This is a genomic window from Streptomyces sp. NPDC015346 (assembly GCF_043078785.1).
Lineage (GTDB): Bacteria > Actinomycetota > Actinomycetes > Streptomycetales > Streptomycetaceae > Streptomyces.
On the sequence record NZ_JBIBTW010000010.1, the window covers coordinates 110,220 to 223,039 of the forward strand.

Sequence of the window (112,820 nt, forward strand, 5' to 3'; positions counted from 1 at the left end):
CACCTGGTTGTCGACATGGAGGGCGTGGACTTCCTCGACTCGACCGGCCTCGGTGTGCTGGTGGGCGGCCTGAAGCGCGTGCGCGCGCACGAGGGCTCGTTGCGCCTGGTCTGCAACCAGGAGCGCATTCTCAAGATTTTCCGGATCACCGGTCTGACCAAGGTGTTCCCCATCCACACCTCGGTCGAAGAGGCCGTCAACGCCACCGACTGAAGTCGGCCGCGCGGGTAGCCGCCGACGTCGGAAGAAGGGCCAGGAGGGCCGGGCGTGACGCCCGGTTCTCCGAGCTGCCCACCCATACGATCCAAGGGGGACCGCATGGCCACCGTTGAACTCCGCTTCAGCGCCCAGCCCGAGCACGTCCGCACGGCCCGCCTGGTGGCGGCCGCGGTGGCGCGCAGGGCCGGGGTCGACGAGGCGGTCCTCGACGAGGTCAGACTCGCCGTCGGCGAGGCGTGTTCCCGCGCGGTCGGTCTGCACCGCAGCAACGGGGTCACCACCCCCGTCCGGGTCGTGCTGACGGAGGAGGAGAAGTCCTTCTCCATCGAGGTCGGCGACGAGGTGCCGGGCGCGGGGGTGGCGGCGGCCGATGCCGTCGGTGTTCCCGGGGCGCGCGGCGAGGCGCCGGCCGAGGAGTTCGACGACGCCGACGGCGAGGACGAGATGGGTCTCGCGGTGATCCGCGGACTCGTCGACGACGTCGAGGTGAGAGCGGGCGAGGAGGGCGGAGTGATCCGGATGACCTGGCCGACGACGCCGGCCGTCGCACTCCCCTGACCCACACGCCCCCGACACATCGCACACGCACACATCGCATCACCGATGCATCGCCACCCGATGCGCCACGACGCCCACGCGCCGGCGATCGGATCATGGAAGAGGCCCTGCCGAGCAGGGCCTCTTTTCATTTCTTCGGATCATGCCATTCGTCCGGCAATGCTTTTGCCTCATTACTGCTTTCGGCGGTACATGTGAGGTATTAGAGAATTCCGATGGCGGCGCCCTGTTTTGATCAGGATCCGCTCCTTACAATCCGTCCACATCTTGACCTCGCAACGTCAAGGAGGACGAATGGCGGGTCTTGCAGCCGCGGTGCTCACTGAAGAGAACCGCGTGATCGTGATCGTCGTCGCAGCCATCGCGCTCGCGGCACTGGTCGTCGCCCAGCTCCTGGTACGCCAGGTGCTGGCCGCCGGTCAGGGCACGGAATCCATGAGGAAGATCGCCGCCGCCGTGCAGGAAGGCGCGAACGCCTACCTGGCACGTCAGTTGCGGACTCTCGGAATCTTCGCCGTCGTCGTGTTCGTCCTGTTGATGTTGTTGCCGGCCGACAACTGGTCGCAGCGCGCGGGACGTTCTCTCTTCTTCCTGGTGGGCGCGCTTTTCTCGGCGGCCACCGGATACATCGGCATGCGGCTCGCCGTCCGGGCGAATGTGCGGGTGGCCGCCGCGGCCCGGGAGGCCACACCGGCGCCCGGCGAACCGGAGAAAGACCTGACGGCCGTCTCGCACAAGGCCATGAAGATCGCTTTCCGTACCGGTGGAGTGGTCGGCATGTTCACCGTGGGCCTCGGCCTGCTCGGTGCCTCGTGCGTCGTCCTCGTCTACGCCGCCGACGCGCCCAAGGTTCTCGAGGGCTTCGGCCTCGGCGCCGCGCTCATCGCCATGTTCATGCGAGTCGGCGGCGGCATCTTCACCAAGGCCGCCGACGTCGGCGCCGACCTGGTCGGCAAGGTCGAGCAGGGCATCCCCGAGGACGACCCCCGCAACGCCGCCACCATCGCCGACAACGTGGGCGACAACGTCGGCGACTGCGCGGGCATGGCCGCCGACCTCTTCGAGTCGTACGCCGTCACGCTCGTCGCCGCGCTCATCCTGGGCAAGGCGGCCTTCGGCGACCTCGGCCTCGCCTTTCCCCTGATCGTGCCGGCGATCGGCGTGGTCACCGCGATGATCGGTATCTTCGCGGTCGCCCCGCGGCGCGCCGACCGCAGCGGAATGACCGCCATCAACCGAGGCTTCTTCATCTCCGCGGTGATCTCGCTCGCCCTGGTCGCCGTCGCCGTCTACACCTACCTGCCGTCCTCCTACGCCGACCTCAAGGGCGTCACCGAGCCCGGCATCCAGGCCCACGGCGGCGACCCGCGCGTCCTCGCCCTGGTGGCCGTGGCCATCGGCATCGTCCTGGCCGCGCTGATCCAGCAGCTCACCGGCTACTTCACCGAGACCAGCAGGCGCCCGGTCAGGGACATCGGGAAGTCCTCCCTCACCGGTCCCGCCACCGTCGTCCTCGCGGGCATCTCCGTCGGCCTGGAGTCCGCCGTCTACACCGCCCTGCTGATCGGCCTCGGCGTCTACGGGGCGTTCCTGCTCGGCGGCACCTCCATCATGCTGGCGCTCTTCGCGGTCGCCCTGGCCGGCACGGGCCTGCTCACCACCGTCGGCGTGATCGTCGCCATGGACACCTTCGGACCGGTCTCCGACAACGCCCAGGGCATCGCCGAGATGTCCGGCGACGTCCAGGGCGCGGGCGCCCAGGTCCTCACCGACCTCGACGCCGTCGGCAACACCACCAAGGCCATCACCAAGGGCATCGCCATCGCCACCGCCGTCCTGGCGGCGGCGGCGCTCTTCGGCTCGTACCGAGACGCCATCGCCACGGCGGTCGCCGACGTGGGGGCCAGGGCCGGCGAGGCGAACCTCTCGATGGACATCTCCCAGCCCAACAACCTCTTCGGGCTGATCCTGGGCGCCGCGGTCGTCTTCCTCTTCTCGGGCCTCGCGATCAACGCGGTGTCGCGCTCGGCGGGCGCGGTGGTCTACGAGGTGCGGCGGCAGTTCCGCGAGCACCCCGGGATCATGGACTACACCGAGAAACCCGAGTACGGGCGCGTCGTCGACATCTGCACCAAGGACGCGCTGCGCGAACTCGCCACGCCCGGCCTGCTCGCCGTCATGGCACCGATCGCGGTCGGCTTCTCGCTCGGCGTCGGGGCACTCGGCGCGTACCTTGCCGGAGCCATCGGCACGGGCGCGTTGATGGCGGTCTTCCTCGCCAACTCCGGCGGGGCGTGGGACAACGCCAAGAAACTCGTCGAGGACGGCCACCACGGCGGCAAGGGCAGCGACGCCCATGCCGCGACCGTCATCGGCGACACCGTCGGCGACCCGTTCAAGGACACCGCGGGACCGGCCATCAACCCGCTGCTGAAGGTGATGAACCTGGTCGCCCTGCTGATCGCGCCCGCCGTGGTGCAGTTCAGTTTCGGCGACGACACCAGCCCCGGGCTGCGGGCGGCGATCGCGGCCTTCGCGATCGTGGTCGTCGTCGGCGCGGTCTACGTCTCCAAGCGGCGTTCGGTGGCCGTGGGCGACGAAGACGACTCCAACGAACGGTCCGGCACCTCGTCGGGCGCGCCGGTGGCTTCGTAACACCCGCTCAGGGTGCGGGCGGGCGGCACGTGTTGACGTGCCGTCCGCCCGTCGGGCGCGCCCGTTCGCGGGGAGCGTGAGGTGTCTCTCCCTGGTGCGAATGGCTGCAATAAGGGATGAACCGGTCGCACGAAAGGTGGATGTCGCCCGCTCGGCGTGTATGTTCCGGGGCCGAGAGCCTTGGAAGGGACCGATCCGGTGAACAAGAAGCTTGCGGCCGCACTGTCCGGCGGCGCGGTACTCGTGCTCGCGCTGTCCGGGTGCGGCGACGACGGCGACAAGGTAAACGACTGGGCCAAGACGGTCTGCGACCAGGCGAAGCCACAGATCCAGAAGCGGGCCAACGCCCAACAGCTCATCATCTCGACGGCCGCTGACGGGAAGCCGGCCGACATCCAGGCCGCCGACTCGAAGGCCTTCCAGGACATCGCCGACGCGGACCGGGCGCTGGCCAAGGCCATCCAGGGAGCCGGAGCGCCGCCCGTCGACAACGGCGAGAAGATCCAGCAGGACGCGGTCAGGGAGCTCAACTCCACGGCCGTGGCGTACGAGGGGCTGAAGAAGCAGGTCGACGCGCTCGACCCGGGCAACCAGCAGAAATTCGCGGACGGTCTGCAGGGCGTCGCCGACGGCCTGAAGAAGATCGAGAAGATGGACCAGGACGCGCTGGCCAAGCTGCAGTCCGGTGAACTGGGCCGGGCGATGGCGAAGCAGCCGGGGTGCCAGAAGGCGACGCCTTCGGTCGCGCCGAGCCCGGCCTCGCCGAGGGGCGGCTCGACGCCGTCGTCCAAGCCCTCGGAGAAGCAGCCCGCGGACAGCAAGCCCTCGGCCTCCGCGAGCCCGAGCAAGAAGAAGGCCGAATAGCGCCGAATGGCGCCGGGTAGCGCGCCGTAGCGCCCGTCGGCGCCCGGTGGACGCGCGGACGCGTCCGGGCGGGGCGCCCGGGGCGATGTCGGTGGCGGCGGTCACAATGGAGTGGTGAGTACGACCAGCCTGACCGCCGCCCTTCCGGCGCCCGCGCACGCCGCCCGCCTCCGCGAAGCCCTGCTCGCCGCCGACTTCACCGCCGACGGCCTGCTCGAGCTCCTCGGCGCCCCCGCCTACGCGGCCCTCGCCCGCAGCGAGACCGTGCCCGCCCTGCGGGCCACCCGCGGCGACTCCCCGCTGGAGACGCTCGTACGGCTCTTCCTCCTCCAAGGGGCCGTCCCCGCCGAGCGCGCCGCCGCGGCGCTGCCGCTCGAGGAGGCCCTGGCCGACGGCTGGATCGAGGAGTCGGAGGAGTCGGAGCAGTCGGACCGCGAGATCCGGGCGACCGTCGACGTACGGCCGTACGGCGGACCCGAGGGCCAGGACTGGTTCATCGTCTCCGACCTCGGCTGCGCCGTCGGCGGAGCCGGCGGCATCGGCAAGAAGGACGAAGGCGTCGTCCTCGGCGTCGGCGGGGCGTCCACCACGCTCGCCGGCATCACCGTCCGTACGCCCGTGGCCTCCGCGCTCGACCTCGGCACCGGCTCCGGCATCCAGGCCCTGCACGCCGCCCAGCACGCCACCCTGGTGACCGCGACGGACCTGAACCCCCGCGCGCTCGGCTTCACCCGACTCACGCTCGCCCTCTCCGGGGCCCGCGAGGCCGAGCTGCTCCAGGGCTCCCTCTTCGAGCCGGTCGACGGCGACACGTACGACCTGATCGTCTCCAACCCGCCGTTCGTCATCTCCCCCGGCGCCCGGCTCACCTACCGCGACGGCGGGATGGGCGGCGACGACCTCTGCCGCACGCTCGTGCAGGAGGCCGGGGAGCGGCTCAACGACGGCGGGTACGCCCAGTTCCTCGCCAACTGGCAGCACGTCGAGGGCGAGGAGTGGCAGGACCGGCTCCGCTCCTGGGTGCCGCGCGGCTGCGACGCCTGGATCGTGCAGCGCGAGGTCCAGGACATCACCCAGTACGCCGAGTTGTGGCTCCGGGACAGCGGCGACCACCGCGAGGACCCGCGGCGGTACGCCGAGCGGTACGAGGCGTGGCTCGACGAGTTCGAGGCGCGCGGCACCAAGGCCGTCGGCTTCGGCTGGATCACCCTGCGCAGGAACCCGGCCGTCGTCTCCGGCGCGTTCGAGCCGTCGATCCTGATCGAGGAGTGGCCCCACCCGGTCGAGCACCCGCTGGGCGACACCGTACGGGCCCACTTCGAGCGCCAGGACTATCTGCGGGCGCACGACGACGCGGCCCTGCTCGCCGAGCACTTCGTCCTCGCCCCCGAGGTGATGCAGGAGCAGGTCGGCCTGCCCGGCGCCGAGGACCCCGAGCATGTGGTGCTGCGGCAGAACCGTGGCATGCGGCGCGCCACCAAGGTGGACCACGTCGGGGCCGGGTTCGCGGGCGTGTGCGACGGGTCGCTCAGCGCGGGGCGCATTCTCGACGCGATCGGCCAGTTGACGGGCGAGGACCCGGTGCTGCTGCGGGACCGCACCCCGCAGGCGATCCGGCTCCTCGTCGAGGAGGGCTTCCTGCTCCCGGCCGGAGAGATCCTGGAGGGCTGATCCGAGCTCGGTCCGCTGCCCGGCGCCGTTGCGCCGGGCGGCCGGTACGCGCCCGGCGGCGGGTACGCGTCGGATGGCGGGTACGCGTCGGGCGCCGTACTCGGCCTCGTCCGAGAGGCCACCGGCGATGTTCCGTTTCTCTGCCTCCGACTGGCTCGTCGCGGCCGGCGGAGTTCTCTCCCCGCGGGTCCTGTCCGACCGGAAGACCCCACCCCCGTTCATCGGAACACCGCTGGTCGGGCCGTCGCCGCAGGTCTTCTCCTTCGTCTTTCTCCGTCTGCCTCGGGCGGGAACCCGGCGCCGCCGACGACCGCTCCCACCTCGTCGGCAACGCCGTGCCCGCGGCTTCCGCCTCCTGCGGGGCGCTAACCGGCGCCGGGACTCCCTCGGCGTGATGTGACGCAAACGACGAGGGGGGCGGTGGCGGGTGAGTACCGGCCATCTTCGTGAACCCGTGCGGGAGTCTCCGCGCCGTTCACCCGGAATTCGCGTCCATGACGCCGGGAGGTGCCAGCCTCTGCGGCAGGGACGACCGGTGCACGACGGACGAACGGGGTACGGACATGGAGAGCGGGCCCGCGATCTTCGCCGGGACGGCGTTCGCGCTGTTCGGGGCCGCGCTGCTGCTGTGGACCGGGGTGCGGGCGGCCCACCGCCGACCGATCGCGTACGGAGTCGCCCCGGGAGCCGCGATCGCCCTGTCGACGATCTTCGGCGCCGTCTTCCTCCTTCTCGGCGTCTGGTGCTTCGGACGGCTCTGACGAGTGCGCCGCGCACCCCCTCGCCCCGCCCGAGGGGAGGTCCGGGCGGCAGGAATGCCAGGACTCGGGTTACCGTTCGAGTGGCCGTTGCGGGCTTTTGCCGTTTGACACGGGGGCGGGTTGTACCGTCACACTCCGCAGCGACGGCAGCGTCACCGCACGTGCCGCTGCCGCACGTGCCAGCGCCGTACGTGCCACCGAGCGTCGACCGGAGAGAAGAGCGAAGTTGTCCCCGACCAGCGAGACCGCACAGGGCGGCCGCCGACTCGTCATCGTCGAGTCGCCTGCCAAGGCGAAGACGATCAAGGGCTACCTCGGCCCCGGCTATGTCGTCGAGGCGAGCGTCGGGCACATCCGCGACCTCCCCAGCGGCGCCGCCGAGGTGCCCGAGAAGTACACCGGCGAGGTGCGCCGTCTCGGTGTCGACGTCGAGCACGACTTCCAGCCCATCTATGTCGTCAACGCCGACAAGAAGGCGCAGGTCAGGAAGCTCAAGGAGCAGCTGGCCGGAGTCGACGAGCTCTTCCTCGCCACCGATGAGGACCGCGAGGGCGAGGCCATCGCGTGGCACCTCCTCGAAGTCCTGAAGCCCAAGGTCCCCGTCCACCGGATGGTCTTCCACGAGATCACCAAGGACGCGATCCAGGCCGCCGTCGCCAACCCGCGCGAGCTGAACCAGCGCATGGTCGACGCACAGGAGACCCGCCGCATCCTCGACCGGCTCTACGGATACGAGGTCTCGCCGGTCCTGTGGAAGAAGGTCATGCGCGGCCTCTCCGCCGGCCGCGTCCAGTCCGTCGCCACCCGGCTCGTCGTCGAGCGTGAGCGCGAGCGCATCGCCTTCCGCTCCGCCGAGTACTGGGACCTGACCGGCACCTTCTCCACCGGCCGCGCCGGTGACCCCTCCGACCCGTCCTCGCTGGTCGCGCGCCTCGCGGCCGTCGACGGCAGCCGGGTCGCCCAGGGCCGGGACTTCGGATCCGACGGACAGCTGAAGACGCAGAACGTGCTCCACCTCGACGAGGAGAAGGCGCGGGCGCTCGCCGCCTCGCTCGCCGATACCTCGTTCGCCGTCCGCTCGGTCGAGTCCAAGCCTTACCGCCGCTCGCCGTACGCCCCGTTCCGGACCACGACCCTCCAGCAGGAGGCGAGCCGGAAGCTGGGCTTCGGCGCGAAGGCGACCATGCAGGTCGCCCAGAAGCTGTACGAGAACGGCTTCATCACGTACATGCGTACGGACTCGACGATCCTGTCCGACACCGCCGTCGCGGCGGCCCGGGCGCAGGTCACGCAGCTGTACGGCGCCGACTACCTGCCGGAGAAGCCGCGGGTCTACGCCGGCAAGGTCAAGAACGCGCAGGAGGCGCACGAGGCGATTCGCCCTTCGGGTGATCGTTTCCGCACCCCGGCCGAGACCGGCCTCACCGGCGACCAGTTCCGGCTCTACGAGCTGATCTGGAAGCGGACCGTCGCCTCCCAGATGAAGGACGCGACCGGTAACTCGGTCACCGTGAAGATCGCCGGCACGGCGGCGGACGGCCGGGACGTGGAGTTCAGCGCCTCCGGCAAGACGATCACCTTCCACGGCTTCATGAAGGCGTACGTGGAGGGGGCCGACGACCCCAACGCCGAGCTCGACGACCGTGAGCGCCGGCTGCCGCAGGTCGCCGAGGGCGACGCGCTCTCCGCCGAGGAGATCAGCGTCGATGGCCACGCGACCAAGCCGCCGGCCCGCTACACCGAGGCCTCGCTGGTCAAGGAGCTGGAAGAGCGCGAGATCGGCCGCCCGTCGACGTACGCGTCGATCATCGGCACGATCCTGGACCGCGGCTACGTCTTCAAGAAGGGGACGGCGCTCGTGCCGTCGTTCCTCTCCTTCGCCGTCGTCAACCTGCTGGAGAAGCACTTCGGCAGGCTCGTCGACTACGACTTCACCGCCAGGATGGAGGACGACCTCGACCGCATCGCGCGCGGCGAGGCGCAGGCCGTGCCGTGGCTGAAGCGCTTCTACTTCGGTGAGCGCGGCGCGGAGGGCGCGTCCGGCGGCGCCGCCGACGCCGGGAACGGCGACGGCGACCACCTCGGCGGGCTCAAGGAGCTGGTGACCGACCTGGGCGCGATCGACGCCCGGGAGATCTCCTCCTTCCCGGTCGGCGACGGCATCATGCTGCGCGTCGGCCGCTACGGCCCGTACGTCGAGCGTGGTGAGAAGGACGCCGAGGGCCATCAGCGCGCCGACGTCCCCGAGGACCTCGCCCCCGACGAGCTGACCGTCGAGTACGCCGAGGAGCTGCTGGCCAAGCCGAGCGGCGACTTCGAGCTGGGTGTCGACCCGGTCACCGGCCACCAGATCGTGGCCAAGGACGGCCGGTACGGCCCGTACGTCACCGAGATCCTGCCCGAGGACACCCCGAAGACCGGCAAGAACGCGGTGAAGCCGCGGACGGCCTCGCTCTTCAAGTCGATGTCGCTCGACACGGTGACCCTGGACGACGCGCTCAAGCTGATGTCCCTGCCGCGCGTGGTGGGCACCGACGCGGAGGGCGTCGAGATCACCGCGCAGAACGGCCGCTACGGCCCGTACCTGAAGAAGGGCACGGACTCGCGGTCTTTGACGGACGAGGAGCAGCTCTTCACGATCACGCTGGAGGAGGCGCTCGCGATCTACGCGCAGCCCAAGCAGCGTGGGCGGGCGGCGGCCAAGCCGCCGCTGAAGGAGCTGGGCGTCGACCCGGTCAGCGAGAAGCCGGTGGTCGTGAAGGACGGTCGCTTCGGCCCGTACGTGACCGACGGCGAGACGAACGCGACCCTGCGGACCGGGGACAGCGTGGAGACGATCACGCCGGAACGCGGGTTCGAGCTGCTGGCCGAGAAGCGGGCGAAGACGCCGGCGAAGAAGACGGCCAAGAAGGCGCCTGCGAAGAAGACCACGGCGAAGAAGACCGCCGCGAAGAAGACGACCGCGACCAAGACGACCGCCGCCAAGAAGACGGCGGCCAAGTCGACCGCCGCGAAGTCGACCGCCGCGAAGAAGACGACGACGGCGAAGAAGACGGCCGCCAAGAAGACGGCGGCGGCCAAGCCGGAGTAGCGGGGGCGGTCCTGCGGCGGCGGCCGAGCCGCAGTGGCCGGAGTAGTCCCGGGAAGCCAGGGCAGACGGGGCGGAGGCGATTGCCTCCGCCCCCGACGTTTGTTCGGGTGGAGGCCACGGTGAGTGAAGGGGTCCGGATAGGGTGGACGGATGACGCGAGCAGAGCAGCCAGAGTCCGATGCCGCCCTTGTCGCCGACTCCCGCGAGCGCGCCGTCCGCGCGCTCCTGCGCCATCAGCCCCTTCGACGGTTGTGGAGCGCGCAGTTCGTCGGCGGGACGGGGGACGCGCTCGCCCTCCTCGTCCTGGTGTTGCTGGGGTACCAGACCGCCGTGTCCGAGGGAGCCCTCGGGGGCGGTTACCGGGGCGCGGCGTTCGCCGTCGCCGCCGTGATCGGCGCACGACTCCTGGCCTCCCTGCTCTTCGGCGCCGTCCTCCTCGGTCCGCTCACCGTGCTGACCGGGCCCGGCGGCCCGCTCGACCGGCGCTGGACCATGATCGGATCGGACGGGCTGCGGCTCGCGCTCCTCGTGGTCGCGCCGCTGTGGATCGACTGGACCCCGGACAACGCCCTGTGGTTCCTGCTCGGCACCGTCTTCGTCACGGGCGCGGCCGAGCGCCTGTGGACCGTCGCACGGGAGGGCGCCGCCCCCGCGCTGCTGCCCGCCCCGCCGCTGGAGGGCGCCAGCGTGCGTCCCCTGCCCGACCACCTGGACGCCCTGCGCCGGCTCTCCCTGCGCACGGGATTCCTCGCGGTCCCGGCAGCAGCCGCCGTGCTGCTCGTCGCCACGCTGGTCGGCAACCTCCTCGGCACCGGCATCGACTGGTTCTCGCTGCACCAGGCCGCCCTCGGCGCGTACGTCGCCGCCGGTCTGTTCGCCGCGTCCCTCGCAGTCCTGTACGCCGTCGAGCTGCCCGGCGGGCAGACGCCGAGGCCGCGCTCGCCCCTGGAGGGCCTGCGCCGTCCCTCGGCGGAGAAGGGCCGTACGGGAGTCCTCCCGCTGCTCGTCCTCGCCTGCGCAACCGTCGCCGCGGCCGTCACCGCCGCCGCGGCGGTCGCCGTGTTGCACGCCCACGACCTCGGCGGCGGGCCCGTCACCTTCGCGCTGCTGATCCTCGCGCTCAGCGGCGCCACCGGCGTCGGCATCCGCACGGCCGGATCCGTGCTGACCGCGCTCTCCCGCCGCCGGCTCCTCGCCCTCGCGATCACCCTCACCGGCATCGCGCTGCTCGCGATGGGTCTGGTGCCCGACACGGCGACGGTCCTCTTCCTCGCCGTCCTCGCCGGATACGCGGGCGGTGTCGCCGCCAACACCGGCCACACCCTCATCGACCAGGAGACCGAGGAGGCCCGCCGTCACCGGGTCACCGAGCACCTGCAGGCCGTCGCCCGGGTCGCCATGGCGCTCGGCGCGCTGGGCGCCCCGCTGCTCGCCGCAGCCATAGGGCCGCACCGCCTCGCCTCCGGCAGCTTCGTCTTCGCCCACGGCGGCGCCGCCTTCACGCTGATGCTCGTCGGCGCGCTGCTGCTGCCGGTCGCCGCCCTCGTCCTCGCCAAGACCGACGACCGGGCGGGCGTACCGCTGCGCCGCGACCTGCGCGACGCGCTGCGCGGCGCCGACCCCGTCCAGGCGCCCGCCGCGACCGGCTTCTTCATCGCCCTGGAGGGCGGCGACGGCGCCGGCAAGTCCACGCAGGCGGAGGCGCTCGCGGAGTGGATCCGCGCCAAGGGCCACGAGGTCGTCGTCACCCGCGAGCCCGGTGCGACCCCGATCGGCAAGCGGCTGCGCTCGATCCTGCTGGACGTCTCCTCGGCCGGACTCTCGAACCGCGCCGAGGCGCTGCTGTACGCCGCCGACCGCGCCGAGCACGTCGACTCCCTGGTCAAGCCCGCCCTGGAGCGCGGCGCGGTGGTCATCTCGGACCGGTACATCGACTCGTCCGTGGCCTACCAGGGCGCCGGACGCGACCTCTCCCCGACCGAGATCGCCCGGATCAACCGCTGGGCCACGGGTGGTCTCGTCCCGCACCTGACCGTGCTGCTCGACGTCGCGCCGGAGACCGCGCGGGAACGGTTCACCGAGGCCCCGGACCGGCTGGAGTCGGAGCCGCCGGAGTTCCACGCGCGCGTGCGGGCCGGTTTCCTCGCGCTCGCCGCCGGCGACCCGGGCCGCTACCTGGTCGTCGACGCCGGTCAGGACCCGGAGGCCGTGACCACCGTCGTACGCCACCGGCTCGACCGGATGCTTCCGCTGTCCGAGGCCGAGGTGAAGGCCCAGGAGGAGGCGCGCCGGAAGGCTGAGGAAGAGGCGCGGCGACGGGCCGAGGAGGAGGCCGCGCGCAAGGCGGAGGAGGAGCGCCTGGAGCGTGAGCGCCAGGCGCAGCTCGCCAGGCTCCGTGCCGAGGAGGAGGAGCGCAGGCGCCGCGAGGAGGAGGAAGCGCGGCAGCGCGAGGCCGAACGGCAGGCGGCGGAGGCGCGTCGCCGGGCCGAGGAGGCCCGGCTGGCGGCCGAGGAGGAGCGCAAGCGGCGCGAGGCCGAGGAGAAGGCCCGTCGCGAGGAGCAGGAACGGCTCCGCAGGCAGGCCGAGGAAGAGGCCCGGCTGCGGGCGGAGGCGGAGGAGCGCCGCCGCGAGAAGCAGCGCAAGGCCGAGGAGGCGCTGCTGCGGGCCGAGGAGGCGCGCCGGCTGGCCGAGGCCGCGGCGGCGAAGTCCGCTGAGGAGGCGGCACGGAAGGCCGAGGAGGAGTCGCGTCGGCGGGCCGAGGAGCAGGCCGCTCGGGAGACCGCCGCCGCGAAGGCCGCCGCCGAGGCGCGTGCCGCGGAGGCCGAGCGGGCCGCCGAGGCGGCCAGGGCCGCGGAGGCCGTACGGGCGGCGGAAGCCGAGCGGGCCGCGGAGGCGTCCCGGGCAGCGGGGGCGGCGGGGGTCTCGGCGAACGAGATCACCGTTCCGACGCCGATCGTGAAGCCGGAGGACATCCGGCCCGGGACGGGGAAGGGCGGCACGGACGCTTCGGGTACGAGCGGTACGAGCGGTACGAGCGGTACGAGCGGTTCGAGCGCGGCAGACGCGGAGAACGCGGAGCGGGTGGTCCGGCCGAACGACGTGACGCAGACCGTACCGAGGTTCTCGCCGAACGAGATCACCGTCTCCACGCCGGTCGTCTCCCCGGATGATGTCCGCCCCGAGGAGGAGACGACGGTTCTGCGGCCGGTGCGCGACGCGGACGAGACCGCCGTGCTGCCGCCGGTGCGGGACGCCGACGAGACCGCCGTGCTGCCGCCCGTACGGAACACCGATCCGGTCGACCGGGTGCCGCCGGGCTTCTTCCGCGACGAGCAGTCCGACGGGTCCGCCGACCGGACGCGGGAGCTGCCCCAGCTCGACGAGCAGGGCCGCCCGCGGCGCCGGTCCGACTGGGCGGAGGAGACCCCGCTCGACGACCTCCCGAGCCTGGCGGACGAACTGCTCGGCCCGCACGACGACGAGGACGGCCGGCGCCGCCGCCGTTAGGCCGGGCCCGCCAGCCGGCCCGGCTGGCGGGCCCGGCCGGCGGTCCGGACGGCGGCCCAGTCGGGGGTGTCAGTCAGGTGCTCCACAATGGAGGGCGTACCTGAGGAGGGCACATGGCCGTATGGGACGACCTGGTCGGACAGGAGCGGGTCGCGGAGCAGCTCGCCGCCGCCGCGCGGGACGCCGACGCGCTCGTGACCACCCACGCGGCCGGCGGCCCCGATCCCGACGCGTCCAGCATGACCCACGCCTGGCTCTTCACCGGCCCGCCCGGCTCCGGCCGGGCGACCGCCGCGCGGGCTTTCGCCGCCGCGCTGCAGTGCGTGAGCCCGGACCGGGCGCTGGGCGGAGTGCCGGGCTGCGGGTTCTGCGACGGCTGCCACACCTCCCTCGTCGGGACGCACGCCGATGTCGAGATCATCCGCACGGATCTGCTCTCCATCGGTGTGAAGGAGACCCGCGAGCTCGTCCGGCGCGCCCAGCTCTCGCCCGCCGGCGGCCGCTGGCAGGTGATCGTCATGGAGGACGCCGACCGGCTCACCGAGGGCGCGGGGAACGTCCTGCTGAAGGCGGTCGAAGAACCCGCCCCTCGCACGGTCTGGCTGCTCTGCGCGCCCTCCCTGGAGGACGTCCTGCCGACCATCCGCTCCCGATGCCGCCACCTGACACTGCGGACGCCCCCGGTGGAGGCGGTCGCCGACGTGCTCGTACGGCGGGACGGCATCGATCCCCAGATCGCCGCGGCGGCCGCCCGCGCCACCCAGGGCCACATCGACCGCGCCCGGCGGCTGGCCACGGACGAGGGGGCCCGCGCCCGCCGGGCGGTCGTGCTGAAGCTGCCGCTGCGGGTCGACGACGTCGGCGGCTGCCTCAGGGCGGCGCAGGAGCTGATCGACGCCGCGGGTGAGGACGCCAAGCAGGTCGCCGAGGAGGTCGACGTCAAGGAGACCGAGGAGATGAAGGCGGCCCTCGGCGGGGGTCAGGGCGGGCGGATGCCGCGCGGCACGGCGGGAGTGATGAAGGACCTGGAGGAGCGGCAGAAGCGGCGCAAGACGCGTACGCAGCGCGACAGCCTGGACCTCGCCCTCACCGACCTGACCGCCTTCTACCGCGATGTGCTGACCCTCCAGCTGCGCGCGCGGACGGCGCTCGCCAACGAGGACGTACGGGACTCGGTGGAGCGGATCGCCCGGGACACCACCCCGGAGCGGACCCTGCGCCGGATCGAGGCGGTGCTCGCCTGCCGCGAGGCCCTAGACCGCAATGTCGCCCCGCTGCTGGCGGTGGAGGCGATGACCATGGCCCTGCGTGACTAGGGCTGTCCGATGAGCCTTGGCCGAGGAGGCGCGGACGGCGGTTGTCCACAGGCGCGGGTACCGATTGGACACCGTACGTACTGGTACGGATACGCTCCGGGAATGGACTCCAGGCGCTTGCTCCGTATGTCTGCCACGGCCCTCGCGGCCGCCGGGCTGATCCTCTCCGGCTGCACGGGCGGGAGTGGCGCCGCGGGGCCGTCCGCTGCGAGGACGACGACGGCGGCCGTCGCGACGGCCGCGACGCCCGATCCCGCCCTGCGCGACTTCTACGGGCAGAAGCTCGCCTGGCGCGACTGCGGTGTCCCGAAGTTCGAATGCGCCACGCTGCGCGCGCCGCTCGACTACGCGAAGCCGGACGCCGAGGAGATCCGGCTGGCCGTCTCCCGGATCAAGGCCACAGGCCCGGGCAAGCGCGTCGGCTCGCTCCTGGTCAACCCGGGCGGCCCCGGCGGCTCCGCCGTCGGTTATCTCCAGGGGTACGCGGGCATCGGCTACCCCGCCCCGGTCCGGGCCCGCTACGACATGGTGGCCGTCGACCCCCGCGGAGTGGCCCGCAGCGAGCCCGTCGAGTGTCTGACCGGCCCGCAGATGGACGCGTACACCCAGGTCGACCAGACGCCGGACGACGCGCGCGAGAAGGAGCTGCTCAGCACCTCCTTCAAGGAGTTCGCGGAGGGCTGCGAGAAGCGCTCCGCGAAGATCCTGCCGCACGTCTCCACCGTGGAGACCGCCCGGGACATGGACATCCTGCGGGCGGTGCTCGGCGACGAGAAGCTGAACTACGTGGGGGCGTCGTACGGCACCTTCCTCGGCGCGACCTACGCCGAGCTGTTCCCCGGCCGGGTCGGACGGCTCGTCCTCGACGGGGCGATGGACCCGTCCCTGAAGGCGGCCGACCTCAACCGCGACCAGACGGCCGGCTTCGAGACCGCTTTCCGGGCCTTCGCGGCGGACTGCGTGAAGAAGACCGACTGCCCGCTCGGCACGGAATCGGTCGCCGCGGCCACCGAGAAGATGAAGACCTTCTTCCGTGACGTCGACGCCAGGCCGGTGCCGACCGGCGACAGCCGCGAGCTGGGGGAGTCCCTGGCCACGACCGGCGTGATCGCCGCGATGTACGACGAGGGCGCCTGGCCGCAGCTGCGCGAGGCGCTGACGCGGGCGATGGGCGGCGAGGGCTCGGGCCTGCTCGCCCTGGCCGACAGCTACTACGAGCGCGAGCCGGACGGCACGTACGCGAACCTGATGTTCGCCAACGCGGCCGTGAACTGCCTGGACTCCCCACCCGCCTTCGCCGGCCCCGCCGACGCCGAGAGGGCGGTGTCCTCCTTCGAGAAGGCGTCCCCGGTCTTCGGTGAGGGCCTGGCCTGGGCCGCCCTGAACTGCGCCTACTGGCCGACCCCCGCGACCGGCCGCCCCCACCGCATCACCGCCGAGGGCGCCGCCCCGATCGTCGTCGTCGGCACCACCCGCGACCCGGCCACCCCCTACAAGTGGGCCCGGTCCCTGGCCGAGCAGCTGGCCTCCGGAAGCCTGCTGACCTACGAGGGCGACGGACACACGGCGTACGGCCGCGGCAGCGACTGCGTCGACACCGCGATCAACACCTACCTCCTCGAGGGCACCGTCCCCCGGGACGGCAAGCGCTGCACGTGAGGGGTGGCGCGGCCACCCCGAGGGTGGTCAGGAGCACCCCAGGAAACTGTGTAGACTTGGCGTCGCTGCTGCACCCACCATGGGACCGCACGGCATGCCGCCTTAGCTCAGTTGGCCAGAGCAACGCACTCGTAATGCGTAGGTCTCGGGTTCGAATCCCGAAGGCGGCTCTGTAGAAGCCTCAGGACTCACTCGCCGTGACCTGGGGCTTTTGCTTTTTTCGGGATCTTTCGGGCGACCCACGTCGGCGACCGCGCACTCTGGACACGGACGCTCGCGGCGGACGGAAACGGTCGCGAGACCGACACCCTTATGAGGGCGCGTACTTGCCGCCATCATGGCTTGCTCACGAATCGCGCACAACTGGGCCGCAGGGGCCGTTTCGGCGCCCGGAACGACCCCTTTCCTTCCCTCCCCAAATGGGCCCTCGTGCGCGAACATCTGCGGAAGTGCCTGCGTAAGTACGTGAATAGGCAGCCATGCGCGTCATCGCGGGCGGCGGTGTAACAGGCAGCGCGTGCGGAACGCAGAAACAGGAAGAAGCGGGGCGACGACCCGGGCCGAATTCCGACACCCGGAGTGAGCGCGCCGACATGGCACTACGTCGATCGGATTTCCTGTGAGCAACATCGACCCGGTTCCCGGATACCAGGCGCAGCATCAGCCCTCACGGCCGGACCGCTCCGTGCGCCACGGGACCGCCACGCGGCGCACCGCCCTCGCCGTCTGCACGATCGCCGACATCGCGGCGGGTCTGCTGGGCCTGTGGATCCTGTTGTTCCTGCTCGACGCGAACCAGGGGAATGTGTTCGTCGAGTTCGTACGGGAAACGGCGGACTGGCTGGCCTGGTGGGCGCAGGACATTTTCACGATGGACACAGAGGGTCTACGCGTCGCCCTTAATTATGGCCTTCCGGCTGCCCTGTATTTGCTGATCGGCCATGGAATCGCCGCCCGGCTCAACCGAGCCTGAGCAGTAGGCCAGGCAGTAGGCCAGAACCCACGCAGGAGCATCACACAGGCTGCACACAGCCTTTCGAAAGCCTCGTTAGCGTGACTGGCCGCTCGATCCTCCATGCGAAACACGACCAGGCCGTGGCCCAGGCGGGCCGACGGCGCAGTCAGCCCAGGAAGACCGGTAGACCGCAGATGGATTACTGCTCCTCGTGCCGTCGGCATCTCAACGGCGCCCTGGTGTGCCCGGGGTGTGGCGCCTACGCCCCGGACATCGCCCCGCCCGCTTCGTCCGCCTCGTCTGCCCCGCCGGTCAAGGACGGCCGCACCGGTTCCACCCTGGCGGTGCCGAGCGCCCCACCGGCCCCGGACGCCCTCGCCGCCGATGTCGAGGCGCCGCCGGCGCGGCCGGGTCGGGCGGCACGCCGTCGCCAGCTGGCCCGCTGGAAGAAGAACAAGCGCCGGGCGGTGGTCGCGAGCGCCTTCGCACTCGTCGGCGGCGGCCTGACCGTCGCTGCGATGGACCGGCACGTCACAGATCAGGCACAGGCAGCCACGGTGCCGGACCAGCGGAGTATGGGCGCAGTGGAGGAGCGGACGCCTGCGCAGGACCCTCCCGCGTCCGCACCGGTCACCAGTCAGCGCACGCCCCGGCCGTCCCACGCCCCTTCCCAGCCGCAGGCGCAGCCGAAGCCGCCGGCGGCCGACGCGTCCCGACAGCAGTCCGCCGTGGCCCCGCCCCGCACCCCGCCGCCGGTCGTCCTGCCGGATGCCGCCGCGCCTCCCCGCCCGGCTACGCCGTCTCCCTCGCAGCCGCAGAGCACCGCCCCGTCCGCCGGGGAGACGGCCCCCGAGCCGTCCGATACGACGACGGAGCGAACGTCGCCCCCTCCGACCGCCGACAGCACGCAGTCGGGTGCGACCCAGACCGGTCCCGCGCTGATATCGACGTCACCGACGGAGGTGTGCGTGCTCGTGGTGTGCCTCGGCTGACCATGGCCGGCCGATGGAAGGGAGAGGAGGCAGAGCCCGTGAGTCCCCGTTACGAAGTCCAGGTCCTGCTGCGCCGCATCGGCCGGTGGTGGGCCGTCGACGTCCCCAGCCTCGACCTGCATGCCCAGTGCCGCACCCTGGAGCATGCCGAGGACCTGGCCCGCGGCCTCGTCGCCGAAACGGTCGGTGCCCCTCCCGACGCGATCGTCCTGGACATGGTGGTGCCCGAACTCGCGCCCCTCCTCGGCCCCGTGGTGGAAGCGCGGCGCCGCCGGGCGGCCGCGGTCGCCGCCGAGGATCAGGCGATCGCCTCAGCCGTACAGGAGCTCGTGGACACCCTGCACGTGAGCCAGGGCGACGCCGGGCGTCTGCTCGGCATGTCCGCGAGCGAGGTGGCCCGCTTCACGCCGCCACGCGGTTCGACGACCGCCGGCCCAGGCCGGGGGCAGCTCGCCCCGGTGCCCGCGACGGTTCCGGCGCGACCGAGCGCCGCCCCTGCTCCCCGCCCGCGTCCCGCCCCCGCCCCCGCCGGGCGGCCGCGGCCGGCGGTCTCCCCGGCCCGGCCCTCCTGGGCGATCCCGGAGGAGGGCGTCGGCGGGTAAAGGGTGGGTGGTTCGGCGGGGCGGACGCCTGGGCGGACGGGCGCAGTTGGCGGTGCGCGGCTGGAGGCCGTAGAACACGACAGCATCGAACAGCGCATCGGACGAGAGGCAACCATGAGCACCACCGCCGAGCAGGCGACCGCAGCGGGCGAGGGCGCAGCCCCTCGGGCAGCCGCGCCGGACCACGAACTGGCCGTCACCGAGCGGACCCGGCTGCGCCGGATGCGGCACAAGGGCAGCCACCGGCGAGCCGACCTGGAGGCGGTGCTGGCCGCCGGCTTCCTCTGCCACCTCGGTGTGACCGTCGACGGCACGCCCATGGTCGTGCCCACCGCGTACGGAACGGACGGCGACCGGATCTATCTGCACGGCTCGGTGGCCAGCCGCAGCCTGGTCCAGGCTCCTGACGCCACCGTCTGCGTCACGGTGACGCACGTCGACGGCCTCGTCCTCGCCCGTTCCGTCTTCGAGCACGGCGTCAACTACCGCTGCGCGATGATCTACGGCGTTCCACGGCTGGTCACCGACCCGGAGGAGAAGCTGCGGGGGCTGCGGGCGCTCACCGAGCAGTGCACGCCGGGCCAGTGGGAGTACGCCCGGCAGCCCAGCCGAAAGGAGCTCGCCGCGACCGCCCTGATCGTGCTCGACCTCACCGAGGCGTCAGTGAAGATCGCCAGTGGCCCGCCGGACGACGGCGACAGCCCGGACGCGGAACTGGGCCTGTGGGCCGGTGTCCTGCCGGTGGTCACCACCTTCGGGACGCCCGTCGCCGATCCGGTGCTGCCGCCGGGCATCGAGCCGCCGGCCCATGTGCGGGACCGGGCGGGACGGATCATCGGCGAGGAGACCCGGCTTCCGGCCGCCGACGCCGCGTCTCTGGTCGCCGACGCCGCGTCCCCGGCCGCCCACGCCGCGTCCCCGGTCGCCCACGCCCCGTCGTCCGTCGGCGATGACCCGTCCCTGTAGCGCTGCTAAACCGTCCTTGTAGTTCTATTCGCTTGTGCTGACGCGTCGGGGTGCGGCAGGTTCGCCGCTATGCGACCCGAATCACCCTGGCGCGTTGCCGACTTCCGTACGCTGTTCTCCGCCGCCGTACTCAGCCAACTCGGAACCAACGTCGGTTACGTCGCCGTCCCGCTGATCGCGGTCGAGGCACTGGACGCGAGCCCCGGCGAGGTCGGGGCGCTCGCCACCCTCTCCACCCTCGCCTTCCTGCTCATCGGGCTTCCCGCCGGAGCGTGGGTCGACCGGATGCGCCAGCGCCGGGTCCTGATCGTGGCGGACGCGGCGCGCGGACTCCTCTTCGCCTCCGTGCCCGTCGCCTGGTGGTGCGACGCCCTCACCCTCGGCCACCTCTACGCGGTCGTGCTCCTCAGCGGCTGCGCCACCGTCTTCTACGACGTCACGGGTCAGAGCATCCTGCCGCGCTTCGTCGGCCGGGACGGACTCGTCCAGGCCAACGCGGCCATGGTCAGCCTGATGGCCGTCACCAACGTCGCCGGGCGCGGCGCGGGCGGCGGCCTGGTCCAGCTGCTCACGGCCCCGTTGGCGGTGGCGGGGACGGCGGTGAGCCACCTCGCCTCCGCCGTACGGCTCCTGCGGCTGAAGGAGCCCGCCGCCGCTCCTGCCACAGCCCTGGACCCTGCGGCCGCGCGGGCGCACCGCGAGCCGCTGCGTGCGCAGATCGCCGCCGGTGTACGGCACGTCTTCGGGAACAGGGAGCTGCGGGCGCTCGCGCTCACCGCCTCGCTCAACAACCTCGGGTCGCAGATCCTCAACACGATGATGCCGGTGCTCTTCGTCCGCGAACTGGGGCTCTCGGCGGGCGTCCTCGGCATCTACTGGGCGGCCGGCGGCGTCGGCCTGCTCCTGGGCTCCCGGTGCGCCCGCGGGGTCGCCGCCCGCCTCGGCTACGGCCGCACCCTCGGCCTCGCCGGTCTCCTGCTCGCCCCGGCCGGACTGCTCGTCCCGCTCGTGGGAAACGGCGCCTGGCTGTGGATCGCGGGCGCCGGATGGCTGCTCGCCATGTTCAAGACCGGGATGGACAACGTCCTCGGCGTGAGCCTGCGCCAACGGATGACCCCGGACGCGCTGCTCGGCCGCATGAACGCCACCTTCCGGTTCCTGCTCACCGGGGCCCTCGCGATCGGCGCCGCGATCGCGGGCCTCCTCGGCGAGCTCGCCGGCATCCGTCCCACCCTGTGGGTGGGCGGCGCCCTCCTCGCCACCGCCTTCCTGCCGGTGTTCCTCTCCCCGGTCCGTACGCGCCGCGACCTGCCGGCGGAGGCGGCGCGGGGTCCCCAAGGCCCGGGAGCGGGCGGCGTGGCCCATACGGAGTCGGCGGCCGCCCCCGTACGGGAGGCCTGACCGACGAGGCGTGCCGGAGACCGGCCCTCGCGGGGAGGGCCGGTGCCGGTCGACGCCGGTACGGGGGCGAGGGGCCGGTCGGGGGCGGTCCCGGGGGCGAGGGGCCGGTCGAGGCCGGTTCGCGGTCGGGGGGCCGGTCCCGGGGGGCGAGGGGCCGGGTCAGTCGCCGTGGCCCGGGCCGCCGCTGCCGAAGCCGCCGCTGGAGATGCCGCCCCACTTGCGCTTCTCCTCGCTCGGCGGCTCGGGCGAGGTCTCGGTGCCCGACGTCCCCGAATCCTTGAGCTGGTACGGCATGAGCCGGTGCTCGCCGTCGGTCTGTGGCATCTCGGCGGGCCTACGGTACTCGGAGGCCTCGCCGGGAGGACGGTCCGTCTCCGGCCGGTGCGGCTGCTCCTCGGGCTTGGGCGGCGGACTCTCCTTGTCCCTGATCCTCATCCCGAGCACGAACGCGCCGATCAGCACGGCGACGACGACCAGACCACCGAGGACCTGGGCCAGCCCGGACTGCCAGACCTTGGCCGCCGTGACGACCTCTACGGAACTCATCACAAATGCGTTCATATCTCAGCAATACCCCGTCTCGCCGAGGAGAGGCATTTCGGGAGGGCCGAACTCGTGCCCAACCTCGTATGAAACATTTCCCCGGGCCCGTCGCGTCATGGGGGTGTAAGGCCACACACCACGTGACACCACGTGACCGCGACGGAGGGAGGGGCATGAGAAAGTCCCGCGCGGACGAGTTCCTGGAGTTCGCCTCCGCAAGAACGGGGCACCTGTTCCGTTCGGCCTGCCTGCTGACCAGCGGCGACACACACCTCGCCGAGGACCTGACACAGGAGACGCTGGGCCGGATGTACGCGCTGTGGGGGCGGATGTCGCGCGTCGAGAACCCGGCCGGCTACGCGCAGACCGTGCTGGTCCGCACGTTCCTCAGCCACAAGCGGCGCCGCTCCGCGACGGAGCGCCCGCTCGGTGAGCTGCCCGACCGGGCCCCCGAGAGGGGGGACGACCCGGCGCTCCGGATCGCGCTGCTCGACGCGTTGGCCGCGCTGGCGCCCAAGGACCGGGCGGTCGTGGTGCTGCGGTACTGGGAGGACCGCAGCGTCGAGGAGACCGCCGACGCGCTGCAGGTGAGCTCCGCGGCGGTACGCACCCGCTCCACGCGCGCGCTGGGCAAGCTCCGGGAGCGGCTCGGCGGCAGCATCGTCGAGTTCGCCGCCCGCTGACCTCGGCATTTCTGAACCTCTGCAGCCCCTGCAGCCCTTCTATCTCTTCAATCTCTGCAATCTCTGCAACTTTTCGACCCATGGACCCGGAGACGGTGATTCGGCATGCCTCTGAACGAGGGACACGAAGGATTCGAAGGAGAGCTCGGTGAGGCCCTGCGCCGCACCGGCGAGGGCTTCGCCGCGGACGACCGCCGCGAGCTGGTGGCCGGCGGAATGAGCCGGGGCCGACGCCGCCTGGTGCGCCGCCGCGCGGCCGCCGTGACCGGCAGCGTGCTGGCCTTCGCGGTGATCGGCGTCGGCGGCGTGTACGGCGGCGACCTGCTGAGCTCGGGCTCGGGCGGCGAGACGAAGGGCTCCTCGGTGGCGGGTCCGGCACCGACCAAGGGCCCGGGGGAGTCCGCCAGGGACAAGGCGACGCCGGGCGACAAGGGGCCGATGGAGGCGCAGATCCAGGTCAAGGAACTGGCGGCCGTCCTCAAGGCGAACACCCCGGCCGGCGACTGGACGATCGACGACGAGAACGGCACAGGGCAGCAAGTCTCGGGCATCTACGACGACGGCAAGGGCCCGGCGGCCGTGTCCGTCGGCCTCTCCCGGGCCGGGGAGGGCAGCGAGGCCGGCGAGGGCCAGGTGACCTGCCCGGACGAGACCTTCACCCCCCACGACGACTGCACCAGCGAGAAGCTGCCCAACGGCGACCGGCTGATGGTTTTCCAGGGGTACGAGTACCCGGACCGGCGCGTGGACACCAAGAACTGGCGGGCGGTCCTGCTCACCAAGGACGGGTTCCTGGTCGATGCGAGCGAGTACAACGCGGCCGCTCAGAAGGGCTCCCCGGTCAGCCGCACCAACCCGCCCTTCTCGCCCGCCCAGTTGAAGACGCTGGTCACGGCCGAGGGCTGGCGCCCGCTGTTCAAGCAGCTGCCGGTGCACAAGGCCGTGGACGCCAAGCCGGGCAGTGACACGGCGCCGCCGCCGGCCGAGCCGGACGGCGCCGCCGTCCAGGCGACGCTGCGCTCGCTGCTCCCCAAGGGCCTGACGGTGGTCTCCAAGGGCGGTGAAGGCGAGTTCGCCTACGTGGTCGTCGACGACGGCAAGGGTAAGAGCCTCGTCCAGATCAACGTGCAGAACAACATGGGCGATGTGGCCGGGGACCTCTTCGGCACCGGTGCCACCACGCTGCCCGACGGACGGCTCGTGAAGGTGAGGCAGCAGGCCGGCGAGAAGGGCGGCGCGGGCGTCGTCTGGTGGACGGCCGACACCCTCACCAAGGACGGCTTCCGGGTCGTGGTCTCCGCGTTCAACACGGGCGCGCAGCACGAGGACGCGAGCCGCGCCGAGCCCGCGCTGACGACGGAGCAGTTGAAGGAGATCGCCCTCAGCGACAAGTGGAAGAAGTTCGGGGCGAAGTAGCGGCGTCGCCGCGCACGGCAGGACAGAGGCGGCGGTGGGCCCCGGCGGGGGAGGGGCCCACCGCCGCGCCCGTACGCGCTACTTCGCGTCCGAGTACCGCTCCACCGTCGCCGTCGTGAACGGGAAACGCACCGGCGTCCGCCCGAACGCGATCCGCCCCGCCTCGTCCCCGGCCGCCCGGATCGCCTCCGTGACCGCCTCCGCCTCCTCGGCCGGGCAGTGCACGATCACCTCGTCGTGCTGGAAGAAGACCAGCTCGGCCCGCAGCCCCGCCGTCGCGCGCCGCAGCGCGGCGAGCATCAGCAGCGCCCAGTCGGCGGCGCTGCCCTGGACGACGAAGTTACGGGTGAACCGTCCGCGCGCCCGGGCGTTGCTGGAGGCGTAGCCCGGCGTGAACTCGCCGTCCAGGGACGGTATCTCCGCCGCCTCCTGGGGGATCCCGGCCTCCTCGTCGTCGCCGGCCCCGGCCGCGCGCGGGCTGGTGCGCCCGAGCCAGGTCCGTACGAGCCGGCCCTCCTCGCCGGCCTTCGCCGCGTCGTCGACGTAGGCCACGGCCAGGGGGAAGCGGCGGCGCAGCGCGGCGAGGTTCTTCAGGCCGTCTCCGCTGGTCTGGCCGTAGATCGCGCCGAGCAGGGCGAGCTTGGCGTGGTCGCGGTCGCCGGAGAACGCGCGGTCCGACAGCCGGGTGTAGAGGTCGTCGGGGTGTCCGGCGACCTCCATCAGGCCGGGGTCGCGGGAGATCGCGGCCAGCACCCGGGGCTCCATCTGGTCGGCGTCGGCGACGACGAGCCGCCAGCCCTCGTCGGCGACGACCGCCTGCCGGATGATCTTGGGGATCTGCAGCGCTCCGCCGCCGTTGGTCGTCCAGCGGCCGCTGACGGTGCCTCCGGGGAGGTACTCGGGGCGGAACCGTCCGTCCCGCACCCAGTCCTGGAGCCAGGACCAGCCGTGGGCGGTCCAGATGCGGTACAGCTTCTTGTACGCGATCAGGGGCTCGACGGCGGGGTGGTCGAGCTCCGCGAGCTCCCAGCGGCGGGTGGACCTCACCCGGATCCCGGCCTGGGCGAAGGCCTTGACGACGTCGGCGGGCAGGTCGGGGCGGACGCGGCGACCGAAGGCGTCGGAGACCTGGTCGGCGAGCTCGGCGAGGCGGCGGGGCTCGCCACCGCCGGCGTACCGCTCGCCGAGCAGTTCCTGCAGCACCGAGCGGTGCACGTCGGCGCGCCAGGGGAGCCCGGCCCGGTGCATCTCGGCGGCGACGAGCATGCCCGCGGACTCGGCGGCGGTGAGCAGCCGCATCCTGCCGGGATGCTCGGCCCGGTCGTGGCGGCGCTGCTGCTCGGCGTACACCTCCAGGAGCCCCTCGAAGGGGATGCCGGCGACGGGGGCGGGCTCGAAGAGCGAGTCCTGGGAGCCGGGGGCGGCGGCGCGCTGTGGGGGGTCGGGGGGTACGGGGGCGTTCCGCAGCCGGGCGAGGGCGGCGGCGGCCGACCGGGGCTCACCGAGCCGTCCCTCGTGGCCGAGGAGGAGCTGTTCGGCGTCCTCGATGTCGTAACACCGCTCGACGCGCACGCCGGCGGCGAGCAGGCGGGGGTAGACCTCCGCCGTCGACCGCCACACCCAGCGGGCGACGCCGGGCCGGGACCGTACGGCCTCGACGAGATCGGGCTCGCGCACGACGGGACCGGCGGGCAGCCCGTCCCGGCCGAGCGGGACGAGCAGCGCTCCGTCCCCCTCCGCCTCCCCGGCCAGCGCCCACCTCTCGCTCACAGGTGCGAGTCTGTCACCCCCCACTGACAACACCGGGCGACGCGACGGGGGCCACCTGTACACGCGCCGCCCGGCACCGGGCCCGTCAGGCCGCCGCCCTGGGCCCGGCCCGTCAGGCCGCCGCCTGGCACCGGGCCCGTCAGGCCGCCGCGTGGAAGAGGGCTGCCGCCTCGCCGCGGGAGGTGACTCCGAGTTTCGTCAGGATGTTCGCGACGTGGAACTTCACCGTCGACTCGCTGATGTGCAGTTCCTGCGCGATCTGGCGGTTGCGGTGGCCCAGCGCCAGGTGGGTCAGGACCTCCAGCTCGCGGCCGCCGAGTCCGGTCAGCGGGTCCGCCGCCGGGGTCGGGGCGTCCGTCGTGGCCAGGGGGATCGACGCCGTGAGTGTCGTGCCCCAGCCGGGGACCGCGTCCATCTCCAGCCGGCCACCCAGCACCTCCAGCCGGTCCGTGATGCTGCCGGCGCCCAGCGGGCAGGCGTCCAGGCCGCCCGCGCCGTCGTCGCGGACCGTCGCCCGCAGCTCGTGCTCCGTCAGCTGCCAGCCGACGTGGACGCGGCTGACCGTGTCCTGTTCCAGGACCACGAGCAGCAGCGCCCGGACGATCGCCCGCGCCCCGTGCGCCACGTCCGCCGCGAGCGAGCGCGCGCTGTCCGGCGGGCCCAGTTCCAGCCGTACGGTGCTGTGCCGCAGCATCGTCCGCAGTCCGTCGGCGAGCCGGTCGAAGGCCTCACGGGCCGGTTCCTCCGCCACCGAGCGGTCCCGCTTCGCCTCCGCCCGCATCTCGATGAGCGCGTTCACGGCGAGGTCCGTGGCGGTCACGCGGGCCGAACTGTCGTCCAGGGCCCGGCTGCGCAGCACCCCGAGGACGCCGGACAGCGCCGCCGCGTGCGTCGTCGTCAGCTCGGCGATGACCCGCGCCCGGGTGTCGGCCGCCGCCCGCGAACGGGCCAGCGCCCCCGGCAGCGCCTCCACCGCGAACCGGTCGAAGTGGCTGGTCACCAGGTCCCACAGGGCCTGGGTCACGGCCAGTTCCGTCCCCCCGGCCGGCGCCGCCCCCTCGTCCCGTAGGAGCACGAGGACCGACCGCCGCGCCGTCGCGTCGCTCGTCACGGCGAGCACCTCGCGGGCGGCACCGCCGACCGTGGCCGTGCCCTGCCAAGGGGTCCCGGCCGTACCCGACATGAGCAGCGGGGTGAGTTCGGCGGCGGTGAGGAGATCCGTCTCGCCGACCGCCTTGAAGGGGGAGTGGGCGCAGTGCGTGGAGAGTTCGGCGGCGCCGCGGTGCGGGATCAGGGGCGCGAGGGCGGCCGAGACCCGGGGCAGGATCTCGCCGAGCGGCTGCCGGATGATCTCGTACGCGGTGTGCAGCGTGGTCGCGTCCATGGCGCTCAGCCTAGTGAGCGCCCGGCCGGGAACGGCTGGCCTTTCGGACAGGTACGACTGGCCGTTGGGAGGGCGGGACAGGGGCGCGGAAGATCGCAGGCTGGAGGCGACCTGAGGAGGTTGCGATGGAAGCGATCGTGTACGAGGAGTTCGGCGGCCCGGACGTACTGCGCCACGAGACCGGTGTGGCCGTACCGGAGCCCGGCGCCGGCGCGGTACGAGTGAAGGTGGCGGCGGTCGGGGTCAACCCCCTCGACCACAAGCGCCGTTACGGCTGGGTCGAGGCCTTCTATCCGACGACCTTCCCGGCCGTCCCCGGCCTGGAGTTCGCCGGGACGGTGGACGCGCTGGGCGAGGACGTGACCGAAGTGGCCGTCGGCGACGAGGTGTTCGGCTGGACGACGACCGGCGCCTACGCCGAGTACGCCCTGGCGGAACTGTTCCTCCCCAAGCCGCCCGGCCTGACCTGGGAGCAGGCCGCGAGCCTGCCGGTCGCCGGCGAGACCGCGGCGCGCGTCCTGGACCTGCTCGGACTGAAGGAGGGCGAGACCCTGCTCCTGCACGGCGCGGCCGGCGTCGTCGGCTCGGTGGCCGCCCAGCTCGCGGTGGCGGCAGGTGCCACGGTCGTCGGTACCGCCTCCGAGGCCAACCACGCGTTCCTTCGGGAGCTGGGCGCGATCCCGGTGTCGTACGGGGAGGGCCTGGCGGACCGGATCAGGGCGGCGGCCCCGGACGGCGTCGACGCGGTCTTCGACGCGGCCGGCCACGACACCCTGCCGCTCTCGATCGAGCTGATGGGCGGCGCGAAGGAGCGGATCGTCACGATCGCGGCGCCGGACGCGGAGGAGCACGGGATCGTGTTCTCGGGCGTCCTCGCGTCACCGGCGGAGGTGCGCACCTGGCTGACCGGCCAGGCCCGCCTGGCGGCGGAGGGCCGTCTGAGGGTCCGGCTCGCGCGGACGCTGCCCCTGAAGGAGGCGGCCCGCGCGCAGGAACTCAGCGAATCGGGGCATGTGCGCGGCAAGTTGGTTCTGCTGCCGTAGCGGCGTGATCGTGATCGTGATCGTGATGGTGGTGGCGAGGGGCCGAGGGGCGGGGCGGTGACCCGGCTCCGACCCCGGTCACCGCCCCGTCCATCCACCTTCCCCGCTCAGCGCGTCAGGCGCCACGCGGGGAGCGCCACCGCGACCGTCGCCACCACCGCGCACACCCCGGCCGCCGCACCTACCGCGCCCCACGGGACGGACAGGGCGACCGGCGCCGACAGGGCCGCCAGGCCCGTTCCCAGGCTCGCCAGGACCACCGCGGTCACCGCGAGACCGAGCACCGCCCCGATCGTCACGGCCAGCACCGCCTCACCGGTCACCACCCGCATGATCTGCGCCCGGGTCGCACCGGCCAGCCGCAGCGAGGCCAGTTCCCCGCCCCGTACAGAGGTCGCCATCAGCAGGGTGTTGGCGAGTGCGATCACCGTGTAGACGAGGGCGATGCCGAGGACCAGGAGCAGTCCGAGCCGGGTCTCGGGGCTGGTCGTGGGGTGGGTGGCGGCCGCCCACTCCTCGACCGTACGGACGGTCCCGCCGGCCGCGCTCAGGGCGGCGCTCAGCCCAGCCCCCAGGGCCTCGCCGGACGCCTCGCCGGCCCCGTACGCCTCGCCCGCCCCGGCCGTCCCATCCGCCTCCCCGGCCGCCCCCTCCGCCTCGTACGCCTCGATCCGGTCCACCGTCGCGCCCGGCGCGTTCGCCCGGGTCACGTACGGCCCGTTGTCGCCCGTACCGAGCGCCAGGACCGCCACCACCCGCAGCGTCACCGGCCCGCTGCCGTCCGCGAGCCACACCTCGACCCGCTCGCCGACCCGCCCCCGCTCCCACTCCTCGTTGACGACGATCGACCGGTCGTCGAGATCCCGTACGTCCCCGGCCACCACCGGCAGCCGCGCCAGGTCCGCGAAGGCCACCGGGTCGGAGACCGCCCGGGCCCCGTACTTCACGAGCGCCTCTGCCCCGTCCCGTACGAACACGGAGGTGGCCGCGGTCGCCGAGACCGTCGCCCCCGGCACCCGTACCGGCGTCAGGTCGTCCCCGCTCACCACCCACCGGGCCGCGGTCTGCTCCCGCGCCTCCGCCGCCTTCGCGCTCGTCACGGTCGTCGCGGAACCGAGCAGGGAGCCCGCGAGCGCGACCGTGACGAGGACGGGCGCGGCGACGGCCGCGGTACGGCGCACGGCGGCCGCGCTGTTCTCCCGTACGAGCATGCCCGTCGCCCCCGGCAGCCGCAGGGCACGGGCCACCGGCCGGACGAGGAGCGGGGCGAGCAGCGCGACTCCGGTGATCAGGAGCATCGGCACGGTCGTGTACGTCTTGCGCTTGAGCAGCTCCGACGGCTCTGTCGCGCAGGTCCACACGAGCAGCCCGGCGCCGGTCAGCAGCAGCCCCGCACCCAGCAGCGCGCGGCCGAGCGGGAGTACGTCGGTGTCGACGTCGGCCTCGCGCAGCGCGGCCGTCGGGCCGACCTTCCCGGCCCGGCGGGAGGCGGCGGCCGCTCCGGCGACGGCGACGGTCACACCCGTCCAGAAGGCGGCGTGGAAGGGCCAGGTGGCCTCGCCGATCGCGAACCACTCGGGGGCGAGATCCCCGTCGACCAGCACCCGGGCCAGCCAGGGCGCGCCCCACGCGCCGAGCGCGCATCCGGCGGCCGAGGCGAGGACGCCGACCCCCGCGGCCTCGGCCAGGAGCATCCGGCGCACCTGGCCGGGGGTGGCGCCGGCGGTCCGCAGCAGGCCGAACTCGCGTCGCCGCAGGGCGACCGCGAAGGCGAAGGTGGAGGCGACGACGAAGACGGAGACGAAGGTCGTGACGCCTCCGGCGGTGCCGAGGAGGGCGTTCACGGCGACGAGCGCCTCGGCGTCCCGCTCCGGCTCGGGGTCGGCGAGCCGTCGTTCACCGCCGGTGAGCACCTGGGCGCGGTCGCCGACGAGGGTACGGACCTCGGCGGCGGGGCCGTGCACGCCGACGGCGTCGGGTCCCCCGGCGGTGGTGACGGTCCAGCGGGCCTTCAGCTCGCGCAGGAGTTCGGTGTCCACAGGCTGTGGACGGTCGAGCGTCCGCGAGACGGAGGCCGTGTGCGGGCCTCGGCGTACGTCGACGGTGACCGCGTCCCGCCCCTTCACGACCACCGGCGCGGAGGCGAACCGCTGGGGGGTCCGCTCGGGGGCGTCGAAGGTGGCGGAGAGGCCGAGGCCCATGGTGGTGAGGAGCCCGACGCCGAGGGCGAGGGCGACGAAGCTGCCGAGGAAGGCGGCCCGGCGGGCGCGCAGCCCGGAGAGGACGACGGTCAGCACGCGAGGCCCTCCACTGCGGCACGCCGCTCGCCTTCGGGCCTCTCGGGGCCTTCGGGGCGCTTGGGGCTCTCGGGGCTCTCGGGGCCCCTGGCGTTCCCGCCCGCGGTCGTCTCCAGGGCCGCCATCCGGGCCGCCACCCGCTCCACGGTCGGGGCGAGGAGCTCCCCGGCCACCCGCCCGTCGACCAGGAACACCACCCGGTCCGCGCGGGCCGCGGCCACCGGGTCGTGGGTGACCATGACGATCGTCTGGCCGTCCCGGTCCACCAGCTCCCGCAGCATCGTGAGCACCTCACGGCTGGTGGTGGAGTCCAGGGCCCCGGTCGGCTCGTCCCCGAAGAGCACGGCCGGGCGGGTGATCAACGCCCGGGCGATGGCGACGCGTTGCTGCTGCCCGCCGGACAGCTCGCCGGGCCGGTGCTTCTCCCGTCCGGCGAGGCCGACCCGGCCCAGCGCCTCCCGTACCTCGGTACGGGACGGGCGGCGCCCCGCGAGCCGCAGTGGCAGGGCCACGTTCTGCGCGGCCGTGAGGGAGGGCAGCAGATTGAACGACTGGAAGACGAAGCCGATCCGGTCCCGCCGCAGCAGCGTGAGCCGCCGCTCGCTCAGCTTCTCCAGGGCCACGCCGCCGACCTCCACCGTCCCGGCGGTGGGCCGGTCGAGGCCCGCCGCGCACTGCAGCAGCGTGGACTTGCCGGAGCCCGAGGGGCCCATCACGGCGGTGAAGGTCCCGGTGCGGAAGTCCAGGTCGACGCCGTCGAGGGCGCGGACGTCGCGGTGGTGACGGTGGAGGGCGGTGAGGCGAACGGCGGTGTGGGGGCGGGCCGTTGCCGTGACCTTGGTCGTTGTCGTCGGCGTCTTCGTCGTCGGCGTCGTCGTTGTCATGGGACAAGCGAACCGTTTGCGGCTCCGCGGATCACGACCGCTGGCGGGCGTCCCCGGGGTAGGGCCAGGCCTACCCCTGACGTACGGCCGTCGCGAACACCTCCAGCGCGTCCAGCGGTTCGCGGCCCAGCAGCTCCCGCAGGTCGTTCTTCACGCCCGTCCCGTCCATGAAGCCGTGCGCTATCGCCGAGTACGTGCCCGTCAGCATCGGTACCTGGAAGGCCTCGGCCCCCGAGGCGGCGAGGGCGGCCCGTGCCTCGGCGAGCGTGCCGGGGACGTACTCGGCGTCGAGGGCGCGCGCCAGGTCCGCGCCGCCGAGGGGGCGTTCGCCCACGAGTTCGTAGACGCGGCCGGCGTGCGGCGCGGGGTCGGTGGCGACCTTGACGGCGATCTCGGCGAGGTCCTCGCGGGCCACGGCGGCGAGCCGGCCCTCCCCCAAGGGGCCGGAGACGCGGTTCTCGGCGTCGGGGGTGGCGAGCCAGACGAGGAGCTCGGCGTAGAGCCCGTTGCGCAGGACGGTCCAGTCGGCCGACGAGCGCCGGAGGCGCCGCTCGGTCCAGCGGTGGGGGAGGGAGTACGTGAGGTGGTCGCCGTCGCCGGAGAGGCTGGTGTAGACGATGTGGCCGACCCCGGCCGCCTCGGCGGCGGAGACGGCGGCCTCGTGGCGGGCGACGACCGTGTCGTCCTCCCCGTACCCGGCGGAGATCATCAGCAGCGTGTCGACGCCGGCGAAGGCCTCCGGCAGGGTGCCGGGCTCGTCGAAGTCGACGAGGCGGGTGCCGGGCAGTCCGGCGCGGGTGCCGAGAACGACGTCGTCACGGCCGGCGAGGCGCTCCGCGACGAGCCGGCCGAGGCCCCCGGAGACACCGGTGACGAGCAGCATGATTCCCCCTGATTTCGCGTTGGCGTTCGATGAGGATCATTCTGGTGGGGCGGTCGTGACCGCGTAAGGAGGCACATTCATGTCAGCGGGGCACACGGAGGTAACCACCGAGCCGGTGGTGAGCTGCGCGGAGGAGTGCGGCGTACGGGACGTGCAGGACCGGCTCGGCGACAGGTGGACGGTCCATGTGGTGGTCGAACTGGCCGCGGGGCCGCGACGGTTCCGGGAGCTGCAGCGGCTGGTCACCGGCGTCTCGCAGCGGATGCTGACGTTCACCCTGCGCCGTCTGGAGCGGGACGGTCTCGTGACGCGGACGGTGTACCCGACGACGCCGCCGCAGGTGGAGTACGAGCTGACCGCGACGGGTCACAGCATGACCCACCTGATCAAGCAGCTGATCGACTGGTCGCTCGACCACCGTGCGGTGATCGGGCGGGCGCGCGAGGAATGGGACGCGAAGCAGACGTGAGCACGCGCACGACGGGCGAGAAGATCGAGGCGGCGTTCACCGCGCTCTACACGGACGACGACACGGCCCTGGACACGGCCGCCTCCCTGCTCGCGGCCGACCCGGCGACGGACGCGGAACTGTCGCGCCGGGGCGAGGAGTTCGTCCGGCGGGCGTGGGAGCGGGGCTGGCAGCCCGCGGACGTCGTACGGCTGGTCCGCCGCGACCTGGCGGAGGAGCACCACGTCCGGCTCCTCGGCGGGCTGATCGCCTCGGAGACGGGGCGCTACGAGCGGCTGCCGGCGCGGTGGGCGGCCCAGATCGCGGAGCTGGACACGCGCCCCTGGAAGGCGGACCGCTTCTCGTACGCGACGGCGGTCCTGGAGCTGTACCGCCTGCTGGTCCGGCTGCCGTCCCTGGAACCGGTGGGTCCGTTGCCGGGCGACGCGCTGATCCCGCCGCCCGCTGTGGGCGAGTCCCGGACGCTGACCCGGATCCGCGCGCTGCTCGCGAAGGCGGAGGCGACGGGCTACCCGGAGGAGGCGGAGGCGCTGACCGCCAAGGCCCAGGAGCTCATGGCCCGCCACAGCCTCGACGAGGCGGCGCTGGCGGCGGGGGCGCCGAGCGGGGCGACGCCGGGGGCGGTACGGATCGGGGTGGACGCCCCGTACGAGCAGGCGAAGGCGATCCTGCTGGACGCGGTGGCGACGGCGAACCACTGCCGGGCGGTGTGGAACGAGGCGTACGGCTTCTCGACGGTCGTCGGCTTCGAGGCGGACCTGGAGGCGGTGGAGCTGCTGCACACCTCGCTCCTGGTGCAGGGCACGGCGGCGATGACGCGGGCGGAGGCGGAGCAGCGCGCGGGGGGCCGAAAGCGCACGAAGTCCTTCCGGCAGTCCTTCCTGCTCGCCTACGCGAACCGCCTGGGCGCCCGGCTGGCGTCGACCTCCCGGCGGGTGGCGTCGGAGACGCCGACGCTGCTGCCGGCTCTGGCGTCGCGGGAGGTGGCGGTGACGTCCCACGCGGAGGCGATGTTCCCGCGGACCAGTACGACGCGGGTGCGGGCGATGTGGGACGAGGCGGGCTGGACCCACGGCACGACAGCCGCCGACCAAGCCGCCCTCTCCTCCCCACCCGCCTCCCTGACCCCCCGCCCCTGACGCAGATCGGCGCCCACCCCCGTGTGGGCAATCGTCCCGCAGGGCGGGACGGGTGGGCACACGGGACGGCGCCCTTGCCGGGCCCAGGCTCCCGGTCCGTACGGTCACCACAGGTGCGGCGCCGTCGTGGGGTTGTGCCCACCCTCCCCCAGACTCCGTCCGGGGGGACCCCCATCGCCCTGCGGAACAGTTGCCCACAACCGGCGGGGGTGAGGGTGCCGCGCCAGCGGAAGGAGGCGCACAACGGGGTGGGGGGGCTCACCCGGGTGCCCCGACCTCCGGGTGGCCCGCGCCCCCCGCCCGGGAAGCGGTGAAATGTCCCGCTTCGCCGATACGCTCGGCCCATGAGCTGGCTCCGCGCCCTGAAAAGCACCGCCCGCGCGGGCCTCTCCGTCGAGCGGAAGCGGCTCGAACCCCTCGTCGCCGCCCGCGCCGCCCTCGGCCTCGCGCTCGTCGTCGGCGCCGCGCTCGCCCTCTTCGGGCCCGGCGTCGCCGCCTCCTCCGCGTTCGGGGCGTTCCAGGCCGCCATCGCCACCTTCCAGCGGTCCTGGCGCCCCCGCCCCACCCTCGCCCTCGCCTCCGGCGCCAGCCTCGCCGTCTCCACCTTCCTCGGTTACGTCACGGGCGCCGGCGCCCACCCCGCCCTCTTCCTCGCCCTGCTCGTCCTGTGGACCTTCCTCTCCGGGCTCGCCTGGGCCGTCGACCCCACCGTCGGCATCATCGCCTCCTCCAACGTCGCGATCATGCTGGTCACCGTCACCCTCCCGACCTCCGTCGCCGGCGCCGCCGGCCACGCCGCGATGATCGCCGTCGGCGGTCTCGTCCAGGCCGCGCTCGTCGTCCTGCTGCCCGTCCGCCGCTGGGGCGCCCAGCGCGACGCCCTGGCCGACGCGCTCGCAGCCGAGGCCGACTACGCCCGGCGCCTGCGCCGGGACCCCACCGCCTCCTTCGACCCCGTGCCGCTCATGACCGCCCGCAGCGCCGCCGCCGTCACGCCCCGTCAGGCCCGCCGCCGCCCCGCCGAGCTGCACGGCGCCCGGGGCCTCGCCGAGCGGATCCGCCCCGTGCTCGCCTCCCTCGCCGACCCGGCCGTGGGCGCCTCCCCCGAGGGGCCCGAACGCGACCGGGTCCGCGAGCTGCTCGCCGCCGCCGGTGCCGTCCTGGACGCCGCCGCCCACGCGATCCGCCACGGCGAACCGGTCGACCTCCCGCCCGCCGCGCTCGCCGCCCTGCGTACCCCCGACACCGGCGCGATCCTCTCCGGCCCGCCCCACCGCGCCGCCGTCCGTCTCGCCGCGCTGCTCGACGAGGTCGTGGAGACCGCCGAACCCCGTCCGGAGACCGCCGCCGAGGCCCGCTCGCGCCCGTCCCTCCTCCGGCTCGTCCCCGTCGCCCTGGCCCGGACGCGCGCCGAACTGCGCCACGACTCCCCGGTCCTGCGCCACGCCGTCCGCGTCTCCACGGTCACCGCCGCCGGCTACGTCCTGGGCTCCGCCCTCCCGCTCGGACACGGCTACTGGGCCCCGATGGCCTCCGTGATGGTCATGCGCCCGGACTTCTCGCAGACGTACGCCCGTTCCGTCGCCCGCTTCGGCGGCACGCTCGTCGGTGTCGCGCTGGCCACCGGCATCGTCCAGGGCGCACACCCGGGCATGTACTTCTCCGCGGCGCTCTCCGTCCTGTGCGCCTTCGGGATGTATCTGCTGATGCGCACGGGGTACGCCGTCAGTCAGGTCTGCGTCGCCGCGTACGTCGTGTTCCTGCTGGGCATGGGCGGCTCGGAGTGGACGCAGACCGTCTTCGAACGGGTGGTCCTGACGCTCCTGGGCGGGCTCCTCGCGATGCTCGCGTACGCCGTCTACCCGGCCTGGGAGACACCCCGGCTGCGCGGCCGGCTCGCCGACTGGCTGGTCGCGGACGGCCGCTACGCCGCCGCGGTCGTCGCGCACTACGCGAACCCGGCCGGCACGGCCTGTCCCGACGTCCGCGCGGCGCTCCTGGACACCCGCGAGGCCCGGATCGCCTGGCAGGAGGCGGTGGCCCGGGCGACCCACGAGCCGGTGCGCCACCGCGGTCTCTCGCGCGGGGCGGCGGACGACGCCGGGCACGCCCTCGCCCAGCTCGGGAGGGTCGCGATGCTCATGGAGGCGCACCTGCCGGAGCGCGGCGCCCCGCCCGTACCCGCCGCCGCGACGCTCGCCGAGGCGCTGCGCCGGGCGACGGAGCGGGGCGCGAAGGCCGTCCGGGAGCGGAGGGTGCCGGACTGGGACGACCTACGGACGACGCTCGCCACTTGGGAGCCACCCCGGGACCCCCTCCTCCGCAAGAGCGCGCCCCTGCTCCTGGAAGCCCTGGACGCCCTCTCCCGCGCACTCTCCGACGACCACCCGGCGCAGCGAAAGCACTGACCCTCCACCCTTCCGAGCCCCGGAGTTCCGGTGGTTGTCCGCCCGCCGACGGGATCGACGGGGTCGACGGGGGGCCAACGGGGGCGCCGCCCCCGCTACCAGGAAGCCTTCCGCACCCCCGGCAGGAAGCCCGCGTGCGCCTGCTCCCGCAGTCGCACGCGCGAGACGCCGAACTTGCGCAGGTGGCCGCGCGGCCTGCCGTCCACCGCGTCCCGGTTCCGTACGCGCGTCGCGCTCGCGTCCCGGGGCTGGCGGCGCAACTCCCGTACCGCAGCCTCCCGTTCGGCCTCCGGTGTGGACGGCCGGCGGATGATCTCCTTCAGCTCGGCCCGCCGCTCGGCGTACCGCTCCACGACGGTCTTCCGGCGCTCGTTGCGCGCGATCTTGCTCTTCTTCGCCATCAGACCCTCACTCCCCGCGCGCGGATCCGGGCCACGGCGGCCTCGATCCCGATGGTGTCGACGGTCTTGATCGCCCGGGCGCTCAGCGTCAGCCGGACGTGCCGGCCCTCGCTCGGCAGCCAGTAGCGCTTGTGCTGGATGTTGGGGTCGAAGCGCCGTGACGTACGGCGGTGGGAGTGCGAGATGCGGTTGCCGAATCCGGGCTTGGCGCCGGTCAGCTGGCAGTGGGCGGACACGGGTGACCTACCTCTCCGAGCGACTGTTGGTAATGGGAACCATGTTCATTTACTCTACACACCATGGCCCGCAACGAACTCCGCCCGATCATCAAACTCCGGTCCACCGCCGGCACCGGCTACACCTACGTCACCCGCAAGAACCGCCGGAACGACCCCGACCGCCTCACCCTGCGCAAGTACGACCCGGTCGCCGGCCGCCACGTCGACTTCCGAGAGGAGCGCTGACCGCCATGCGGCACGGCATCCACCCGCCCTACGCCCCCGTCGTCTTCCGCGACAAGGCCGCCGACTTCGCCTTCCTCACGCGCTCCACGCTCACCAGCGACCGGACGGTGGAGTGGGAGGACGGCAATACCTACCCCGTCGTCGACGTCGAGATCTCCTCGGCGAGCCACCCCTTCTACACCGGCACCGCGCGCGTGCTCGACACCGCCGGCCGGGTGGAGCGCTTCGAGCGGCGTTACGGCCGCCGTGGCGGCCAGGACGAACGGCGCGAGGAACGCTGATGTCGACCATGTCGGCCGGCCTCTCCGTCGCCCTCGTCGGAGGACTCCACTCCGACGCCCGTCGCGCCACCGTGGACCGGCTCCTCGCCACCGTCCCCGGCAGCGTCGCGCTCCACCACGACCTCGCGACGGCCCCGGCGACCGGAACGGTCGCCCGGACCGTCCGCGACGCCACCGGTGTCCTCTCCACCGACGAGACCCCGCTGGTCAACGACTGCGCCTGCTGCGCCCTGCGCGAGGACCTCGTCCCCGAGCTGGAGCGCCTCGCCGACGCCGGACTGACCCGGCTCGCGGTCGTCGAGCTCTGGGACTCGGTGGAGCCCAAGGCGATGGCCGAGGTCGTCGCCGCGGCCGGGCTCCGCCTCACCGCCGTGATCACCGCCGTCGACCCGGCGCTGGTGCTGCCGTACCTCGGCAACGGCGACGACCTCGCCGACGGCGGCCTCGCGGCGGCCGCCACCGACCAGCGCACCGTCGCCGACACCTGGGCCCGCCAGCTGGAGTACGCCCCCGTCCTGGCCGTCCTCGACAACCCCGACGCCGACGACGAGGACCGCGCGCTCCTGGCCCAGCTCCACCCCACCGCGCGGCAGGTCCCCGTCGAGGGCGGTACGGAACTGGCCGCCGCCGCGCTCGCCGGCTTCGACGTCGAGGCCGCGGCGGCCGCCCAGCACCCGGCCTGCGCGCTGCTGCCCCAGGAGGCGGACGCGAGCGGGGTCGCCACCTACGTCTGGCACCACCGCCGCCCCTTCCACCCCGCGCGGCTCTACGCGGCCCTGGAGGACCTGACCTGCGCCGCGGCCCGAAGCCGTGGCCGGTTCTGGCTCGCCGACAAGCCGGACATCCTGCTCCACTGGGACGCGGCGGGCGGCGCGCTCTGCGTCGAGAGCGTCGGCCCCTGGCTGGCCTCGCTGCCCGACGCCGCCTGGGAGATGGTCCCGCCGATCCGGCGGGCCGCCGCCGCCCTCGACTGGCACCCGGAGCACGGCGACCGCTGCCAGCACCTCGTCTTCACCTCACCCGGCCTGGACCGCGAGGGCCTGGCCGAGGTCCTCGACTCCTGCCTGCTCACCGACGCGGAGTACGCGGCCGGGCGTGATGCCTGGAAGCAGCTCCCGCCCGCCTTCGACTCCCTCCTGGAGGTCTGACCCGTGCCCCCGAAGCCCCCGTCTTCCCGCAAGCCCGCCAAGCCGCGCCCGAACCCGTTGGACCGGGACGGCATCACGTACATCGACTACAAGGACACCGATCTGCTGCGGAAGTTCATCTCCGACCGTGGAAAGATCCGCAGCCGCAGGGTGACGCGGGTCAGCGCGCAGCAGCAGCGGCAGATCGCCCGGGCCGTCAAGAACGCCCGGGAGATGGCACTCTTGCCCTACTCGTCGGTAGCCCGGTAGCCCGGTAGCCCGGTAGCACTCTGCGTCCTGTAGTCGCTACGCCACCGCACGTGCACGTGCATCTGCTCATGCAGGGGCATATGAACACAGCTATGATCCGAGGAAGTTGACACCTGCACCAAGCATCTCGGGGAGCTACCAGTGCATCATGCGCATCACGCGTACAACGGCATGGCGGCCACGGAGCTTCGAGATGTCGTCTGGCAGAAGAGCAGGCACAGCAACTCCCAGGGCTCCTGCGTGGAGTTCGCGAAACTGCCGGGCGGGGACGTGGCGGTGCGCAACTCCCGTCACCCGGAAGGTCCCGCCCTCGTCTACACCCCTGCCGAGATCGAGGCGCTGCTTCTCGGCGTGAAGGACGGGGAGTTCGACCACCTGGTCTGAGCCGCTCGCGCGGAAGGGGCCCCGGCGGATGCCGGGGCCCCTCCTCGTGCTCGGTCGCACGCCCGTCGCCCGTCGCCCGTCGCTCGTTGGTTCGCTCGTTGGTTTGCTCGTACGGGCGCTAGTCGGCTCCCAGCCGGAACAGCGCCCACACCACCTTGCCGTGGAGCGTCCCGGCCAGCGGGTGCCACCCCCAGCCGTCACTGAAGGAGTCGACCAGGAACAGCCCCCGGCCCCCTTCCGCCGCACCGTCCTCCTCCCCCGAGCGCGTCTCCGGGCTCCGGTGGCTCGGGTCGCGCACCGCGCACACCAGCCGGCCGGTCCAGCGCATCAGGTGCAGGCGGACCGGAGGATTCTGGCCGTCCTCGCGGGACGCCTGCGGCGCGTCCGCCGGCAGCGCGTGGCGCAGGGCGTTGGTGACGAGCTCGGAGACGACCAGGGCGACGTCGTCGAACCGCTCGGTGAGATCCCACTGCGCGAGCGTCGACTGCGTGAACTTCCGTGCCCCGCGCACCGCTTCGAAGCGGGGCGGCAGGGCGCAGGAGGCGGAGGTGGAGACGGCCGCGGGATCGATCGGCGGAAGGCCCTGCCGTAACGGCTCGAGCATGGTCGATCCATTCGTCCCCATGCGAGGCACTCCCGGGAATCGCGACTGTGGTGCGACAACACGAACGAGTACGCAGCTGCGCGGGATCCATGGTTCCGAATGCGACCACTGGATGCAAGGGCAGATGCACGTGCACGCGCCGGACCTGTCCGTCACCGCGCCGAATCTGTGGATATCTTCTGCCGACCACTTTCGCCCCGCTCGCGAAGTCGCCCGGAACTTGCCCTCTTTCCGTAATCGAATGTGTACGCGCTGAAGCGTTTAGTGGCAGAATCCGGGGGCCCGAGACCCGCGAAGGAGAGGCTGGAGCCGTGACCGCAGTCGAATCGAGCGGAGCGAGCGGGAGCGTGGTGCGACGCATCCTGCTCGGTTCGCAGCTGAGGCGGTTGCGCGAATCGCGCGGCATCACCCGCGAGGCGGCCGGCTACTCGATCCGCGCGTCCGAATCCAAGATCAGCCGTATGGAGTTGGGAAGGGTGAGCTTCAAGGCCAGGGACATCGAGGACCTGCTCACGCTCTACGGCGTCAGCGACGAGCGGGAACGCGGCTCGCTCCTCGGGCTGGCCCGCGAGGCCAACGTGGCCGGCTGGTGGCACAGCTTCGGTGACGTCCTGCCCGGCTGGTTCCAGACGTACATCGGCCTGGAGGGCGCCGCCTCCCTCATCCGCGTGTACGAAGTCCAGTTCGTCCACGGTCTGTTGCAGACCGAGGCGTACGCGCACGCCGTCGTCAGCCGCGGCATGCCCGACGCCCCGCGCGCCGAGATCGAGCGCCGGGTCGCGCTGCGCCTGGAGCGCCAGAAGGTCCTCGTCTCCGAGAACGCGCCGCTGTTCCACGCCGTGCTCGACGAGGCCGCGCTGCGCAGGCCCTACGGCGACCGGTCGGTGATGCGAGGCCAGTTGAGGCACCTCATCGAGGTCTCCGAGCACCCGAACGTCACGCTCCAGGTCATGCCGTTCACCTTCGGCGGGCACGCCGGCGAGAGCGGCGCGTTCACCATGCTGAGCTTCCCGGAGTCGGACCTCTCCGACGTCGTCTACCTGGAGCAGCTCACCAGCGCCCTCTACCTCGACAAGCGCGAGGAGGTCGGCCAGTACGCGCGCGTGATGGAGCGGCTGGGCGCGGACAGTCCCGATCCGGCCGAAAGTCGCGATCTTCTCCGGGGTCTCCTCCAACTCACCTGACTCATCAGTACGATGACGTGACATCAGTTCGCTCGGTTCGCATCGGTCCGCATCGGTCCGCATCAGCTCGCTTCGGCTCGACATCGCTTCGCGGCGGGATGTGGCGGGATACGGCGGATGCGCCGGTACCGACGTCCGCCACCGCGGGATAGGGGTCTCGTCACATGTCCATGGCCTACTTCACCGACCTGGCCCACCAGTACATCGACGGTGAGTGGAAGCCCGGCAGCGGCTCGTGGGACATCATCGACTTCAACCCGTACACCGGGGAGAAGCTCGCCTCGATCACCGTCGCCACCGCCGACGAGGTCGACCGCGCCTACCGCGCCGCCGAGCGCGCCCAGGCGGCGTGGGCCGAGACCAACCCGTACACCCGCCGGCTCGTCTTCGAGCGCGCGCTGCGGATCGTCGAGGACCGGGAGCAGGAGATCGCCGACGCGATCATCGCCGAGCTGGGCGGTACGCGCCTGAAGGCGGCCTTCGAGCTGCACCTCGCCAAGGAGTTCCTGCGCGAGGCGATCCAGCTGGCGCTGCGCCCCGAGGGCCGGATCCTGCCCTCCCCGGTCGACGGCAAGGAGAACCGCGTCTACCGCCTCCCGGTGGGCGTCGTCGGTGTCATCTCCCCCTTCAACTTCCCCTTCCTCCTGTCGATCAAGTCGGTCGCTCCGGCGCTCGCGCTGGGCAACGCGGTCGTCCTCAAGCCGCACCAGAACACCCCGATCTGTGGCGGCACGCTGGTCGCGAAGGTCCTGGAGGACGCCGGCCTGCCGGCCGGGCTGCTGAACGTCGTCGTCACCGACATCGCCGAGATCGGCGACGCGCTGCTGACCCACCCGGTTCCGAAGGTGATCTCCTTCACCGGCTCGGACAAGGTCGGCCGCCATGTCGCCACCGTCTGCGCGCAGAACTTCAAGCACGCCGTGCTCGAACTCGGCGGCAACAGCGCGCTGATCGTCCTCGACGACGCCGACGTCGACTACGCGGTGGACGCGGCCGTCTTCAGCCGCTTCGTCCACCAGGGCCAGGTCTGCATGGCCGCCAACCGCATCCTGGTGGACCGGACGCTGGAGGCGGAGTTCACCGAGAAGTTCGTGGCGAAGGTGAAGACCCTGCGCGTCGGCGACCCGGCCGACCCCGCCACCCACATCGGCCCGCTGATCAACTCGCAGCAGGCGGAGGCCGTCTCGGCGCTCGTCGAGCAGACGGTCGAGGCCGGCGCCACGGCGCTGCTGCACGGCTCGGCGGACGGCAACGTCGTCTCCCCGTCCGTGCTGAGCGGCCTCGCGCCCGACGCGCCCGTGCTGAGCCAGGAGATCTTCGGCCCGGTGGCGCTGATCGTGCCCTTCGACGGCGAGGAGGAGGCGGTCCGGATCGCCAACGACACGCCGTACGGGCTGAGCGGCGCCGTGCACACCGGAGACATCGAGCGTGGTGTACGGATCGCCCAGCGCATCCACACCGGCATGATCCACATCAACGACGGCACGGTGCACGACGAGCCGATCGTGCCGTTCGGCGGCGAGAAGCACTCCGGCATCGGCCGGCTGAACGGCGACGCGATGATCGACGCCTTCACCACCCAGAAGTGGATCTCGATCCAGCACGGCCGCAGCCAGTTCCCCTTTTAGGACAGCGGCTGTCCGCAAGCGTTCGTAGCGTGAGGGGTGTCGGGGAAGGCGGACGGAACGCCTTCCCGGCACGGAACCACGGAAGCACGGATCCCCTCACTTCCGTACCGACAGAAAGGCGGACGACCATGGTTGCTCTTGTTCCCGCGGAGGCTCAGGGTGACGAGCGCGGAGCGTTCCTCAACTTCGTCGAGGCTCAGCGCGCGGCCCTGCGGCGCGCGGCCCTCGGGCTCACCGAGGAGCAGGCGGCGAGCCGCCCCAGCGCCAGCGAGCTCACCCTCTCCGGCCTGATCAAGCACGCCGCGGAGGTCGAGCTGAACTGGCTGCGCCTGGCGCAGCAGCGGCCGAACGAGAAGCAGCGCACCCAGGAGACCTGGGACGAGGCCTTCCGCCTGATCGAGGGCGAGTCGATCCCGCGGACGCTCGACTTCTGGGAGGGCGTGGCGAAGGAGACCGAGGAGTTCGTCCGGTCGCTGCCGAGCCTCGACGACACCTTCCCGCTGCCGCCGGCGCCCTGGTTCCCCAAGGACGGGCGGGTCTCGATGCGGTGGATGCTGCTCCACCTCGTCCAGGAGATGGGGCGGCACGCCGGCCACGCGGACATCATCCGCGAGTCCCTCGACGGGCAGACGTCCTTCGCGCTGATCGCCCGGGAGCAGCAAGGGTGATCCCCGCGGGGGGCTCCCTCCCCCCCCGTACCCTAGTCAAAATTGATTAGGGAGGTGAGGGGGATGTCGGCGATCCGGCTCCTCGTCCTGGGCGCGGTGAAGCAGCACGGCCGCGCCCACGGCTATCAGGTGCGCAACGACCTGGAGTACTGGGGCGCGCACGAGTGGTCCAACGCCAAGCCCGGCTCGATCTACCACGCGCTGAAGCAGATGGCGAAGCAGGGCCTGCTGCACGCGTACGAGGTCGCGCCGAGCACGGCGGGCGGTCCGCCCCGCGTCGAGTACGAGATCACCGACCTGGGGCGGGAGGAGTACTTCGCCCTGCTGCGCGAGGCGCTGACCACGTACGACCAGAAGATGGACGTCCTGTCGGCGGGGATCGGCTTCATCGTCGACCTGCCGCGGGCCGAGGTCGTGGAGCTGCTGCGGCGGCGGCTGCGGGCGCTCGACGCGTGGCGCGCGTCGGTCACGGAGTACTACACCCCCGAGGGCGGCCCGCAGCAGCTCGGGCACATCGGCGAGATCATGCACCTCTGGGTCCACTCGGCGGACGCCGGCAAGGAGTGGACGCTCGGGCTGATCGAGCGGATCGAGGCGGGGGCGTACTCCTTCGCGGGCGAGGGCGGGGAGCCCTTCGTGGGCGTGCTGGCGGAGGGGGAGGAGAACCCGTTCGCGACGGGCACGCCCGATGAAGGCGATGAACGCGATGAGCGCGATGAAGGCGATCTGAGCTAATCAAGTTTGACTAATCGGGGTGGCGGGCGTACCTTCGGTCGAGTGGTCAAGTTTGACTAGTGCGAGCTCGGGGCTTTCGGGCCGTTCGGCTGGAGGAGACGGATGACTGACGCGATCGTCGTCGAAGGCGCGCGGAAACGGTACGGAGACAAGCGGGCCCTCGACGGCCTCGACCTCGTCGTGGGCGGCGGCACGGTGCACGGCCTGCTCGGGCCCAACGGAGCGGGCAAGACCACGACGGTACGGATCCTCGCGACGCTGCTGCGGCACGACGAGGGCCTGGTGCGGGTCGCGGGCTTCGATGTCCGTACGCACGCGGCGGACGTGCGGCGGCGGATCGGGCTGCTCGGGCAGCACGCAGCCGTCGACGAGGAGCTCGGCGGCCGGCAGAACCTCGAGATGTTCGGGCGGCTTTACCACCTCGGCGCCCGGCGGGCGGGCGCGCGGGCGGACGAACTCCTGGAGCGGTTCGGCCTCGCCGACACCGGACGCAAGCCCGTCAAGCAGTACAGCGGCGGCATGCGCCGACGCCTAGACCTGGCGGCCTCGCTGATCACCGAGCCGGCCGTGCTCTTCCTCGACGAGCCGACGACCGGACTCGACCCGCGCGGGCGGGGCGAGGTGTGGGAGTCGGTGCGCTCCCTGGTGGGCGGCGGGACGACCGTCCTGCTGACCACGCAGTATCTGGAGGAGGCCGACCAGCTCGCCGACCGGATCTCGGTCGTCGACCGCGGCCGGGTCGTCGCGGACGGCACCGCCGACGAGCTGAAGGCGCGGGTGGGCGGTGACCGCATCGATGTCGTGCTGCGCGACGCGCGGCGCCTGGACGAGGCGGTGAAGCTGCTGCCCGGCAGTGAGGTGAGCGTCGACCGCGACCGGCGGCGGATCAGCGCACCGGTGACCGCCCGGATGGCCGCGCTCGCCGAGACCGTACGGGCACTGGAGGCGTCCGGGATCGAGGCGGAGGACATCGCGCTGCGCCGGCCGACGCTGGACGAGGCCTTCCTGCACCTGACGGCCGGACGCGAGGGCCGGGACCAGGCGACCGAGGCGACGGAGGTGACGGCATGAGCGCGGCGTACGTGATGAGCGACTGCTGGACGATGACCCGGCGCGAACTGGCCCACTGGGCACGGCAGCCCGTCCAGGTGGTGGTCGGCCTGGTCTTCCCGATCATGATGCTGCTGATGTTCGGGTACCTCGTCGGCGGCGGGCGGGGGATCGAGGGCGAGTACGTCGACTTCCTCGTGCCCGGCATGCTCACCCTGACGATGGTCTTCGGCCTCGAAGGGACGATGACGGCCGTCACCCAGGACCTCAACAAGGGCGTGATCGACCGCTTCCGCTCGATGCCGATGGCCGACGGCGCGGTCCTGGTGGGCCGCTCGGTCGCCGACATGCTCCAGTCAGCGGCCGGACTGCTGCTGATGACCGGCGTCGGGTACGCGATCGGCTGGCGGGCCCACGGCGGCTTCGGCGCCTTCCTCGGGGCCATGGGACTGCTGCTTCTGCTGCGCTTCGCGATGCTGTGGATCGGGATCCACCTCGCGATGATCGCGGGCCGGGCGGAGCTGGTGCAGGCCGTGCAGATCCTGGTCTGGCCGGTCGGCTTCCTCTCCAACGCCTTCGCCGTTCCCGAGTCCATGCCGGGGTGGCTGGGCACGGTCGTGGAGTGGAACCCGATGTCGGCGACCGCGACGGCGGTACGGGACCTCTTCGGCAACCCGGGCGGGGAACCGGGGCATGTGATGGCGGCCGTGGTGTGGCCGCTGGTGCTGCTGGGGGTCTTCTTCCCGCTCGCGGTACGGAAGTTCAGGCGGCTGAGCGTGTAGGTGGGAACCCATCGGCTTCGAGCGGTGTAACAGAGGCAGACGGTTCACCGCGGACCGGCCGGAGGGACAGGGGGACGGGCGATGCGCAGGCTCATGGGAGCGGCCGGCGCCGTCGTGGCGCTGGTGTTGACGGCTTGTACGGGTACGGGTGCTGGATCGGGTGCCGGTGCGGGCACGGCGTCGGGCTCGGAGCGAGGGGCGACGGGGTCGACGGCCCCCGGTCCGGCGGGAGGTCCGGCGACTGCCCCGCCGCCGCGCATACCGTCCGCGGCGCAGCTGCCCGGCTGGTCGCACAGCCTCGGATTCGCCTCCGACGGCAGCGGGTTCACCCTGCTCGCCTCCTGCGTCGAGGACGAGACGGCCCCGGCCCACGGCTTCTGCCGCCAGCATGTGGCCGTCCTCGACCGGGGCGCGAAGGAGTGGGCGTTGCGCAGGTCTCCGCTGCCCGAGACCCGGGGCGGGATCGGCGTCTCGTCGAGCCTGGTGGTGCTCGGGCCGGGGCGGGCCCTCGTCGAGGAGGGCGGTGACAGGCCGGAGACGTCCAGGACCTGGTTCACCCGGGACGGCGGGCGGAGTTGGAAGGAGGGCAGCCGGCGCACGGTCGGCCGGGCTCCGGTGATACCGGCCGGAGCCGTGCTCACCACGGAGTGCGCCCAGCCGGCCGGTTCGTACGCGGAGGACTGCCCCCGGGAGCGTCTCGTCGTGATCTCGCCGCACGACGGACGGCGCCGGACCCTGGCCCGGCAGCCGCTGCTCGGGGCGCACCCCCGGCCGGCCGAGGCGGCGGAGCCCGACGGTTCCTGGTGGGCCTCGGGCACCGACCCGCTCTCGGGGCGGGCGGCGGTCGCCGTGTCGCGGGACGCCGGCCGCAGCTGGTCGGTGAGCCGGCTGCCGAGTCCGACCACCGAACCGGGCTGGTACACCACGGTCGTGGTCGGCCCGGACGCGGTCTACGCGGCGGAGATGGGCGAGCTGAAGGGTGGCGAGCCCGTCAAGAACCCGATGCGGGCCCTGCACCGCTCGGTGGACGGAGGGCGGACCTGGGAGCGGATGTGGACGACGGGACCGATGATCGAGCCGCGCACCCTCGTGGGGCTGCCCGTCCCGGGCCAGGGCGGGCGGGTGCTGATCGGCGCCGAGGACCGGGAGTACGTCAGCGTCGACGGCGGGCGGAGCTTCCGCCCCTCGGGCGAGGCGGCGCGCTATGTCCGCCGTACCCCGCTGGGCCTGCTCCGGCACGCGGCGGGCTGCTCGTACGGGATATCGGCCGACGGCGTGCGCTGGGCGGAGTTCCGGCTGGCCTGCGAGGACGACTCCTGAGCGCTGTGGCGGCCGGCCGGCCCGGTCAGTGGTGGAAGGAGGTCGCGGCCTGCTTGTCGTGGCTCAAGGGGTGCGGCTGGCTGCGGAGTTCGGGAAGCAGCCGGTGCAGGTCCTCCACGAACAGCTGGGCGAGGTCGGCCGAGAAGCCGTTGCGGCAGACCACGCGCAGCACGGAGAGATCCTGCCGGTTGGCCGGGAAGGTGTAGGCCGGTACGAGCCAGCCGCGTTCGCGCAGCCGCCGGGAGACGTCGAAGACGTCGAAGGCGGTGACCTCGGGGGCGGTGGTGAAGGCGAAGACGGGCAGTTGGTCGCCGCGGGTGAGGAGGCGGAAGTCGCCCATGGCCTCGATCCGTTCGGCCAGGGCCCGGGCGACGTCCCGGGTGGTCTGCTGGACCGCCCGGTAGCCCTCCCGGCCGAGCCGCAGGAACGTGTAGTACTGCGCGACGACCTGGGCGCCGGGCCGGGAGAAGTTGAGGGCGAAGGTGGGCATGTCGCCGCCCAGGTAGTTGACCCGGAAGACCAGCTCCTCGGGGAGTTCGGCCGACGAGCGCCACAGGGCCCAGCCGACGCCCGGGTAGACCAGACCGTATTTGTGACCGGAGGTGTTGATCGAGGAGACCCGGGGGAGCCGGAAGTCCCAGACCAGGTGCTCGTCCAGGAAGGGGGCGATCATCGCGCCGGAGGCGCCGTCCACGTGCACGGGAATGTCGAGGCCGGTCCGTTCCTGGAGGGCGTCGAGGGCGGCGCAGATCTCGGCGACGGGTTCGTAGGAGCCGTCGAAGGTCGAGCCGAGCACGGCGACGACGCCGATGGTGTTCTCGTCGCAGAGGTCGGCGGCCGCCCGCGGGTCCAGGTGGAAGCGGTCGCCCTCCATGGGGACGAGCCGGGGTTCGACCTCCCAGAAGGCGCAGAACTTCTCCCAGCAGACCTGGACGTTGACGCCCATCACCAGATTGGGCCGGGCGCTGCCCGGATAGCGGCCGGCGTTCCTCGTGGCCCATCGGCGCTTGAGGGCCATGCCGGCGAGCATGCAGGCCTCGCTGGAGCCGGTGGTGGAGCAGCCGACGGCGGCCGAAGGGTCCGGGGCGTTCCAGAGGTGGGCGAGCATGGCGACGCAGCGCCGCTCCAGTTCGGCGGTGCGCGGGTACTCGTCCTTGTCGATCATGTTCTTGTCGCGGCACTCGGCCATGAGGACGCCGGCCTGGGGCTCCATCCAGGTGGTGACGAAGGTGGCCAGGTTGAGCCGGGAGTTCCCGTCGAGCATCAGCTCGTCGTGGACGAGCTGATAGGCGCTCATGGGCGGCAGCGGCCCGTCCGGGAGGCGGTGGCGCGGCGGGGCGTCCGTCATGCCGCCGACCGGGTTGGCCTCGCCGTAGAAGGGGTTGAGGGCCAGGCGCCGGTCGGGCTGGGGCTCGTCGGGACCCTTGTGCAGCGGCATGGGGCAGGCTCCTTGGAGGGCGTGGGGGCGGTGTGGTCAGCGCAAGGGGGCGCCGGAGTCGTTCCAGCTCGAGCGATCCCGAGGGCGTCCGGGAAGGGTCTTTCACAGCACGTCCCGCAGCTCCTCGGCGGCCGCGCTGATCCCCAGGAACAGCAGACTCGCCGCCACACCGACCACGAGGGCGGGCACGACCTGGGGCAGCAGGACACGGACGGGCGTCTCGGGGATCCCCGAGGAGGGGCTCTCGGTGACCGCCACCGCGGCTCAGGTCCTCGGCGCGATCACGGCCGCCGTGCCGTAGGCGCACACCTCCGTGCCCACGTCCGCCGCCTCCGTCACGTCGAAGCGGAACATCAGGACCGCGTTCGCACCCCGCGCCCGGGCCTGCTCCACCAGCCGTTCCATCGCCTGGTTACGGGTCTCCACCAGCGTCTTCGTCAGACCCTTCAGCTCCCCGCCGATCATCGACTTCAGGCCCGCGCCGATCTGGCTGCCCAGATGCCGGGAGCGCACGGTCAGCCCGAAGACCTCCCCGATCACCTGCCGCACCTCGTAGCCGGGGATGTCGTTCGTCGTGACGACCAGCACATCGGACTGCGACCCCTGACCGCCTCCGTACTCCTCGATGCCCATCCGCATCCACCTCCTGGCCCCCAGCCTCGGACCGGCGGCCCGCCGCCGCATCCCAGGAGGGGCCGCCGGTGGCCGGACGGGAACCCGTGGAACCCGGCCCGGTCGGAATGCGTTGATACCTTGGGGCAGCCGTCCCCCGCCCCCACCGACCGCAGGAGCCCGGAACCCGTGAATACGCTTGCCCTCGGACCGAGCTGGCTGGACCCGGACTATCTGATCCAGACCTTCGGTCTGATCGGTGTCCTCGTCATCGTCTTCGCCGAGTCCGGCCTCCTCATCGGGTTCTTCCTGCCCGGTGACTCGCTGCTCTTCACCACCGGCCTGCTGGTCACCACCGGCAAGCTGGACACCCCGCTCTGGCTCGTCTGCACCCTGATCGTGCTCGCCGCGATCATCGGCGACCAGGTCGGCTATCTGTTCGGCCGCAAGGTCGGCCCGGCCCTCTTCAAGCGCCCCGACTCCAGGCTCTTCAAGCAGGAGAACGTGGAGAAGGCGCACGAGTTCTTCGAGAAGCACGGCCCGAAGTCGCTGATCCTGGCCCGTTTCGTGCCGATCGTGCGGACGTTCACGCCGATCATCGCCGGTGTGAGCCAGATGAACTACCGCTCGTTCATCACCTTCAACATCATCGGCGGCGTCCTGTGGGGCGCGGGCGTGACACTGCTCGGCGCGTCGCTCGGCAAGATCGACTTCGTGCACAAGCACATCGAGGCGATCCTGATCCTGATCGTGCTGATCTCCGTGGTCCCGATCGTGATCGAGTACCTCCGCGCCCGCTCCCAGTCCAAGAAGGCCGCGGCCGCCACCCGCGACGCGGACACCCCCGACACCCCCCCGGCCGAACGCGGCCGCCACGCGAAGCGCTAGGTCGTGTCCGGAAAGTCTCTCCCCCAGAGCTTCGCCTGGGGGTGCCCCCAGCGCGCGACGCCCTGCACGCACCGGACGCCGCGCACCCCGCCCTCCGGGCGGACGGCGATACTTTCCGGACACTCCCTAGCCCCCAGGTCACGAGAACGCTAGAAACCCCTGGTCCGCTTGGCCGCGCGGCGGGCCGCCGCCGCGCCCGGGGACTGCATGAAGAGGCGGGCCAGCTCGCCTCCGAGGTTCACGCCGATCGCGATCGCCAGGGCCAGGGCCGCCGCCTTCGCCAAGGAGGCGAAGCCCTGGTCCAGGTTGTTCTGGGCGATCGCGAGCACACCGAAGTAGGTCGCCGACCCGGGCAGCAGCGGCCCGATCGCCGCCGTCACGTACGGCAGCGACGACGTGTGGTGGTAGCGGGCGATCAGCTGCCCGAACAGGCCCACGAGCCCCGCCGCCACCGCCGTTGCCATGACCGCGGAGCCGTCCGCCGTCACCGCGATCGACGCGTAGATCACCCACGCCACCCCGCCGTTCAGCGTCGCGAACAGCACCGTGCCCCGCGACTGCTGCAGCAGGATCGCGAAGGTCGCGCACAGCACCATCGACGCCAGGATCTGCACCACCGGCCGCTCGACCGGATCCAGCACCCCGTCCGGATTGAGCTGCGCGTCGAACTGCACGGCCAGATACAGCACCGACAGCACGCCCACCACGATCGCCACGAAGAAGTACCCGACCTCCAGGAGCCGGGCCGAAGCCGTGATGTAGAAGCCGGTCAGCCCGTCCTGGACGGCCGCCACCAGCGCCCGCCCCGGGATCAGCGCGAACAGACCACCCGTGATCACCGCCGAAGGCCGTAGATCCGCGTGCAGCAGCGTCAGCAGCACCCCCATCGCGGCCGGCGGCATCGCCGCCACCAGGAACTGGTAGAACTCCGGCAGCCCGCGCCCCGCGCACAGCCACGCCAGCCGGTCCCCGAGCACCGCGCCGAGCGCCGCCACGAAGAAGACCGTCGCCCCGCCGCCCAGCAGCACCGACGCCGCCCCCGCGAGGACGCCCGCCGCGGTCGTCAGCACCCAGCCCGGATACGGGTGCCGGTTCCGCCGGATCTCCGCGAGCCGCCGGTACGCCTCCTCCGGCGTGACCTCGTGCGCCTCGTCGTTGATGTCGGCGAGCAGCTGGTAGACCGCCTCAAGGCGGGTGTAGTCCGTGCCGCGCCGCCGTACCGTCCGGTTCGCGGTGACCGGATCGTCCACGAGCGAGGGCTGGTGGGTGATCGACAGCAGAGTGAAGGTGACGGTCGGCTCGCACCGGTCCAGACCGTACGAGCGGCAGATCGCGAACATCGCCGCCTCGACGTCCTCCGCGCCCTCACCGCCCGCGAGCAGCAGCTCACCGATACGCAGCGTCAGGTCGAGCACACGCCCCACGGCGGGCCCCGGCTCGTCCTCCTTGCGCGGCGCCTCCGGCACCGGCCGGTCGCCGACCGGCAGCCGCAGCATGGTCCGCATCCGGTCCTGCCACGGAGCGTCCTTCGACAACCGCACCAGCGGAATGCCGTGCGCGGGCGTGAAGGCGGGCGGCGCGTGCTTCGCGGAATAGGTGGAGGGCGGCGCGAACGCCGAGCCCTCCGGCTCGGACGGCGGCTCCGGCGCCAGCCCTTCGGGAACGGCGAACTCCGAGGTCGGGTGCTCCTCCTCCGGCACCACCGGCTGCTCGACCCCAGGCGGCGGAGTGAAGGCGCTGTGCGCCTCGTCCGACTGCGGCTTCCGGTCCTCCGGGCCGTCCGGCTCCGCGACCACTCTGTTCGTCCTCACTCCCATTTGCCCCGTCTGCCCAGTATGGACATGCGCATACGGCAAGCGAGACGGGCGGCGCACCCGCACAAGGTGCACCGCCCGTCACGTACGTCAGAAAGGCCCCACTCAGTGGGCGCCACCCTGCGCCTCAAGGCGCTTGTAGGAGGCCTCGATCTCGGCCTCGGCCTCGGCGCGGCCGACCCAGTTCGCGCCCTCGACCGACTTGCCCGGCTCCAGGTCCTTGTAGACCTCGAAGAAGTGCTGGATCTCCAGGCGGTCGAACTCCGACACGTGGTGGATGTCGCGCAGGTGCTCGACGCGCGGGTCCGAGGCGGGGACGCACAGCAGCTTGTCGTCGCCGCCGGCCTCGTCCGTCATACGGAACATGCCGATCGCCCGGCACTTGATCAGGCAGCCGGGGAAGGTCGGCTCGTCCAGGATGACCAGCGCGTCCAGCGGGTCACCGTCCTCGCCGAGGGTGTTCTCGACGAAGCCGTAGTCGGCCGGGTAGCTGGTCGAGGTGAAGAGACGGCGGTCCAGGCGGATGCGACCGGTCTCGTGGTCGACCTCGTACTTGTTCCGCGACCCCTTCGGGATCTCGATGGTGACGTCGAACTCCACGGGTGGCTCCTCCTGAATCAAACACATGTGAATGCCTGCGACGACGCGCAGTGATTAAGTGTCCCTCACGCCTGTGTGTGATCGCGAAAGGGGCTGGTCAGCAATGCCGGAGCCGAGGACCTGGCAGCTCACGACGTGCTCTGTCGTGCTCGGTCTGGCCCTGGCCGCCGGAGCGGTGACCGCCACCGGCCCGTGGGACAACGGTCAGCGTAAGGCCGAGCGGGCCCGGGCCGCCGCCACGGCCCCCACAGGTGGCGCACATCACGCACCCGCCCCCGGCCCCGCCGGGCCCCCGCGCCCCGCCCCCGCCCCGAGCGCCGCCGGAGTCCTGCGCGCCCTCGCCACCCCGCACACCACCCGCCCGGCCGACCTCGCCGCCACCCTCGTCCCCCTCCTCGCCGACCCCGGCCTCGGCCCACTGCGCACCGCGTCCGTCGTCGACGCCACCACCGGCGAACAGCTGTACGGGGAGGGCGCCACGACCCCCATGACCCCCGCCTCCACGATCAAGATCGCCAGCTCGGTCGCCGCCCTCTCGGCCCTCGGCCCCGACCACCGCATCCCCACCACCGTCATCGCCTCACCGGACGGCCGCACGGTCACCCTCGTCGGCGGTGGCGACCCCACCCTCGACCGGACCCGTCTGAAGGCCCTGGCCGACACCACCGCCCGCGCCCTCAAGGGCCGGGGCGTCACCGCCGTACGAGTCGCCTACGACACGAGCCTCTACCAGGGCCCCGCCCGGCACCCCATCGGCGTGGACGAGAACATCGCCCCCGTCAGCGCCCTGATGCTCAACGCGGGCCGGCTCGACGGCTCCGTCAGCGGCATCGCCGCGCGTTCCACCGACCCCGCCGGCGACACCGCCGCCGCCTTCGCCGAGCTCCTCACCACGTCCGGTACGAAGGTCCAGGGCGCCCCCGCCCCCGGCCGCGCGCCCCAGGGCGCCGACGGCGCCGAGGCCGCGCCCCTCGCCCGTACCGAATCCGCGCCGCTCTCCGCCCTCGTCGAGCGCACCCTCACGAACAGCGACAACGACCTCGCCGAGGCCCTCGCCCGCCAGACCGCCCTGGCCCGGAAGCAGCCCGCGAGCTTCGCCGGCGCCGGGAAGGCCGTCCAGGCCGAGCTCGCCGCCCTCGGCCTGCCCACCGTCGGCGCCCGCTTCACCGACGGCAGCGGCCTCTCCCGCGACAACCGCCTCTCCGCCGCCCTCCTCACCGGCCTCCTCACCCGAGCGGCCGACCCCACCCGCCCCGCGCTGCGCCCCGTCCTCACCGGCCTCCCCGTCGGCGGCTTCAGCGGCACCCTCAAGAGCCGCTTCGACACCGGCCCCGCCCTCGGCGGAGCAGGCCTCGTCCGCGCCAAGACCGGCACCCTGAAGGGCGTCAACGCGCTCGCCGGAACCGTCGTCACCGCCGACGGCCGGCTCCTCGCCTTCGCTTTCCTGGCCGGCCGAACCCCCTCCCCCTACACGGCCCAGCCCGCCCTCGACCACCTCTCCGCCGCCCTCGTGCGTTAGCAGGCCCCCGGCGCCGAACAGCTCCGAACCCTCACCGAACAGGCGTCGAGAACGTACGGTTGACGCATGACGAGCATCGGTGGTGCCGAGATGGTCGACTGGAATCTCGCGGTCGCGACCGCGACCCGACTGGTGAAGCCGGGCCCGGAGGTGAGCCGCGAGGAGGCCCGCGACGTCGTCGCCGAGCTGCGCCGGCACGCCAAGGCGTCCGAGGAACACGTCAGAGCCTTCACCCGGATGATCCCCGAAGGCCACGAACCGGCGGACACCCCCGTCCTCGTCGTCGACCGGGCGGGCTGGATCAAGGCCAACGTCGCCGGCTTCCGCGAACTGCTCTCCCCCCTCCTCGAAAAGATGCAGGAACGCCGCTCGGGCACCCCCGGCGGAGCCGTCCTGGGCGCCGTCGGCGGCAAGGTCACCGGCGTCGAGCTCGGCATGCTCCTCTCCTTCCTCGCCTCCCGCATCCTCGGCCAGTACGAGACCTTCGCCCCCGCCACCCGCGAATTCCCCGCCGGCGATCCCGCCGCCCCGGGCTCCGGCGGCGGACGCCTCCTGCTGGTCGCCCCCAACGTCGTCCACGTCGAACGCGAGCTCGACGTCGACCCCCACGACTTCCGGCTCTGGGTCTGCCTCCACGAGGAGACCCACCGCACCCAGTTCACCGCCGTGCCCTGGCTCCGCGACCACCTGCAGGGCGAGATCCAGTCATTTCTCGCCGCCACCGACGTCGACCCCTCCACCGTCGTCGAACGGCTCCGCGAGGCCGCCCAGGCCCTGGCCGGCGGCCGCCCCGAGGGCGAGGAGGGCGAACCCGCGCCCTCCCTCGTCGAACTCGTCCAGACCCCCGAGCAGCGCGAGATCCTCGGCCGTCTCACCGCCGTCATGTCCCTCCTCGAAGGCCACGCCGACTACGTCATGGACGGGGTCGGACCGCAGGTCGTGCCCTCCGTCGCCGAGATCCGCGAGAAGTTCCAGCAGCGCCGCGCGCGCGGCGCCTCCCGCCTCGACCTCGCCCTGCGCAAGCTCCTCGGCCTCGACGCCAAGCTCCGCCAGTACCGCGACGGAGAGCGCTTCGTACGGGCCGTCGTCGACCAGGTCGGCATGGACGGTTTCAACCGCGTGTGGACCTCGCCCAACACGCTCCCCACCAAGTCCGAGATCGCCAAACCGGCGGATTGGGTGGCAAGGGTGCACCGTAAGGCAGACTCGTGAGACGGGTGCGACGTACGACGGAAGAACACCCCTCCAATCACCCGTCCGAGGGACCCTAGGCAAGGGGTGGGGCGTGCAATGCTCGGGTAACGGCCAGGTTCTGTCACCATCGACGCACTCTGAGTGACCGAAACCCCTCTTCCGACCGTTAAGACTCCGACCGAGGCACCCCACTCCTTCACGAAGGGCACCGGACATGGGTCCCCATCCTGCGGTCGCGGCGATACGCCTGGCGGTCCGCCGCGTACTCCACGACGTTCTCACCGAGCACGAGACCACCCGCACCACCGACACCACCGGCACAACTGGCACCACAGGCACCACCGGCACCACCGACAACGCCACGCACACCCCCCGCGACGACGAGCGCACCCACCCCCTCGTGCTCGTCGCCTGCTCCGGCGGCGCCGACTCCATGGCGCTCGCCTCCGCGCTCGCCTTCGAAGCCCGCAAACTCGCCGTCCGTGCCGGCGGCATCACCGTCGACCACGGCCTCCAGGACGGCTCCGACCAGCGCGCCACCGAGGTCGCCGGCCGCATGGCCGCGCTCGGCCTCGACCCCGTCGAAGCCGTCGCCGTCACCGTCGGCCGCGAGGGCGGCCCCGAGGCCGCCGCCCGCGACGCCCGCTACGCCGCCCTCGACGCCGCCGCCGAACGCCACGGCGCCGCCGCCGTCCTCCTCGGCCACACCCGCGACGACCAAGCGGAAACCGTCCTCCTCGGCCTCGCCCGCGGCTCCGGCATCCGCTCCCTCTCCGGCATGGCCGCCGTCTCCGGCGCCTCCGGCCGCTACCGCCGCCCCTTCCTGGAGCTCGACCGGCAGACCGTCCGCAAGGCCTGCGTCGCCCAGGAACTGGCCGTCTGGGACGACCCCCACAACGCGGACCCCGCCTACACCCGCTCCCGCCTCCGCCACGAAGGCCTCCCCGCCCTCGAGAAAGCCCTCGGCAAAGGCGTCGTCGAAGCCCTCGCCCGGACGGCCCGGCTCTCCCGCGACGACGCCGACGCCCTCGACTCCTGGGCCGCCGACGTGGAAGCACTCGTACGGGACGAAGCCGGCCGGCTCGAATGCGCCAAGCTCTTCGGCCTGCCCCCGGCCGTCCGCCGCCGCGTCCTGCGCCGCGCCGTCATCGCCGAGGGCGCACCCGCGGGCTCCCTCTTCGCCCGCCACATCGAGGAGGTCGACCGGCTCATCACAGGCTGGCGCGGCCAGGGAGCCATCAACCTGCCCGGCCGCGTCGAGGCACGACGGCAGGGTGGCAGACTGGTCATTCGGCAAGGCTGACGCACGCTGCAACGAAAGTGACCCGGGTGAACGAGAAGGACATGGGCACCGACCTCAAGTCGGTGCTCATCACCAAGGAAGAGATCGACGCCAAGCTGGCCGAGCTGGCGGCGAAGATCGACGCGGAGTACGCGGGCAAGGACCTGCTCATCGTCGGAGTCCTCAAGGGCGCCGTGATGGTGATGGCGGACCTGGCGCGCGCGCTGTCCACCCCCGTCACCATGGACTGGATGGCGGTGTCCTCCTACGGCGCCGGCACCCAGTCCTCCGGCGTCGTCCGGATCCTCAAGGACCTGGACACCGACATCAAGGGCAAGCACGTTCTGATCGTCGAGGACATCATCGACTCCGGCCTCACACTCTCCTGGCTGCTGTCGAACCTCGGCTCGCGCGAACCGGCCTCCCTGGAGGTCTGCACCCTGCTCCGCAAGCCCGACGCCGCCAAGGTCGCCATCGACGTGAAGTGGATCGGCTTCGACATCCCCAACGAGTTCGTCGTCGGCTACGGCCTGGACTACGCCGAGAAGTACCGCAACCTCCCGTTCGTCGGCACACTCGCGCCGCACGTGTACGGAGGCTGAGGCAGGGGAACCCACGCCGCCCTCCCGCCGTTGGAGGAAGGGAAGGCGGCCGCGGGTGACAATGCTGGGGTACCGTCCGAAGAACAGCTTTTTCTCATAGCAGCTCTCACAGCAGCATTTACCTACGGGCAGGAGGGACGGAGCGTTCTCGCTCCGTATGGATGGACGTGAAGCGATACTTCCGTGGGCCGGTCATGTGGATCGTGCTGGCCGTCCTCGCCGTGGTCGTGCTGATGCAGGTCGTCGGCTCGTCCGAGGGCTACAAGACGGTGGACACCAGCAGGGTCGTCCAGGCGATCAATGACAAGCAGGCCGACCAGGTCAAACTGACGACCGGCGACGAGCAGGTCATCAAGGTCGAGCTCAAGAAGGGCGCCGACAAGGACAAGTACGGCGGCAGCACCAAGATCCAGGCCAGCTACATCGGTGACCAGGGCGCCAACCTGACCACCACACTCCAGGACCAGGCCGCCTCCGGCGCCCTGGACAAGGGCTACACCGTCTCCCCGGAGCGCCAGAGCCCGTTCCTGTCGGTGCTGCTCTCGCTGCTCCCCTTCGTCCTCATCGTCGTCGTCTTCTTGTTCCTGATGAACCAGATGCAGGGCGGCGGCTCCCGAGTCATGAACTTCGGGAAGTCCAAGGCCAAGCTGATCACCAAGGACACCCCGAAGACGACCTTCGCCGACGTGGCGGGGTCCGACGAGGCGGTCGAGGAACTCCACGAGATCAAGGAGTTCCTCCAGGAGCCGGCGAAGTTCCAGGCCGTCGGCGCCAAGATCCCCAAGGGCGTGCTGCTCTACGGCCCGCCCGGAACCGGCAAGACCCTCCTCGCACGCGCCGTCGCGGGCGAGGCCGGCGTGCCGTTCTACTCGATCTCCGGCTCCGACTTCGTCGAGATGTTCGTCGGCGTCGGCGCCTCCCGAGTCCGCGACCTCTTCGAACAGGCCAAGGCGAACGCCCCGGCGATCGTCTTCGTCGACGAGATCGACGCCGTCGGCCGTCACCGCGGCGCCGGCCTCGGCGGTGGCCACGACGAGCGCGAGCAGACCCTCAACCAGCTGCTCGTCGAGATGGACGGCTTCGACGTGAAGGGCGGCGTCATCCTGATCGCCGCCACGAACCGGCCCGACATCCTCGACCCGGCCCTCCTGCGCCCCGGCCGCTTCGACCGGCAGATCGCCGTCGACCGCCCGGACATGCAGGGCCGTCTGGAGATCCTCAAGGTCCACCAGAAGGGCAAGCCGGTCGCCCCGGACGTCGACCTGGGCGCCGTCGCCCGCCGCACCCCCGGCTTCACCGGTGCCGATCTCTCCAACGTCCTGAACGAGGCGGCGCTCCTGACCGCCCGCAGCGACAAGAAGCTGATCGACAACCACTCGCTGGACGAGGCGATCGACCGCGTGGTCGCGGGCCCGCAGAAGCGGACCCGGATCATGTCGGACAAGGAGAAGAAGATCACCGCGTACCACGAGGGCGGACACGCCCTGGTCGCGGCGGCCTCGCCGAACTCCGACCCGGTCCACAAGATCACCATCCTCTCCCGCGGCCGGGCCCTGGGCTACACGATGGTGCTCCCGGACGAGGACAAGTACTCGACCACGCGCAACGAGATGCTCGACCAGCTCGCGTACATGCTGGGCGGACGCGCGGCCGAGGAGCTCGTCTTCCACGACCCGACCACGGGCGCGGCGAACGACATCGAGAAGGCCACGGCCACCGCACGCGCGATGGTCACGCAGTACGGCATGACCGAGCGGCTCGGCGCGATCAAGTTCGGTGGCGACAACACCGAGCCGTTCCTCGGCCGTGAGATGGCGCACCAGCGCGACTACTCGGAAGAGGTCGCCGCGCTGGTCGACGAAGAGGTCAAGAAGCTCATCGAGACCGCGCACAACGAGGCGTGGGAGATCCTCGTCGAGAACCGCGACGTCCTCGACAACCTCGTCCTGCAGCTCCTCGAGAAGGAGACGCTGGGCAAGGAGGAGATCGCCGAGATCTTCGCCCCGATCGTCAAGCGCCCGGCCCGCCCGGCCTGGACCGGCTCCTCGCGCCGCACGCCCTCGACCCGCCCGCCGGTGCTCTCCCCCAAGGAGCTGGCACTGACGAACGGAGCGAACGGCAGCACGGCGACCCCGACGGTGGACACCGCCAAGACGCCGACCACCGGCATCGAGGTGGCCCCGGAGGAGACCCCCGAGGTCTGACCCGGAATGGATGCCGCGCCCCCACAGGTTCTAGCCTGTGGGGGCGCGGCGTTTTTCGCGCACATCAGTCAGACGGAACGAGGCACAGATGACCGACCCGGTGACGCTGGACGGCGAGGGCACGATCGGCGAATTCGACGAGAAGCGCGCCGAGAACGCCGTACGGGAGCTCCTCATCGCGGTCGGAGAGGACCCTGACCGCGAGGGGCTGAGGGAGACGCCGGCGCGGGTGGCGCGGGCGTACAGGGAGCTCTTGGCCGGCATGCGGATGGAGCCCGAGGACGTCCTGACGACGACGTTCGACATCGGACACGACGAGATGGTTCTCGTGAAGGACATCGAACTGGTGTCCTTCTGTGAACATCATTTGCTCCCATTTCATGGCGTAGCGCATGTTGGTTACATTCCGGCAGAAACGGGCAAAATTACCGGCTTGTCGAAGTTGGCAAGGCTCGTCGATGTCTTCGCTCGCCGCCCGCAGGTACAGGAGCGCCTGACGACGCAGATCGCCGATTCGCTGATGAAGATCCTTGAGGCGCGCGGCGCGATCGTCGTCATCGAGGCCGAGCACATGTGCATGTCGCTGCGCGGCATCCGCAAGCCGGGCGCGAAGACGACGACCTCGGCGGTACGTGGTCAACTGCGTGACGCTACTACACGAGCCGAGGCCATGTCCCTGATATTGGCCCGTTAGTAGCGGGCTGTCCGCCTTGCTCCATACCGTCCTTGATCAGTGGAGTTGATCGCTGATCAAGGGGGATCGGTATGGGGTATGGGCTTTCCAGCAAGCAGCTGGTGAACCTGGTGGATGGCTGCGCTCAGGCGAAGAACGTGGCTCCCGGCAGCGCGATGTGGACGCTGGACGGCGACCGGACGGTGCGGACCACCGTCGTAGGGGTGACGGCGGTGAAGGCTCGCACTGCCGTCGAGGTGGTCACGGACCACAAGGCTTTCATCGCCAGCCCGGATCTGCTGCTGGCCACGCCGGACGGGTGGACGCCCGCTGGGGACGTGGAAGGTGCGACGGTCGCGTGGACGCCGGCGCGGAAGCTGCGCCGGGAGCGGCCGGCAATCAAGCCGGGGTACGAATTCGGCTACTTCGTGGGGGCTACGTGCGCCGACGGGACGGTCGGCAAGAACTATGTGTCGTTGGTCGTGAACGAAGAGGACTTCGCGACCCGGTACGCGGCCGCTCTGACGGCCTGCACGGGTCTGCCTGCGCGGCTGGAAGCGGTGACCCGGCCGTCCGGTTACCTCAAGCGGGATCTGCCGGGCTTCCGGGTTCGGGTGGTCTCCTCGTACCTCTCCGACGCGTTGAGGCACTACGTGGGCGGGGACGCCCACCACATGCGGCAGCGTTTTCCACGGGTGGTGCTGCGGGACATCGATACGTTCAACGGCTTCCTGGACGGATACACCGAGGGTGACGGCTACCGGATCAAGCATTGGCACGGGCGCGTGCTCGCGAGCGCCAATGCGGCCTTCCTGGCCGAGATCGCTCCCATCATCGGAGCACGGTTCACCCCGACGACCAAGGGAGCCTCCCGGCTCTGCGTGTCGGACCGCTGGCAGAGCCGCGGCACCTTCGTCCCCGAGCACCACCGCCTCGACCCGCCGGAGTCCTCCTGGGTCCAGGTCCGCAAGGTCCGCCCCCGACCCGCCCTCGGCGCGAAACCCTTCACGTTCTACAGCTACCGGCTCGAACCGCACCCCACCTTTCTGGTGAACGGGCACCTGGTTCGCGAGGCCCGTCAGGCCACCGGCGCGGTGCCCTTGCCGTTCTCCTCGTCCTCCGGGAGTTTGCAGACATGCTCCAGGAAGAGGGCCGCCGCGATCACGCCGATGCCCGCGAGGACCGAGAAGCCCGCGTAGATCGCCTGGTCGCGGCGGGACGGGACGTCCAGGGAGCCCAGCAGGAAGACGCCGACGCCGCCGTACATGCCGGCGACCAGGGCGGCGACCAGGGCGCTGGCCTGGCCGAAGACGACCGCGCGGGCCGCCATCAGGGGCTCCACGCCCTTCGCGCCGGGGCGGCGTTCGCGCTGGGCCTTGAGGCGGGAGCGCAGGGAGAGGGCCGTGGCTGTCAGGACGACGGCGATCGCCGCGAGCACGATCGGGGCGGCCAGCGGCACGCTCGGCAGGGTGCCCACCGCGTCCCAGAGCCGGGCCGCGCCCCAGGACAGGATCCCGGCGACGATGAACAGTCCGGCGAGCACCTTGAGCCGCAGTTGTTTCACCGGGTGTCCTGTCCTTCGTACGTGTCGGTGTCGGGTCTCCGAGACTAACGACTACTCGGGCAGACGGAGTTCCAGGTCGGTGCGCGGCACGACTCCCTCGTGGCCGATCGCCGCGAGGAGGTCCGCGACCGTGCCGCGGCCGGGCAGCTGGGCCGCGGGGTCCACGTCGTGCCAGGGGGCCAGGACGAAGGCGCGCTGGTGGGCGCGCGGGTGGGGGAGGGTGAGGACGGGGTCGTCGGAGACGACGTCGGCGTAGGCCACGATGTCGACGTCGATCGTGCGGGCGCCCCAGCGCTCCTCGCGGACCCGGTGGAAGGCCTCCTCGACGGCGTGTGCCCGCTCCAGGAGGGAGGAGGGCGGCAGGGTGGTCTTCACGAGGGCGACCGCGTTGAGGTACGAGGGCTGGGAACCCGGCTCGACGCCCCAGGGCTCCGTCTCGTACACGCCGGAGACGGCCTTGACCCGGAGGCCGGGGGTGTCCTCCAGGGCGTCGACGGCGCCCTGGAGGGTCTCCAGGCGGTTGCCGAGGTTGGCTCCGAGGGCGATGACGGCCCACTTGGGGTTGGAGAGTGTCACGTCGGCGGCGTCGACCTGCTCGACGACGGCGGCCGGTACGGGCTGCACGGTCGGGTCGCTGTGCGTGGTTTTCACACTCGGCTCCGGGTGATGGTGATGGTCACGTCGTCGAAGGGGACCGTGATGGGTGCGTCCGGCTTGTGGACGACGACCTCGACCTCCTGGACGCCGGCGTGCTTGAGGCACTGCTGGGCGATCCGCTCGGCGAGGGTCTCGATGAGGTCCACGGGCTCGCCCTGGACCACGTCGACGACCTCCTCGGCGACGACTCCGTAGTGCACGGTCTTCGTCAGGTCGTCGTCGGCGGCCGCGGGGCGGGTGTCCAGGCCGAGGACGAGGTCCACGATGAAGGTCTGGCCTTCCTCGCGTTCCTTGGGGAAGACGCCGTGGTGTCCTCGGGCCTTGAGGCCGCGCAGCGCGACACGATCCACGCGAATCACTCCTGCTGTCGTAGTTCTTGTGAGCACGCAGCCGGGTGCGGTCGGCGTCGTTGCCCACATCGAATCTACCTGCGGGCACCGACAACACGTGCCCACGGGGGCGGGAGGCGAGGGCCACAGGCACTGGGTGCGGCCCCTACCCGGAGTCGCGCGGTCCAACCCCCGGATGCACCCGGAAGGCCCAGGATCCGGTCAGGCGCCGGGCTCCTCGTCCTCCTCCTCGTCCGATTCGGTGAGGACGGGGGAGCCGTGGTGGGACCAGATCCGCCATCCCTCGAATGTGCGCCGGAACACATTGGTGGCGACCACCAGCTGGCCGACGAGAGGGCCGAGCTCGGCCCCGTCCTCGGCGGGTCCGCCGCTGAGGATGTTCTCGGTGCAGGTGACGACGGCCACGTCGCCGGCGAGGGAGACCTTCACGTCGGTGAGGAAGAACTGGATGTACTCGGTGTTCGCCATGATCAGGGCGTACGAGCGGAGGACCTCGCCGCGGCCGGAGAGCACCGGCCAGCCGGGGTGGACGCAGGAGATCGGGGTCGCGCCGTCGTCGAGCCAGAGTTCGGAGACCTCGTCGAAGTCGCCGCGCTCCATCGCCTCGTAGAAGGCGGTGTTGGCGGCCTCGACCGCCTCGGTGTCGGTCTGGTGGGTCACGCGGCTCCCTCGACGGCTCTGGCGACCCGTACGGCGTCGGCGGTGGCTCTGACCTCGTGGACGCGGACGGCCCAGGCGCCCTCGTGGGCGGCGATGGCGGAGACGGCGGCGGTGGCGGCGTCGCGTTCGCGGGCGGGGGGCGGGGCGGCGCCCTCGTGGGCGAGGACGTGGCCGAGGAAGCGTTTGCGGGAGGCGGCGACGAGCAGCGGCCTGCCGAGGGTGCGCAGGTCGGCGAGGTGGGCGACGAGGGCGAGGTCGTGCGGGGCCTGCTTGGCGAAGCCGAGGCCGGGGTCGATGACGATGCGCTCGGGGGCGATGCCGCCTTCGACGACGGCGTCCATGCGCCGGCGCAGTTCGGTGAGGACCTCGCCGACGACGTCGTCGTAGACGGCGAGGCGGTTCATGTCCTGGCTGAAGCCGCGCCAGTGCATGACGACGAAGGGGACTTCGGCGGCGGCGACGGCGGGGACCATCTCGGGGTCGGCGAGGCCGCCGCTGACGTCGTTCACCAGGGTGGCGCCCGCCGCGACGGCGGCGTGGGCGACGGAGGCGCGCATGGTGTCGACGGAGACGGTGACGCCCTCGGCGGCGAGGCCGCGGACGACGGGGACGACCCGGCGCAGTTCCTCGGCCTCGTCGACCCGGCTGGCGCCGGGCCGGGTGGACTCGCCGCCGACGTCGACGAGGTCGGCGCCCTCGGCGACCAGGTCGAGTCCGTGTTTGACGGCGGCCGTGGTGTCGAACCAGCGCCCGCCGTCGGAGAAGGAGTCCGGCGTCACGTTGACGACGCCCATGACCGCGCACCGGTCCCACTCCGGCAGGCCCCAGGCCGTGCCCCGTCCGCTCAACGTACTCATATGCCCAGCCTAGGGGGTGGCTTGCCGATCCCGCCGGGCCCGGGCGTGGGCCGGGCGGCGGTCGGGCCCGGCGGTCGGGCGGAACGTCAGGCGTCCGTCAGGCGGCGCGGACCTCGTGGGTGTCGCCGGTGCGGCCGATGTGGGCGCAGGTGCGGGCGGTGGCGTGCTCGCGGCGGCGGGCGAAGGGCCGGGGGAGTTCGAGGTTCACGAAGCCTTCGGCCTGCATGGCGGCGAAGCCGATGCGGGGGAGGTCGCGGCTCTTGCGGTAGACGACGAAGCGGGGTTCCCAGCGGGGCTGGAACTTGGCGTTGAACTTGTAGAGCGACTCGATCTGGAACCAGCGGGAGAGGAAGACGAGCAGGCCGCGCCAGAGTCGCAGGACGGGGCCGGCGCCGATCTTCTCGCCGCGGGCGAGGGCCGCGCGGAACATGGCGAAGTTGAGGGAGACGCGTTCGATGCCGAGTCGGGGGGATTCCTGGAGGGCGGCGACGATGAGGAGCTCGTTCATGCCGGGGTCGGCGGAGCGGTCGCGGCGCATGAGTTCCAGGGACATGCCGTCCGTGCCCCAGGGCACGAAGTGGATGATCGCCTTCAGGTCGCCGTACGGGGAGTCGGGGTCGTCCTTGTGGGCGGTCGCTATGACGGCCTCCCCGTCGCCGGGGTCGCCGATCCGGCCCAGGGCCATGGAGAAGCCGCGCTCGGTGTCGGTGCCGCGCCAGTCGGCGGCGGCCCGTCGTACGCGTTCGAGTTCACCGTCGGAGAGGTCGCGGACGCGCCGGACCTTGGTGGTGTAGCCGTTGCGTTCGATCCGCTTCACCATCTGGCGGACATTGCGCATCGCGCGCCCGCTGAGGGAGAAATCCGCGACGTCCACCACCGCCTCGTCGCCCAGCTCCAGGGCGTCGAGGCCGGTCTCGCGGGTCCAGACCTCGCCGCCGGTCTCGGAGCAGCCCATGACGGCGGGGGTCCAGGAGTGGGCCTTGGCCTCGTCCATGAAGCGTTCGATGGCGCCGGGCCAGGCCTCGACGTCGCCGATGGGGTCGCCGCTGGCGAGCATGACGCCGGAGACGACGCGGTAGCAGACGGCGGCCTTGCCGCTGGGGGAGAAGACGACGCCCTTGTCGCGGCGGAGGGCGAAGTGGCCGAGGGAGTCGCGGCCGCCGTGCTTGTCGAGCAGGGCGCGCAGCCGGGTCTCGTCGTCCTCGGTGAGCCGGGCGGCGGGGTGTTCGGGGCGGAAGGCCAGGTAGATGGTGGTGAGGGCGGTGAGCATACCGAGGGCGCCGAGGGAGTAGCCGACGGTCCAGTCGACGTTGCCGGTGTAGCCGACGGGGCCTTCGAAGCCGAAGAGGCCGTAGAGGACGTGCTCGAGTCGGTCGGTGAGGCTGGGGCTGCCGATGACGCGTCGGGGGTGGGCGCTGACGACGACGAGGCCGAGGGCGATCGATCCGGCGCCCATGACGACGAAGTTGGCGAGCGCCTTCCAGCGGCTGCGGGGGTCGGGCAGGGCGGCGAATTCGCCGCGGTGGCGGAGCAGCAGGGCGAGGAGGGCGAGGGAGAGCAGGGCGCCGAGGACGGAGTGGCGCCAGACGAACTGGGCGGCGGCGCCGAGCGGCAGCAGGATGACGGCGGCGCGCCAGGCGCGGCGCTTGTGGCGCTTGAGGCCGTGGGCGAGGAGCAGCAGCAGGACGCCGGCGCTGAGGGAGAGGGCGGCGGAGAGCGGGCCGAGCGTTCCGGGCAGGACTTCGGCGATCGCGTGCATCCGGCTGGTGCGGAAGCGGGGGAAGACACCCGCCGCGATGTCGATCAGTCCGATGAGCGTGCAGGCGGTGCCGACGAGGGAGGGGACCTTCTCGGGGCGAGGGCCGCGCAGAATCCGGCGTACCCGATCCGGAACCGATCGTGATTTGTCCCCATCTACCGTGACAGACATCGCTTCCCGTGCTTCCCGTGATCCGCGAGAGATTGGTGGTCCGGCGGCCACGCGGTGGTCAGGGGCGGGCCGGGCCGGAGGTTTTGCTCCCTCTAGGACGGCAGTGCGGGGAAGCGGGTTCACTCGCTCACAGGAAATTCTCGACGAAAGAAAGCTCGAACGACTCATGGGTCTCACCAGCAACAATGTTCTGGGCGTTGCCGTCACGCTGGCCGTGGTGCTGTTCGCCGCCACGATCTGGCTCTGGCCGCGGCTCGCCCGCGGTGGCTGGCGGGCCGTCCTGGGCCGGATCGGGCTGCTGCTCGCGACGCAGCTCGCGCTGTTCGCCTCGGTGGGGCTCGCGGCGAACAATTCGTTCCTCTTCTACGGTTCGTGGGCCGACCTCTTCGGACAGGAGCAGGACCTCGGGGTGGTCGTGGACCACTCGGCGGGCTCGAAGGACATCAGGGTCGTCGGTACGCAGGCGCTGGACGTCCCCGGCGGCGGCCGTCCCTCGGTCGGCGGACAGATACAGAAGATCGTCGTCTCCGGCGAGAAGTCGAAGATCGACTCCCCGGCGTACGTCTATCTGCCGCCGGAGTACTTCCAGGAGGCGTACGCGAAGAGCACCTTTCCGGCCTCCGTCGTCCTGACCGGCTACCCGGGGACGGCCGAGAACCTGATCAAGGGGCTGAAGTACCCGAAGACGGCCTTCCTGCAGGTCAAGGCGGGGAAGATGCGGCCGATGATCCTGGTGATGCTGCGTCCGACCGTGGCGCCGCCCCGGGATACCGAGTGCGTGGACGTCCCCGGCGGCCCGCAGACGGAGACGTTCTTCGCCGAGGACCTGCCGAAGGCGGTCTCCGAGACGTACCGGGTGGGGACGAAGGCGCGGAACTGGGGGTTCATGGGGAACTCCACCGGTGGCTACTGCGCGCTGAAGATCGCCCTGCACCACCCGGACCGGTTCTCGGCGGGTGCGGGTTTCTCGGCGTACTACAAGGCGGCGGAGGACGTCACCACCGGTGACCTCTTCCACGGGGACGGTGCGGCGCGCAAGCGGGCGGATCTGCTGTGGAGTCTGGACCACGCGCCGCAGGGGAAGTCGTCGTTCCTGGTGACGACGTCGAAGAAGGGCGAGGGGAACCTCAAGGGGACGCTCGACTTCATCAAGAAGGTGAAGGCCCCGGCGCGGGTCTCCTCGATCACGCTCGACAGCGGCGGTCACAACTTCAACACCTGGAACCGGGAGATTCCGCCGGGCCTGGTGTGGATGAGCGGGCGGCTCAGCGCGAGCTGAGGGTTTCGGCGGGGGCGGCGCCCGGCTCCTTCGACGGGGTCGCCCGGCGCAGTGCCCGGTGGACGGCGGCCGGGGTGAGGACGCCGACGCACCGGCCGCCGGCGGCGGGGTCCACGACGGGGAGCCAGCCGGCGTCGTCCCGCATGAGCGCGGCCAGTGCCTCCCGGAGGGAGGCGCCGAGGGCGACGGGCTCCGGGGCGGGGCGGGTGCGGCCGGGTTCGTCGGCCGAGAGCCAGCCCTCGACGCGGCCGTCGGCGTCCAGGACGACCGACCAGGGCCGGGTGGCGGGGTCGCCGGGCCGGTGGACCGGGACCTCCTCCAGGGCGGTGGGGTCCACCGGGGTGACGGAGAGCCGCTTGAGGCTGCGGTCCGCGCCGACGAAGTCGGCGACGTACGCGGTGGCGGGGGCGCCGAGCACGGTGGCCGGCGTGTCGAACTGCTCGATCCTGCCCTGCCCGTAGACGGCGATGCGGTCCCCGAGGCGGACGGCCTCCTCCAGGTCGTGGGTGACGAGCAGGACGGTCTTGCGGACCCGGGACTGCAGGCGCAGGAACTCGTTCTGCAGGTGCTCGCGGACGACCGGGTCGACGGCGCCGAAGGGTTCGTCCATCAGCAGGACGGGCGGGTCGGCGGCCAGGGCGCGGGCCACGCCGACGCGTTGGCGCTGGCCGCCGGAGAGCTGCTCGGGGTAGCGGCCGCCGTACGTCTTCGGGTCGAGGCCCACCAGTTCGAGGAGTTCGGCGGCGCGGGCGCGGGCCTCGGTGCGCGAGGCGCCGAGCAGGTGCGGGACGGTCGCGGTGTTGTCGAGGACGGTCCTGTGCGGGAAGAGGCCGACCTGCTGGATGACGTAACCGATCCGGCGGCGCAGCCGGACCGGGTCGACGGTGGATATGTCCTCTCCGCCGAGGAATACGCGGCCCTCGGTCGGTTCGACGAGCCGGTTCACCATCTTCATCGTGGTCGTCTTGCCGCAGCCGGACGGGCCGACGAGCGTGACCAGTTCACCCTCGGCGACCTCGAAGGAGAGGTCGTCGACGGCGGTCGTGCCGTCCGCGTACCGCTTGGTCACATGCTCGAACCGGATCATGGTTCCCATTCTGGCCCCAGGTGACGGGGCGCGTGTGAAGGGCGTGTTGCCGCATCGTGGCGGTCCTCGGCGATTGTCAGTGGCGGGGGTTAGGGTCGCCAGACATACGTTCGGAAGTACGGGCGCCCGGGGGGAGGGCAGATGAGCGCGGCGAACTGTCTGGTGACGAACGACTGGATCTGCGGCGAGTATCTGCGCACCCGCGGCCAGGAGTTGACCGACGCGACGCTCCAGCACGTGGGAATCACCGTCGTGTCCGTGCTCATCGGGCTCGCCGTCGCCTTTCCGCTGGCGCTGCTGGTGCGGGCCAGGCCGCGGCTCGCGGGACCGGTGCTCGGACTGACGACCCTGCTCTACACGATTCCGTCGCTGGCCATGTTCTCGCTGCTGCTGCCGTTCTTCGGCCTCTCGGCGGCGCTGGTGGTCACCGGCCTCGTGCTGTATTCGCTGACGATTCTCGTACGGAACATCCTGGCCGGCCTGGACGCGGTGCCGGCCGAGGCGCGGGAGGCCGCGCGGGGCATGGGGTACGGACCGGCCAGGCTGCTGTGGGAGGTCGAACTCCCGCTGGCGCTGCCCGCCCTGATGGCGGGGATACGGATGGCGACGGTCTCCACCATCGCTCTGACCACGGTCGGAGCGATCATCGGACGCGGCGGTCTCGGGAATCTGATCGAGGACGCGCTGCCGACCTTCTTCAAGGCCCAGGTGCTCGCCGCCTCGGTGCTGTGCGTGCTCCTGGCGGTCGTCGCGGACCTGCTCCTCCTCGGCGTGCAGCGGCTGCTCACGCCGTGGACCCGCATACGGACCGGGCCGGGAGGCGGGTGAGATGGGGATCGTGGCGGACGCCTGGAGCTGGCTCACCACCGGCGCCAACTGGTCCGGTGACGGCGGGATCTGGCACCGGCTCGCCGAGCACACGTACGTGAGCGGGGCCGCGCTGCTGCTCGCCTGCGCCGTCGCGCTGCCGCTCGGGCTGTGGCTCGGACATCTCGGCAAGGGCGGCGCGACCGCCGTCAACGTCTCCAACGCCGGGCGGGCGGTGCCCGTCTTCGCGGTCCTAGCCCTCTTCATGGTGTCGCCGCTGCGCAACGCCGGCTATGCCCCGACGGTCATCGCGCTGGTGCTCTTCGCGGTGCCGCCGCTGCTCACCAACGCGTACGTGGGGATGCGCGAGGTGGACCGGGCGGTGGTGGAGGCCGCGCGCGGGATGGGCATGTCGGGCGGACAGGTCTTCCGGCGGGTCGAGCTGCCGCTCGCCCGCCCGCTGGTGATGACCGGACTGCGCTCGGCCGCCGTCCAGGTGGTCGCCACGGCGACGATCGCCGCGATGGTCGGGCAGGGCGGCCTCGGCCGGATCATCACCGCCGGGTTCAACACGTACAACACTCCGCAGGTGGTCGCGGGTGCGCTGCTCGTCGCGCTGCTCGCCCTGCTGGTGGAGGCCGTGCTGGTGGGCGCCGACCGGCTGCTCGGCCGGCGCGCGGGAGACGACGGAACGACCGCCGGAACGACCGCCGGAACGACCGCCGGAACGACCGACGGAACGACCGACGGAACGACCGGCTGAACGACCGACCGACGGAACGACTGGGATGGGTGATCTCGTGAGCAGGACCTCGCGTATCGCGGGTGCGGTAGTGGGCATGGCGGCGCTGACCGTCTCCCTCGCCGCGTGCGGCGGCGACAGCCTGGAGGAGGGCAAGGCGGGCGGCGCGCCGGGCTCGGGCTCGGGGAAGGGCTCGCTGGTCGTGGGCGCGGCGGCGTTCACGGAGTCCAAGGTGCTCGCGGAGCTCTACGCGGGGGTGCTGAACGACGCCGGATACTCCGCGACCGTCACCACGGTGAAGAACCGTGAGTTGTACGAACCCTCGCTGGAGAAGGGCGAGATCGACGTCGTACCGGAATACGCCGCGACGATCGCGGAATTCCTCAATGCCAAGGTGAACGGCCCCAAGGCGCCCGAGGAGAAGCCGGTCGCCTCCGGTGACGCCGCCGCCACGGTGGAGGCGCTGAAGAAGCTCGCCGAGCCGCGCGGACTGAAGGTGCTGGCTGTCGGCGAGGCCGTCGACCAGAACGCCTTCGCGGTGTCGAGGGAATTCGCCGAGAAGAACAAGCTGAAGACGCTTTCCGATCTCGGCCGCGCCAAGCTGAAGGTGAGGATCGCGGCCGGTGACGAATGCGAGATACGGCCGTTCTGCGCCCCGGGCCTGAAGAAGACGTACGGGATCGACGTGACGGGGATCGACCCCAAGGGCGTCGGGACGCCGCAGTCCAAGCAGGCGGTCAAGGACGGCGTGGACCAACTGGTGCTGACCACCACGACGGACGCGACCGTCGACAGCTTCGGACTCGTCTTCCTCACCGACGACAAGAAGCTGCAGAACGCCGACAATGTGCTGCCCGTCGTCAATGCGAAGGACGCCGGATCGCCGGAGATAGCCGCCGCTCTCGACAAGATCACAAAGGTGCTGACGACGGCCGATCTCGCCGAACTGAACCGCAAGGTGGACGCCGAGCGGGCGAAGCCGGCGGACGTCGCGAAGGCCTATCTGGAGTCGAAGGGGCTGGTCAAGAAGTAGCCTCCGGCTAAGGGGAGTCGGCCCGGTCCGGCGGGGCCTCGGCCCCGCTGACAAGAAGTGGCCAAGAGATTGCCGGGCCGACACCCCATAGGGCGCCTACGCACGGTAAATTTCAGGCCATGCCACGTGGACGCCACCGCCATTCCCCTCCCCTGCACAAGCTTCTGCCGCCCACCGCGATCGCCGGAGCTTCGGTCGTCTGCGCCGCGAGCGCCTGGCTGCTCGCCGATCCCGTGGCGCTGCGGCTGCTCGTGGCCGCGGCCGCGGCGGCCGCCGTCACCGGTGGCGTCATCATGCGCGGCTGGGACCGGAGCGCCGGGCGGCAGGTCGCCGAACTGACCCGCGCGCGGACCGCGGACCAGTGGAAGACCGAGGAGCGGATAGCCGAGCTCGAGGCCGACCTCGAAGAGTCCCGCGAGCTGCGGGCCAAGCTCGACGCCAAGCTGCGCGCCAAGCGGGTCGAACTCGCCGGACTGCGCGGCGAGCACGCCGAACTGCTGCGCCGGTACGCCACCGCCGAGACCGAGCGGGCCAGCGCCCTGGAGGGCCGCCGGCAGCTCGCCCTGGAGGCGACCTCACCGGCGAAGGCGCTGTCCGCCGCCGGATCGTCGCCCACCCCCGACGCCTACCGCCGGGCCGCCGACGCCCTGCGCGACCTCGCGCGCAACGCCGCGGCCCAGGAGGCGCGCCGCACGGCCGAGGCCGCCCGCAGCCGCGATCTCGCCGAGCGCGCCCGGGAGACGGAGGAGCCGCAGGGGAAGCACGCGGCGGCCGCCGGTACGGAGCAGCACGCTCGGCCGTCGACCGCCGCGGTACCCGTCCATGGCACCAAGGCGTCCGCCGTACCCGCGATCAGGGCCGTCCCGGCCGCGTCCGCGATCGTCCCGTACGCCGCCCGCCGTCCCGCGCCCCGCCCCGAGGGGGGCTTCGACTTCTTCGGTACGCAGAAGGCGGCGGCCGCGATCGAGGCGGTGCAGGACGCGGACCTCGCGGACGTGGTGGGCGAGGAGGTCCTGGCGACGGTACGCACCGGCCGCGGCCTTGAGCAGCGGGCGATCGGCCAGGTCATCGACCTGACCGCGCACGACGAGACGGAGCAGCTCGACGTGGCCGAGCTGCGCGGCGCGGTCGGCTCCTGACAGGACTTGAGGGGCGGGGCGGGGAGCGGTGGGCTCCCGTCCCGCCCCTTGTCGTATTCCTGGTCGACCTACTTGTCGATGTCGCCGACGACGAAGAAGAGCGAGCCCAGGATCGCCACCATGTCGGCGACGAGCGTGCCGGGCAGCAGCTCGGTCAGGGCCTGGATGTTGTTGAACGACGCCGAGCGGAGCTTGAGGCGGTACGGCGTCTTCTCGCCCTTGGACACCAGGTAGTAGCCGTTGATGCCGAGCGGGTTCTCGGTCCAGGCGTAGGTGTGCCCCTCGGGGGCCTTGAGCACCTTCGGCAGCCGCTGGTTGATCGGCCCCGGCGGCAGCTCCGCGAGCCGGTCGAGGCAGGCGTCCGCCAGCTCCAGCGAGTTGTGCGTCTGCTCCAGCAGGCACTCGAAGCGGGCGAGGCAGTCGCCCTCCTCGCGGGTGACGACCTTCAGCGTGTCCCGCAGCTCCCCGTAGGCCAGGTACGGCTCGTCACGGCGCAGGTCGAAGTCGACGCCCGAGGCCCGGGCGATGGGCCCGCTCACCCCGTACGCGTGCGCCGCCCGCGGGCTCAGGACGCCGACGCCCCGCGTACGGCCCCGGAAGATCTCGTTGCCGAGGACGAGCTTGTCGTACACGTCCATCCGCGACCCCACATCGGCGACGGCCTCCCGAGCCCGGCCCAGCCACCCCGCCGGCAGATCCTCCTTGAGGCCGCCGACCCGGTTGAACATGTAGTGCATCCGGCCGCCGGAGACCTCCTCCATCACGGCCTGGAGCTCCTCGCGTTCCCGGAAGGCGTGGAAGACCGGGGTGATACCGCCCAGTTCGAGCGGGTACGACCCGAGGAACATGAGGTGGTTCAGCACCCGGTTGAGCTCGGCGAGCAGCGTCCGGGTCCAGACGGCGCGCTCGGGGACCTCCATGCCGAGCATCCGCTCGACGGCCATGACGACACCGAGCTCGTTGGAGAAGGCCGACAGCCAGTCGTGGCGGTTGGCGAGCATGATGATCTGCCGGTAGTCGCGCGCCTCGAAGAGCTTCTCGGCGCCGCGGTGCATGTACCCGATGACCGGCTCGGCGTGCTGGATCACCTCGCCGTCCAGGACCAGGCGGAGGCGGAGCACGCCATGGGTCGAGGGATGCTGCGGCCCGATGTTCAGCACCATGTCGGTGCTCTCCGCCGCCCCGCCGATTCCGACCGTCGTCTCCGTCATGGGGCACAGTATCCCTCGCCCACCGCCCCGACCGTCCGCCGCCCGCCGGACCCGCCTCCCCTGCCCACTGGACATGCCTCCCGTGCCCGCCGGACCTGCGTGGCGTGGCCCCCGGACTTGCCTCCCGCGCCCGCCGGACCCGCCTCCCCTGCCCGCCGGGCCCGTCTCGCTTGGCCGCCGGGCAGCGGCGCCTAGCGGATCCGGCGGGTCAGCCACAGGAAGTCGCCGAGCCCGCTCCGGGCCGTCAGTTCCGCCGCCTCTCCGGCCGAGGCGAGGGCCCGCACATAGGCGGCCGGGTCGCTCGACGCCAGTGACAGCGGCGGCCGCTCCCCGCTCACCCCGAGCCGCCTCAGCGCCTCCCGCTGGGTGACCAGCTCGCCCCCGGGGCCTCCCAGCGAGGCGACCGCGTCCATCGCCACGTGCGCGGTCAGGTCGCACGACCCGTCCGGCACCGGTTCCACCTCGCGCCCCGCCCGGAAGCCGGTCAGCGTGCCGAAGGGCGGCCTGGACGCCCGTACATGCCCGTAGTCCACCGCCACCGCGAGGCCGGCCTCCAGCGCCGCCACCGCGTCCGCCCAGGCCTCGTCGCGAGCCCGGCCGATCTCCGCCCGCTCGCCGGGCTCCCGCAGCGGCCACCACCGCTCCAGCCACTCCGCGTCCGGGCCCGTGACCACCTCGCCGAGCCGCTCCTCCGCCGCGCCCGCGCCCGCCGCCGACCCCGCCTCCGACCCTCCCACCGCCCGGACCTCGACGTACCGGACGGCCCCTGCCTCGTCCACCTGCGCGACGTCCACCGGCACGTTGTCCAGCCACTCGTTCGCGAAGAGCAGCCCGCGCGCCCCGCGCGGCACCCGGTCCGTCCACACCACACGCGGATCGAGCCCTGCCGGCCGGGCCGCGCGCTCCACGCCGTAGGGCCGTACGCGAAGCCCGTCGGGCACGGCTGCCAGGACCCCCGTCAACAGCTCGCCGCGCCCCGCACCCACATCGACCAGCGCGATCTCGTCCGTGCCGAGATCGTCCGCCACCTCCGTCAACAGCCGTGCGACGGCGGCCGCGAACAGGGCGGAGGCGTGCACCGAGGTACGGAAGTGCCCGGCCGGGCCCTCGGGGCTCAGATAGAAGCCGCCCGGTCCGTACAGCGCCCGCTCGGCGGCCTCGCGCCACCGCCGCCACCCGCCGCGTTCCCGCCACTGACACGTCTCATCCGTCACGGCCCCAGTCTCCACCTTGCGGAGTACGGGCCTCCCGCGAAGGATCGGCCGCACGGTTGACCCCTGCACCTATCCGGCTTCCTTACGCTTGGTGACGTGCAGCGCCTCTACGACTTCCTCCGCGGACACCCGACGGGCGTCGACACCTTCTGGGCCGTCGTCCTCTTCGGGCTCTCGCTGCTCTGGGTGGGTACGAACTACCCGCCGGTCGCCGACCCCGTCGCGTACGGCGTGGTCGCCGCGCTGTTCTCCCTCGTCGTCGCGCTGCGCCGCCGCGCGCCCCAGCGGATGCTGCTGCTCGCGGTCGCCCTCGGCCTGGCCCAGCTCGCCTTCGGGCTGATGCCGTTCTTCGCGGACTTCGCGATCCTGGTGATCATCTACACCGTCGCCGCGCACGACGGGCCGCGCTGGGCCTCCCGCCTCGCGCTCGTCGGCGGCCTGAGCGCCGCCCCCCTCTCGATGCTGCGCTGGCCCTCCGACGCGCCGGGCTCCGCCCTCGCGCACGTCTTCTTCACGGTGATCATGACCGTGCCGTTCGCCCTGGCCTGGGTGCTCGGCGACTCCGTGCGGACCCGCCGCGCCTACTTCGCCCAGCTGGAGGAGCGCGCCACCCGCCTGGAGCAGGAACGGGAGGCGCAGGCCAAGGTCGCCGTCGCCGCCGAGCGGGCCCGGATCGCCCGCGAACTGCACGACGTCGTCGCCCACAACGTCTCCGTGATGGTGGTCCAGGCCGACGGCGCCGCCTACGTCCTGGACTCCTCGCCGGAGACGGCCAAGCAGGCACTGGAGACCATCTCGTCCACCGGCCGCCAGGCGCTCGCCGAGATGCGCCGGCTGCTCGGCATCCTGCGCACCGGCGAGCACGAGGAGGCGGGGGAGTACGTCCCGCAGCCCGACGTCCAGCAGATCGAGGACCTCGTCGAGCAGGTCAGGAACGCCGGCCTGACCGTCGACTTCCGGATCGAGGGGACGCCGAGGCCGCTGCCGAGCGGCGTCGAGCTCACCGCGTACCGGATCGTCCAGGAAGCCCTCACCAACTCCCGCAAGCACGGCGGCCCCGAGGTCGGCGCCAGTGTCCGCCTGGTCTACTTCGACGACGGCCTCGGTCTGCTCGTCGAGGACGACGGCCGGGGCGCGACCCAGGAGATGTACGAGGACGGGGGCGCCGACGGCCGGGGCCACGGCCTGATCGGCATGCGGGAGCGGGTCGGCATGGTCGGCGGCACCCTGGACGCGGGGCCGCGTCCCGGGGGCGGCTTCCGCATCAGCGCCCTGCTCCCCCTGAAGCCCGCCCACTGACGATCCGAAGGAACCACATGTCCATCCGCGTGATGCTCGTCGACGATCAGGTGCTGCTGCGCACCGGCTTCCGCATGGTGCTCGCCGCCCAGCCGGACATGGAGGTCGTGGCGGAGGCGGGCGACGGTGTGGAGGCGCTGGAGGTGCTGCGGTCCACGGCCGTGGACGTGGTGCTGATGGACGTACGGATGCCCAAGCTCGACGGGGTCGAGGCGACCCGGCGGATCTGTTCGCAGCCCGACGCCCCGAAGGTGCTGATCCTGACGACCTTCGACCTCGACGAGTACGCCTTCTCGGGGCTGAAGGCGGGCGCGAGCGGCTTCATGCTGAAGGACGTGCCGCCGGGCGAGCTGCTCGGCGCGATCCGTTCCGTGCACAGCGGGGACGCGGTCGTGGCGCCGTCGACCACGCGCCGGCTGCTCGACCGCTTCTCGCCGATGCTGCCGTCGTCGGGGAAGGACCCGCGGGCCGCCGACAGCGGGATCGACCGGCTCACCGACCGGGAGCGCGAGGTGATGCTCCTGGTCGCGCAGGGCCTGTCGAACGGCGAGATCGCGGCGCGGCTGGTGCTGTCCGAGGCCACGGTGAAGACGCACGTCGGCCGCATCCTGACCAAGCTGGAGCTGCGCGACCGGGTGCAGGTGGTGGTGCTGGCGTACGAGACGGGCCTGGTGCGGGCGGGCGGCGGCGCGTTCTGAGACCGGTGCGGCGGTCGCGGGAACGGCCTGGACGTGTCTAGCGGAGCAGGCTCTCCAGGAAGTCGCTGCCGAGGCGGGCCACGACCGCGACGTCGACCTGGTGCAGGACGTACCGGCCGCGGCGCCGGGTGGTGAGCAGCCCCGCCTTCCGGAGGACGGCGAGGTGCCGGGAGACCTCGGGCGCCGTGATGCCGTACGCGTCGGCCAGCTCGCTCGTCGTGTAGGAGCCGCGGGCGAGGTTACGGCACATCCGCATCCGCATCGGGTGGGCGACGGCCTCCAGGCGGAGCTTGACGGTCTCCACGGGGGCGGTGCCGGCGAGCTCGCGGCCCGGGACGGGGTACTGGACCACCGGCTGCCAGCCGGGCGCGAACAGGGCGATCAGATGCGGTCGGCCGAAGGTGGTCGGCACGAACGTCAGTCCGGATCCCTTGGCGGTGGTGTGGCCCTGGACCAGCTTGTCGACGACGATCCGGGACCCCTGCTCGTCCTCCTCCAGGCTCATCGCGGGCGAGGCGGCGACGACGGCCTCGGCCAGACCCTTGCGGCGCAGCAGCTCCGTCTTGTGGCGGGCGTCGGCGGCGAGCTGGATGCGGACCCGTTGCCAGGTGTCGGAGAAGAAGGCCTCGTGGCAGTCCTCCAGGAGCCGGCGGATCCACGCGCGCGTGGAGACCGGATCGGCGAGCATCCGCTCAACGAAGGCGGCCTGGCGGGGGCCGCGGGCGGCGGCCAGGTCGAGGGCGCGCCGCCGCATCCGGGCGTCGATGAGCGGGGACGGCGCGCCGTGGGTGTAGTGCCCGGCGCAGGAGATCTCCAGGGCCGAGCTCACGTACCGCTCGTCGTCCATCCGGTCGAGGTCGTCCAGCTCCTCGGCGAGGCTCTCGCGGGGCCGGGCGGGCAGCAGGATGTCGGAGCGGGTGGACCGCCACATGAAGTCGGCCTCGTGGAGCCGGTCGGCGAGCTCCGGTTCGAGGGCGGCCGCAGTCGTCGTGACCCAGGCGTGGAGGCCGGGGTGGTGGGCGGGCTCGGAGAGCGCGTGGAGGGCTGCGCCGAGCTCGGCCAGTGGCGAGGGGCAGAAGGCGATCCGCTCGTGCGGCAGTCCGGTGATGTCGATGGTCACGCTCACGCCCCTATGGTGCGGGTCGGGCCGGGGGTGGTGTCGCGTCGGTTGACGCGCCCCGTCAATCGACCCGCCCGCACGCCCGTCTGCCCGCACGCCCGCACGCCCCGGCGCCCGCCCGGGCGTCAGCCCAGCCGGGCCAGGAAGGCCCCCACCGCGTCCCGGACGTCGTCCGCCGTCCAGGAGAGCCCCGGTTCGGTCACCGTCACCTCCGTCACCGCCACCCCGGGCGGCCCGGCCGCGCCCGGGCCGGACCAGCGGCGGAAGAGGACCGTGCCCGTCTCCTCCGTCAGGGCCAGCGACGCCGCCGTCAGGACGTCCGGGGCGTACGGGAGCCAGACCTGGAACTGGTGCGTGTGGGGCACCTCGGGGTGCACGCGGAACCACGGCACCCCCGCCTCCGCGAAGCCCGCCCGGAGCCCGTCCGCCACCACGCGCGCGTGCGTCACGTACGAGGGCAGCCGGGGCAGTTCGCACGTCAGGCCCCGGAGCGCCGACAGAGCCGCCGGGTACTGCTGGAAGACCAGCCCTCCGTACCGGTGCCGCCACACCCGCGCCTCCTCCATCACGTCCGCCGGACCGGCCAGCGCCGCCCCGGAGAGCCCGCCCAGGGACTTGTAGAAGGACACGTACACGCTGTCCGCGAGCGCCGCGATCTCCCGCAGGTCGCGGCCGAAGTGAGGGGCGCACTCCCACAACCGCGCGCCGTCGACGTGCACCACCGCGTCACGTTCGCGCGCCGCCTCCACCACCTCCACGAGCGCCTCCCAGGACGGCAGCACGAACCCCGCGTCCCGCAGCGGCAGCTCCAGCATCAGCGTCCCGAACGGCTCCGGGTGGTCCCGCACCTCCTCGGCCGTCGGCAGCCGCGGCTCGTCCGTCGGACAGACCGTCCGCAGCCCGCTCACCGCCGCCAGCGCGCCGCCCTCGTGGACCTCCGCGTGGGCCAGCGGATGCAGCGCCACCACCGGGCTGCCGGTCCGCCCGGACCAGCAGCGCAGCGCCACCTGCTGGGCCATCGTCCCGGTCGGGAAGAACACCGCGGCCGGCAGGCCGAGCACGTCCGCGACCCGCCGCTCCACCTCCTCCACCAGACCGTCGCCGTACGCGTCGAGGGGGCCTCCGTCGTCCCCCACCCGCTCGGCCCAGGCGGCCAGCTCCCGCAGGCGCCGCCCGACCGTCCCGTCGATCGGGGCGTGCCACAGCTTCCGCTCCGCCCCGCCCCACACCCTCGCCCGGTGCCGCCGGGCCGCCTCGTCGTCCATGGCCCGATCATCACACCGGCGCCCACACCCTGTGGACAGCCACGGAGACGCGCGAAACGCTGGCGTAGCATGACCAGAAATCGTCCGGTACCCCCCGCGGACTGGAACGGAAGGCCGTTGCCGCGTGAACGCATCAGCAGAACCCCGAGCGGAAGACCGACCCGCGCGACTCACCGTCGGAGTCGTCGGAGCGGGCCGGGTGGGCCCCGCCCTCGCCGCCGCACTGCAGCTCGCGGGACACCGCCCCATCGCCGTCTCCGCGGTCTCCGACGCCTCCGTGCGCCGGGCGGCGACCCTGCTCCCCGACGTGCCGATCGTGCCGCCGGGCCAGGTCGTCGCCGCGGCCGACCTCGTGCTCCTCACCGTCCCAGACGACACCCTGCCCGGCCTGGTCGAGGGGCTCGCCGAGACGGGCGCCGTACGCCCGGGCCAGCTGCTCGTGCACACCTCCGGGCGGTACGGCGTGAACGTCCTGGACCCCGCCCGCCGCGCGGGTGCCCTGCCGCTCGCCCTGCACCCCGCCATGACGTTCACCGGGACCTCCGTCGACGTCCAGCGCCTGGCCGGCTGCTCCTTCGGGGTCACCGCGCCCGTGGAGCTGCGCCTCGCCGCGGAGGCCCTGGTCATCGAGATGGGCGGCGAACCGGAGTGGATCGAGGAGGAGAACCGCCCGCTGTACCACGCGGCCCTCGCCCTCGGCGCGAACCATCTGGTCACCCTGGTCGCCCAGTCCATGGACCTGCTGCGCACGGCCGGGGTCGCCGCCCCCGACCGGATGCTCGGCCCACTCCTGGGCGCCGCCCTGGACAACGCCCTGCGCTCCGGCGACGCGGCCCTCACGGGCCCCGTCGCGCGCGGTGACGCCGGTACGGTCGCCGCGCACGTCGCCGAGCTGCGCAAGCACGCGCCCGGCACCGTCGCCGGCTATCTGGCGATGGCCCGCACGACCGCCGACCGTGCGCTCGCACACGGCCTGCTCAAGCCCGAGCTGGCCCAGGATCTGCTGGGCGTGCTCGCCGAGGGGGAATCCCGATGAGCTCCACGTCGCCGGTCTCGTCGGCGCCGTCCGTGTCGTCCTCGGCCCCCGCGGCGTCCCGGGCGTTCACCCTGGTCCGTACGGCGGACGAACTCCACGCCCTGGCGGCCCGCCACGCGGCTGCGGGAAGCACCCCCACGGCCGGGAGCAATCCCACGACAGGGAGCCGCCCCACGGCCGGGAGCAGCCCCTCGCCCGAGGACCGCCCCGCGCCCGCCCGCGCGCCCCGCACCGCCGTCGTCATGACCATGGGCGCCCTCCACGAGGGGCACGCCACGCTGGTCCGTACGGCCCGTGAGCACGTCGGTCCCCACGGCCTCGTCGTCGTCACCGTCTTCGTCAACCCGCTGCAGTTCGGCGCCGGCGAGGACCTCGACCGCTACCCCCGCACCCTCGACGCCGATTTGGAGACCGCCGCGGCGGCCGGCGCCGACACCGTCTTCGCCCCCTCCGCCGACGAGGTCTACCCCGGCGGAGAGCCGCAGGTCCGGATCACCGCCGGACCCATGGGCGAGCGCCTGGAAGGCGCCTCCCGGCCGGGCCACTTCGACGGCATGCTCACCGTCGTCGCCAAGCTGCTCCACCTCACCCGCCCCGACCTGGCCCTCTTCGGCCAGAAGGACGCGCAGCAGCTCGCCCTGATCCGCCGGATGGCCCGCGACCTGAACTTCCCGGTCGAGATCGTCGGCGTCCCCACCGTCCGCGAGCCCGACGGCCTGGCCCTGTCCAGCCGTAACCGGTACCTCTCCGGCCGCGAGCGCCGCACCGCCCTGGCCCTCTCCCGCGCGCTGTTCGCCGCGGCCGACCGGCTCGCCGCCCAGCAGGCGCTGCGCGCGCGTGCCGCCTCGCTGCCCGGCTCGGAGTCCCGGGCCGAGGCGCTTTCCCGGCTCGGTGAGGCGCGGGCCGCGGCCGACGCGCACGCCGTCGCCCAGGCGACCGAGGGCGGCGGCGCCGACGCCGTACGGGCCGCGGCCCGCGCCGTCCTCGACGAGGCCGCGAAGGCCGATCCGCCGCTCGCCCTCGACTACCTGGCCCTGGTCGACCCGGCCGACTTCACCGAGGTCGCCGACGACCACGACGGTGAGGCGATCCTCGCCGTCGCCGCGCGCGTGGGCACCACCCGGCTGATCGACAACATCCCGCTGACCTTCGGAGCCACCAAGTGACCGGAATACGGCTGCACGCGCCCGCGCCGGGCTGGGCCATCGACGCCGACGTCGTCGTGGTCGGCTCCGGCGTCGCCGGCCTGACCGCGGCCCTGCGCTGCACGGCCGCGGGACTGCGCACGGTCGTCGTCACCAAGGCACGCCTGGACGACGGTTCCACCCGCTGGGCCCAGGGCGGCATCGCCGCCGCGCTCGGCGAGGGCGACACTCCCGAGCAGCACCTGGACGACACGCTCGTGGCCGGCGCCGGCCTGTGCGACGAGGAGGCCGTCCGCCTCCTGGTGACCGAGGGCCCCGACGCCGTACGCCGGCTGATCGCCACCGGCGCCGACTTCGACAAGACGGACGCGGGCGAGATCGCCCTGACCCGCGAGGGCGGCCACCACCGCCGCCGGATCGCCCACGCCGGCGGCGACGCCACCGGCGCCGAGATCTCCCGCGCGCTCGTCGAGGCGATACGGGAGCGGGCGGTCGCCACCATCGAGCACGCGCTCGTCCTCGACCTGCTGACGGACGCCGAGGGCCACACCGCCGGCGTCACCCTGCACGTCATGGGGGAGGGCCAGCACGACGGCGTCGGCGCCGTCCACGCCCCCGCCGTGGTCCTCGCCACCGGCGGCATGGGCCAGGTCTTCTCCGCCACCACCAACCCGGCCGTCTCCACCGGAGACGGCGTCGCGCTCGCGTTGCGCGCCGGGGCCGAGGTCTCCGACCTCGAATTCGTCCAGTTCCACCCCACCGTGCTCTTCCTCGGCGCCGACTCCGAGGGCCAGCAGCCGCTGGTCTCGGAAGCGGTACGGGGAGAGGGCGCCCACCTCGTCGACGCCGACGGTGTCCGCTTCATGCTCGGGCAGCACGAGCTGGCCGAGCTCGCCCCCCGCGACATCGTCGCCAAGGGGATCATGCGCCGGATGCGCGAGCAGGGCACCGAGCACGTGTACCTCGACGCCCGGCACTTCGGCGCCGAGATGTGGGAGCACCGGTTCCCCACGATCCTGGCCGCCTGCCGGGCCCACGGCATCGACCCGGTCACCGAGCCGATCCCGGTCGCCCCAGCGGCCCACTACGCCTCCGGCGGCGTCCGCACCGACCTGTGGGGCCGGACCACCGTCCCGGGCCTCTACGCCTGCGGCGAGGTGGCCTGTACGGGCGTCCACGGCGCCAACCGGCTCGCCTCGAACTCCCTCCTGGAGGGCCTGGTCTTCGCCGAGCGCATCGCCGACGACATCGCGGCCCACGCCTCGCACCCGGCTCACGCCTCCCACCCGACGCACGCCGCGCACGAGGTCGACGCCTCGGACGCGGCCTCGGACGCGGCCCCGGCCTCGCAGGCGGCCTCCGCTGCGGGCGGCCCCGCGACCCGCGTCTCCCACCCGGTCCCGGTCCCCCACCCGGCCCCCGTGGTCGTCCCCCTCCTCGACCCGGCCGCCCGCGCCCGTATCCAGCGGGTCATGACCACCGGCGCCGGAGTGCTCCGGTCCGAGGCCAGCCTCCGCGAGGCGAGCGCGGCGCTCGACGCCCTGCACATCGGGGCCGTCGCCGAGGGCACCGCCGACCAGAAGTCCGCCGAGCCCGGCACGGAGGCCTGGGAGACCACCAACCTGCTCGCCGTCGCGCGCTTCCTGGTCGCCGCCGCCTCCCGCCGCGAGGAGACCCGCGGCTGCCACTGGCGCGAGGACCGCCCCGAGCGCGACGACACGGCCTGGCGCCGCCACCTCGTCGTACGCCTCACCCCGGAGCGGACCCTCGACGTCCGGTTCACCGACAGCCAGAACTTTCCCCCCACCGCCGCCGACGCCCCCAGGGAGCCGTAACCGTGAGCACGCCGAGCACGCCCGAAGAAGAACGCCCGCAGCCCGTGGACGTACCCCTGATCCAGATCAGCGCCCCCGGTACGGCCGCCGAGAACGCCGGCGGCTGCGGTGACGGCTGCGGCTGCGCCGAGGGCGACGAGGTGTACGAGTGCGGCCTCGACCCCGCGCTCGCCCAGCTGCTCGCCGACGCCGGGCTCGACCCCGTCCAGGTGGAGGACATCGCCCACCTGGCCATCGAGGAGGACCTCGACGGCGGCGTGGACGTGACGACCGTGGCGACCGTCCCCGAGGACGCGATCGCGACCGCCGACTTCACCGCGCGCGAGGCGGGCGTCGTGGCCGGCCTGCGGGTCGCCGAGGCGGTCCTGTCCATCGTCTGCACCGAGACCTTCGAGGTCGAGCGGCACGTCGAGGACGGCGAGCGCGTCGAGGCCGGCCAGAAGCTGCTCTCGGTCACCACCCGCACCCGCGACCTGCTCACCGGCGAGCGCAGCGCGCTCAACATCCTGTGCCGCCTCTCCGGCATCGCCACGGCCACGCGCGCGTGGGCGGACGCCCTGGAGGGCACCAAGGCCCGCGTCCGCGACACCCGCAAGACCACTCCGGGCCTGCGCGCCCTGGAGAAGTACGCCGTGCGCTGCGGCGGCGGCGTCAACCACCGCATGTCGCTCTCGGACGCCGCCCTGGTCAAGGACAACCACGTGGTCGCGGCCGGTGGCGTGGCGCAGGCCTTCAAGGCCGTGCGCGAGCTCTTCCCCGACGTGCCGATCGAGGTCGAGGTCGACACCCTGTCCCAGGTCCGCGAGGTCCTGGACGCCGGCGCCGACCTGATCCTGCTCGACAACTTCACCCCCACGGAGACCGAGGAGGCCGTCGCCCTGGTCGCGGGCCGCGCCGTCCTGGAGTCGTCCGGGCGTCTCACGCTGGAGAACGCGGCGGCCTACGCGGCGACCGGCGTGGACTACCTCGCGGTCGGCGGGCTCACGCACTCGTCCCCGATCCTGGACATCGGCCTCGACCTCCGCGACGCCCCCGAGGCGGCCGTCTGATGCTGCTCACCATCGACGTCGGCAACACGCACACCGTCCTCGGCCTCTTCGACGGCGACGAGATCGTCGAGCACTGGCGCATCTCCACGGACCCGCGGCGCACGGCCGACGAGATGGCGGTCCTGCTCCAGGGCCTGATGGGCATGCACCCGCTGCTCGGTGTCGAGCTGAGCGACGGCATCGAGGGCATCGCGATCTGCGCGACCGTCCCCTCGGTCCTGCACGAGCTGCGCGAGGTGACCAGGCGCTACTACGGCGACGTGCCCGCCGTCCTGGTCGAGCCGGGCGTCAAGACGGGCGTCCCGATCCTCACGGACAACCCCAAGGAGGTCGGCGCCGACCGCATCATCAACGCGGTCGCGGCGGTCGAGCTCTACGGCGGCCCGGCGATCGTGGTCGACTTCGGCACGGCGACGACGTACGACGCGATCACCGCGCGCGGCGAGTACGCGGGCGGTGCCATCGCGCCGGGCATCGAGATCTCGGTCGAGGCGCTGGGCGTCAAGGGCGCGATGCTCCGCAAGATCGAGCTGGCCCGCCCGCGCAGTGTGATCGGCAAGAACACGGTCGAGGCGATGCAGTCGGGCATCGTCTACGGGTACGCGGGCCAGGTGGACGGCGTCGTGGCGCGGATGAAGCGCGAGCTCGTCGGCCCGCAGGGCGACCCGTCCGACGTGACGGTGATCGCGACCGGCGGCCTCGCGCCGATGGTCCTCAGCGACGCCAAGGAGATCGACGAGCACGAGCCCTGGCTCACCCTGATCGGGCTGCGGCTGGTGTACGAACGCAACGTGTCGCGGATGTAGCCGGCGGGGCCCCGGCCCCGCCCCCTGCCGCGGTGCCGCCCCGCCACCCTGCCGCCCTGCCCCTGCCCCTGCCCCTGCCGCCGCCCCGCCCCGCCTTCGCCGCCCGGCGCGGGGCAACGCGCCGGGATGATCGGTAAACGAAATTTGTCCGATTAGCGCGTATCGTCACCCCATGCCCACGCCATACGGATCCCGCGGCGGCATGGCGTTCAGCGCGGACGAGCTGCGTGTGCTCCGACGTGCTCTCGCCACCGCCCTCCACCCCGCCCCCCTTCAGGACGAGGACGTTCAGGACTGCCTGCGCCTCGCCGAATCCGTGGACGAAGCCGTCCGCGAGGCCGGCCGGCTGCGCGCCTTCCTCCTCGCCGACCTGGCCCGGTACCGCGCCGCCCTGCCCGGCTCGTTCCCGGGCTACCTGGAGCTCCTCCAGCAGGCCCTCGCCGCCGGTTACGACCCCGAGGCCGACGACCTCGCCGCCCTGCGCGCACTGCGCGCCAACCCCCGGGCCGCCCGCCTCCTGGAGCGCTGCCAGATGCTCGCCGAGCGCTCCGTGCGCGCCCGCCTCGCCCGTGTCCTCCAGGCGACCGTCCCCGGCTCGCCCGCGCCGGCGCCCTCGTCGCCCACGCCGACGCCTCCGCGCCCCCGGGCCCGGTTGCTCGCCCTGCCCGGTGGCCGCGCCGCCGACGAGCCGAAGAAACCGTCCGCCCCCAAGCCGCCCGCCCCCGGTGAGCGCCCGGTGCCCAAGCCCTCCGAGGTCTTCCCGCCGCGCCGACGCCCCGTACCCCCGCCCCCGCCCGAAGAACGCGTCGCCGGATAGCTACTCTGGACGCCATGGACTACGTATCCGCGCTCCTGCCCCCCGTCGTGATGGCCGCGTTCTTCATCGCTCTCGTCGTCACGATCGTCAAGAGTCAGGGCGGTCCCAACAAGGCCAAGGAGGACGCGGCGGTGGACGCCGCCCTCGCCCACACGGAGGCCACCCGCCGGCCGGGCGGCGACGCCGCGTAGCCCGCGCCGCTCCCGACGCCCGTACCACCGAGGACGTACGCCCGCTTTCACGGCGTACGTCCTTTTTGTGTGTTTCCTCCGTCAATAACCGGCCACTTCCGTTCTCGCGCACTATGGTGGCCATGTGCCCCGTCAATTGGGAGAGCTCGAAGACGCCGTCATGACACGCGTCTGGCAATGGAACCGGCCGGTGACCGTCCGGGAAGTCCTGGAGGATCTCCAGCAGGAACGGTCCATCGCCTACACCACCGTCATGACCGTAATGGACAATCTCCATCAGAAGGGCTGGGTGCGCAGGGAAGTCGACGGCCGCGCCTATCGATATACCGCGGTCTCCACCCGCGCCGCCTACTCCGCCGCGCTGATGAACGAGGCCTGGTCGCAGAGCGACAACCCGGCCGCCGCCCTCGTCGCCTTCTTCGGCATGATGTCGTCCGAGCAGCGCGAGGCCCTCAACGACGCCATCCGCATCGTCGGCCACAACACCCCCGACGCGCCCCCCGCCCCGGCCGAGGGCGCCGATCAGCGGGGCGAGGGCCCGGGGCGATAACGTCCCCCCATGCCGTCGTCCTCCGCATCCGCGCCCCTCTCGAAAGCCGTCACCGTACGCCGGGCCCGCACCAGTGATGTCGCCGCCGTCCGCCGCCTCATCGATCCGTACGTCCGCCGCGGCATCCTGCTCGACAAAGCGCCGGTGACGCTTTACGAGGACATCCAGGAGTTCTGGGTCGCGGAACGCGACGAGGACGCGGTGGTCGTCGGCTGCGGCGCACTCCACGTGATGTGGGAAGACCTCGCCGAAGTGCGTACTCTCGCCGTCGATCCGGAGTTCAAGGGCGCGGGCGTCGGGCATCAGGTGCTCGACAAGTTGCTGGACACCGCCCGATGGCTCGGTGTGCGCCGGGTATTCTGCCTGACCTTCGAAGTCGACTTCTTCGCGAAGCACGGCTTCGTCGAGATCGGCGAGACTCCGGTCGACGGAGATGTGTACAGCGAGCTCCTGCGTTCCTATGACGAGGGTGTCGCCGAGTTCCTCGGTCTCGAACGAGTGAAGCCGAACACCTTGGGCAACAGCCGGATGCTTCTGCACCTGTGATCGTAACGAGCGCGCGGAACCCTATGTCCGAATCGCGTACGTTTCCCGCGTTCCCGGGCTTCTGAACCTCTGCCAGGGGTTTGTGTTTTTCCGGGAAAAGCGGTTTCCTTTCCGCGTACTGCATTTTCGATGAAAGGAAATCCGGTGGCACAGAAGGTTCAGGTCCTTCTTGTCGATGACCTCGACGGTGTCGAGGCGGACGAGACCGTGACGTTCGCGCTGGACGGCAAGACCTACGAGATCGACCTCACCACCGCCAACGCGGACAAGCTCCGTGCCCTGCTCGAGCCGTACACGAAGAGTGGCCGGCGCACCGGTGGCCGCACCGCCGGTACGCGTGGCAAGGGCCGGGTCGCCACCGGTGGCAGCCCGGACACCGCGAAGATCCGCGCGTGGGCGAAGGAGAACGGTTACAACGTGAACGACCGCGGCCGGGTCCCCGCGGAGATCAAGGCGGCCTACGAGGACGCGAACCGCTGAGGCGTCAGCTGCTGGGACACCGCCCCGTGGGGACGCCCACAGGGACGAGCGCTCAGCAGCCGCACCCGGTGGCACTCCGCGGCGGCGGCGGCCACGAGCCGTACGAGACAGGGGGCGCCCGCATCGCCCCGCCCCGCCGCCCGCAGGGCCGGCAGCGAGGATTCCACGTCGCGGCCCGGCTCGGGGGCGCGCAGCCACACCGCGGTGCCCGGCGTGCCGGAACCGCTCCGTCCTGGGGGAATGGGGGCGGTCATCCGGCCGCCCGCGCCCAGCGCGGCGAGATCCAGTGAGATCCCGCCCCACTCCAGCCAGTCGAGCAGCCCCGGCAGCTCCTCGGCGCTCCCGGCCGCCACGAGCAGCCCCATCCTCCGCCCCATGAGGGCCACCGGCCCGGTGGCGGCGCCCCGACGGCGCAGCACCGCCCGGCCGGCCGCCGCCGGCAGCTCCAGTACGTCGAAGCGCAGCCCGGTGACGAGCTGGACCGGCGGGCCGTCCACGGCCGCCCAGCCGAGTGCGCGCTCGTACCACCGCGCCAGGCCGTCGTCGAGCGGCGAGCGGGGGAGCGGGACGGTGAAGGCCATGCCCGGGGAACTCCCGGGGAGCCCCGTCGGTTACGCACTCGGTGACCGACCGTCCCCGAGCCGGTGCGGAGCGTGTCCGGGATGCGCGTCTGTGGGGGCGTACGCGTGCATTCGAGAGCGCAAGGGTGTTCGCCCGTAGCGGAGGGAACCGGGGTGTGCCGCATGGAGTGTCAGTGCTTACGGGTAAGACATTCCTAGTGAGGAGGGGCGACTCGCGGGCTTCTGCGTCTCACGTTCGCCATCGGCGTACTCAAGGCGCGGGTAACTGCTTGGCCTGCGGGAACATCGTCTCGCACCATCGGGTTGGAGCATTTGTCGGCTGTTCTGCAGCAGGTCTCCCCGCAGACAAGGGGGTGATCCGGACGGATGTCGGCAGTTGGAATGAGCGGTCCCCGCTTGCGGGACTAAGCTGCGGAAGGACAGGGAGGGGATCGACCCCTAACTGACTGACCGCTCTGAGGAGCGATTAACGATGTTCGAGAGGTTCACCGACCGCGCGCGGCGGGTTGTCGTCCTGGCTCAGGAAGAAGCCCGGATGCTCAACCACAACTACATCGGCACCGAGCACATCCTCCTGGGCCTTATCCACGAGGGTGAGGGTGTCGCCGCTAAGGCCCTGGAGAGCCTCGGGATTTCGCTCGAGGCGGTCCGCCAGCAGGTTGAGGAGATCATCGGGCAGGGGCAGCAGGCCCCGTCCGGGCACATCCCCTTCACCCCGCGTGCCAAGAAGGTCCTGGAGCTGTCGCTCCGTGAGGCCCTCCAGCTCGGCCACAACTACATCGGCACCGAGCACATCCTGCTCGGCCTGATCCGCGAGGGCGAGGGCGTCGCCGCCCAGGTCCTCGTGAAGCTGGGCGCCGATCTCAACCGGGTGCGGCAGCAGGTCATCCAGCTGCTCTCCGGCTACCAGGGCAAGGAAGCCGCCGCCGCCGGCGGTCCTGCCGAGGGCACTCCCTCGACGTCCCTGGTCCTCGACCAGTTCGGCCGGAACCTCACCCAGGCCGCTCGTGAGTCCAAGCTCGACCCGGTCATCGGGCGCGAGAAGGAGATCGAGCGGGTCATGCAGGTGCTGTCCCGCCGCACGAAGAACAACCCGGTCCTCATCGGCGAGCCCGGCGTCGGCAAGACCGCCGTCGTCGAAGGCCTGGCGCAGGCCATCGTCAAGGGCGAGGTGCCCGAGACCCTCAAGGACAAGCACCTCTACACCCTCGACCTCGGCGCGCTGGTCGCCGGCTCCCGCTACCGCGGTGACTTCGAGGAGCGCCTGAAGAAGGTCCTCAAGGAGATCCGCACCCGCGGCGACATCATCCTGTTCATCGACGAGCTCCACACCCTGGTGGGTGCGGGCGCCGCCGAGGGCGCGATCGACGCCGCGAGCATCCTCAAGCCGATGCTGGCCCGCGGTGAGCTCCAGACCATCGGTGCCACCACGCTCGACGAGTACCGCAAGTACCTGGAGAAGGACGCCGCCCTCGAGCGCCGCTTCCAGCCCATCCAGGTCGCCGAGCCGTCGCTGCCGCACACGATCGAGATCCTCAAGGGTCTGCGCGACCGGTACGAAGCCCACCACCGTGTCTCGATCACGGACGAGGCCCTCGTGCAGGCCGCGACCCTGGCCGACCGGTACATCTCGGACCGCTTCCTCCCGGACAAGGCGATCGACCTGATCGACGAGGCCGGCTCCCGGATGCGCATCCGCCGGATGACCGCGCCGCCGGACCTCCGTGAGTTCGACGAGAAGATCGCCGGTGTCCGTCGGGACAAGGAGTCCGCGATCGACTCCCAGGACTTCGAGAAGGCGGCCTCTCTCCGCGACAAGGAGAAGCAGCTGCTGGCGGCGAAGGCCAAGCGGGAGAAGGAGTGGAAGGCCGGCGACATGGACGTCGTCGCCGAGGTCGACGGCGATCTGATCGCCGAGGTCCTCGCGACCGCCACCGGTATCCCGGTCTTCAAGCTGACCGAGGAGGAGTCCTCGCGTCTGCTCCGCATGGAGGACGAGCTCCACAAGCGCGTCATCGGCCAGCGTGACGCGGTCATCGGCCTCTCGCGGGCGATCCGCCGTACGCGAGCCGGTCTGAAGGACCCGAAGCGCCCCGGCGGCTCGTTCATCTTCGCCGGTCCGTCCGGTGTCGGTAAGACCGAGCTGTCCAAGGCGCTCGCCGAATTCCTCTTCGGCGACGAGGACGCGATGATCTCCCTCGACATGTCGGAGTTCAGCGAGAAGCACACGGTTTCCCGTCTCTTCGGTTCTCCCCCCGGATACGTGGGCTACGAAGAGGGCGGCCAGCTCACCGAGAAGGTGCGCCGCAAGCCGTTCTCCGTCGTCCTCTTCGACGAGGTCGAGAAGGCCCACCCCGATATCTTCAATTCCCTTCTCCAGATCCTGGAGGACGGTCGACTGACCGACTCCCAGGGCCGGGTCGTGGACTTCAAGAACACGGTCATCATCATGACGACCAACCTCGGGACCCGGGACATCTCGAAGGGCTTCAACCTGGGCTTCGCCGCCCAGGGCGACACGAAGTCCAACTACGAGCGGATGAAGGCGAAGGTCAGCGACGAGCTGAAGCAGCACTTCCGCCCGGAGTTCCTGAACCGTGTGGACGACGTCATCGTCTTCCCGCAGCTCACCCAGGACGACATCCTCAAGATCGTCGACCTGATGATCGGCCGGGTGGACGAGCGCCTGAAGGACCGGGACATGGGCATCGAGCTCTCCCAGTCCGCGAAGGAGCTGCTCGCCAAGAAGGGTTACGACCCCGTGATGGGCGCCCGGCCGCTGCGCCGGACGATCCAGCGCGAGATCGAGGACTCGCTCTCTGAGAAGATCCTCTTCGGCGAGCTGCGCCCCGGTCACATCGTGGTCGTGGACACCGAGGGCGAGGGTGAGGAGAAGAAGTTCACCTTCCGCGGCGAGGAGAAGTCGGCGCTGCCCGACGTCCCGCCGATCGAGCAGGCGACCGGCGGAGCCGGTCCGAACCTCTCGAAGGACGCGTAAGCGTTCGAAGTGTGTGACAGGGGCGGCCCCGGACTCGGAAGAGTCCGGGGCCGCCCCTTTTCACGTGCGGAGCTCGACGGCCCGGGAGAGGTGTTCGGTGCCGGTGAACCGGGCGCCCGCGGCGGAGACGCGGGAGAGCCGCTCCAGCGATGCCAGGGGGGTGAGGTCGTGGACCTGACCGTCTTCGAAGTTCCAGAGGGCGAGCTGCTCCAGATCCGGAAACGCACGAACGATCGCTTCGAAGTGCACGGAGGATCCCGCGCAGTCCACGTCCAGCCTCGTCACCGGCAGCCGCAGTGAGTCCGGTATGGCCGCCACGGCCACATCGGGCACAGAGAGCAGCTCGAGCCCGCTGAGATCTGCCAGCGCCCGCCAGTCCTCCGCGGTGGGCCCGATGGCTCTGGTGACCGCGAGCATCCTGAGACGGGGCAGACGACGCAGAACGCCGAAGCCTCCTTCCGGGTACGTCGACAGGGTGACACTCTCCAGCTGGTCGCCCACGAGGAACGAGCCCAGGACCTGACCGATCGCATCGTGCACCCCCAGGCTCTTCACACCGCCGAGCACTTCGCTCAGCAGCGCCACTCCATGACGGGTGAGACGGCCCCGGAGTTCGAGGCGCTCAGGACGCAGACCGAGGCGCACCAGCTCGGCGGCGTGTTCGTCGGTCATCACGGTGAAGTTGAGCCCCGACGGGTCGAGCTGAGAGATGATCTCGTCGGCGTATGTCGAGGCGTCGAACCGATGCCACGCCCACATGAGTTGGCTGCGGACCATCAGGGTCTTGTGGCGGGTGAATTTCGCCAGGTACGGCAAGGTGGCGTCGTCCGTGATGTGGGTTGCTGTGATCACCACATTCAGTGCCTCCATCGGTTCCAGGCTCTCGGGCCCGGGCAGCAGATCCAGCACCGCCGCGCCCACCGACGCCAGCTCCCGTGCCTCCTCCGGCCCGCTCGGCGGAATGACCGCTGCCGTCCGGGCCAGGATCCGTTCGCGGATCGCCGGTGCCACCTCCGTCGCGTGGTCCAGTGCCGTCGCGGCGACCACGAGGATCCGCAGCTGGGTACGGCGGTCCGGTGCCCCGTCGACCGCGCGGAGCAACTCCTCGAAGATCTCCGCGCATTCGCGCGGGCGGGCATGGCCGACGGCCATGCGGATGACGTCCTCCCACTGGTCGTCCGCCGCGTGCCGGACCAGGACCCCGATGTCCCAGCGGTCCACGAGGGCCTTCGCCGCCAGGTAGTCCTGGAAGGTGCGGTGGACGAAGTCGACCGTCTCCTCGGTCGGTTCGCGCAGGAGGCCGCTGCGGTGGAGCAGGTGTGTGAAGACCGCGCCAGGGTCGTACCCGGCCGCCTCCGTGATGGCCGGCACGGCCTCCCGCACGACCGACTCCGCATGCGAACGGTCCATCGTCGTGCGGCCGTTGAGCGTCAGCCAGTACGCGATCCGCTGGATCAGCTGGATCTGCGGGGCCTCGCCCAGCTCGATCCCGTACGGCGTACCCATGTCCCGCTCGCGGTCCCGGCGCGTGAGGAGCATCGACAGGGCGGCGTCGTACAGCGCCTTCCGGCCGCGCGGCAGGAAGCCCCGGCGGGCGCGGTGGAGGGCACAGATCAGGCCGCACATCAGTGGGTTGGTGGCGAGTGCGGCGACGTCGGCGGTGGTGCGCAGCGCGTCGAGGAGCGGCTGCTCGTACGGTGCCGCCTCCGGCCCGGCCGCCTTGTGCCAGCGGCGGACGAAGGTGGCGACCTCGGCGGTGGACATCGGGGCGAGAGTGAGCTCGGTGAAGCCGTCGGACGCCAGCCAGTCGTCGCGTACGGCGGTGGGGCGCGAGGTCACGAGCCAGCGGTTGCCGTCGTAGGTGTCGAGGAGGTCGCGGAGCCAGCGGCGGGCGCGCTCGCGCTCGGCCTCGGGGATCTCGTCGATCCCGTCGACCAGGACCAGGCCGCGCCCTGCGGCGAGAACCCGGTCGGCCCAGCCCTCGGGCGGGGAGAGGGGGCAGTCGACGGCCGAGAGGAAGCGCTCGGGGGCGGGGAGCCGCTCGCCGTGGCGGGTGAGGGTGCGCAGGGGGAGGACGAAGGGGATCCGGTCACGGAGGTACGCCATGTCGTCCGCGAGGTCCTCCCGGGTGGCCGAGACGGCCAGCCACTGGACGAGCGTCGTCTTCCCGGACCCGGCGAGACCGCGCAGCAGCACCTTGTCCTGGCGGGCGAGGGCCTGGTCGGCGCGGCCGCCGGTCGCCGAGAGGTCGCGGATCCGTTCGTTCCTCAGGTACTGGAGCGCCTGGTCATCCGCGGAGCCGGGGATCATCAACGTGCGCATGTCGTCGATGTCGGCCAGCAGCGCCCGGCCCTCGGCACCCATCCGATCGGAGAACGTCGCCTCCAGCGACAGATACGCCACGTCCAGCGGCCACCTCTCGGGCGCGCCCTGCAGTTCGACGCCGTAGATCGTGAGGCTGCCGTGCTTCTTCGCCACGTACGCCCGGTACCGCCGTTCGAACTCCGCGTCCCGCGCGTCCACGCGGGGTGTCCGGCGGATGACCTCGTCGACCTTGGCCGTGAGCTCCGCCTGGCCCCGGGTCTGCTCCACCAGCGTCCGGGCGACGAAGGTGGTCCGCCGGGTGAAGAACTCCAGGATCTGCACGCAGGACCAGTCGGTGAGCGTGTCGAGGAAGAGGACCGAGTCCGTCGACAGGCCGTCCGGGGGCGGTGCCGCCGCGCGCAGCCGGCGCGCGAGTGCGGTGGGGCCGAGGTGGACGGCCTGGACGTCGTCCATGTCGAGGTCGCCGAGGGCGAGCAGGGTCGCGGCCAGGGTGTCGGTGAGCGCCTCGGTCTCGTCGGCGGGGAACGGCGGCTCGCCGGGGCCTGCCGCGGCCCGCTCGACGAGGGTGGTGGCGAGCCTGCGGACGTCCTTCTCCGTGAGGGTGCGCTTCTCGCCGCGGAAGGAGACGAGCCCGGAGAGCCGGACGGGCTTGCGGGCACCGGTGAGGCCGGCCCCGGGACCGTCCTTGGCCAGCAGTTTCCGTAGCAGCGGGCCCGTCGCGGACGAGGCCAGTCGTATGCCGATGAGTGCTGGATCCACGTGCGTCCCCCGAAGCGGCCGTGCTCGTTCCGAACCGTCGTCAGCGTAGTCGGGGACGGGATCCGAGAGGCTCGGGTTGCGTGACCCAGGTCGCATTCGGGGTGGCGGCTCCGTGACAAGGCGCACAGGCGTTTTGGGCGGTACTAGCCGGAATAGTGCTGGCGTTTGGTGTCGATTCGGGACGTTCGGGGTCATGGTGGCGGGACTTTGGTCCCAAGGGGTCGCGAACCCTGCGGTAAGCGGCCTCCCGACCGTACGGGGACGGGTCCGACGTGCGGATAAACCGCTTCTCTTGGGCTGGTTTGTCCGAATTCAGGGTGAGGGGTCCGGAGTGGTCAAGACCTGAACTTCTCCGGAGATCGCTACGACGTGATGTCGTAGATGGGGTGTTTTACCCCGGATGGGGGTCCGGGTTACCAAGGAACAGCAACACCAGCCCGGCGCACCACCGCGTCGGGTCCCGTTCTGTCCGGAGGTTTTCCCCCGTATGTCGAAGCGCGTCATGAACCCCGCCGCCCGTGTCACCGCCGTCGCCCTCGCCACCGCGGGTCTGGGAGCGTCGCTGGTGGCCGGAGCAGGGTCCGCCTTCGCCGCCGAGGGCAAGGCCACCATCGCGACTGCCGCGACCGGTGCGTCCGCCGCCGTCGCCGCGCAGGCCGATGCTCAGGCCCAGGCGGCCGCCAAGGCCGTCAAGGCCGCAGCGGCCAAGCAGGCGGCCGCGAAGCAGGCCGCGGCCAAGAAGGCCGCCGCTCAGAAGGCTGCCGTGAAGAAGGCCGTCAAGAAGGCCGCCCCGGTCGCCGCCAAGAAGAAGGCCTCCTGGGTCAAGCCGGTCGGCGGCTACACCCTGACCGCCAGCTACAACCAGGGCGGCGCCATGTGGGCCAGCAAGCACTCCGGCCAGGACTTCGCCGTTCCGGTCGGCACCACCGTCAAGGCCGCGGGCGCCGGTACCGTCGTGAAGGCCGGCCCGAACGGCGGCGGTGACGGCCCGGCGTACGGCAACGCCATCGTCATCAAGCACGCCAACGGCAAGTACTCGCAGTACGCGCACCTGTCGAAGATCAACGTCGGCATCGGCCAGAAGGTCGGCGCCGGCCAGAAGATCGCGCTGTCGGGCAACACCGGCAACTCGTCCGGCCCGCACCTGCACTTCGAGATCCGTACGACCCCGAACTACGGCTCCGCGCTGAACCCGGCCGCGTTCCTGCGCTCCGTCGGCGTCACCATCTGACCCGAGGGCGACCCGAGGAAGGCCTCACCGCGCGCCGTGCGCCTGGGTGAGCAGATCGAGGGCGACATCGAGGACGGCTTCCCGCTTCTCCTCGGCGTCGCCCTCGACGTTGTCCATGAAGAACATCCCCGCGTGCAGGGTGAAGATCGCGCTCACGCAGCGCACCCGGTCGATCACGGCGAACTCCGGCTCCTGGATCAGATTGCTCAGTTCGAGCATCCGCTCCTTGAAGGTCAGGCCGATGCTCAGCTCGCGGACGGCCGCCTGGTTCTCCTGCATGAAGCGGAACAGCGGGGCCGCGCCGATCAGGGATTCCTGGTAGCGGCGCAGGATCTCCTCCCTGACCTCCAGCGTGCGCGGCTGCTCCCGCGCCCATGCGATCAGCTCGTCCACGGGCCGGGTGAGGTCCTGGAAGATGCCGATGATGATGTCTTCCTTGGTCTTGAAGTGGTAGTACAGCGCGGCCTTGGTGACGTCGAGGTGCTCGGCGATCTCGCGCAGCGAGGTCTTCTCGTAGCCCTGTTCCGCGAAGAGTTCGAGGGCCACGTCCTGGATGCGCTGCCGGGTGTTGCCTCTGGCCATGGTCCGCTCCCACACACTCTTACTTACTTGACGACCGGCTAGTTACGGGTCTACCGTCCCCAGTCTAGTAACTAGCCGGGCGGCAAGTAAGTGCACCCAGGGATGATGGGGCATGGTGGGGAGCGGAAGCATGGCGACGACCGAGCCAGTGAAAACGTCCGAGGAGGCGGCTGCGAAGAAGCCGCGCAGCGTCCGCGTCGTCCTCCTCGCCCTGATGATCGCGATGCTGCTCGCGATGCTCGACAACATGATCATCGGTACCGCCATGCCGACGATCGTCGGCGAACTCGGCGGCCTGGAGCACCTCTCCTGGGTCGTCACCGCCTACACCCTGGCCACCGCCGCCTCCACCCCCATCTGGGGCAAGCTCGGCGACATGTACGGCCGCAAGGGCGTCTTCCTGACCGCGATCGTGATCTTCCTGATCGGGTCCGCGCTCAGCGGCATGGCCCAGGACATGGGCCAGCTCATCGGCTTCCGCACGGTCCAGGGCCTCGGCGCCGGCGGTCTGATGGTCGGCGTCATGGCGATCATCGGCGACCTGATCCCGCCCCGCGAGCGCGGCAAGTACCAGGGCATGATGGCCGGCGTGATGGCCCTCGCCATGATCGGCGGCCCCCTCGTCGGCGGCACCATCACCGACCACTGGGGCTGGCGCTGGTCCTTCTACATCAACCTGCCGCTCGGCGCCGTCGCCCTCGCGATGGTCACCGCCGTCCTCCACCTGCCCAAGAAGGTGCGCGACCGCTCCGTCCGGATCGACTTCCTCGGCGCCGCGCTGCTGACCGTCGGCATCACCGCGATCGTCCTGGTCACGACCTGGGGCGGTACGGAGTACGCCTGGGGCTCCGCGATGATCGTCGGCCTCTCGGTCGCCGGCGTCGCCGCGCTCGCCGCGTTCCTCCGGGTCGAGACCCGCGCCAGTGACCCCGTCGTACCGCTCCACATCTTCCGCAGCCGCAACTTCACCCTCATGTCGGTGATCGGCTTCCTCACCGGCTTCGTGATGTTCGGCGCGGTCCTCTTCCTGCCGCTGTTCCAGCAGTCCGTGCAGGGTGCCTCGGCCACCAACTCCGGCCTGCTGCTCCTGCCGATGCTGATGGCGATGATGGTCGTCTCCCTGGTCTCCGGCCGGATCACCACCAGCAGCGGCAAGTACAAGATCTTCCCGATCATCGGTACGGCGCTGATGGTGATCGGCCTCTTCCTGCTCGCCCAGATGGACACCGGCACCTCCCGCCTCACCTCCGGCGTCTACATGGCGGTGCTCGGCGCCGGCATGGGCTTCCTGATGCAGATCACCATGCTCGTCGCGCAGAACAGCGTCGAGATGAAGGACATGGGCGTCGCCTCCTCCGCGACCACCCTCTTCCGCACCCTCGGCTCCTCCTTCGGCGTCGCCATCATGGGCGCGCTCTTCACCAGCCGCGTCCAGGACGAGATGGCGGCGCGCGGCGGCTCCGAGCTGACCCAGCAGTCGGCCCAGCTCGACGCCGCCAGCCTGGCGAAGCTCCCGGCCGCGCTGCGCGAGGCCTACCAGGACGCGGTGGCCTCCGGCACCCACGCGGCCTTCCTGGCGGGAGCGGCCATCGCGGTGATCGGCTTCGTCCTCGCCTTCCTCGTCAAGGAAGTGGCGCTGCGCGGGGCGGGCCCGGCGCCGAAGCCGGCCCCCGAGGCCGCCCCGAAGACCGTCGAGACGGTCTGACCTTCCGTCGTCCCGCGAGGTCGTACGCGAGAAGGCCCCCGGCGATCACCCGCCGGGGGCCTCAGTCCGCGAACTTGATCATCGGGAAGCTGCCCGTATTCGTCGGCGCGTGGTCCGGCAGCCACAGGACCGCGATCGCGCCGCCCGCCCCCTCCGGAGTGCCCTCCGGCGCCGCGTTGCGGAAGGTCAGCCGGGCGCCGAGCACTCGGGCCTGCCCGGCCGCGATCGTCAGGCCGAGACCGTGCCCCTGCCCCGCCCGGTCGCTGGCACCGGTGCGGAAACGGCTCGGGCCCTCGCGCAGCAGCGCCTCGGGGAAGCCCGGGCCGTGGTCCCGGACGCGTACCACCCGGCCCTCGACCGTCACCTCGACCGGCGGCTTGCCGTGCTTGGCCGCGTTCGCCAGCAGATTGCCCAGGATCCGCTCCAGGCGCCGGGGGTCGGTGTTCACCCAGGACTCGTGGACGACGTGCACCGCCACCTCCGGATCGAGCGCCCGCACCCGCCGCTCGACGAACTCGCCGAGCGCGATCTCCTGGAGCTCGGCGCGTTCCGACGCGCTGTCCAGCCGGGCGACCTCCAGCACGTCCTCGACCAGCGTCCGCATGGCCTGCGCCCGGTCCCGTACCAGCTCGGTCGGACGCCCGGGCGGCAGCAGCTCGGCGGCCGTGAGCAGGCCCGTCACCGGCGTGCGCAGCTCGTGCGCGATGTCGGCGGTGACCCGGCGCTCGGCCTCGATCCGCTCCTGCAGGGCGTCCGTCAGGGCGTCGACCGCCCGGGCCAGCTCGTCCGTCTCGTCCCGTACGACTCCGCCGATCGCGTCCCGCACCCGTACGTCCGTGTTGCCCTGCGCGACCCGGCCGGCCGCCGCGGCGGCCTTGCGCAGCCGGCGCGAGAGCTGGCCGCCGATGAGCACGCCGAGCGCGCAGCCGCCGAAGACCACCGACACCGAGCCGATGACGAGCGCCCGGTCGAGGTCCTTCATGATCGTCGCGCTGCGGTCGGCGAACGGGATGTGGAGCGACAGCACGTCCCCGTTGGCGAGCGGCACGGCCGCCCACACGTCGGGCGGACCGCCGTGGCGGTGCTCCTGTACGTACGTCCCACGCCGTTTGTCCCGCATGAGCTGGTCGAGCTGCGGCGGCAGCATCGGATCGTTGATCTTGGTGCCGAAGCGGGGCTCCTTCGGCTTGGAGCTCTCGTACATCCGCTGGGCGAAGAGCAGCCGCTCCATCTGCACCTCGCGCGCGTTGTCGAGCATCGAGACGCGCGCCGAGTTGTGGACGACCAGGCTGAGGGTGACCGCGATGAGCGCGCCCACGGCCGCGATGGCCACGGCGATCTTCCAGCGGACCCCCGTACGGAGGGCGAGCGGCTTCACCGGTGTGCCGTCCTAGCCCTTGAGCTTGTAGCCGAAGCCGCGGACCGTCTCGATCCGGTCCTGGCCGATCTTCGTGCGCAGGCGCTGGACGTGGACGTCCACCACCCGGGTGTCGCCGCCCCAGCCGTAGTCCCAGACCCGCTCCAGGAGCTTGTCCCGGGACAGCACCGTGCCCGGCGCCGAGGAGAACTCCAGGAGCAGCCGCATCTCGGTCGGTGTGAGCCCGACGGGCTCGCCGCCCCTGCGGACCTCCATGCCCTCGGTGTCGACCTCCAGCTCCCCGAAGACGAGCACCCCGCCCTCCGGCGCGTCGGCGCGCCCCGCGTCCCCGGCCGCCGGGCCGCCCGCGTGCCCGAAGCGGCGCAGCACCGCCCGGATCCGGGCCACCAGCACCGACCCGTCGAACGGCTTGGTGACGTAGTCGTCGGCGCCCGCCTCCAGGCCCAGGACCACGTCGATGGAGTCGGCGCGCGCGGACAGCATGATGACCGGCACCGTCGACTCGTCGCGGATCCGGCGGCACAGGCTGACGCCGTCCATCCCCGGCAGCATCACGTCGAGCAGCGCGATGTCCGGCCGGTCCGCCCGGAACGCCTCCAGACCGGAGAGCCCGTCGGGCATGGCGGTCACCGCGAAGCCGTCCCGCTCCAGTGCGAGCTGGGTGGCTTCGCGGATCACGTCGTCGTCCTCGACGAACAGCACATGGGTCTCGGCCATCGCGCGTCTCTCTCCTGACGTCGGCTCGGGGCTCAGTTGCCGGGGGACGCGCTCGGCGCGGAGCCGTCCAGGCCTCCGTCGCCGACCGCGCGGCTGTAGTCGTTGTGCACCCAGTCGTGCTGGATGAACTTGTTCCCGGCCCAGCGGTACGTGATCACGTCCTCGCCGGAGGGGTACGCCACCGGGTCGCCCTTGGCGTACACCTGCCGGGTGACGACCAGGTCGCCCCGGTCGATCGTGGCATAGACGGCCGCGTCCTCGGCCATGAAGACGTTCTTGTACCGGTCGTTCTCCTCCCGGTACACATACGTGCCGATGCCGACGGCGTCGCCGCAGGTCATCACGTTGACGACGACATCGGGCGAGGTACCGCCGGTCAGGTTCCCGTACGAGGTGTCCACCGGGTAGGCATCGGCGACGCACGGCTTCAGATCGGCCTTCAGCCGTTCGCCGATCTTCGGGTCGCCCTTGATGAGCGCGATCGGGTCGACCCGCTTGTCCGGCTGCCCCGCGGAGGCCGACGCGGAGGGGGCCGGCGCCGCGGAGGCCACCTCGTCCGCGCGGGCCGCGCCCTCGTCCCGGGAGCCCGTACCGCCGGTCGAGCAGCCGGCCAGGAGCGCGCCGACGGCGACGAGCCCGGCCACCGCCGTTCCGCTCGTCGCCCGAAGCACCGGCCGAGAAGCCTCGGCCCCCCGCCCCTCGGCCCCCCGCCCGTCGTCGCCGCTCTGTCTGGCGCCTAGGCCGCGCACCGGTCCTGCCCCCGTTCGTCACGTCGTACGGTCGAGCGCTCCAGAGCGCGGGCGTCCTCGACACCGCGGCTCTCCAGTTCCTGCCGCAGACGGGCCAGGGCGCGGTGGAGCGTGGACTTCACCGTACCCGTCGACATGCCGAGCGCCGCCGCGGTCTCCTCCGTGCTCATCTGTTCCCAGTGGCGCAGGACGACGACGCTGCGCTGCTTCGGCGCGAGGACCTTGAGGATGTCCATGAGGAGGGCCCGGTCGGCGTGCTGCTCGGTGGCGTCGTCGACGGACGCGTCGGGCAGCTGCTCGGTGGGGACCTCGTCGAGCTTGCGGGCGCGCCACCACTCGGTCCGCGTGTTGATCATCACCCGGCGGAGGTAGGCGTCGGCGAGCGACTTGTCCGCGATCCCGTCCCAGCGGCCGTACGTCCGGACCAGCGCGGTCTGCAGCAGGTCCTGCGCGTCGACCGGGTCGGGGACGAGACGGCGCGCGCTGCGCAGCAGCGCGTCCTGCCGAGTGCGTACGTACTCCTCGAAGTCGAGCACCTCGCCGTGCGACATCCCGACCGCCTCCATCCCCGTGACCTGCTCGTTCCTGTGACGTCGACGACGCTACGGAGCGGTTGTCACGGGGCTGTCCGGGGCAGCCGTCGGCGGACGCACGGCTGCCCATCGGTTGTGTAACGGGCCTTGGGCAACGGTCCCGGTGTGCAACGGGCCCGGCCCACGCGGCCTGCCCGCTCAGGAGTGCGGCAGGCGGTACAGGCCACCCTCCAGCGGTTCGACCAGGCCGTCGGCGACGAGCCCGTCGAGGGCGCGGGCCCGCTGCACCGGCTCGTCCCAGACCGCGTCCAGGGCCGCCCGCGGCACCGCGCCCACCGTCTCCCGGAGCACGGCGAGGAGCCTGCCGCGCACCTGACGGTCGGTTCCCGCGTACGTCTGGCCACGCCGCGGCGGGCCGTCGTGCGCCGGCTTGCCGGAGAGCCGCCATACGCACCGCGCCGCGATCGGGCACCGCCCGCAGTCCTCGTTCTTGGCCGTGCAGACCAGCGCGCCCAGCTCCATGGAGGCCGCCGCCCAGCGGGCCGCCGTCGCCTCGTCCCGCGGCAGCAGCTCCCGCGCGAGCCTGCGCTCGGCGGCGGTCGTGGCGTTCGGCGGGTACTGGACGCCGGCGGCCGCCCGGGCGAACACCCGGCGGACGTTGGTGTCGAGGACCGCGTGCCGCTGTCCGTACGCGAACGAGGCCACCGCCGCCGCCGTGTACTCCCCGATCCCGGGCAGCGCGAGCAGCTGCGCGTGCTCGCGCGGCACGTCACCGCCGTGCCGTTCCGTTATGGCCAGGGCCGCCGCGTGCAGCCGGAGCGCGCGCCTCGGATAGCCGAGCCTGCCCCAGGCGCGGACGGCCTCGCCGGGCGCCTCCGCGGCGAGGTCGGCCGGGCGCGGCCAGCGCGCGAGCCACTGCTCGTACACCGGCAGGACCCGCACCACGGGAGTCTGCTGGAGCATGAACTCGCTGACCATCACGCCCCACGCCCCCGCCTCCGGGCGGCGCCAGGGCAGGTCGCGGGCGTGCCGGTCGAACCAGGCGAGGACGGGCCCGTGCAGCTCCTCGGCGGGCGCCGGGGCGACGGGGAGGCCGGTGAGGTCGGTGAGGGGGGTGTCGATGGATGTCATGGCACCCCCGATCCTGGCACGTTCCGTACGCGCCGTGGCGCACGCCCTCGGGGCGCGCGGAGGCGCGCGGGCGCGGCCCGCGCCCCGCGCACCACACCACCGCGCCGTTCCCCTGCTCGACCGGGCCGTCTCCACCAGCGCCCGGACGGGCCGGTTCGCCGTCTTGACGACGAGGAGGTGAGCGCGACGGCCACGGCGCCCGCGATGACGGCGGGTACCCCGGGCGAAGGAAGCGGACGACCCCCTACGAAAGTGGGGGTGGGAGCCGGGATTCGGATGTGATCATCGGCAAAACTTGCGTCTGGGGCGGCGGGTGGGGCGGGAGTTGGCGCCGATCTCTCGTAAGGTTCGTGGCGTGGGATCACTGCGCAATCCGGTCGGGCCGCTTCCCTCCTCCATCTACTGGCGACGGAGGGCAGTCGCGCTGTGCCTGATCGCCCTTCTCGCGATGCTCGCCCTCTGGGCCGTCACCGCCGGTGACGGCGGCGGGAAGAAGTCGAACGACGCCTCCAACGGCTCTTCTCCGGCCCCCTCGATCACTCCCGGACCCTCCGGTTCAGGACCCGCGATCAGCGAACAGCCGGGCGGGCGCGACGAGTCGGGCGGATCGGGAGGCTCGGGCGGTTCCGGCGAGTCCGGCGAGAACACCGGCGGCGACGGCGGTACGGGGCCCGGCGGCGCGGACGGCGGTACGGACGCGGGCGCGGCGAACGGCGGCAAGAACGGCGACACGGACGGCGCGGGCGGTGACGGCGGCGCGGGCGCGAGCTCCGGGCAGCAGGTGCCGGCCGACTCCCCGCTGCCGAACTGCGCCCCCGGAGCACTGCAGTTGACCCTGCGCAGCGCCAAGGTCTCGTACGCGCCGGGCGAGAAGCCGCGCCTCCACCTGGTCGCCAAGAACACCTCGGCCACCGACTGCAAGGCCGATCTCGGCCCGAAGAACGCGGTTCTGACGATCAGTGACAGCAAGGGCGACGAGGTCTGGGCCTCCCGGGACTGCCCGCGCCCGGACGCCGCCATCCTGCTCCGGGTCCCGGCGGGCTCCTCGGTCACGCACACGGTGGAGTGGGACCGCAAGCGGAGCGCCCCGCGGTGCGCCACCGCCCCGGCCGCCCCGGTGGGACCGGGAACCTACCTGGTCGAAGCGGCGATGCCCGGCGTGAAGGTCCTCCCGGCCTCGTTCACCCTGGCCAAGGACTGACCTTCCGCGCCCGGTGTCCAGGTGTCCTAGACGTACCGCTCCAGGATCGAGGACTCCGCGAGACGGGAGAGGCCCTCGCGGACGCTGCGCGCCCGGGCCTCGCCGACGCCGTCGACGGTCTGGAGGTCGTCGACGCTGGCCGCGAGCAGCTTCTGCAGGCCGCCGAAGTGCTCCACGAGCCGCTCGATGATCGCACCGGGCAGCCGGGGGACCTTGGCGAGGAGCCGGTAGCCGCGCGGGGAGACCGCGGAGTCGAGCGTCTCGGGGGAGCCGCTGTAACCCAGGGCCCTGGCCACGATGGGCAGTTCGAGCAGCTCGGCGTGGCTGAGCGCGTCCAGCTCGGTCAGCGCCTCGGCGACCGTGCGGGAGCGCTTCGCCGTGGGCTCGGGGACGTAGTCGCGGATGACGAGCTCCCGCTCGGGCTCGACGCCCGCGATCAACTCGTCCAGCTGGAGCGAGAGGAGACGGCCGTCCGTGCCCAGCTCGACCACGTACTCGGCGATCTCGGTGGCGATCCGGCGGACCATCTCCAGGCGCTGGGCGACGGCCGTGACGTCCCGCACGGTCACCAGGTCCTCGATCTCCAGGGCGGAGAGCGTGCCGGCGACCTCGTCGAGGCGGAGCTTGTACCGCTCCAGGGTCGCGAGCGCCTGGTTGGCGCGCGAGAGGATCGCGGCCGACTCCTCCAGAACGCGCCGCTCGCCGTCCACGTACAGCGCGATCAGGCGCATGGACTGCGAGACGGAGACGACGGGGAAGCCGCACTGCTTGGAGACCCGGTCCGCGGTGCGGTGGCGGGTGCCGGTCTCCTCGGTGGGGATGGAGGCGTCCGGGACGAGCTGGACGCCGGCCCGCAGGATCTTGGTGATGTCCTTGTCGAGGATGAGCGCGCCGTCGAGCTTGCACAGCTCACGCAGGCGCGTCGCGGTGAACTCCACGTCCAGCACGAAGCCGCCGGTACACATCGACTCGACCGTTTTGTCCATGCCGAGGACGAGAAGGCCGCCGGTGTTGCCCCGGAGGATGCGCTCCAGACCGTCGCGCAGGGCGGTGCCGGGGGCGACGGCGCTGAGCGAGGCGCGCATGAGCGCCTCGATGCCGGAGCCCGCGCCGGACTTTCCGGGAGCTGCTGCCCCGTCCTTGGCTGCCACTGCACTCCTCCGGCTCGTACGGATGGGCGAGACCAGGGCAAAGTCTAGCGACACCGCTTGCGGGCACACGCTCCCCGAGGCGCGCGGCTTCCGCGGACGACGCGCGGCGTCCCCGCCGGACGGCGCGCGGTGTCCCCGCCGGACGGCGTGCGGGGGCGCCGTCCCAGGGCGTGCAACGTCTCCGTTCCCCCGGCGCGCGGGGGCGCCGCCACCGCCACGACCGACCCACGCCGGGGCCCGTCGGGCGGCGTACCGGGGGATCCCGCTGACGCCCCTGCGACGTCCGCGGTGCGGGCACGCACGGCCCTCACCGGTCGTCGTCGGCCTTGGCCGCCGGGGCCCTTCTGCTTCTCGGGAGCACCCTGAGCGCGTCCCCCATGTCAGCGACCTCCGTCACCTTCATGCCCGCCGGCACCCGGCCCGGGTCGGTCGGCACCAGGGCGTGGGTGAAGCCGAGCCGGTGCGCCTCCGCCAGGCGGCGCTGCACGCCCGTGACCCGGCGGACCTCGCCCGCGAGGCCGACCTCACCGATCGCCACCAGGTTCTTCGGCAGCGGGGTGTCGCTGGCCGCCGAGGCCAGGGCGAGCGCGATCGCCAGGTCGGCGGCCGGCTCGGAGAGCTTCACTCCGCCGACCGTCGCCGAGTAGATGTCCCGCTTGCCGAGCGCGGTGATCCGGCCGCGCTGCTCCAGGACGGCCAGCATCATCGAGACCCGGGAGGTCTCCAGACCCGAGGTGGTCCGCCGCGGCGACGGGATCTGCGAGTCGACCGTCAGCGCCTGCACCTCGGCCACGAGCGGCCTGCGGCCCTCTAGCGTCACCGTCAGGCAGGTCCCCGGGACGGCCACGTCACGCCGGGTCAGGAACAGGCCGGACGGGTCGGCCAGCCCGGTGATCCCCTCGTCGTGCAGCTCGAAGCAGCCGACCTCGTCCGTCGCTCCGTACCGGTTCTTCACCCCGCGAACCAGCCGCAGCCGCGCGTGCCGGTCGCCCTCGAAGGAGAGGACCACATCGACCAGGTGCTCCAGAAGGCGCGGTCCGGCGATGGCCCCGTCCTTGGTCACGTGGCCGACGAGGAGGGTGGCCATGCCGCGCTCCTTGGAGGCGCGGATCAGGGCTCCGGCGACCTCCCTGACCTGGGCCATGCCGCCCGGCGCGCCGTCGATCTCGGGGGAGGCGACGGTCTGCACCGAGTCCATGATCAGGAGCGAGGGCTTCACGGCGTCGAGGTGACCGAGGACGGCGGAGAGGTCCGTCTCGGCGGCCAGATAGAGGTGGTCGCTGAGCGCCTTGATCCGGTCGGCGCGCATCCGGACCTGGCTCGCGGACTCCTCGCCCGTGACGTACAGCGTGCGGTGCTCGTCGCTGGCGGCCTTCGCGGCGACGTCGAGCAGCAGTGTGGACTTGCCGACGCCGGGCTCGCCCGCGAGCAGCACGACCGCGCCCGGCACCAGCCCGCCGCCGAGGACGCGGTCGAGTTCGTCGACGCCTGTGCTGCGGGCGGTGGCCTGGCGGCCGTCGACCTGGCCGATGGGGAGCGCGGCGGTGGAGACGCGGCCGGCGGCGGTGGTGCGGACGGCGGGCGCGCCGTACTCCTCGACCGTCCCCCACGCTTGGCACTCGGGGCAACGGCCGAGCCATTTGGCGGTCGTCCAACCGCATTCGGTGCAGCGGTAGGACGGCCGGTCCTTGGCGGATTTCGTACGGGCAGCCATGGACCGAACCGTAGCGGCCACCACTGACAACCGGTCCGGCGCCCGTCGCTCACCCTGTCCCCCGGCAGCGGAATGCCGGGTTCCTGTCCCCTTTCGAGCGATACCTTCACCCGTAAGGATTAAAAGTGTGCAAGCGGTACGAAGACTCCCCGCCGACTTGCCTACGGTCGCCCAGTGACGAGCAGCAGGCTGGAATCCCCCACGAACACCACCGGCGCACACCGGGCGCACCGGGCGACGCACCGCCGTAGCGACGACGGGTCACGGACCCTCGGTCAGCACCCGCCCGCCCGCTACGAGGCCCATCTGGACGGCCTGTTCACCTACTGCCTCTCCGTGCTCTGCGACCACGACACGGCGACCGCCGTGCTCGGCGACGTCCTCGCCGTCGCCGAACGCCACCAGGGCCGCTGCCCGGCCGACGAGAACGGCCGCACGGCATGGCTCTACGCCCTCGCGCGCTGGGCCTGTCTGCGCAGTCTGGGAGAGCAGCGCCGCAAGCGGCAGGGGGCCCACACCGGCCGCCCGGCCGTCGCCGCGCCGGAGCCGCCCCGCGTCTCCGAGGAGGTCGCCGAGCGCCGCCGCGCCGAACTGGCGCTGCTGGCGTGGCCGGAGGCCGCGGGCACCAGCCCCGAGCAGCGCGAGGCGCTGGAGCTGGCCGTCCGCCACGGCCTCGGCCACCGCGAAGTGGCCGCCGTGCTCTCCCTGGACCCCCTCGCCGCGCGCGAACTGCTCGCCTCGGCCGCCTGCGAGGTGGAGCGGACCCGGGCCGCCCTCGCCGTCGTCGAGACCGGCAACTGCCCCACCGTCGCCCGGCTCACCGGCGACCACCAGGTCCTTCTCTCCGCGACCCTGCGCGCCGAACTGGTCCGCCACGTCGACGACTGCCCCCGCTGCCGGCGGGCCGCCGAGCGCGCCGGCGCGGGCGGCCCGTGGCCCGGCGCGACGACGGTCGCCCCCGGCCGGCTCCCGCTGGTCGCGGCGCCCCGCGCGGCCGCGTACGTGGCGATGCTGCACGCCCCACGCGCGCGTGGCGGCGCCCCGCGCTTCGGTCCCGCCGGATTCCCGATGGACCCCAAGGACCACGCGGCCCGCCGCGACCGGATGCGGACCCGTGCGGTGACGACCACCGTCGTGGCGGCCGTGGTCGCGGCACCGGTGATCGCCCTGTGGGCCTCGTACCGCGGCGGACCGATGACCGGCGAGGGCCGCGAGGGCGCCCCCGTCACCGCCCGCGAGGCGGACGAGCCGACGGGCCTCGACGGCACCCCGTACGACCGCTACGACATCGCGGGCAACGCCCGCACCACCCCGGACCCGCGCTTCACCCAGGGCAGCCGGTCCCCGGACGTCTCCGTCGAGGTGATCAGCCCCGGCGGACCGGTCGGCCCGTCGCTGCCCGGGCAGCCGGGCGCCGGCCGGATCACGGTCGCCGCGCAGGGCGACGGCGACACGACGTTCCTCACCCTCACCGCCTCCGGCGGCTCCCCGGTCGCCTGGTCGCTGTGGACGGACGCGCCCTGGCTGTACGTGAGCCAGGCCTCCGGCACCCTGCGGCCGGGCGAGTCCGTGACGGTCCGGGTCTCCGTGGACCACGACCACGAGCCCGCGGGCGCCTGGTCGGCCCGGATCGGGGTCAATCCCTCGGGCGCGGTGGTGCGGATCGACGGGTACGGAACGACCACGCCGCCGCCCACGACGGAGCAGCCGCCGCCGACGACCACCGACCCGACGACCCCGCCCACCACGGACCCGACGACCCCGCCGCCGACGACCGAGGAGCCGCCGCCGACGACGGACCCGACGACCCCGCCGTCCACGGACCCGACGACCCCGCCCCCGACGACGGACGAGCCGCCGCCGACGACGACCGACCCGGGAAGCCCGAGCACCCCGGAGTCCCCGCCACCCTCGTCGTAAGAACGCCCGTAAGACCGTCCGTAAGAAGGCCCCGTAAGAAGGCCCGTAAGACCCGGTGCTAGCGGACCGGGTCGGCCGGGTGCGGGGCCACCAGCGGCAGCTGGGTGGCCAGCCGGGCCTCGCACAGCTCCACCAGCACGTCGTACGCCGCCTTGCCCATCAGCTCCGTCAGCTCGGGCCGGTACGTCACGTACACCGGCTCACCGGCGCCGTGCGCCGAGGTCGCCGACGTGCACCACCAGTGCAGGTCGTGCCCGCCCGGGCCCCAGCCGCGCCGGTCGTACTCGCCGATCGACACCTGGAGCACCTTGGTGTCGTCGGGCCGCTCGATCCAGTCGTACGTCCGGCGCACCGGCAGCTGCCAGCAGACGTCCGGCTTGGTCTCCAGCGGCTCCTTCCCATCCCTGAGGGCCAGGATGTGCAGCGAGCAGCCGGCACCGCCCGCGAAGCCAGGCCGGTTCTGGAAGATGCAGGAGCCCTCCCAGCGGCGGGTCTGCCGGTCGCCGTCCTCGTCGACCTGCGTCCAGCCGGTCTCCGTACCGACGTCGTGGAACTGCCACAGCTCCGGTGTGAGCCGCGCCACGTGCGAGGCGACCCGCTTCTCGTCGTCCTCGTCGGAGAAGTGGGCGCCGAGCGTGCAGCAGCCGTCGTCGGCACGGCCCGCCTGGATGCCCTGGCAGCCGCTGCCGAAGACGCAGGACCAGCGGGAGGTGAGCCAGGTCAGGTCGCAGCGGAAGACCTGCTCGTCGTCGGCCGGGTCGGGGAACTCGACCCATGCGCGCGGAAAGTCCAGCCCCTTCTCGTCCGGCTCGGCCTGTTCTGCCTGTTCGGCCTGACCGAGGGCCCTGCTCAGCTTCTTCGGCGGCTTGAGAGCCTTGGCGGCGCTGTCTTTGCCCGGCTTCGCCTTTTTCGTCTTTGGCACACCCCCAGCGTATGCGCGGGGGAGCAGTAGCGTTCCGCCCATGAGACTCGGAGTCCTCGACGTCGGTTCGAACACGGTGCACCTGCTGGTGGTGGACGCCCACCCCGGCGCCCGCCCGCTGCCCGCCCACTCCCACAAGGCGGAGCTGCGCCTCGCGGAGCTCCTCGACGAGCGGGGTGCCATCGCCCCCGCCGGGGTCGAGCGGCTCATCGCGACGGTCGACGGCGCCCTCCAGGCCGCCGAGGACAAGGGCTGCGAGGAAGTGCTGCCGTTCGCGACCTCGGCGGTGCGCGAGGCCACGAACGCCGACGCCGTCCTGGCCCGGGTCAAGGACGAGACCGGCGTCGACCTCCAGGTCCTCACCGGCGAGGAGGAGGCCCGGCTCACCTTCCTCGCCGCCCGCCGCTGGTTCGGCTGGTCCGCAGGCAAGCTCCTGGTCCTCGACATCGGCGGCGGCTCCCTGGAGATCGCGTACGGCATAGACGAGGAGCCGGACGCGGCGGTCTCGCTCCCTCTCGGCGCGGGACGGCTGACCTCGGGCTGGCTGCCCGGCGACCCGGCCGACGCGGCGGACGTACGGGCGCTGCGTCGCCATGTACGCGCCCAGATCGCCCGGACGGTCGGCGAGTTCACCCGCTTCGGGAAGCCCGACCACGTCGTGGCCACGTCCAAGACCTTCAAGCAGCTCGCCCGGATCGCCGGGGCGCCCGGCTCGGGGGAGGGCCTCTACGTCCAGCGCGGCCTCACCCGCAAGTCCCTGGAGGAGTGGGTCCCCAAGCTCGCCGTGATGACGGCCGACCAGCGAGCCGGCCTCCCCGGGGTCTCGGAGGGCCGGGCCCCTCAGCTCCTCGCGGGCGCCCTGGTGGCCGAGGGCGCGATGGACCTCTTCGGCGTCGACGAACTGGAGATCTGCCCCTGGGCACTGCGCGAGGGCGTGATCCTGCGCCGCCTGGACCACCTCCCGGAGGAGTAGTCCGCCCGGACGGTCTTTCCGCCGGCCCTTCGGCCGGCCCTTCCGCGCGGTCCAGCCCCGGAAAGGGCCCCGGAAAGGGCCCCGGAAGGCCCGGAGCGGCGCCCCGGAAAGCCCCGGACCGGCAGGCGGCGAAGCCCGGAACAAGTACGCGCAAGCCCCGGGACGGGGGGCCGCCGTGTGGCCGGAGTGACCGGATCCACCTCCCCGGGCCACCGGCCCGCCCCGTACCCTGTCCTTCGTGGCAGAACCAGTGGTGCGCATCCCGGATGCGAAGGTCGCCCTGTCGACGGCCTCGGTCTATCCGGAGTCGACGGCGACGGCCTTCGAGATCGCCGCGCGCCTCGGGTACGACGGCGTCGAGATCATGGTGTGGACCGATCCCGTCAGCCAGGACATCGAGGCCCTGCGCCGCCTCTCGGACTACCACCAGGTCCCGATCCTCGCCGTCCACGCGCCCTGCCTCCTCATCACCCAGCGCGTCTGGTCCACCGACCCGTGGGTCAAGCTCCAGCGCGCCCAGGCGGCCGCCGAGAAGCTCGGCGCCTCCACCGTCGTCGTCCACCCGCCGTTCCGCTGGCAGCGCCAGTACGCCCGCGACTTCGTCACCGGAATCTGGCGGATGGCCGACGAGACGGACGTCCGCTTCGCCGTCGAGAACATGTACCCCTGGCGGTACAAGGACCGCGAGATGCTCGCGTACGCCCCCGAGTGGGACGTCACCAAGGACGACTACCGCCACTTCACGGTCGACCTCTCCCACACCGCCACCGCCCGCACCGACGCCCTCGCCATGATCGATCGCATGGGCGACCGCCTCGGCCACGTCCACCTCGCCGACGGCAGGGGCTCGGCGAAGGACGAGCACCTGGTGCCGGGACGCGGCAACCAGCCCTGTGCCGAGCTCCTGGAGCGCCTGGCGCTCACCGGTTTCGACGGCCACGTCGTCATCGAGGTCAACACCCGGCGCGCGATGTCGGCGGCCGAACGCGAGGCCGACCTGGCCGAGGCCCTGGCCTTCACCCGGCTGCACCTGGCGTCGGCCTCGCGGACCTCGCGGACCACGCGGATGCGCCGGTCATGACCGACCCGGCCCCGCGCCGGCGCGGCCGCCCGTCCCGTACCGCCGAGGGCAGCGGACCCGGCGCGCGCGAGCGGATCCTGGAGGCGGCCCGCGCCCAGTTCGCCGAGCGCGGCTACGACAAGACCTCGGTCCGTGGCATCGCCAAGGCGGCCGGTGTCGACGCCGCGCTGGTGCACCATTACTTCGGTACGAAGGACGAGGTCTTCGCCGCGGCGATCGAGGTCTCCTTCGAGCCCGCGCTCGTCGTCCCGGCGATCGTCGGCGGTCCTACCGAGGACGTGGGCGAACGCCTGGCCCGCTATGTGATCGACATCTGGGAGAACCCCGCGACCCGGGCACCCCTCCTCGCGATCATCCGCTCCGCGCTCACCCATGAGGCGGCGGCGAAGGTGCTGCGCGGCTTCGTGCTGCGACGGCTCCTGGAGCGGGTGGCGGCGGACCTCGACGTACCAGATCCGCAGTTCCGCGCCGAGCTGGCCGCGTCGCACATGGTCGGGATCGCGATCCTGCGGTACGTCGTCCAGGTGGAGCCGCTGGCCTCGGCGGACCCGGAGGAGATCGTGGCGCTGGTGGCCCCGACCCTCCAGCGCTATCTGACAGAGGCCTGACCGGCCGCACGGCCGCACGGTCGGACGCGTCACCGAAGCCGGTTACCGAAGCCGCCAGGTGACCGAAAGCTGAACATCCCGTCCGTCATACGGACACACTGTCCAGATCTTGGAGCGTCGGCGTACGCTCGAAGGCAAGCACACCCATCACGAGGAGCGAGCGACGATGCCCGAGCTGAGGTCCCGCACTGTCACCCACGGCCGCAACATGGCGGGCGCACGCGCCCTTATGCGCGCCTCCGGTGTACCTGGCGCGGACATCGGCCGGAAGCCGATCATCGCCGTCGCCAACTCCTTCACCGAGTTCGTCCCCGGCCACACCCACCTCCAGCCGGTCGGCCGGATCGTCTCCGAGGCCATCACGGCCGCCGGGGCCATCCCCCGCGAGTTCAACACGATCGCCGTCGACGACGGCATCGCGATGGGCCACGGCGGCATGCTGTACTCCCTGCCCTCCCGCGACCTGATCGCGGACAGCGTGGAGTACATGGTCGAGGCGCACTGCGCCGACGCCCTGATCTGCATCTCGAACTGCGACAAGATCACCCCCGGCATGCTGATGGCCGCCCTGCGCCTCAACATCCCGACGGTCTTCGTCTCCGGCGGCCCCATGGAGTCCGGCAAGGCGACGCTGGTCGACGGCACGGTCCGTACGCTCGACCTGGTCGACGCGATGTCGGAGGCGGTCAACGACAAGATCTCCGACGCGGACATGCTCCGTATCGAGGAGAACGCCTGCCCGACCTGCGGCTCGTGTTCCGGCATGTTCACCGCCAACTCGATGAACTGCCTGACCGAGGCCATCGGCCTCTCCCTCCCCGGCAACGGCTCGGTCCTCGCCACCCACACCGCCCGCAAGGGGCTGTACGAGAACGCGGCCCGCACGGTCGTCGACATCACCCGGCGCTACTACGACGAGGACGACGCCTCCGTCCTGCCGCGCTCCATCGCCACCCGCGCGGCCTTCGACAACGCCATGGCTCTCGACATCGCCATGGGCGGCTCCACCAACACGATCCTGCACCTGCTCGCCGCAGCGCAGGAGGCCGAGCTGGAGTACGGCCTGTCCGACATGGACGCGGTCTCGCGCCGCGTGCCGTGCCTGGCCAAGGTCGCCCCGAACGTGGCGCCCGGCGGCACGTACTACATGGAGGACGTGCACCGCGCCGGCGGCATCCCCGCCATCCTGGGCGAGCTGTACCGCGCCGGGCTCCTGAACGAGGACGTCCACACCGTCCACTCCCGCTCTATCAAGGAGTGGCTGGAGACCTGGGACGTGCGCGGCGGCTCCCCGTCGGACGAGGCCGTCGAGCTGTGGCACGCCGCCCCCGGCT

General features: G+C 72.3%; 102 protein-coding genes, 1 tRNA gene and 1 pseudogene (2 of these 104 cut by a window edge). 68 read left to right on the plus strand and 36 right to left on the minus strand.

Translation table 11 applies throughout. The features are described 5' to 3' along the window. The 16 genes and pseudogenes from bldG to ACF06X_RS30610 all read left to right on the plus strand — a co-directional run. Positions 1–213 carry the 3' portion of an anti-sigma factor antagonist BldG gene (gene bldG, locus ACF06X_RS30535; protein WP_392290533.1) on the plus strand. It extends 141 nt beyond the left edge of the window, so 213 of the gene's 354 nt are visible here — the last part of the coding sequence; its start codon lies off the left edge, out of view; the stop codon is at positions 211–213. A 105-nt stretch (positions 214–318) separates the two neighbouring features. Beyond that, the gene (locus tag ACF06X_RS30540) at positions 319–777 is read left to right on the plus strand and encodes an ATP-binding protein (protein WP_392290534.1); all 459 of its coding nucleotides are present in this window, start codon (positions 319–321) and stop codon (positions 775–777) included. Positions 778–1,071: 294 nt separating this feature from the next. Next, positions 1,072–3,432 carry a sodium-translocating pyrophosphatase gene (locus tag ACF06X_RS30545; RefSeq protein WP_392290535.1) on the plus strand — a complete coding sequence of 787 codons (2,361 nt, stop codon included), beginning with the start codon at positions 1,072–1,074 and terminating at the stop codon, positions 3,430–3,432. Between the two features lie 198 nt (positions 3,433–3,630). Beyond that, positions 3,631–4,296 carry a small secreted protein gene (locus ACF06X_RS30550; RefSeq protein WP_392290536.1) on the plus strand — a complete coding sequence of 222 codons (666 nt, stop codon included), beginning with the start codon at positions 3,631–3,633 and terminating at the stop codon, positions 4,294–4,296. Positions 4,297–4,410: 114 nt separating this feature from the next. After that, positions 4,411–5,967, plus strand: a complete 1,557-nt coding sequence (locus ACF06X_RS30555; protein WP_392290537.1) for a methyltransferase — start codon at positions 4,411–4,413, stop codon at positions 5,965–5,967. Positions 5,968–6,530: 563 nt separating this feature from the next. Further along, positions 6,531–6,728, plus strand: a complete 198-nt coding sequence (locus ACF06X_RS30560) for a hypothetical protein (protein ID WP_392290632.1) — start codon at positions 6,531–6,533, stop codon at positions 6,726–6,728. Positions 6,729–6,954: 226 nt separating this feature from the next. Further along, the gene (gene topA / locus ACF06X_RS30565; protein WP_392290538.1) at positions 6,955–9,819 is read left to right on the plus strand and encodes a type I DNA topoisomerase; all 2,865 of its coding nucleotides are present in this window, start codon (positions 6,955–6,957) and stop codon (positions 9,817–9,819) included. A 150-nt stretch (positions 9,820–9,969) separates the two neighbouring features. Next, positions 9,970–13,326, plus strand: coding sequence for a dTMP kinase (gene tmk, locus ACF06X_RS30570; protein ID WP_392290539.1), 3,357 nt, complete (start codon positions 9,970–9,972; stop codon positions 13,324–13,326). Positions 13,327–13,439: 113 nt separating this feature from the next. Then, entirely contained in the window at positions 13,440–14,642 is a 1,203-nt protein-coding gene (locus tag ACF06X_RS30575; RefSeq protein WP_392290540.1) for a DNA polymerase III subunit delta', read from the plus strand. Between the two features lie 102 nt (positions 14,643–14,744). After that, entirely contained in the window at positions 14,745–16,301 is a 1,557-nt protein-coding gene (locus ACF06X_RS30580; RefSeq protein ID WP_392290541.1) for an alpha/beta hydrolase, read from the plus strand. Between the two features lie 96 nt (positions 16,302–16,397). Continuing rightward, positions 16,398–16,471, plus strand: a tRNA-Thr gene (locus ACF06X_RS30585). Between the two features lie 449 nt (positions 16,472–16,920). Beyond that, positions 16,921–17,274 (plus strand): hypothetical protein, encoded by a 354-nt coding sequence (locus ACF06X_RS30590; protein ID WP_392290542.1) that lies wholly within the window; start codon positions 16,921–16,923, stop codon positions 17,272–17,274. A gap of 176 nt (positions 17,275–17,450) precedes the next feature. Next, on the plus strand, positions 17,451–18,248 hold the full coding sequence (locus ACF06X_RS30595) for a hypothetical protein (protein WP_392290543.1): 798 nt from the start codon (positions 17,451–17,453) through the stop codon (positions 18,246–18,248). Between the two features lie 38 nt (positions 18,249–18,286). Beyond that, on the plus strand, positions 18,287–18,850 hold the full coding sequence (locus ACF06X_RS30600) for a hypothetical protein (protein ID WP_392290544.1): 564 nt from the start codon (positions 18,287–18,289) through the stop codon (positions 18,848–18,850). A 222-nt stretch (positions 18,851–19,072) separates the two neighbouring features. Further along, positions 19,073–19,678: pseudogene (locus ACF06X_RS30605) on the plus strand (pyridoxamine 5'-phosphate oxidase family protein); the annotation flags it as partial. A gap of 207 nt (positions 19,679–19,885) precedes the next feature. Beyond that, complete coding sequence (locus tag ACF06X_RS30610; RefSeq protein WP_392290545.1) at positions 19,886–21,217, plus strand: MFS transporter; 1,332 nt, start codon at positions 19,886–19,888, stop codon at positions 21,215–21,217. A gap of 159 nt (positions 21,218–21,376) precedes the next feature. Here ACF06X_RS30610 and ACF06X_RS30615 read toward each other — a convergent pair whose 3' ends face one another. Then, the gene (locus ACF06X_RS30615) at positions 21,377–21,778 is read right to left on the minus strand and encodes a DUF6479 family protein (protein ID WP_392290546.1); all 402 of its coding nucleotides are present in this window, start codon (positions 21,776–21,778) and stop codon (positions 21,377–21,379) included. Between the two features lie 155 nt (positions 21,779–21,933). Here ACF06X_RS30615 and ACF06X_RS30620 point away from each other — a divergent pair, with 155 nt between their 5' ends. Both ACF06X_RS30620 and ACF06X_RS30625 read left to right on the plus strand, forming a co-directional pair. Continuing rightward, a complete protein-coding gene (locus ACF06X_RS30620; protein WP_392290547.1) occupies positions 21,934–22,443 on the plus strand; it encodes a SigE family RNA polymerase sigma factor in 510 nt (169 codons plus the stop codon). Positions 22,444–22,548: 105 nt separating this feature from the next. Then, positions 22,549–23,859, plus strand: coding sequence for a hypothetical protein (locus tag ACF06X_RS30625; RefSeq protein WP_392290548.1), 1,311 nt, complete (start codon positions 22,549–22,551; stop codon positions 23,857–23,859). A 78-nt stretch (positions 23,860–23,937) separates the two neighbouring features. Here ACF06X_RS30625 and ACF06X_RS30630 read toward each other — a convergent pair whose 3' ends face one another. Together ACF06X_RS30630 and ACF06X_RS30635 are read right to left on the minus strand one after the other, a co-directional pair. Next, the gene (locus ACF06X_RS30630) at positions 23,938–25,629 is read right to left on the minus strand and encodes a bifunctional 3'-5' exonuclease/DNA polymerase (protein ID WP_392290549.1); all 1,692 of its coding nucleotides are present in this window, start codon (positions 25,627–25,629) and stop codon (positions 23,938–23,940) included. Positions 25,630–25,768: 139 nt separating this feature from the next. Further along, positions 25,769–27,013 carry a LuxR C-terminal-related transcriptional regulator gene (locus tag ACF06X_RS30635; protein WP_392290550.1) on the minus strand — a complete coding sequence of 415 codons (1,245 nt, stop codon included), beginning with the start codon at positions 27,011–27,013 and terminating at the stop codon, positions 25,769–25,771. Between the two features lie 125 nt (positions 27,014–27,138). On the opposite strand from ACF06X_RS30635, the gene ACF06X_RS30640 reads away from it, so the two are divergent. Further along, positions 27,139–28,056: an NADP-dependent oxidoreductase gene (locus tag ACF06X_RS30640; RefSeq protein ID WP_392290551.1), complete on the plus strand. Its 918-nt coding sequence runs from the start codon at positions 27,139–27,141 to the stop codon at positions 28,054–28,056. Positions 28,057–28,163: 107 nt separating this feature from the next. Here ACF06X_RS30640 and ACF06X_RS30645 read toward each other — a convergent pair whose 3' ends face one another. The 3 genes from ACF06X_RS30645 to ACF06X_RS30655 all read right to left on the minus strand — a co-directional run bounded on the left by ACF06X_RS30645 (position 28,164) and on the right by ACF06X_RS30655 (position 32,120). Beyond that, the gene (locus ACF06X_RS30645; RefSeq protein ID WP_392290552.1) at positions 28,164–30,353 is read right to left on the minus strand and encodes an FtsX-like permease family protein; all 2,190 of its coding nucleotides are present in this window, start codon (positions 30,351–30,353) and stop codon (positions 28,164–28,166) included. Further along, the gene (locus tag ACF06X_RS30650; protein WP_392290553.1) at positions 30,347–31,237 is read right to left on the minus strand and encodes an ABC transporter ATP-binding protein; all 891 of its coding nucleotides are present in this window, start codon (positions 31,235–31,237) and stop codon (positions 30,347–30,349) included. The genes ACF06X_RS30645 and ACF06X_RS30650 overlap by 7 nt, the downstream gene beginning before the upstream one ends. Before the next feature lie 70 nt (positions 31,238–31,307). Beyond that, entirely contained in the window at positions 31,308–32,120 is an 813-nt protein-coding gene (locus ACF06X_RS30655; protein ID WP_392290554.1) for an NAD(P)H-binding protein, read from the minus strand. Between the two features lie 79 nt (positions 32,121–32,199). Here ACF06X_RS30655 and ACF06X_RS30660 point away from each other — a divergent pair, with 79 nt between their 5' ends. The 3 genes from ACF06X_RS30660 to ACF06X_RS30670 all read left to right on the plus strand — a co-directional run bounded on the left by ACF06X_RS30660 (position 32,200) and on the right by ACF06X_RS30670 (position 36,136). Continuing rightward, positions 32,200–32,589 (plus strand): winged helix-turn-helix transcriptional regulator, encoded by a 390-nt coding sequence (locus tag ACF06X_RS30660; protein ID WP_392290555.1) that lies wholly within the window; start codon positions 32,200–32,202, stop codon positions 32,587–32,589. Continuing rightward, the gene (locus ACF06X_RS30665) at positions 32,568–33,728 is read left to right on the plus strand and encodes a DUF2786 domain-containing protein (RefSeq protein ID WP_392290556.1); all 1,161 of its coding nucleotides are present in this window, start codon (positions 32,568–32,570) and stop codon (positions 33,726–33,728) included. Before ACF06X_RS30660 ends, ACF06X_RS30665 begins: the two co-directional genes overlap by 22 nt. Before the next feature lie 344 nt (positions 33,729–34,072). After that, positions 34,073–36,136: an FUSC family protein gene (locus tag ACF06X_RS30670; protein WP_392290557.1), complete on the plus strand. Its 2,064-nt coding sequence runs from the start codon at positions 34,073–34,075 to the stop codon at positions 36,134–36,136. Positions 36,137–36,231: 95 nt separating this feature from the next. On the opposite strand, the gene rpsN is transcribed toward ACF06X_RS30670, so the two are convergent. After that, positions 36,232–36,537, minus strand: coding sequence for a 30S ribosomal protein S14 (gene rpsN / locus ACF06X_RS30675; RefSeq protein WP_392290558.1), 306 nt, complete (start codon positions 36,535–36,537; stop codon positions 36,232–36,234). Further along, positions 36,537–36,773 carry a 50S ribosomal protein L28 gene (gene rpmB, locus ACF06X_RS30680; protein ID WP_392290559.1) on the minus strand — a complete coding sequence of 79 codons (237 nt, stop codon included), beginning with the start codon at positions 36,771–36,773 and terminating at the stop codon, positions 36,537–36,539. Before rpmB ends, rpsN begins: the two co-directional genes overlap by 1 nt. Positions 36,774–36,836: 63 nt before the next feature. On the opposite strand from rpmB, the gene rpmG reads away from it, so the two are divergent. The 5 genes from rpmG to ACF06X_RS30705 all read left to right on the plus strand — a co-directional run bounded on the left by rpmG (position 36,837) and on the right by ACF06X_RS30705 (position 39,063). Then, positions 36,837–37,001, plus strand: coding sequence for a 50S ribosomal protein L33 (gene rpmG, locus ACF06X_RS30685; RefSeq protein ID WP_017949758.1), 165 nt, complete (start codon positions 36,837–36,839; stop codon positions 36,999–37,001). A gap of 5 nt (positions 37,002–37,006) precedes the next feature. Further along, positions 37,007–37,282: a type B 50S ribosomal protein L31 gene (locus ACF06X_RS30690; protein WP_392290560.1), complete on the plus strand. Its 276-nt coding sequence runs from the start codon at positions 37,007–37,009 to the stop codon at positions 37,280–37,282. Between the two features lie 8 nt (positions 37,283–37,290). Beyond that, positions 37,291–38,430: a CobW family GTP-binding protein gene (locus ACF06X_RS30695; protein ID WP_392290633.1), complete on the plus strand. Its 1,140-nt coding sequence runs from the start codon at positions 37,291–37,293 to the stop codon at positions 38,428–38,430. Between the two features lie 3 nt (positions 38,431–38,433). Continuing rightward, on the plus strand, positions 38,434–38,679 hold the full coding sequence (gene rpsR / locus ACF06X_RS30700; RefSeq protein ID WP_392290561.1) for a 30S ribosomal protein S18: 246 nt from the start codon (positions 38,434–38,436) through the stop codon (positions 38,677–38,679). A gap of 171 nt (positions 38,680–38,850) precedes the next feature. After that, on the plus strand, positions 38,851–39,063 hold the full coding sequence (locus tag ACF06X_RS30705; protein ID WP_392290634.1) for a DUF397 domain-containing protein: 213 nt from the start codon (positions 38,851–38,853) through the stop codon (positions 39,061–39,063). A gap of 118 nt (positions 39,064–39,181) precedes the next feature. Here ACF06X_RS30705 and ACF06X_RS30710 read toward each other — a convergent pair whose 3' ends face one another. After that, entirely contained in the window at positions 39,182–39,688 is a 507-nt protein-coding gene (locus tag ACF06X_RS30710) for an ATP-binding protein (RefSeq protein WP_392290562.1), read from the minus strand. A gap of 290 nt (positions 39,689–39,978) precedes the next feature. Here ACF06X_RS30710 and ACF06X_RS30715 point away from each other — a divergent pair, with 290 nt between their 5' ends. From ACF06X_RS30715 to ACF06X_RS30745, 7 genes are all read left to right on the plus strand, one after another. Beyond that, positions 39,979–40,851 carry a helix-turn-helix domain-containing protein gene (locus tag ACF06X_RS30715; protein WP_392290563.1) on the plus strand — a complete coding sequence of 291 codons (873 nt, stop codon included), beginning with the start codon at positions 39,979–39,981 and terminating at the stop codon, positions 40,849–40,851. A 170-nt stretch (positions 40,852–41,021) separates the two neighbouring features. Next, positions 41,022–42,479: an aldehyde dehydrogenase family protein gene (locus tag ACF06X_RS30720; protein ID WP_392290635.1), complete on the plus strand. Its 1,458-nt coding sequence runs from the start codon at positions 41,022–41,024 to the stop codon at positions 42,477–42,479. A 128-nt stretch (positions 42,480–42,607) separates the two neighbouring features. Beyond that, positions 42,608–43,147, plus strand: a complete 540-nt coding sequence (locus tag ACF06X_RS30725; RefSeq protein WP_392290564.1) for a DinB family protein — start codon at positions 42,608–42,610, stop codon at positions 43,145–43,147. A gap of 63 nt (positions 43,148–43,210) precedes the next feature. Continuing rightward, complete coding sequence (locus ACF06X_RS30730; RefSeq protein ID WP_392290565.1) at positions 43,211–43,882, plus strand: PadR family transcriptional regulator; 672 nt, start codon at positions 43,211–43,213, stop codon at positions 43,880–43,882. Between the two features lie 102 nt (positions 43,883–43,984). Further along, on the plus strand, positions 43,985–44,953 hold the full coding sequence (locus ACF06X_RS30735; RefSeq protein ID WP_392290566.1) for an ATP-binding cassette domain-containing protein: 969 nt from the start codon (positions 43,985–43,987) through the stop codon (positions 44,951–44,953). Next, positions 44,950–45,714, plus strand: a complete 765-nt coding sequence (locus ACF06X_RS30740; protein WP_392290567.1) for an ABC transporter permease — start codon at positions 44,950–44,952, stop codon at positions 45,712–45,714. The genes ACF06X_RS30735 and ACF06X_RS30740 overlap by 4 nt, the downstream gene beginning before the upstream one ends. 81 nt (positions 45,715–45,795) lie before the next feature. Beyond that, positions 45,796–47,034, plus strand: a complete 1,239-nt coding sequence (locus ACF06X_RS30745) for a WD40/YVTN/BNR-like repeat-containing protein (protein ID WP_392290568.1) — start codon at positions 45,796–45,798, stop codon at positions 47,032–47,034. 25 nt (positions 47,035–47,059) lie between these two features. On the opposite strand, the gene ACF06X_RS30750 is transcribed toward ACF06X_RS30745, so the two are convergent. The 3 genes from ACF06X_RS30750 to ACF06X_RS30760 all read right to left on the minus strand — a co-directional run bounded on the left by ACF06X_RS30750 (position 47,060) and on the right by ACF06X_RS30760 (position 49,105). Next, the gene (locus tag ACF06X_RS30750; RefSeq protein WP_392290569.1) at positions 47,060–48,472 is read right to left on the minus strand and encodes a glutamate decarboxylase; all 1,413 of its coding nucleotides are present in this window, start codon (positions 48,470–48,472) and stop codon (positions 47,060–47,062) included. Between the two features lie 102 nt (positions 48,473–48,574). Continuing rightward, a complete protein-coding gene (locus tag ACF06X_RS30755) occupies positions 48,575–48,730 on the minus strand; it encodes a hypothetical protein (RefSeq protein ID WP_392290570.1) in 156 nt (51 codons plus the stop codon). A 6-nt stretch (positions 48,731–48,736) separates the two neighbouring features. Beyond that, entirely contained in the window at positions 48,737–49,105 is a 369-nt protein-coding gene (locus ACF06X_RS30760; protein ID WP_392290571.1) for a YbjQ family protein, read from the minus strand. Positions 49,106–49,273: 168 nt separating this feature from the next. Between ACF06X_RS30760 and ACF06X_RS30765 the strand changes: the two genes are divergently transcribed. Next, on the plus strand, positions 49,274–49,972 hold the full coding sequence (locus ACF06X_RS30765; RefSeq protein WP_392290572.1) for a DedA family protein: 699 nt from the start codon (positions 49,274–49,276) through the stop codon (positions 49,970–49,972). Positions 49,973–50,121: 149 nt separating this feature from the next. Here ACF06X_RS30765 and ACF06X_RS30770 read toward each other — a convergent pair whose 3' ends face one another. Together ACF06X_RS30770 and ACF06X_RS30775 are read right to left on the minus strand one after the other, a co-directional pair. Continuing rightward, the gene (locus tag ACF06X_RS30770) at positions 50,122–51,768 is read right to left on the minus strand and encodes a threonine/serine exporter family protein (protein WP_392290636.1); all 1,647 of its coding nucleotides are present in this window, start codon (positions 51,766–51,768) and stop codon (positions 50,122–50,124) included. A 123-nt stretch (positions 51,769–51,891) separates the two neighbouring features. After that, the gene (locus ACF06X_RS30775) at positions 51,892–52,386 is read right to left on the minus strand and encodes an inorganic diphosphatase (RefSeq protein WP_019888410.1); all 495 of its coding nucleotides are present in this window, start codon (positions 52,384–52,386) and stop codon (positions 51,892–51,894) included. A gap of 103 nt (positions 52,387–52,489) precedes the next feature. Between ACF06X_RS30775 and dacB the strand changes: the two genes are divergently transcribed. From dacB to folE, 6 genes are all read left to right on the plus strand, one after another. After that, complete coding sequence (dacB, locus tag ACF06X_RS30780; RefSeq protein ID WP_392290573.1) at positions 52,490–53,905, plus strand: D-alanyl-D-alanine carboxypeptidase/D-alanyl-D-alanine-endopeptidase; 1,416 nt, start codon at positions 52,490–52,492, stop codon at positions 53,903–53,905. Between the two features lie 66 nt (positions 53,906–53,971). Then, positions 53,972–55,117 (plus strand): zinc-dependent metalloprotease, encoded by a 1,146-nt coding sequence (locus ACF06X_RS30785; protein ID WP_392290574.1) that lies wholly within the window; start codon positions 53,972–53,974, stop codon positions 55,115–55,117. 196 nt (positions 55,118–55,313) lie between these two features. Beyond that, positions 55,314–56,402 carry a tRNA lysidine(34) synthetase TilS gene (tilS, locus tag ACF06X_RS30790; protein WP_392290575.1) on the plus strand — a complete coding sequence of 363 codons (1,089 nt, stop codon included), beginning with the start codon at positions 55,314–55,316 and terminating at the stop codon, positions 56,400–56,402. Between the two features lie 41 nt (positions 56,403–56,443). Continuing rightward, positions 56,444–56,983: a hypoxanthine phosphoribosyltransferase gene (hpt, locus tag ACF06X_RS30795; protein ID WP_132917781.1), complete on the plus strand. Its 540-nt coding sequence runs from the start codon at positions 56,444–56,446 to the stop codon at positions 56,981–56,983. A 161-nt stretch (positions 56,984–57,144) separates the two neighbouring features. Continuing rightward, positions 57,145–59,187, plus strand: coding sequence for an ATP-dependent zinc metalloprotease FtsH (gene ftsH, locus ACF06X_RS30800; RefSeq protein ID WP_158988278.1), 2,043 nt, complete (start codon positions 57,145–57,147; stop codon positions 59,185–59,187). Between the two features lie 88 nt (positions 59,188–59,275). Continuing rightward, positions 59,276–59,881, plus strand: coding sequence for a GTP cyclohydrolase I FolE (folE, locus tag ACF06X_RS30805; RefSeq protein WP_392290576.1), 606 nt, complete (start codon positions 59,276–59,278; stop codon positions 59,879–59,881). A gap of 1,057 nt (positions 59,882–60,938) precedes the next feature. Here the strand turns inward: folE and ACF06X_RS30810 are convergent. The 6 genes from ACF06X_RS30810 to ACF06X_RS30835 all read right to left on the minus strand — a co-directional run bounded on the left by ACF06X_RS30810 (position 60,939) and on the right by ACF06X_RS30835 (position 65,878). Beyond that, a complete protein-coding gene (locus ACF06X_RS30810; RefSeq protein ID WP_392290577.1) occupies positions 60,939–61,424 on the minus strand; it encodes a DUF3180 domain-containing protein in 486 nt (161 codons plus the stop codon). Positions 61,425–61,475: 51 nt separating this feature from the next. Further along, positions 61,476–62,075: a 2-amino-4-hydroxy-6-hydroxymethyldihydropteridine diphosphokinase gene (gene folK, locus ACF06X_RS30815; protein ID WP_392290578.1), complete on the minus strand. Its 600-nt coding sequence runs from the start codon at positions 62,073–62,075 to the stop codon at positions 61,476–61,478. Beyond that, complete coding sequence (gene folB / locus ACF06X_RS30820; protein WP_158988273.1) at positions 62,072–62,431, minus strand: dihydroneopterin aldolase; 360 nt, start codon at positions 62,429–62,431, stop codon at positions 62,072–62,074. The genes folK and folB overlap by 4 nt, the downstream gene beginning before the upstream one ends. Before the next feature lie 201 nt (positions 62,432–62,632). Continuing rightward, on the minus strand, positions 62,633–63,091 hold the full coding sequence (locus ACF06X_RS30825; RefSeq protein ID WP_392290579.1) for a nuclear transport factor 2 family protein: 459 nt from the start codon (positions 63,089–63,091) through the stop codon (positions 62,633–62,635). Then, positions 63,088–63,948, minus strand: a complete 861-nt coding sequence (gene folP, locus ACF06X_RS30830) for a dihydropteroate synthase (RefSeq protein ID WP_392290580.1) — start codon at positions 63,946–63,948, stop codon at positions 63,088–63,090. The genes ACF06X_RS30825 and folP overlap by 4 nt, the downstream gene beginning before the upstream one ends. Before the next feature lie 97 nt (positions 63,949–64,045). Then, the gene (locus tag ACF06X_RS30835; protein WP_392290581.1) at positions 64,046–65,878 is read right to left on the minus strand and encodes a phosphatidylglycerol lysyltransferase domain-containing protein; all 1,833 of its coding nucleotides are present in this window, start codon (positions 65,876–65,878) and stop codon (positions 64,046–64,048) included. 166 nt (positions 65,879–66,044) lie between these two features. On the opposite strand from ACF06X_RS30835, the gene ACF06X_RS30840 reads away from it, so the two are divergent. Continuing rightward, on the plus strand, positions 66,045–67,157 hold the full coding sequence (locus ACF06X_RS30840) for an alpha/beta hydrolase (protein ID WP_392290582.1): 1,113 nt from the start codon (positions 66,045–66,047) through the stop codon (positions 67,155–67,157). Here ACF06X_RS30840 and ACF06X_RS30845 read toward each other — a convergent pair. After that, positions 67,144–68,244 carry an ABC transporter ATP-binding protein gene (locus ACF06X_RS30845; protein WP_392290583.1) on the minus strand — a complete coding sequence of 367 codons (1,101 nt, stop codon included), beginning with the start codon at positions 68,242–68,244 and terminating at the stop codon, positions 67,144–67,146. The genes ACF06X_RS30840 and ACF06X_RS30845 overlap by 14 nt on opposite strands. Before the next feature lie 141 nt (positions 68,245–68,385). On the opposite strand from ACF06X_RS30845, the gene ACF06X_RS30850 reads away from it, so the two are divergent. The 4 genes from ACF06X_RS30850 to ACF06X_RS30865 all read left to right on the plus strand — a co-directional run bounded on the left by ACF06X_RS30850 (position 68,386) and on the right by ACF06X_RS30865 (position 71,965). Continuing rightward, positions 68,386–69,072 carry an ABC transporter permease gene (locus tag ACF06X_RS30850; protein ID WP_392290584.1) on the plus strand — a complete coding sequence of 229 codons (687 nt, stop codon included), beginning with the start codon at positions 68,386–68,388 and terminating at the stop codon, positions 69,070–69,072. A 1-nt stretch (position 69,073) separates the two neighbouring features. Continuing rightward, a complete protein-coding gene (locus ACF06X_RS30855) occupies positions 69,074–69,814 on the plus strand; it encodes an ABC transporter permease (protein ID WP_392290585.1) in 741 nt (246 codons plus the stop codon). A 25-nt stretch (positions 69,815–69,839) separates the two neighbouring features. Further along, positions 69,840–70,826, plus strand: coding sequence for an ABC transporter substrate-binding protein (locus ACF06X_RS30860; protein WP_392290586.1), 987 nt, complete (start codon positions 69,840–69,842; stop codon positions 70,824–70,826). A 119-nt stretch (positions 70,827–70,945) separates the two neighbouring features. Next, entirely contained in the window at positions 70,946–71,965 is a 1,020-nt protein-coding gene (locus tag ACF06X_RS30865; protein ID WP_392290587.1) for a hypothetical protein, read from the plus strand. A gap of 68 nt (positions 71,966–72,033) precedes the next feature. Here the strand turns inward: ACF06X_RS30865 and ACF06X_RS30870 are convergent, their stop codons facing one another. Both ACF06X_RS30870 and ACF06X_RS30875 read right to left on the minus strand, forming a co-directional pair. After that, positions 72,034–73,176: an NADH-quinone oxidoreductase subunit D gene (locus ACF06X_RS30870; RefSeq protein ID WP_392290588.1), complete on the minus strand. Its 1,143-nt coding sequence runs from the start codon at positions 73,174–73,176 to the stop codon at positions 72,034–72,036. Between the two features lie 191 nt (positions 73,177–73,367). Next, a complete protein-coding gene (locus ACF06X_RS30875; RefSeq protein ID WP_392290589.1) occupies positions 73,368–74,390 on the minus strand; it encodes an SAM-dependent methyltransferase in 1,023 nt (340 codons plus the stop codon). Positions 74,391–74,486: 96 nt separating this feature from the next. On the opposite strand from ACF06X_RS30875, the gene ACF06X_RS30880 reads away from it, so the two are divergent. Both ACF06X_RS30880 and ACF06X_RS30885 read left to right on the plus strand, forming a co-directional pair. Next, on the plus strand, positions 74,487–75,689 hold the full coding sequence (locus ACF06X_RS30880) for a sensor histidine kinase (RefSeq protein ID WP_392290590.1): 1,203 nt from the start codon (positions 74,487–74,489) through the stop codon (positions 75,687–75,689). 17 nt (positions 75,690–75,706) lie between these two features. After that, positions 75,707–76,387 (plus strand): response regulator, encoded by a 681-nt coding sequence (locus ACF06X_RS30885; RefSeq protein WP_392290591.1) that lies wholly within the window; start codon positions 75,707–75,709, stop codon positions 76,385–76,387. Positions 76,388–76,424: 37 nt separating this feature from the next. Here ACF06X_RS30885 and ACF06X_RS30890 read toward each other — a convergent pair whose 3' ends face one another. Together ACF06X_RS30890 and ACF06X_RS30895 are read right to left on the minus strand one after the other, a co-directional pair. Further along, positions 76,425–77,513: a DUF5937 family protein gene (locus ACF06X_RS30890; RefSeq protein WP_392290592.1), complete on the minus strand. Its 1,089-nt coding sequence runs from the start codon at positions 77,511–77,513 to the stop codon at positions 76,425–76,427. Between the two features lie 119 nt (positions 77,514–77,632). Next, complete coding sequence (locus tag ACF06X_RS30895) at positions 77,633–78,772, minus strand: threonine aldolase family protein (protein ID WP_392290593.1); 1,140 nt, start codon at positions 78,770–78,772, stop codon at positions 77,633–77,635. Positions 78,773–78,896: 124 nt separating this feature from the next. Here ACF06X_RS30895 and ACF06X_RS30900 point away from each other — a divergent pair, with 124 nt between their 5' ends. The 10 genes from ACF06X_RS30900 (at position 78,897) to ACF06X_RS30945 (ending at position 87,227) form a co-directional block, all read left to right on the plus strand. Further along, a complete protein-coding gene (locus ACF06X_RS30900) occupies positions 78,897–79,808 on the plus strand; it encodes a Rossmann-like and DUF2520 domain-containing protein (RefSeq protein WP_392290594.1) in 912 nt (303 codons plus the stop codon). Next, entirely contained in the window at positions 79,805–80,974 is a 1,170-nt protein-coding gene (gene panC, locus ACF06X_RS30905) for a pantoate--beta-alanine ligase (protein WP_392290595.1), read from the plus strand. Before ACF06X_RS30900 ends, panC begins: the two co-directional genes overlap by 4 nt. After that, complete coding sequence (locus ACF06X_RS30910) at positions 80,971–82,788, plus strand: L-aspartate oxidase (RefSeq protein WP_392290596.1); 1,818 nt, start codon at positions 80,971–80,973, stop codon at positions 82,786–82,788. Before panC ends, ACF06X_RS30910 begins: the two co-directional genes overlap by 4 nt. A 2-nt stretch (positions 82,789–82,790) precedes the next feature. Further along, positions 82,791–83,837: a carboxylating nicotinate-nucleotide diphosphorylase gene (gene nadC / locus ACF06X_RS30915; protein ID WP_392290597.1), complete on the plus strand. Its 1,047-nt coding sequence runs from the start codon at positions 82,791–82,793 to the stop codon at positions 83,835–83,837. Further along, positions 83,837–84,643 (plus strand): type III pantothenate kinase, encoded by an 807-nt coding sequence (locus tag ACF06X_RS30920; protein ID WP_391932929.1) that lies wholly within the window; start codon positions 83,837–83,839, stop codon positions 84,641–84,643. Before nadC ends, ACF06X_RS30920 begins: the two co-directional genes overlap by 1 nt. Before the next feature lie 202 nt (positions 84,644–84,845). Then, on the plus strand, positions 84,846–85,460 hold the full coding sequence (locus tag ACF06X_RS30925) for a hypothetical protein (protein ID WP_392290637.1): 615 nt from the start codon (positions 84,846–84,848) through the stop codon (positions 85,458–85,460). Between the two features lie 14 nt (positions 85,461–85,474). Continuing rightward, a complete protein-coding gene (locus ACF06X_RS30930; RefSeq protein WP_392290598.1) occupies positions 85,475–85,651 on the plus strand; it encodes a hypothetical protein in 177 nt (58 codons plus the stop codon). Between the two features lie 124 nt (positions 85,652–85,775). Continuing rightward, on the plus strand, positions 85,776–86,201 hold the full coding sequence (locus ACF06X_RS30935; protein ID WP_392290599.1) for a BlaI/MecI/CopY family transcriptional regulator: 426 nt from the start codon (positions 85,776–85,778) through the stop codon (positions 86,199–86,201). 9 nt (positions 86,202–86,210) lie between these two features. After that, the gene (locus ACF06X_RS30940; RefSeq protein WP_392290600.1) at positions 86,211–86,747 is read left to right on the plus strand and encodes an amino-acid N-acetyltransferase; all 537 of its coding nucleotides are present in this window, start codon (positions 86,211–86,213) and stop codon (positions 86,745–86,747) included. A gap of 144 nt (positions 86,748–86,891) precedes the next feature. After that, positions 86,892–87,227 carry an Lsr2 family protein gene (locus tag ACF06X_RS30945; RefSeq protein WP_392290601.1) on the plus strand — a complete coding sequence of 112 codons (336 nt, stop codon included), beginning with the start codon at positions 86,892–86,894 and terminating at the stop codon, positions 87,225–87,227. Here the strand turns inward: ACF06X_RS30945 and ACF06X_RS30950 are convergent. Further along, a complete protein-coding gene (locus ACF06X_RS30950) occupies positions 87,206–87,808 on the minus strand; it encodes an SCO3374 family protein (protein WP_392290602.1) in 603 nt (200 codons plus the stop codon). The two genes, ACF06X_RS30945 and ACF06X_RS30950, sit on opposite strands and share 22 nt — an antisense overlap. Before the next feature lie 472 nt (positions 87,809–88,280). Here ACF06X_RS30950 and ACF06X_RS30955 point away from each other — a divergent pair, with 472 nt between their 5' ends. Then, positions 88,281–90,806: an ATP-dependent Clp protease ATP-binding subunit gene (locus ACF06X_RS30955; protein ID WP_392290603.1), complete on the plus strand. Its 2,526-nt coding sequence runs from the start codon at positions 88,281–88,283 to the stop codon at positions 90,804–90,806. 60 nt (positions 90,807–90,866) lie between these two features. Here the strand turns inward: ACF06X_RS30955 and ACF06X_RS30960 are convergent, their stop codons facing one another. Next, positions 90,867–93,890, minus strand: coding sequence for an NACHT domain-containing protein (locus ACF06X_RS30960; protein ID WP_392290604.1), 3,024 nt, complete (start codon positions 93,888–93,890; stop codon positions 90,867–90,869). 487 nt (positions 93,891–94,377) lie between these two features. Between ACF06X_RS30960 and ACF06X_RS30965 the strand changes: the two genes are divergently transcribed. Beyond that, positions 94,378–95,121: a M23 family metallopeptidase gene (locus tag ACF06X_RS30965; RefSeq protein ID WP_392290605.1), complete on the plus strand. Its 744-nt coding sequence runs from the start codon at positions 94,378–94,380 to the stop codon at positions 95,119–95,121. Between the two features lie 24 nt (positions 95,122–95,145). Here the strand turns inward: ACF06X_RS30965 and ACF06X_RS30970 are convergent, their stop codons facing one another. Then, positions 95,146–95,703, minus strand: a complete 558-nt coding sequence (locus ACF06X_RS30970) for a helix-turn-helix domain-containing protein (protein WP_355113061.1) — start codon at positions 95,701–95,703, stop codon at positions 95,146–95,148. 130 nt (positions 95,704–95,833) lie between these two features. On the opposite strand from ACF06X_RS30970, the gene ACF06X_RS30975 reads away from it, so the two are divergent. After that, positions 95,834–97,408, plus strand: a complete 1,575-nt coding sequence (locus ACF06X_RS30975; RefSeq protein WP_392290606.1) for an MDR family MFS transporter — start codon at positions 95,834–95,836, stop codon at positions 97,406–97,408. A 61-nt stretch (positions 97,409–97,469) separates the two neighbouring features. Here the strand turns inward: ACF06X_RS30975 and cseC are convergent, their stop codons facing one another. From cseC to ACF06X_RS31000, 5 genes are all read right to left on the minus strand, one after another. Then, positions 97,470–98,786 carry a two-component system sensor histidine kinase CseC gene (gene cseC, locus ACF06X_RS30980; RefSeq protein WP_392290607.1) on the minus strand — a complete coding sequence of 439 codons (1,317 nt, stop codon included), beginning with the start codon at positions 98,784–98,786 and terminating at the stop codon, positions 97,470–97,472. 12 nt (positions 98,787–98,798) lie between these two features. Then, positions 98,799–99,503, minus strand: coding sequence for a two-component system response regulator CseB (gene cseB / locus ACF06X_RS30985; RefSeq protein ID WP_392290608.1), 705 nt, complete (start codon positions 99,501–99,503; stop codon positions 98,799–98,801). 32 nt (positions 99,504–99,535) lie between these two features. Further along, a complete protein-coding gene (locus ACF06X_RS30990) occupies positions 99,536–100,252 on the minus strand; it encodes a hypothetical protein (RefSeq protein WP_392290609.1) in 717 nt (238 codons plus the stop codon). After that, a complete protein-coding gene (locus ACF06X_RS30995; RefSeq protein WP_158988241.1) occupies positions 100,240–100,803 on the minus strand; it encodes a SigE family RNA polymerase sigma factor in 564 nt (187 codons plus the stop codon). Before ACF06X_RS30995 ends, ACF06X_RS30990 begins: the two co-directional genes overlap by 13 nt. Positions 100,804–100,983: 180 nt before the next feature. After that, positions 100,984–101,916 (minus strand): A/G-specific adenine glycosylase, encoded by a 933-nt coding sequence (locus tag ACF06X_RS31000; protein WP_392290610.1) that lies wholly within the window; start codon positions 101,914–101,916, stop codon positions 100,984–100,986. Here ACF06X_RS31000 and ACF06X_RS31005 point away from each other — a divergent pair. Together ACF06X_RS31005 and ACF06X_RS31010 are read left to right on the plus strand one after the other, a co-directional pair. After that, complete coding sequence (locus tag ACF06X_RS31005) at positions 101,915–102,097, plus strand: hypothetical protein (RefSeq protein ID WP_392290611.1); 183 nt, start codon at positions 101,915–101,917, stop codon at positions 102,095–102,097. The two genes, ACF06X_RS31000 and ACF06X_RS31005, sit on opposite strands and share 2 nt — an antisense overlap. A 174-nt stretch (positions 102,098–102,271) precedes the next feature. After that, on the plus strand, positions 102,272–103,117 hold the full coding sequence (locus ACF06X_RS31010) for a hypothetical protein (RefSeq protein WP_392290612.1): 846 nt from the start codon (positions 102,272–102,274) through the stop codon (positions 103,115–103,117). A 26-nt stretch (positions 103,118–103,143) separates the two neighbouring features. Here the strand turns inward: ACF06X_RS31010 and disA are convergent, their stop codons facing one another. Both disA and radA read right to left on the minus strand, forming a co-directional pair. Then, entirely contained in the window at positions 103,144–104,268 is a 1,125-nt protein-coding gene (gene disA / locus ACF06X_RS31015; RefSeq protein WP_158988238.1) for a DNA integrity scanning diadenylate cyclase DisA, read from the minus strand. Positions 104,269–104,575: 307 nt separating this feature from the next. Next, positions 104,576–105,982, minus strand: a complete 1,407-nt coding sequence (radA, locus tag ACF06X_RS31020) for a DNA repair protein RadA (protein WP_392290613.1) — start codon at positions 105,980–105,982, stop codon at positions 104,576–104,578. A 174-nt stretch (positions 105,983–106,156) separates the two neighbouring features. Between radA and ACF06X_RS31025 the strand changes: the two genes are divergently transcribed. Beyond that, on the plus strand, positions 106,157–107,902 hold the full coding sequence (locus ACF06X_RS31025; RefSeq protein ID WP_392290614.1) for a hypothetical protein: 1,746 nt from the start codon (positions 106,157–106,159) through the stop codon (positions 107,900–107,902). Positions 107,903–107,960: 58 nt separating this feature from the next. On the opposite strand, the gene ACF06X_RS31030 is transcribed toward ACF06X_RS31025, so the two are convergent. After that, complete coding sequence (locus tag ACF06X_RS31030) at positions 107,961–108,824, minus strand: hypothetical protein (RefSeq protein ID WP_392290615.1); 864 nt, start codon at positions 108,822–108,824, stop codon at positions 107,961–107,963. A gap of 40 nt (positions 108,825–108,864) precedes the next feature. Between ACF06X_RS31030 and ACF06X_RS31035 the strand changes: the two genes are divergently transcribed. The 4 genes from ACF06X_RS31035 to ilvD form a co-directional block, all read left to right on the plus strand. Beyond that, the gene (locus ACF06X_RS31035) at positions 108,865–109,797 is read left to right on the plus strand and encodes a Ppx/GppA family phosphatase (protein ID WP_392290616.1); all 933 of its coding nucleotides are present in this window, start codon (positions 108,865–108,867) and stop codon (positions 109,795–109,797) included. A 238-nt stretch (positions 109,798–110,035) separates the two neighbouring features. Next, positions 110,036–110,878, plus strand: coding sequence for a sugar phosphate isomerase/epimerase family protein (locus ACF06X_RS31040; protein ID WP_392290617.1), 843 nt, complete (start codon positions 110,036–110,038; stop codon positions 110,876–110,878). Then, a complete protein-coding gene (locus ACF06X_RS31045) occupies positions 110,875–111,486 on the plus strand; it encodes a TetR family transcriptional regulator (RefSeq protein ID WP_392290618.1) in 612 nt (203 codons plus the stop codon). The genes ACF06X_RS31040 and ACF06X_RS31045 overlap by 4 nt, the downstream gene beginning before the upstream one ends. Before the next feature lie 166 nt (positions 111,487–111,652). Beyond that, positions 111,653–112,820 carry the 5' portion of a dihydroxy-acid dehydratase gene (ilvD, locus tag ACF06X_RS31050; protein ID WP_392290619.1) on the plus strand. Its footprint extends 686 nt past the window's final position, so the window shows 1,168 of its 1,854 coding nt (coding positions 1–1,168); the start codon lies at positions 111,653–111,655; its stop codon lies off the right edge, out of view.

What these genes read in the sequence shown, in the direction of transcription:
- ACF06X_RS30965 (WP_392290605.1), top strand. Translation starts at nt 94,378, where the DNA reads ATGTCGAAGCGCGTCATGAACCCCGCCGCCCGTGTCACCGCCGTCGCC.
- ACF06X_RS30560 (WP_392290632.1), top strand. Translation starts at nt 6,531, where the DNA reads ATGGAGAGCGGGCCCGCGATCTTCGCCGGGACGGCGTTCGCGCTGTTC.
- tilS (WP_392290575.1), top strand. Translation starts at nt 55,314, where the DNA reads ATGGGTCCCCATCCTGCGGTCGCGGCGATACGCCTGGCGGTCCGCCGC.
- ACF06X_RS30840 (WP_392290582.1), top strand. Translation starts at nt 66,045, where the DNA reads ATGGGTCTCACCAGCAACAATGTTCTGGGCGTTGCCGTCACGCTGGCC.
- ACF06X_RS30835 (WP_392290581.1), bottom strand. Translation starts at nt 65,878, where the DNA reads ATGTCTGTCACGGTAGATGGGGACAAATCACGATCGGTTCCGGATCGG.
- ACF06X_RS30860 (WP_392290586.1), top strand. Translation starts at nt 69,840, where the DNA reads ATGGGTGATCTCGTGAGCAGGACCTCGCGTATCGCGGGTGCGGTAGTG.
- ACF06X_RS31005 (WP_392290611.1), top strand. Translation starts at nt 101,915, where the DNA reads ATGGCACCCCCGATCCTGGCACGTTCCGTACGCGCCGTGGCGCACGCC.
- folP (WP_392290580.1), bottom strand. Translation starts at nt 63,948, where the DNA reads ATGAGTACGTTGAGCGGACGGGGCACGGCCTGGGGCCTGCCGGAGTGG.
- ACF06X_RS30670 (WP_392290557.1), top strand. Translation starts at nt 34,073, where the DNA reads ATGAGCTGGCTCCGCGCCCTGAAAAGCACCGCCCGCGCGGGCCTCTCC.
- ACF06X_RS31000 (WP_392290610.1), bottom strand. Translation starts at nt 101,916, where the DNA reads ATGACATCCATCGACACCCCCCTCACCGACCTCACCGGCCTCCCCGTC.
- ACF06X_RS30615 (WP_392290546.1), bottom strand. Translation starts at nt 21,778, where the DNA reads ATGAACGCATTTGTGATGAGTTCCGTAGAGGTCGTCACGGCGGCCAAG.
- ftsH (WP_158988278.1), top strand. Translation starts at nt 57,145, where the DNA reads ATGGACGTGAAGCGATACTTCCGTGGGCCGGTCATGTGGATCGTGCTG.
- ACF06X_RS30665 (WP_392290556.1), top strand. Translation starts at nt 32,568, where the DNA reads ATGGGACGCGAAGCAGACGTGAGCACGCGCACGACGGGCGAGAAGATC.
- cseB (WP_392290608.1), bottom strand. Translation starts at nt 99,503, where the DNA reads ATGGCCGAGACCCATGTGCTGTTCGTCGAGGACGACGACGTGATCCGC.
- ACF06X_RS30995 (WP_158988241.1), bottom strand. Translation starts at nt 100,803, where the DNA reads ATGTCGCACGGCGAGGTGCTCGACTTCGAGGAGTACGTACGCACTCGG.
- folE (WP_392290576.1), top strand. Translation starts at nt 59,276, where the DNA reads ATGACCGACCCGGTGACGCTGGACGGCGAGGGCACGATCGGCGAATTC.
- ACF06X_RS30920 (WP_391932929.1), top strand. Translation starts at nt 83,837, where the DNA reads ATGCTGCTCACCATCGACGTCGGCAACACGCACACCGTCCTCGGCCTC.
- ACF06X_RS30720 (WP_392290635.1), top strand. Translation starts at nt 41,022, where the DNA reads ATGGCCTACTTCACCGACCTGGCCCACCAGTACATCGACGGTGAGTGG.
- ACF06X_RS30695 (WP_392290633.1), top strand. Translation starts at nt 37,291, where the DNA reads ATGTCGGCCGGCCTCTCCGTCGCCCTCGTCGGAGGACTCCACTCCGAC.
- tmk (WP_392290539.1), top strand. Translation starts at nt 9,970, where the DNA reads ATGACGCGAGCAGAGCAGCCAGAGTCCGATGCCGCCCTTGTCGCCGAC.
- ACF06X_RS30595 (WP_392290543.1), top strand. Translation starts at nt 17,451, where the DNA reads ATGGATTACTGCTCCTCGTGCCGTCGGCATCTCAACGGCGCCCTGGTG.
- radA (WP_392290613.1), bottom strand. Translation starts at nt 105,982, where the DNA reads ATGGCTGCCCGTACGAAATCCGCCAAGGACCGGCCGTCCTACCGCTGC.
- ACF06X_RS30885 (WP_392290591.1), top strand. Translation starts at nt 75,707, where the DNA reads ATGTCCATCCGCGTGATGCTCGTCGACGATCAGGTGCTGCTGCGCACC.
- dacB (WP_392290573.1), top strand. Translation starts at nt 52,490, where the DNA reads ATGCCGGAGCCGAGGACCTGGCAGCTCACGACGTGCTCTGTCGTGCTC.
- ACF06X_RS30660 (WP_392290555.1), top strand. Translation starts at nt 32,200, where the DNA reads ATGTCAGCGGGGCACACGGAGGTAACCACCGAGCCGGTGGTGAGCTGC.
- ACF06X_RS30640 (WP_392290551.1), top strand. Translation starts at nt 27,139, where the DNA reads ATGGAAGCGATCGTGTACGAGGAGTTCGGCGGCCCGGACGTACTGCGC.
- ACF06X_RS30710 (WP_392290562.1), bottom strand. Translation starts at nt 39,688, where the DNA reads ATGGGGACGAATGGATCGACCATGCTCGAGCCGTTACGGCAGGGCCTT.
- rpsN (WP_392290558.1), bottom strand. Translation starts at nt 36,537, where the DNA reads ATGGCGAAGAAGAGCAAGATCGCGCGCAACGAGCGCCGGAAGACCGTC.
- ACF06X_RS30970 (WP_355113061.1), bottom strand. Translation starts at nt 95,703, where the DNA reads ATGGCCAGAGGCAACACCCGGCAGCGCATCCAGGACGTGGCCCTCGAA.
- panC (WP_392290595.1), top strand. Translation starts at nt 79,805, where the DNA reads ATGAGCTCCACGTCGCCGGTCTCGTCGGCGCCGTCCGTGTCGTCCTCG.
- ACF06X_RS30650 (WP_392290553.1), bottom strand. Translation starts at nt 31,237, where the DNA reads ATGACAACGACGACGCCGACGACGAAGACGCCGACGACAACGACCAAG.
- ACF06X_RS30725 (WP_392290564.1), top strand. Translation starts at nt 42,608, where the DNA reads ATGGTTGCTCTTGTTCCCGCGGAGGCTCAGGGTGACGAGCGCGGAGCG.
- ACF06X_RS30580 (WP_392290541.1), top strand. Translation starts at nt 14,745, where the DNA reads ATGGACTCCAGGCGCTTGCTCCGTATGTCTGCCACGGCCCTCGCGGCC.
- ACF06X_RS30940 (WP_392290600.1), top strand. Translation starts at nt 86,211, where the DNA reads ATGCCGTCGTCCTCCGCATCCGCGCCCCTCTCGAAAGCCGTCACCGTA.
- ACF06X_RS30870 (WP_392290588.1), bottom strand. Translation starts at nt 73,176, where the DNA reads ATGACGGAGACGACGGTCGGAATCGGCGGGGCGGCGGAGAGCACCGAC.
- ACF06X_RS30690 (WP_392290560.1), top strand. Translation starts at nt 37,007, where the DNA reads ATGCGGCACGGCATCCACCCGCCCTACGCCCCCGTCGTCTTCCGCGAC.
- ACF06X_RS30620 (WP_392290547.1), top strand. Translation starts at nt 21,934, where the DNA reads ATGAGAAAGTCCCGCGCGGACGAGTTCCTGGAGTTCGCCTCCGCAAGA.
- ACF06X_RS30540 (WP_392290534.1), top strand. Translation starts at nt 319, where the DNA reads ATGGCCACCGTTGAACTCCGCTTCAGCGCCCAGCCCGAGCACGTCCGC.
- ACF06X_RS30845 (WP_392290583.1), bottom strand. Translation starts at nt 68,244, where the DNA reads ATGATCCGGTTCGAGCATGTGACCAAGCGGTACGCGGACGGCACGACC.
- ACF06X_RS30950 (WP_392290602.1), bottom strand. Translation starts at nt 87,808, where the DNA reads ATGGCCTTCACCGTCCCGCTCCCCCGCTCGCCGCTCGACGACGGCCTG.
- ACF06X_RS30930 (WP_392290598.1), top strand. Translation starts at nt 85,475, where the DNA reads ATGGACTACGTATCCGCGCTCCTGCCCCCCGTCGTGATGGCCGCGTTC.
- ACF06X_RS30760 (WP_392290571.1), bottom strand. Translation starts at nt 49,105, where the DNA reads ATGGGCATCGAGGAGTACGGAGGCGGTCAGGGGTCGCAGTCCGATGTG.
- ACF06X_RS30625 (WP_392290548.1), top strand. Translation starts at nt 22,549, where the DNA reads ATGCCTCTGAACGAGGGACACGAAGGATTCGAAGGAGAGCTCGGTGAG.
- ACF06X_RS30745 (WP_392290568.1), top strand. Translation starts at nt 45,796, where the DNA reads ATGCGCAGGCTCATGGGAGCGGCCGGCGCCGTCGTGGCGCTGGTGTTG.
- ACF06X_RS30705 (WP_392290634.1), top strand. Translation starts at nt 38,851, where the DNA reads ATGGCGGCCACGGAGCTTCGAGATGTCGTCTGGCAGAAGAGCAGGCAC.
- ACF06X_RS30925 (WP_392290637.1), top strand. Translation starts at nt 84,846, where the DNA reads ATGGCGTTCAGCGCGGACGAGCTGCGTGTGCTCCGACGTGCTCTCGCC.
- rpmG (WP_017949758.1), top strand. Translation starts at nt 36,837, where the DNA reads ATGGCCCGCAACGAACTCCGCCCGATCATCAAACTCCGGTCCACCGCC.
- ACF06X_RS30655 (WP_392290554.1), bottom strand. Translation starts at nt 32,120, where the DNA reads ATGCTGCTCGTCACCGGTGTCTCCGGGGGCCTCGGCCGGCTCGTCGCG.
- ACF06X_RS30575 (WP_392290540.1), top strand. Translation starts at nt 13,440, where the DNA reads ATGGCCGTATGGGACGACCTGGTCGGACAGGAGCGGGTCGCGGAGCAG.
- ACF06X_RS30750 (WP_392290569.1), bottom strand. Translation starts at nt 48,472, where the DNA reads ATGCCGCTGCACAAGGGTCCCGACGAGCCCCAGCCCGACCGGCGCCTG.
- ACF06X_RS30850 (WP_392290584.1), top strand. Translation starts at nt 68,386, where the DNA reads ATGAGCGCGGCGAACTGTCTGGTGACGAACGACTGGATCTGCGGCGAG.
- ACF06X_RS30730 (WP_392290565.1), top strand. Translation starts at nt 43,211, where the DNA reads ATGTCGGCGATCCGGCTCCTCGTCCTGGGCGCGGTGAAGCAGCACGGC.
- ACF06X_RS30545 (WP_392290535.1), top strand. Translation starts at nt 1,072, where the DNA reads ATGGCGGGTCTTGCAGCCGCGGTGCTCACTGAAGAGAACCGCGTGATC.
- ACF06X_RS30635 (WP_392290550.1), bottom strand. Translation starts at nt 27,013, where the DNA reads ATGGACGCGACCACGCTGCACACCGCGTACGAGATCATCCGGCAGCCG.
- ACF06X_RS30955 (WP_392290603.1), top strand. Translation starts at nt 88,281, where the DNA reads ATGTTCGAGAGGTTCACCGACCGCGCGCGGCGGGTTGTCGTCCTGGCT.
- ACF06X_RS30740 (WP_392290567.1), top strand. Translation starts at nt 44,950, where the DNA reads ATGAGCGCGGCGTACGTGATGAGCGACTGCTGGACGATGACCCGGCGC.
- ACF06X_RS30855 (WP_392290585.1), top strand. Translation starts at nt 69,074, where the DNA reads ATGGGGATCGTGGCGGACGCCTGGAGCTGGCTCACCACCGGCGCCAAC.
- ACF06X_RS30610 (WP_392290545.1), top strand. Translation starts at nt 19,886, where the DNA reads ATGCGACCCGAATCACCCTGGCGCGTTGCCGACTTCCGTACGCTGTTC.
- ACF06X_RS30975 (WP_392290606.1), top strand. Translation starts at nt 95,834, where the DNA reads ATGGCGACGACCGAGCCAGTGAAAACGTCCGAGGAGGCGGCTGCGAAG.
- ACF06X_RS30785 (WP_392290574.1), top strand. Translation starts at nt 53,972, where the DNA reads ATGACGAGCATCGGTGGTGCCGAGATGGTCGACTGGAATCTCGCGGTC.
- ACF06X_RS30865 (WP_392290587.1), top strand. Translation starts at nt 70,946, where the DNA reads ATGCCACGTGGACGCCACCGCCATTCCCCTCCCCTGCACAAGCTTCTG.
- ACF06X_RS31045 (WP_392290618.1), top strand. Translation starts at nt 110,875, where the DNA reads ATGACCGACCCGGCCCCGCGCCGGCGCGGCCGCCCGTCCCGTACCGCC.
- ACF06X_RS31035 (WP_392290616.1), top strand. Translation starts at nt 108,865, where the DNA reads ATGAGACTCGGAGTCCTCGACGTCGGTTCGAACACGGTGCACCTGCTG.
- hpt (WP_132917781.1), top strand. Translation starts at nt 56,444, where the DNA reads ATGGGCACCGACCTCAAGTCGGTGCTCATCACCAAGGAAGAGATCGAC.
- ACF06X_RS30895 (WP_392290593.1), bottom strand. Translation starts at nt 78,772, where the DNA reads ATGGACGACGAGGCGGCCCGGCGGCACCGGGCGAGGGTGTGGGGCGGG.
- ACF06X_RS30735 (WP_392290566.1), top strand. Translation starts at nt 43,985, where the DNA reads ATGACTGACGCGATCGTCGTCGAAGGCGCGCGGAAACGGTACGGAGAC.